Source organism: Variovorax sp. MSC1_012, assembly GCF_023667525.1.
In the GTDB taxonomy this organism is placed as follows: domain Bacteria; phylum Pseudomonadota; class Gammaproteobacteria; order Burkholderiales; family Burkholderiaceae_C; genus Variovorax; species Variovorax beijingensis_B.
In genome coordinates this window covers 3314832-3427544 of record NZ_CM174443.1, presented here as the reverse complement: position 1 = coordinate 3427544, position 112713 = coordinate 3314832, and the positions used below count along the sequence as shown (strand labels likewise).

Sequence of the window (112713 nt, the reverse complement as noted above, 5' to 3'; positions counted from 1 at the left end):
GAAGGTCTTGGTGCTCACGAAGCGCACCATCGCGAAGAACGGGTCCATCGCCGCGAAGCTCACGTTGGTCGCGTTGGCGCCGTTGGCCGAGGGGTCCTTCACGCCCTTGCGCCAGTTGGTGAAGAGCGTGTTCCATTCGATCACGTCGAACTGCACGTCGAAGAAGCACTGCTTGAGCGACTGCTGCGCGAATTCGTTCATCGGCAGCGGCTGCATCTGGCCCGAGCCCGAGGCGGAGATCTGCACCTTCACCTTGATCGGCTTGGCGGCCGAGTAGCCGGCCTGCGTCATGAGCGCCTGGGCGGCCTTCACGTCGTACTTGATGTCGAACTTGGGGTTGCCCCACCACGGATGGCCGGGCGGCACGGTGCCCTTGGGCTCGGCCATCATGCCGCCGAGCAGCTGCTTCATGCCGCCGCGGTCGATGCACAGGTTGGCGGCCTGGCGCACGCGCTTGTCGAGCCAGGGCGAGCCTTCGGCGAACGACAGCTGCCACGGCCACACGTGGGGCTGCGCGTTGGAATAGATCTTGAAGCCGCGCTGCGTGATCTGCGGCATGGCGTCGGGCGCGGGAGCCTCGATCCAGTCGACCTGGCCGCCCAGCAGCGCGGCGGTGCGCGCATTGGCCTCGGGCATCGGCAGCATCACGACCTTGTCGATCTTCGGCACGCGCTTCGCGTCCCAGTAGGCCTTGTTGGCGGCGAGTTCGAGGCGCTCTCGGGCCACGAAGCGCGTGACCTTGAACGGACCCGAGCCGGCGGGGTCGGCGGCGAAGGCGGTCCAGGCGGCCTTGGACTTGTCGGCGGGCGTGGCGCCGGCCGCGGCGTCGAACTTCTTCTGCCACTGCGCCGGCGAGGCCATGAACAGGTTGGTCAGGTTGATCGGCAGGAAGGCATCGGGCTCGCTGGTGGTGAGCTCGACCGTCATGTCGTCGATCTTGCGCGCGGTGCGCAGCGTGGGCATGCGCGAAGCAGTCACGCCAACCTGGCTGGGGTCGAACTGCGGCGCGTCCTTGTCGAGCACCTTCTGCACGTTCCAGATGACGGCGTCGGCATTGAAGGCCGAGCCGTCGTGGAACTTGACGCCGGGGCGCAGCTTGAAGACCCACTTGGTCTTGTCCTTGGCATCGACCGCCCACGAGCTCGCCAGCGCCGGGATCAGCACGCTCGGCGCGTCGGCCTTGGACAGGTCCCACTGCGTGAGCGAGTCGTAGATCGGAATGCCGGTGAAGCGGTTGCCCTCGAAGCCCTGGTCGGGCTGGCCCAGCGTGCGCGGAATGTCGGCCGCGGTCATGGCGATGCGCAGCGTCTTCTCCTGGGCCAGGGCCGGCGCCGCGAAGGCCAGGGTGGCGAGCGCCGCGCAGGCGGCCAGGGGTTTCAGGATCGAGGCAGGAACGGCACGCTTCACAGGAGCTCCTAGGGGTGAAAGGGCAAAGGGATCGAACCGGTGGTGAAGCACGACGTGTGCCAGCCGTGTTTCCGGGGCCGCGATGCGACAATTGCCCTCCCATGACAGACACCCTCACCATCACCCGCCCGGACGACTGGCACCTGCACGTGCGCGACGGCGCCGCCCTCGAAGCCGTGGTTCCGCACAGTGCGCGCCAGTTCGGCCGCGCGCTGGTCATGCCCAACCTCAGGCCTCCGGTCACCACCGCGGCGCAGGCCATGGCCTATCGCGACCGCATCCGCGCGGCGGTGCCCGAAGGCACGGCCTTCGAGCCCGTGATGTCGCTCTACCTGACCGACAGGCTGCCGCCCGAGGAAATCGCCCTGGCCGCAGAAGCCGGCGTGCGCGCGCTCAAGCTCTACCCGGCCGGCGCCACCACCAACAGCGATGCCGGCGTGACCGACATCCGCCACACCTACAAGACGCTCGAAGCCATGCAGAAGCACGGCTTGCTGCTGCTGGTGCATGGCGAGGTCACCGATCCAGCCGTCGACCTGTTCGACCGTGAGGCCGTCTTCATCGACCGCGTGATGATTCCGCTGCGCCGCGACTTCCCCGAGCTCAAGGTGGTGTTCGAGCACCTCACCACCCAGGAGGGCGCCCACTACGTGCGCGATGCCAACCGCTTCACGGCTGCCACCATCACCGCGCACCACCTGCTGTACAACCGCAACGCCATCTTCACCGGCGGCATCCGCCCGCACTACTACTGCCTGCCCGTGCTCAAGCGCGAGACGCACCGCGTGGCGTTGGTCCAGGCGGCCACGAGCGGCAGCGACCGCTTCTTTCTCGGCACCGACAGCGCGCCGCACCCGGCCCACCTGAAGGAGCATGCGCTCGGCTGCGCCGGCTGCTACACCGCGCTGACCGCCATCGAGCTCTATGCCGAGGCCTTCGACAGCGTGGACGCGCTCGACAAGCTCGAAGGCTTCGCGAGCTTCCACGGCCCCGACTTCTACGGCCTGCCGCGCAACAGCGGCACCGTCACGCTGAAGCGCGAAAGCTGGACTGTGCCGGAAACCGTGCCTTACGGCGACGCCACGCTCAAGCCGCTGCGCGGCGGCGAAACCATCGCCTGGAGACTCGCATGACGCCCACGCTGCGCGTGATGCTGCTGATCGATGCCGACAACGTCTCGGCCGACGTGATCGAGCAGGCCATGCAGCGGACCCTGGCCGAGCACGGCGCGGTTCATGTGCGCCGCGCCTACTGCAACGCCGAAACCGCGCTCAAGCAGCAGGCGCTTTTCAAGCGGCTGTCGGTGCGGCCGATGGTCAATCTCTCGGCCGGCAAGAACAGCACCGACATCGCGCTGGCGGTCGATGCCATCGATCTCGTGATTGCGGAGCGTCCCGACGTGGTGGTGCTCGTGTCTTCCGATTCCGACTTCGCGCCGCTCGTGATCCGGCTGCGCGAGAAGGGCTGCCGCGTCTGCGGCCTGGGCCAGCAGGGCAAGACCGGCGAAGAGACCGTGGCGGTCTACGACGAGTTCACCGACCTGCGGCACCACGGCGCCCCGGTCGCGCCCCGCACCGCGCCGGCAAGGAAGGCGGCGGCCAAGGTCGCCGCGAAGCGTGCGCCGGCCAAGACGGAAAAGACCGAAAAGAGTGCGGCCGCGCCGGCCCGCAAGACCGCCGCCAAGGCCCCGGCCCGAAAGACCGCCAAGGCCGCAGCGAAGCCGCCTGCGCCGCAGCCGCCTTCCGAGGCCGCCGAATTCATCCTGCGGGCGGCACCCGCGCTGCGCAGCGGTGCCGACGTGCCGCTCAACGACGTGGCCCAGGCCCTGCGCGCGGCCGGGCTGCTCGGCAAGCACGGCAGTTCGCTCAAGCTGTTCGACAAGCTCCCGGCGGAATTCGCCGTGCTGCAGCATCCCGACCGCATCCGCTGGACCGGAGCCGCCACGCCTTGAGCCTGGCGGCGGTCGACTGGGCGCGGCCCTGGCTCGCGCCCTATCGCGCCATGGGCGAAGCGGCGGCCCAGACGGCGCTCCGCACCTCGGTCGCAGCCGCGCTGCAGCGGGAAGCAGCGCCGGGTTTCACGCCCGCCTTCGTGCCGCAATCGGATCTGCCCGCAGGGCAGGCCTATGAGGCCCACATCTTCCAGACCGGCACCGTGCCGACGCGCGACAACCTGCACGACTTCTTCAACGGCCTCGTCTGGCTCGCCTTTCCGCAGGCCAAGCGCCGCCTCAACGAACTGCAGGCCGCCGAGATCGCCCGCACGGGCGTTGGCGCCACGCGCGGTCCGCTGCGCGACGCGCTCACGCTGTTCGACGAGAACGGCGCCGTGCTCGATGCGCCCGAGCCGCTGTGGCAGGCGCTGGCTGCGCGCGACTGGCACACGCTTTTCGTGACGCAGCGCACGCTGTGGTCCGAGGCGCGCCTCTGGATATTCGGCCATGCGCTGCTCGAGAAACTCGCCACCCCGCGCAAGGCGCTCACCGCGCATGTGCTGCGGCTGCCGCCACCGGCTGCCGGCGGACCGGTGGCGCCCTGCGACCGGGCGCTGGCGCGCAGCCTCGCGCCGGGCCACATGACGCAAAAACCCTTCGTTCCGCTGCCGGTGCTCGGCGTGCCCGGCTGGTGGGCCGGCAACGCGGCGGCCGATTTCTACGACGATCCCAAGGTCTTCAGGCCCGGTCCGTAGAACTTTTGCTCCTATCATCGCTCTACCCGCAGGCTGCGGTGCGGCCTCCTTCAAAATCCAAACAACAAAGGAAGAGGGCCAGTTCCTGCACGGCTTGAAGAGGGCCATCCGGTCCTCATCTAAGCGGCAGCATTCCCCCACGGAGAATTCAACTTGAAACGTATCCTTCTGTTCGTTTTGACCAATGTGATGGTCGTTGCAGTGCTCGGCATCGTCGCCAGCCTGCTCGGCGTCAACCGCTATCTCACGGCCAACGGGCTGAACCTCGCGGCGCTGCTCGGCTTTGCGCTCATCATGGGCTTTGGCGGCGCGATCATTTCGCTCCTGATCAGCAAGCCCATGGCCAAGTGGACGACCAAGCTGCACATGATCGACAACCCCCAGTCGCCCGACGAGGCCTGGATCGTCGGCACGGTGCGCAAGTTTGCCGACAAGGCCGGCATCGGCATGCCCGAGGTCGGCATCTTCGAGGGCGAGCCCAATGCCTTTGCGACCGGCGCGTTCAAGAACTCGTCGCTGGTGGCGGTGTCCACCGGCCTGCTGCAGGGCATGACGCGCGAAGAAGTCGAGGCCGTGATCGGCCACGAAGTGGCGCACATCGCCAACGGCGACATGGTCACCATGACGCTGATCCAGGGCGTGATGAACACCTTCGTCGTGTTCCTCTCGCGCGTGATCGGCTATGCGGTCGACAGCTTCCTGCGCCGCGGCGACGACCGTTCGTCCGGTCCGGGCATTGGCTACTACGTGAGCACCATCGTGCTGGACATCGTGCTGGGCTTTGCCGCTGCCATCGTGGTGGCCTGGTTCTCGCGTCAGCGCGAATTCCGTGCCGACGCCGGCGCGGCCGCGCTCATGGGCCAGAAGCAGCCGATGATGAATGCGCTGGCCCGCCTGGGCGGCCTGCCGGCCGGCGAACTGCCCAAGGCGGTGGAGGCCATGGGCATCACGGGCAGCATCGGCAAGCTCTTTGCCACGCACCCGCCGATCGAAGAGCGCATTGCGGCGCTGCAGAACGCGCGCGGCTGATCGATCGAATCACACTGCGACAGAAAAGGAAAAGCCGCCACGGGTTGCCGTGGCGGCTTTTTCATTGGGGTCGGCGCGCGCGGCGGCCCGGGCGATCAGGCGGCCGGAGCCGCCGGCTGCCGCTCGGTCCGTGCGCGCGCGAGCGTGCGGCCGACCTCGTCGGCATCCATGCCGTACATCTCGGCGAACTCGTGCTCGCTGCTGCGGCCGCTGGCCTCGAAGGCGCGCAGCAGCGCCTCGCGCTTGGCGGCTTGGCGGGCCAGCTCGGCCAGCGCTTCGTCGAGCACGGCGTTGGTTTCCTCGTCGCGCGAGCGCACCAGCACCGCGTAGGCTTCGCGGTCCAGGCCCGAGGCTTCCACGGCGCGGGCGATGCGCGCGACCAGCTGCGGACGCAGGTCCTCGCCGGGGTTGCGCTGCACGCGGCGGCGGTGCAGCTCGAGGATGGCGTGGTGCACGTGCTCGGGCGCCACGGGCTCCACCGCATTGCCGTCGAGGTCGTGGCGCGCAAGGCCCGCGGCCACCGCCTCGAGGTAGCGCGTGGAGCGTGCGTGCAGACCCAGCGCAACCTTCAGCTCGTCCTTTTTGAAATCGTCCGGGTGCTTCTCGAGCAGGTCCTGGAACACGCCGAGCTTGAGCGGCAGGAAGCGCGCGCCGAACATGTTGGGGTACAGCTCGAACAGTTTCTCCAGCGCGGGGTGCACCTTGCGCGCGCGCTGCGGCTGTTGCTGCTGTGCCGCCTGCTTCGGCTTCTGCTTTTGTTGCTGCTGCTGGCGCGGCTGGCGCGGTGCGCGCGGAGGCCGGGGTGGGCGTCCGTCGGCGTTCGGCTCCTGGTGCGGCTGGTGCGACTGGGCGGCGCCCTCGGCTTCCGCCGGCTGGACTTCCTGGATTTCTTCTTGGGGCGTGGCGGTGTCGGTCATCGGTCGGTTCTTGTCAGGTTGGCTGTCAGCGGCGGAGAAAATGGATTCCGCGCGTTCAGCGCGGGCGGAACATCTTGAAGAGATTGTCGGGGCTGATCTCGAAGTAATCGGCCGGGCCGCCGCCGCGCAGGATGGGCTGCGCCGCGGCGGTGTCGTAGATGCCGTTCTTCAGCAGGTGGCGCGCAATGTGCACGCCCACCACCTCGCCGAGGATCAGCCAGGTGGGCACCGGCACGCCGTCCACGCCCTCGAGCTGCAGCAGCTGCGTGAGCCGGCATTCGAAGGACACCGGGCTCTCGGCCACGCGCGGCACCGCAATGTTGCGCGATGCCGCGGGCGTGAGGCCGGCGAGCTCGAACTCGTTCACCTCGGGCGGCACCGCGGCGCATGACTGGTTCATCTGCTCGGCCAGCGGCCGGGTGGCCAGGTTCCAGCCGAACTCGCGCGTCTGGCGGATGTTGTGCAGGCTGTCCTTGGCGCCGATGCTCGCAAAGCCCACGATGGGCGGCGTGTAGTTGAAGGCGTTGAAGAAGCTGTAGGGCGCGAGGTTGAGCCTGCCGTCTTCGTCCTGCGACGAGATCCATCCGATCGGCCGCGGGCCGACCATGGCATTGAACGGATCGTGGGGCAGGCCGTGGCCCTTGGCGGGTTCGTAGAAATGGAAGTCGTCGTTCGGCACGGCCATGGGTTCCTTGCTCATGTTCCGGTGACGCTGCGCGCCACCGCTTCGGCTACCTTGATGCCGTCGACGCCGGCCGACAGGATGCCGCCCGCGTAGCTTGCGCCTTCGCCGGCGGGGTAGAGGCCGCGCACGTTGAGGCTCTGGAAGTCGTCGCCGCGCGTGATGCGGATCGGTGACGAGGTGCGTGTTTCCACGCCGGTGAGCACCGCATCGTGCAGGTCGAAGCCCTTGATCTTGCGGCCGAAGGCGGGAAAGGCTTCGCGCATGGCCTCGATGGCGTAGGCCGGCAGCGCCTGGTGCAGGTCGGTGGGCGTGACGCCGGGCTTGTACGAGGGCGTCACGCTGCCGAGCGCGGTCGAGGGCCTGCCCGCGACGAAGTCGCCCACCAGCTGGCCGGGCGCGCGGTAGTCGCCGCCGCCGAGCACGAAGGCGTTCGACTCGAGCTCGCGCTGCAGCGCGATGCCGGCGAGCGCGTCGCCCGCGGTCTCGGGTGTCCAGCCGGGAAAGTCGCGCGGGTCGATGCCCACCACGATGCCCGCGTTGGCGTTGCGCTCGTTGCGCGAATACTGGCTCATGCCGTTGGTGACCACGCGGCCGGGCTCGCTGGTGGCCGCGACCACGGTGCCGCCGGGGCACATGCAGAAGCTGTAGACCGAGCGGCCGTTGCTCGCGTGGTGCACCAGCTTGTAGTCGGCCGCGCCGAGCAGCGGATGGCCCGCATGGCGGCCCCAGCGCGCGCGGTCGATCAGGCCCTGCGGATGCTCGACGCGAAAGCCGATGGAAAAGGGCTTGGCTTCGATGTGCACGCCGCGCGCGTGCAGCATGGAAAAAGTGTCGCGCGAGCTGTGGCCGAGCGCCATCACCACGTGGTCGGCGCGCAGCTCGCTCGTTTGGCCGGTGGCCTGGTCGAGCACGGTGAGGCCGCGAAGCTGGCCGTTCTCGATCTGCACGTCGGTCACGCGCTGCTCGAAGCGGATCTCGCCGCCGAGCGCCACGATCTGCTCGCGGATGTTCTCCACCACCTTCACCAGCTTGAAGGTGCCGATGTGCGGATGCGCGACGTAAAGGATCTCGGGCGGCGCGCCGGCCTTCACGAACTCTTCCATCACCTTGCGGCCGAGGAAGCGCGGATCCTTGATCTGGCTGTAGAGCTTGCCGTCGGAGAAGGTGCCGGCGCCGCCTTCGCCGAACTGCACGTTCGACTCGGGGTCGAGCACGCTCTTGCGCCACAGGCCCCAGGTGTCGCGGGTGCGCTGGCGCACGGTCTTGCCGCGTTCGAGCACGATGGGCCTGAAGCCCATCTTCGCGAGCATCAGCGCCGCAAAGATGCCGCAGGGGCCGAAGCCGATCACCACGGGCCGGGGCGCGCCTTCGGGCGCGTGCGCCGGCGGCGTGTAGCGCATGTCGGGCGCGGCCTGGATGTGCGGATGCGCAGCATGCCTGGCGAGCAGCGCGGCTTCGAGCCCGGCGTCGGCCAGCTGCACGTCGGCGATGTAGACCGTGAGCAGGTCGGCCTTGCGCGCGTCGAAGCTGCGCTTGAAGACGGTGTGGGAAGCGATCGCTTCGAGCGGGACGTCGAGCGTCCGGGCGATCAGGGCGGCCAGCGCCTCCGGGGCGTGGTCCAGCGGGAGTTTGAGTTCGGAGAGTCTCAGCATGTCATGGGGCTTGTGTTTATCAAGCAGGCCACGGATTTTACGCGCCGAGGCGCTATGAAAGAGATAGCTGGGTCAGGCTGGCAGGAAGCCTTCGACCGAGAGATAGCGCTCGCCCGTGTCGTAGTTGAACCCCAGCACCACCGCATCGGGTGCCAGCGAGGGCAGCTTCTGCGCGATGGCCGCGAGCGTGGCGCCGGAGGAAATGCCCACCAGCATGCCTTCCTCGACCGCGCAGCGGCGGGCCATTTCGCGCGCCGGTTCGGCGTCGACCTGCAGCACGCCGTCGAGCAGCGAGGTGTCGAGGTTCTTCGGGATGAAGCCCGCCCCAATGCCCTGGATCGGGTGCGGCGAGGGCTGGCCTCCCGAGATCACCGGCGAGGCCACGGGCTCCACCGCGAACACCTGCAGCTTCGGCCACTTCTTCTTGAGCACCCGCGCCACGCCCGTGATGTGGCCGCCGGTGCCCACGCCGGTGATCAGCACGTCGACGCCGTCGGGGAAGTCGGCCGCGATTTCCTCGGCCGTGGTGCGCACGTGCACGTCGATGTTGGCGGGGTTGTTGAACTGCTGCGGCATCCACGCGCCCGGCGTGCCGGCCACGATTTCCTCGGCGCGCGCAATGGAGGCCTTCATGCCGCCGGCGCGCGGCGTGAGGTCGAAGGTGGCGCCGTAGGCGAGCATGAGGCGGCGGCGCTCCACCGACATGCTGTCGGGCATCACGAGGATCAGCTTGTAGCCCTTGACGGCCGCGACCATGGCCAGGCCGATGCCGGTGTTGCCCGAGGTGGGCTCCACGATGGTGCCGCCGGGCTTCAGCGCGCCGGACTTCTCGGCGTCCTCCACCATCGACAGCGCGATGCGGTCCTTGATGGAGCCGCCGGGGTTCGCGCGCTCGGACTTGATCCACACCTGCTGCTTCGCATTGCCGAACAGGCGGTTGATGCGGATGTGCGGCGTGTTGCCGATGGTCTGGAGGATGGTCTGGGCCTTCATGGGAGGGTCTCCTTGGACATGGGATGGGGCGGGTCGGTTCGGTCGAAGCGCCATTGTGGAGCGGACGGCCGGCGCTCGCGAGGGTATCGAGCGATAATCCCCCCGTGAAGCACGCCAGACCGCCGCTGGTGCAAGCCCGCAAGGGGCGACGCCGCAAGGCGCCGCGTCGAAAGACCGCACTGGAGGAACGTCCGGACTGCACAGGACAGCGCAGGAGTTAACGACTCTCCACCGTGAGGTGAGGATCAGAGCAACAGAGACGAGCCGATTCAGTTCGGGTGAAACGGGCAATCTCTGCGCGCAGCAACACCAAGTAGGCCAGTATCGAGGTGGTTCCGCTGAGCTGGCGGGTAGGTGGCATCGAGCCGTTTGGCGACAAGCGGCCCAGAGTGATGGCGGTCACGTTGGGGGCAACTCCAACGCACAGAATCCGGCTTATCGGCGGGCTTCACACTTTTTCCTTCCCTGGCGGCCGCGGGCCGCCAGCGGCCTTGGCGTCAGCGCGTGAAGAGCCAGCCCCCCTTGGGCTGGCGCGTCAGTTCATGCCGCCGGACCGAGCGCTCCTCGCCGTCGTCGCCCACGTACACCACTTCGAAGCGCAGCCGCTTCGGCGAGACCATCTTCCAGTTCTGGATGCGCTTGACCGTCACGCAGGCCGTCTTGTCGTGGTACTGCATCTCTGCCATCGGCCCGCCCTGGAAGCCGGTGCCGTCGAACAGCCGGCCCGGTGCCGCGAACGGGTTGAGCACGGCGCCATTGCGCGCGGTGATGCAGCCTTCGGTCCGCACGAAGGATTCGATGGTGGGCGCCGCGCTTCGCACCACCTTGGCCACGGCCGGCGTGGGCGGCTTGGTCACGATGGCCTCGCGGATGCGTTCCACCTGCTCCTCGGTGATCGGCGCGAGCCCGCTGGGCGACACGACCGGCGGCGGTGCCGGCGGCGGCGGCGGCGCGTACGAGGGCAGCAAAGGCGCGAGATAGCTGCAGCCTGCCAGCGCCAGCGGGGCGGTGCAGGCGAGTGCGGCGATCCGGGTTCCGAACTTCATGGATGGGTCTCCTGTCGTCGATTCCTCTTGGGGGCCTTTTTCGTGCCTCTTCTTCGATGTCAAAAGCGTTCGTGCGGCGAAAGATAGCGCCACTGGCCGGGCTCCAGCCCTGCCAGCGGCACCCGGCCGATGCGGATGCGCCGCATGGCCAGGATGCGCAGGCCGGCTTCGTCGCACAGGTGCGCGATCTGTCCGGGCCGCGCGCCCTTGAGCGCAAAGCGCAGGCCGGTCTGGTCGTCGGCCTGGCGGCCGATGCTCACGCGCGCTGGCGAGCGCTCGAAGCGCACGAGCTGCTCGGGGCTCACCTTGCCGGCCACGTCGACCATCACCTCGTGTTCGAGCACGCCCGCGTCCTCTTGCAGCTTGCGCTCGATGCGCCATTCCTGCGTGTAGACCACGAGCCCGCTGGCGCCGGTTTCGAGCGGCGTCATGCAGCGCTGCGCCTTGGCGTGCGCCGGCAGGAAGCGCATGCCCGCGCGCTCGGGCTCGTGGTGATTGGCGGCCACCAGCAGCCGGTGCGCGGTGTCGGTGGCCATGCCGGCCGGCTTGTGCAGCAGCAGGGTGACGGGCACTACGGGCTCGGGCTTGGCGCCGGCCTCGATCTCGACCTTCTGGTGGTCGTGCACCCGCGACTGCGGCAGCAGCGCCGGCACGCCGTCGACGCGTACCGCGCCGTTCTCGATCAGCAACTCGGCCTCGCGCCGCGAGCAGCCCGCGAGCGCGGCCACGCGCTTGGCAAGGCGGATGCCTTCTTCTTCGGAAGCGCCCCTCATGGCGTGGAGGCCAGTTGCCGGATGCGCGCCACATGCGCGGCCAGCGATCGGGCGGCCACCGGCCACATGCGCTCGGGCACGTCGTCGTAGGCCAGCGGCAGCCAGTCGTCCGGCGTGCCCCCGGGCAGTCTCTGCATGGCCGCGGCGATCTTGGCTTCGCGTTTCAGGCGGTGCGCCTTCAGCTGCGCGATGGCGCTGCGTGCGCTGCCGATGACATGGCCGTGCGCGGGCAGGATGAAATCGATGCCGCCGGCCTCGCAGGCCGCATCGAGCTTGTCGAGCGAATCGAGATACGCGTTCATGTCGCCGTCGGGCGGATCGACCACCGTGGTGCTGCCGTTCAGGATGTGGTCGCCGGAGAACAGGAGCCCGTCTTCCTCGAGCACCAGGCACAGGTGGTTGGCGGCGTGGCCCGGCGTGTGGATGGCGCGCAGCGCGTGGCTGACGGGCTCGCCTTCGGCCGTGGTGCCGCTGAGTACCAGGCGCTCGCCGTCGCGCAGTTCGCGCTCCGCGGCAAAGCGCGCCGACGAACGCGCCGTGGGCGCCGAAGACAGCCCGAGGATCGGCGGCTTCTCCTTGCACAGCGCCTGCAGCGGCGCCGCGCCGGGCGAATGGTCGGCATGCGAATGGGTGCACACGATCATGCGGATGTTTCCTTCGGCGGCGCGCCATAGCCGCTCGATGTGGCCCGCGTCGTTCGGGCCCGGATCGATCACGAGGTAGCCCGTGGCCGTGTCGCCCACGATGTAGCTGTTGGTGCCCGGGCCGGTCATGGCGCCGGGGTTGGGCGCGGTCAGGCGCTGCACGTTCCTGAGCAGCGGCACGGCGCGCTCGCTCTGCCAGTCGAGTGCATGCAGCAGCTGCCCGTCGGGGCACACCAGCGCGAGCTCGCCGTACGGCGAATCGCTTTCCATGTAGCGCGCGTCCTGGCCGCGCAGCAGGCCGGCGCGCGGGCAGCTGGTCCACAGCGGCAGTTCGGCGGCGCAGGCCTGCAGCACCGCGTCCACGCTGGCATAGGCCGCGAGCCGCTGCAGCGTGCGCACGGTCGGAAAGATCATGAAGAAGCTGCCGGCCGCATGGCGCGCCAGCGCATCGGCCGGCCGCACCCAGCAGGGCTCGAACTGCTCGCTCTCGTCGGCCGTGGGCGTCTGGCCCTCGGGCATGCGCGCCACCAGGAAGGGCACGTCGAAGCGCTTGGGCAGGTCGCGGTCGGTGATCCAGTGCGCGAGGCTGAACACCTGGTCGCAGGCAAGCAGCAGCCCGCGTTCGGCGCATTGCTCGGCAAAGGAAACGGGCGACGTGGTGCTGCGGTCCATCGATGCGATGTCCTGCGCGCTCACGGGCCGGCCGTCGGCATGGCGCGCGAGCAGCACGCCAAGCTCCTCGAAGCCTTCGCGGATGGCGGCAATCGCCTGCGTCAGCTGCAGGCCGCTCTGGGTGGGCCGCCGTGCGGCGATGCGCGCCGCGGCTTCGTCGGCTGCATCGATCTGCCCGCCTGGGAACACATAGGCGCCTGGCGCGAAGCTTGCAGTGCCGGAGCGGCGCGTCATCAGCACTTCGATGCCGGCCTCGGAATCGCGCAGCAGCAGCACGGTGGCTGCCGCGCGCACGGGCGCGGGCTCGCGGGCGGGATGGAGTTGTTGGGTGGGACGGACCATGCGGCGATTATGGAGAGATCGTTCGATGCGGTTGCGTGCCGCATAAGCTCATACCGGATCGGGCATGAACCGCGCGCCACAATCCCGGGCTGCGCCGCCCGCATCGAGGAAAGACAGTCATGATCCATTCTCCCTTCACTCACCACCTCAGGTTCTCGTCGTCGTTCTTCACGCGGCGCCTCCGCCCGGCCTTGCTGCTGGCAGGCGCCGCCCTTGGCGCGGCCGCATCGTCCGCTGCCTTTGCGCAGGGGGGCGACTGGCCGCAGCAGCCGGTCACGCTGATCATGGGTTTTCCGGCCGGCTCGGGTGTCGACGTGGTGGCCCGCGCCATCCAGGAGCCGCTCGCCCGGCAGCTCGGAAAGCCCGTGATCATCGACTACAAGTCGGGCGCGGCCGGCAACATCGCGAGCGAGTACGTGGCCCATGCCAAGCCCGACGGCTACACGCTTTCGTTCGGGACCGCCGCCACCCATGGCAGCAACGCCGCGCTCTACAAGAAGCTGCCGTTCGACGTGGAGGCCGACTTCGTGCCGGTGGCGCCGGTCCTCGACGTCTCGAACGTGCTCACCATCAACCCGGACGTGATCAACGCCAGGACCTTGAAGGAGTTCGTCGATCTCGTCAAGGCCAACCCCGGAAAGTACAACTATGCGTCTACAGGCAACGGCGCCGGCACGCACATGGCCTTTGCCGAATTCAATTCGCGCCTCGGCTTGAACATGGTGCACGTGCCCTACAAGGGCGGGCCCGAGGCCATCACCTCCGTGGTGCGCGGCGAGACCTGCTGCATCATGAACCAGGTCCAGACGGTGCTGCCGCACTACAAAGCGGGCAAGGTGCGCCTGCTGGGCGTGACCACCGCCGCGCCGGTGGCCGCAGTCAAGGAGGTGCCCACCATCGCCTCCAGCGGCCTGCCCGGCACCAAGGGCTTCGACAGCTCGATCTGGTTCGGCATCTTCGCGCCCAAGGGCACCGATGCGCAGATCGTCGACAGGCTCAACGCCGCCGTGAAGGCCGTGCTCGAGCAGCCCGAAATCCGCGAGCGCTTCGAAAGCCAGGGCAACACCGTGCGCATCGAATCGCCCGCGCAGTTCAAGAAGACGGTGCACGACAACCGCATGAAGTGGGCCGAGGTGGCCAAGGCTGCGAACATCAGCATCGATTGAGGGGCGCCCCCACTGTGCGCTACAGCGTCTTGCTGAGCGTAACGATGAAGCGCGCCTTGTTGGGCGAGTAGTACTGCTCGCCGATGGGGCCGAAGCCGAAGTCCACGCCCGGGTTGCTCAGCGCGAGGTAGGAGCTCTTCTTGTTGGCGCCCTGCACCGAGCCGGCCAGCGCCAGGCCGTTGCCGAAGTCGTACGACACGCCCATGTTGTAGTCCACGTAGCTCTTGTAGCCCAGGCTGCGGATGTCGCTGGACATGCGGGTGTAGCCCACGGCCGCCTTCAGCGTGAGCTTGGGCACGATTTCCTTGCTGTAGGCCAGGTTCAGGTAGCCGGTGTTGCGGCCCTTCAGGCCCGAGCCCGACTTGTAGCCGGCATAGCCGAAGTAGTCCTTGGAGACCGTGTGCGAGTACTTCAGCGTGAACGAGCCGATGGCTTCGTCGGCCCAGGTGCCGGCGCCGTACAGCTCGGTGGTGTTGCCGATGGAGTTGCCCGGGTAGATGTAGGTGAGTGCGCCCACGTCCAGGTCGAAGGGGCCGGCCTTGAACTTGTAGCCGCCGTACAGGTCGCTCTCGATGCTGTTGCCCTGCAGCCAGTTGACGCTGGAGTTCCAGTTGCCCACGTAGAAGCCGCTCTCGCCGAAGGCGTAGTCGAAGCCGCCCTGGATGGCGGGCTTGAAGCCCTTGGTCTTGGCGTAGTCGTTGTTCCCGATCATGTCCTGGTCCTGGCCGCGGAACTTGTAGTTGCTCGTCAGTGCCACATTCCCGGTGAGCTGTGCGCTCGCAAGCATCGGCAGGGCGGCAAGGGTGGGGAGAACGAGCATCGGCAGGGCAATGCGAAAGAGGTGTTTCATCGAAAAAATTCGCTGGCGGATGGAGGAGCCGGCAGCGTAGGAGCGCGCGTCTAAAAGCCGTGTAAAAAATGATGGCCGCGGCGCAAAAGTCTTGAGCGGACGATGCGGCTCTTCATCGCGCCCGGAGCCGGATCATGGGCGGCCAGCCGCGCGCGGGTACCGTCATGGCGACCACTCCGGCCAGGATGCACGCGAGCCCGGCCCATGCGGTGGGCGAGAGCGCCTCGCCGAGGAACACCACGCCGATCATCACGCCGATGGGCACGCGCAGGTAGGCCTGCGCTGCCGTCGACATCGGCCCGAGCGTCTTGATCAGCCGGAAGTAGATCGTGAAGGCGAGAGCCGTGGAGAGCACCGCGAGCGCCAGCACGGCGACCATCGACGCGGCCGAAGGCGCCAGCGTCCACGGCCGGTCGATCGCAAGGCTCGCGGGCAGCAGCATCGCCGCGCCGCAAAGCAGCGAGCCCGCGGCCGGCACCATCGGATCGAGCCCCTTGAACACGCGGCCGAACACGGCCGCGCAGCCGTAGCAGACGGCCGCCGCCACCAGCCCGAGCTGCGCGAGCAGCGAATGCCCGAGCCCGTGCAGCGCCTCGAAGCCGACGATCAGGCAGATGCCCGCGAGGCCCGCCGCCACGCCGAAGAGGCGGCGCAACGCAGGCCTTTCCGCACCGCCCACGCCCAGGCCCAGCAGGAAGATGAAGATCGGCGAGGTCGAGTTGAGGATGGTGGCGAGCCCGGCATCCACGCTGCGCTCAGCCCACGCGATGAGCGTGAACGGCAGCACGCTGTTGAGGCAAGCCTGCACCGCGAAGCGGCGCCACATCGCAGGCTCCCGCGGCAGCCGCACGCCGCGCAGTCGCAGCAGCGCGAGCAGCAGCAGGCCGGCAATCAGCGTGCGCGCCGCGATCAGCGTCACGGGCGGCAGCGTCTGCACGCCGATCTTGATGAAGGTGTACGAGGCGCCCCAGCAAGTGGCGAGTACCGCGAGCAGCATCCATTCGAAGGCGATGCGGGAAGGGGGCTTGCTGGCGTCGGCGAGTGAGGTCGTTGGCATGGTGCACCGATCATCGAGAGTTCGCAGCGCGGACACTTCGGCCTGCAACGAAACGTGCGCGTGATGACCGCGGGCCCGAATCTGGGTACGCTGCATACGGCCCTGATCCCCACGCATTCAACGAACGACCGACTTCCCATGCCCTCGCTCCTGATCCGCAATGTGCGCCCGCTGGGCGCTTCCCCCCTCGACGTGCTGGTGCGCGATGGCCGCATCGCGGAAACCGGCGCCGCGCTGTCGGCGCCCGCCGATGCTGCCGTCGAGGAGGGCGGGGGTGCCTTGCTGCTGCCGGGCCTGGTCGAAGGTCACACCCACCTCGACAAGACGCTGTGGGGCATGGACTGGTACCGCAACGAGGTCGGTGCGAACCTCATCGACAAGATCGAGAACGAGCGCGCGTTCCGGCATGCGAGCGGGCACGACGCGGCCGCGCAGTCGCTGGTGCTGGCCAAGGCTTTTCTCGCGCTCGGCACCACGCGGCTGCGCACGCATGTGGACGTCGACACGCAGGCGGGCCTGCGCCATCTCGAAGGCACGCTGCGCACGCGGCAGACGCTGCGCGAGGTGCAGCAGATCCAGATCGTCGCGTTTCCGCAGTCGGGCCTCCTGGGCCGGCCGGGCACGGCCGAGCTGCTTGGCCAAGCGCTCGCGCGGGGCGCCGATGTGCTCGGCGGCCTCGACCCCTGCGCGATCGACGGCGATCCGGTGCGCTCGCTCGATGTGCTCTTCGGCATCGCCGACAGGCACCAGCGCCCGCTCGACATCCATCTGCACGAGCCCGGCGCCATGGGCGCGTTCTCGCTCGAGCTGATCCTGCAGCGCACCGAGGCGCTGGGCATGCAGGGCAAGGTCGCGGTGAGCCACGGCTTCTGCCTGGGCGACCTGGGCGAGCGCGAGCGCGACGCGCTGCTCGCGCGCATGGCCAGGCTCGGCGTGGTGCTGGTCACCAGTGCGCCGCCATCGCGCAGCGTGCCGCCGCTCATGGCCTGCCGCAAGGCCGGCGTGACGGTGCTTGGCGGCAACGACGGCATCCGCGACACCTGGTCGCCCTACGGCAACCCCGACATGCTGGAGCGCGCGATGCTGATCGGCATGCGCTACAACCTGCGCCGCGACGACGAGCTCGACGTGGCGCTCGATACCGTCACCCAAGCCGGCGCGCGCGGCTGCGGCTTCGAGACCTATGGCCTGGAGGCCGGCTGCCGCGCCGACCTGGTGCTGGTCGATGCACAGACGCCGGCACAGGCCATGGTCGCACGGCCGGTGCGCAGGCTGGTGGTGGCGGGCGGCCGTATCGTGGCGCGCAACGGCGTGCTGCAGGCCGAGGTGGCGTCCTTGTAGCCCGCGCCGCCATGTGCGCCCTCGGCCTACGCAAAAGTCCGCTGCCGGCTGTAGAGCGCCGGGCCGGCGCCAGGAGAGTCTTCGCCGCAGATTCAATTTTCGAACGAAAGGCTTTCCATGCGCGCCAACGACAAATCGCTGTCCGGACCCGTTGCCGATCAACTGACGCCGCTGGAAATTTCCCAGGCCGTCCTCCAGGGCGAAGAAAACCCGAACACCGCGCGGCCGCTCACGCCGCTCGAGCAGGCCGCCACGGGCATCGGAACGGGCAGCGGACAACGCTCGCCGCTGGCCCGCATGCTGTGCAGCCCCGCGGTGGCCTGGGGCGCCGCGGCCATGGCGGGCCTGGGCCTGCTCGCCGCGCTGGCCTATGCGAAGCGGGAGCCCACGCTCAGGCCTTGACCGCAGCCGGCGGCGAAGGCGGGCCACCGGAACCTGGCTCACTACACTGCTGCGGATGAGCCTTTCCCCTCAGTCGTGTCGCGTGCGAGAAGACCGCCTCGTTGCCTACTTCCTGAGCGGCGATGCCATGCGCAGCCGCCGCGTGAGCGATGTGGTGCTGTCGGGCAGGGTCGATGTGCCTGCGCCTCCCGCACGCCTGGTTGCAGATTGGGAGCGCGAGGTTTCTTGTCACCTGGCGCTGGCACCTGGCGATGTCGAGCCCTTGCCGATGGCGCGTGCGCGTGCGCGCTGGCTGGACTACAGGCAGTGCGTGCAGGCGGTGTCCGACTGGACGCGCAGCCTTGGATTGGGCGAGCTGCTCGCGTCCAGTGAAGTCGCACTCATGGCCTGCCGCGGTGCCAGTTACCACCATGACGGCGCGCAATACGGCGGCGCCGCGTTCTGCAATCTGTTCCTCTGCGACGACAAGGAACTCGATGTGCACTTTCCCTCTACCGGGCAGCGAATCCCCCTGGCCCGCGGCACGGTCCTGCTCTTCGATACAGGCCAGCCGCATGCCGTGATCCAGCGCAGCAGCAGCGGCTTCGATGCGGCCCATTTCGCACCCGGCCAGGATTGCACCCAGGTGTTCCTGAGCTGGGAGCTTCCGATCGAGGATGCGCATGTCGGGCGTGCGCTTCGCATTGCCTTCGACGTCGATGCGCCGACCGCATCGCAACTCGATGAAGAGCAGGTTCGCGTCAATGGCGAGCCGGCCAGCCTGTGCCCGGATTCCGGCCGGTGGCGGCGCGCCGGGTGAGCGACAGGCAGGCAGGCACGCCGTCATCGCCGCTACATCGCGATGTCACAGCTCTTTCTTAGGCTGGAGGCCGTCCCAACCGCCTCGAGAAAAAAGGAGTGCCTCCATCCATGCATCCACGATTCATCCTGCGCGCGCCGCTCGCGCCGCTCGCGCTGTCGGTACTGGCCCTTGCATTGACCGCCTGCGGCGGCGGTGATGGTGGAGGCGGCGGGGGATTCAGCGGCGCTGCTGCCACGTCGGGCAATGCGCCTGGCGCGGACCAGACCCCTGCAGGCACGGCCGGCAAGACCGATGCGGCCTCGTCCGGCGCGAGTACCGAGCCCAGCGTCAGCTACGCCCCCTGAGCAACCGTCTTGGCAGTCAAGCGATATGCATAGTCGAATCCCATGTGGAGCCGTGTTTGGCGATGGCATTGAGCATGGTCAGCAGCTTGCGCATGCAGGCCACCAGGGCGACCTTCTTGCGCTTTCCTGCCGCCAGCAGGCGCTCGTAGCAGGCCTTGAGCGCCGGGTTATGCCTCACCGCCGTCAGCGTGGCCATGTACAGGGTTCGCCGCACATCGGCGCGCCCACCCCAGATGCAGCGCTGGCCACGCATCTGGCCGGAGTCGCGGTTCAAGGGCGCAACGCCCACCAGCGCAGCGATGCGGCGCCGGTCGAGCTTGCCGAGTTCGGGAAGTTCGGCCAGCAGCACTGCAACGCTGGCAGCGCCGATGCCCGGCACGCTGGCCAGCGCCTGGGCCAATTGGGCGTGATGGCGCTGCACATGCGCGGCCACCTCGGCTTCGCTGTCGCCGAGTTCGTGCTTCAAGAATTCAATGAGCCGCTCGATGCTCGGGCGCGCCGCCGCGTGAGCCAGGCGCAGGCGCTGCCGCTCGGAGGTCAGCATCTGCACCAACTGGCGCCGACGCAGCACCAAGGCCTGCAGTTGCTGCAACTCGGCATCAGCCAGCGGCTTGACGAAGCGCTCGCGCTCGGGGTGCTGATGCAGCACGCGGGCGAAGGCCGCCAGCATGCGCGCATCCAGCGCATCGGTCTTGGCCAGCGCGCCCATCGCGCGGGCGAAGTCGCGCGCGGTGCGCGGGTTGACCACCGCCACCGCCAGGCCCGCGGCCTGCAACGCGCAGGCCGCTTCGAACTCGTAGCCGCCCGTGGCCTCCAGCACAACCAGCGCGGGCGCCAAAGCCGATGCCTGGTTGACCAGTTGCTCGATGCCAGCCACGTCATTGGCGAGCTGCCAAGTCTTGGCCTGATCGCTGCTGGCGATCTCCAGGGTCTGGCTGGAGACGTCAATACCGATAAAAACAGAGTCGGACACGTCCTCTCACTCCCATCCTTGTCTATGCGAACTTCAAATTCCTACAACCGTTCGGGCTGCAGAGAAGGACGGTCCGGCTCGGGCGCCCAGTGCTCAGAGGCGGGCTTCAACAAATGGCCCAGAGGCCGCTCGGGCTACCCGAGCCGGTCCGAGGCTTAAAGATACAAGGCCCGACGCTTCCCCGCATTTTCAAAACAAACCCCGCCATGACCACACGCCGCAAGTTTCTCCAGACCGCCACCGGCTCCGGCATTGCCGCCGCCACGCTGGCCACCTTTCCACCCAGCATCCGTCGCGCGCTGGCCATCCCCGCGCACCACGAGACCGGCACCATCAAGGACGTCAAGCACGTCGTGCTGCTGATGCAGGAGAACCGTTCCTTCGACAGCTATTTCGGCACCTTCAAGGGCGTGCGCGGCTACGGCGACCGCTTTGCCGTGCCCGCGCCCAACGGCAAGACCATCTTCCACCAGACCTACACCAAGACCACGCCGCCCAGCACCTACACGCCCTACCGCCTCGACGAGAGCAAGGGCAACGCGCAGCGCGCGGGCAGCACGCCGCACGGCTGGTCCGACTCGCAGGCCGCATGGGACCACGGCCGCATGTTCAAGTGGCCGGACGTCAAGAACCTGCTGTCGATGGGCTACTACGACACCGCCGAGGTGCCGTTCCAGCGCGCGCTGGCCGAAGCCTTCACGCTGTGCGACCACTACCACTGCGGCATGCACACCGGCACCATCGCGAACCGCCTGTTCTACTGGAGCGGCACCAATGGGCCGAACGGCATCAGCCCGGTCGACGGAAGCAAGGTGCAGCTTGCGGTGCTGAACAACCAGTTCAATGCCGGCAACGACATCGGCGCTTCCACCGAAGGCTGGACCTGGACCACCTATGCCGACCGGCTCGAGAAGGCCGGCGTGAAGTGGAAGGTCTACCAGAGCCTGATCGACAACTTCGGCTGCAACGAGATGATGAGCTTTCGCCACTGGCGCACCGCCATCGAGCAGATGCCGGCGGCGCGCCGCCCCGTGTACGTTCCCGCGACCGACATCACGCAGCCGGTGACCGCCGCCGGGCCGTTCTACGACCCGGCCATCGACGATGCGCTGAGTCCGCTGGCCAAGGGCTTCGGCAACACCATGCCGCAGGGCTTTCTCGAAACCTTCCGCGAGGACATCCGCAACGGCACACTGCCCGCGGTGTCGTGGATCATTTCGCCCTCGGCCTACAGCGAGCATCCCGGTCCGTCGAGCCCGGCCAAGGGCGGCTGGTACGTGCAGGAAGTGCTGGACGCGCTGACCTCCAACCCCGAGGTCTGGAGCAAGACCGTGCTGCTCATCAACTTCGACGAGAACGACGGCTTCTTCGACCACTTGCCGTCGCCCGCGGTGCCCTCGCGCAACCCCGACGGCTCGCTGGCCGGCGCCACCACGCTGGCCGAGGCCGACACGGCCGTCGAGTACCACAACCACACACCGGCCACGCCCAAGCAGCCCGCCATGGACGGCCGCCCCTACGGCCCCGGCCCGCGCGTGCCGATGTGGGTGGTCTCGCCCTGGAGCCGCGGCGGCTGGGTCAACTCGCAGGTCTGCGACCACACATCCACGCTCATGTTCCTGGAGAAATGCTTCGGCGTGGCCGAGCCGCAGATCAGCAAGTACCGCCGCGCCGTCTGCAGCGATCTCACCAGTGCCTTCAACTTCGAGCGTCCCAACGACGAGCCGCTGCCCGTGCTGCCCGGCCGCAAGACCAAGGCCGAGGCCGATGCGCTGACCGCCGCGCAGGAGGCGCTGCCCAAGATCGTGCCGGCGGCCGACGCCGACCTGCCGGTGCAGGCCACCGGCGTGCGTCCGTCGCGCGCGCTGCCCTACGAGCTGCACACCAGCGCGCGCAGCGATGCGCTCAATGGCCGCGTCCAGCTGCTGTTCGCCAACAGCGGCCGTGCCGCCGCCGTGTTCCACGTCTACGACAAGCTGCACCTGTCCGACCGTCTGCCGCGCCGCTACGTGGTGGAGCCCGGCAAGCAGCTCGACGGCCACTGGAACGCCATGGCCGACGACGCCGGCCTGTACGACCTGTGGGTGCTCGGCCCCAACGGCTTTCATCGCCAGTTCAAGGGAGACCTGAACCGGCTGCGCGCCGGCAGTGCGCCCGGGCCCGAGGTCCGCGTGGGCTACGACGCGCGCCGCGGCGACCTCTACCTGCAGATGCGCAACGACGGCCGGCGCGACTGCCGCTTCACCGTGCAGCCCAACAAGGCCTACCCGCGCCCCGAGGCCTACCAGGCCGGCGGCAGGGACCGCAACGGCAACAACGGCCATGGCAACGATGGGCACGGCAATGACGACAAGGGCACCTACGGCCACAACCCCGATGGCTCTTGGAGCATCCGCGTCAAGGGTGGCGGAGAAACCGGCATGCGCTGGAGCCTGGACGCGAGCGGCCAGTGGTACGACTTCGTCGTAACCTGCGATGCCGACCCTTCGTTCTACCGGCGCCTGGCCGGCCGCATCGAGACTGGCCGGCATTCGGTGAGCGATCCGGCCATGGGGCTGCAGGACCGCTTCTGACCCGGCAAGGGGCTGCTTGCCGCTACGGCAGCAGCCTGGCGATCGCATCGGCGAACGACGGGATGTCGGTCTGGGTGTGCGTCGTCGAGTAGGTGGCCTCGCTGATCGACAGGCCCGGGTAGCCGCGGGCCACAAGCCGCGCGTACATCCTGCCCACCGGTTCGAAGTTGCACTCGACCGGGTTGTCGCAGCGCGTGAGAACCAGCGTTGCAGGCAAGGGCCCGCCGCCGAGCGCATCGTGCATTTGCTGCTCGAGGCCTTCGTACTCGGCCGTCTGGAAGGCGAATGCGCCTTCGAACGCCAGGAAGTGCGAGAACGTCAGGCTGCCTGCCGCGCCTTCGAGGAACAGCGCGATGCCGGCCATGCTCCCGCTCAGCGACAGCCCGGTCAGCAGGCGCGTTCTTGCATCGGCGCGGTACTTCGCCTCGATGAACGGGACCAGTTCGAGCGCGAGGAAGTCGTGGTACGGCACGGCGCCGGGCATCGTGTAGTCCTGCTCGCGCCGCGCCGTGCCGCCGATGCCGACCAGGATCGCTTCGGTGCGGCGCTCCTCGAGGATGTTCCTGAGGTCCGAAAACCGCGTGTTGGGCGGATTGAAGATCCCGTCGGCGTCCATCGCATAGATGACCGGATAGGCCGCCGAGCCGCCGTCGTAGGAGGCCGGCAGGTAGATCTCGAGTGCGTAGCTTGCGCCCGTCTTGGCCGAGGTGATGGTGTCGGAGACGACGCGGCTGGTGGCGGGTGCCACCGGCGTGGGCTCGGGTGCCGGTTCGGGCGGAGCGGCCGGCGCATCGGGCGGCGGCGTGGCGGGCGTATCGGCCGGCGGCGCAACGGTGGCCACCGGCACGATCGGCACGAAGGCGCCACCACCGCCGCCTCCACCACCTCCGCCGCAACTCCACATTCCGAGCGCGAGCGCCCAGCTTCCGACCCATACGAATGCACGCATCCTTTGCCCAAGCTGCATCGGAGTTTTCCTGGAACCTTGTGGCTTGAAGAGGCGCACCGGAGCGTCGCGCCAAAAAAAACGCGCCGGTCCGATGCGGACTTTTCAGGATGCCACGGGAAGCCGTGGGTTCGGTGCTCTTTGGGGTAGATGGAAAACGAAAAAGTCGTATCCATCCCAAGCAGGTGCGAGGGTTGGCGAGCCACGCGTCATGGGGGAGGCACTTACACTCCGGCCATGAGAAGCGCAAGGGACGTCGAATGCGGCCTGCAGCCCGTGGTGGAGCTGCGGAAAGAGGCTGCGTCGTACGCCTATTCCGTTCGCGCACCGCGTTCGAAGGGCGTGATCCCGCCCAGCTCGTACAGCAACGGCGGCTTCTCGACGCTCGCCGACTGCCTGCTCGACGTGGCGCGCGCACTCGGTGGCGACTTCAGGCGCATCTACGTGCGCCTTGACGGCTACTGTGTTGGAGAGCGCGACATCGTCGAACTGCGCCGCGGGCCGCAAGAGGTTGCGGCCGCGTTGAGGGCGGCCTGCGACGCGGTTGCGAGCGCCGCCGAAGCGGGTGTCGCTGCACCGGAAGCCAACGACCCCTGAACTCGCGGCCGCCGATACGCGATGCGAGCTGAACCTGCGGCGATCGGGCGCCTTCGTGCCCCGCCTGTCACTGACGGAAGCTACGGTGAGGTTCCAAACCAGGAGGAGGAGTCGCATGAGCTATGACTTGATGGTGTTTGCAGCGGAAGCCGCGCCCAAGGACCGGGCCGCGTTTCTCGAATGGTATGAAGGCCATGCCGAGTGGGTGGAAGGGGGTGGAAGGCCATTCCTATGACAACCCGGATGTGAGCACGCCTGCGTTGCGGGAAGTGATCTATGCGGCATTCGCGTGGTCGAAAGCTGAAGTGGCCTACGACGCCGTTGTCGCCATTGCCGCGAAACACGGTGTCGGGTCGAGACGCGCTCGTTCGTGCGTGGCCCGTCCTTAACCATCGGTTAAGACCGGCTAAACAAGACGCGAATTGCCGGCCTGCCTGCGAATTGTGAGGATGCGAAGCGCTGACATGGCGCCGGATCCGCGCAAAAAAGACAGGAGACAGCATGCATCCCAGAAGCCCGATCGGGCGCCAGTCGCGCCTGCCCTGGCTCGCGGCGGCGATGGCCACGGCGGCCATCGTTATTGCTGCCGGGCCCGCGAATGCCCGCGTCACCCGCATCGTGATCGACAGCGTCGCGCCCCTCGCGGGGCAGGCGATCCCTTACGAGCAGGTCCGCGGCCGCGCCTTCGGCGAGCTCGACCCCAATGATCCGCACAACAGCGTCATCACCGACATCAGGCTGGGGGCAGACGCCGATGGCAAGGTGCGCTACGAGACCACGTTCAATCTGGTGAAGCCGGTCGACATGAACCGCGCGAGCGGCTTTCTCTGGCATGACGTGCCCAACCGCGGCGGTGCGGGCACCATCGTTGTGGACGAACGCGAGCTGGGCGACATTGGCCTGCGCAGCGGCTGGCAGGCGGACAACGCAGGCAACACGGGCATTCCTGCCGATCGCGCAACGGGCACCAACCACTGGGTGGCGGCGCCCATTGCCAAGCTGAACGGCGTGGCTGTCACAGGCAAGGTGTTCGGGCGCATCGTCAACCGCGGCGGCGCGGGCTCCCAGCCGCTGATGGTGCAAACGAACCCTGTGCCCTACCTTCCGGCCACGCTGGACACGGCCCAGGCAACGCTGAAGACGCACATCGAGGAAACCGTTGATGGCGTTGTCACCGAAGGGCCAGCCATCGCGGCGGGTGACTGGGCATTTGCCAAGTGCGACGCCGGCAATCCGTTTCCCGGCACGCCGATCGACAACAACCCCGCCAATGCGCCCGGCAATCTGCCGGTGCACATCTGCCTGCGCAACGGCTTCGATTCCAAGCTGCTGTACCAGGTGGTGTACCCGGCGCACAACGCCTACATCCTGGGCGTGGGCATGGCAGCGTTCCGCGACGTCGGCACCTTCTTCCGCCACGAGGCGGCCGACGACTTCGGCACGCGCAATCCGGTGGCCGGCTCGATCAAGGGCACGGCCGTGCGGGGTGTGTCGCAGTCCGGGAACATGGTGCGGCAGTTCATCTTCATGGGCCTGAACCAGGACGAGCGCAACCGCAAGGTCTACGACGGCGCCTGGCCGATCATCGCCGGCCGCCGAGTGGCCGCCAATTCGCGCTGGGCCCAGCCGGACGGCGTGCTGGAGCTCTTTCAGCAGGGCAGCGAAGGCCCACAGTGGTGGGTGGATTGGCCGGACCCGGTGCGCAAGCAGCCGACCGGCAGCATCTTCTCGCGCTGCAACGCCAACGACACCTGCCCGAAGGTGATCGAGCATTTCGGGTCGGCCGAGGTGTACGCGCTGAAGCTCACGCCCGAGTGGATCGGCACGGCCGGCGACGCGGACATTCCGCTGCCGCGCAACGTGCGGCGCTACTACGTGCCGAGCAGCCACCACGGCGGCGGCGCGGGCGGCTTCACGCACATGCCCGCGGCCGCCACCGGCCCCACCTGCCCCGGCAACAACTTCGGCCGCGGCACGCTGGCGGCCAACCCGGTGCCGCACACGGAAATCACCAACGTGCTGCGCCTGGCCATGCGCGACTGGGTGCTGAACGGCACGTCGCCGCCGCCCAGCCGCTGGCCCACGCTCGCGGGCAAGACGCTGGTCGACGCCAACAGGAAGGCGATGGGCTTTCCGAGCGGCGTGCCCGGCATCCCGGACTCGATCTTCCTGCCGCAGAACTTTGCGTTTCCGGTGTTCGACTACGACTGGGGCCCGCAATTCAATCATGCGGAAGCCTCCGGCGTGCCCACCACGGTGCCGCCGACCATCAGGAAGGTGATCCCGATGAAGGTGCCGAAGGTCGATGCCGACGGCAACGAGATCGACGGCGTTCCCACGGTGCTGGTGATGGCGCCGCTGGGCACTTACCTGGGGTTCAACGTCACCGCCGAGGGCTTCCACCGCGGCCAGGTGTGCAACTACGTGGGCGGCTATGTGCCGTTCGCCCGTACGCATGCCGAGCGGACTGCGAGCGGCGATCCGCGCCTGTCGCTCGAGGAGCGCTACGGCAGCCACGAGGGCTACGTGGCTGCAGTGCGGGCCGCCGCCGGGAAGGCCTTCGCCGAGGGCTTTCTTCTGCCCGCGGACCGCGACCGCCTCATTCGGCAGGCCTCGGACAGTGCCGTGCTCCGCTGAGGGGCGCCGCGCTTTCGATCATTTCCACCAGGGCAGCCGCCGGCATCGAGAGCTCCGAGCGGCTGCGCATGGCCAGCAGCAGCACGCGTTCCATCTCGATGCCTTCGAGGCCGACCTGCACCAGGCCGAGCGCCTGGGCATAGAGCGCGGCCGCCGCGCGCGGCAGGATCGCCAGGCCGAGCCCGAACGAGACCATGCGGCACATCGAATCGAAGCTGCGCACCTGCACCCGGATGCGGGGCGTGCGCTTGGCCGCGTCGGCCGCCGCCATCACCTTGCGCGTGAGGGATGCGCTGCGTGCCAGCGTGACCAGGTCGTGGTCGAGCACGTCCGCGAGGCAGGCGTTCTGCCGGCCGTCCAGCGCATGGCCCGCCGGCACCAGCAGCACCAGCTGGTCGATATTGCAGACGAGGGTCTCCAGGCCTTCGTGCGGCACGTTGTCGCCGATGACGGCCAACTCCGCCGTGCCTTTCTGCACAGCGCGAATGCCGTCTTCGCTCAAGGCATCTTCCATGTCGATCACCACGTGCGGATAGCGGCGGGCGTACTCGGCCAGCACGCTGGGCAGGAAGCCGCCGAAAGCGGAAGGATTGGCGCACAGCCGCAGGTGGCCGGTGGCGCCGGATTGAAGATCGTCGACCGCTTGCACGAGCTGTTCCAGGCGCGCAATCACCTCGATCGCGTGCCGGTGCAGGGTCTGGCCTTCGGGCGTGGCGGTCACGCCGCGCTGTCCGCGCTGCAGCAGTGCCATGCCGCAGTGCTGCTCGAGATCGGTGATGCGCTTGCTGGCCGCCGGAAGCGAGACGCCGAACCGGTCTGCGCCCGCCGTCAGGCTTCCACCATCGACGACCGCGACAAAAAGCCGCAGGGACGTGAGATCGAAACGGTTCAGGTTGATCATGGCGGGTGGATTTGACCACTGGCGACGCTACGATCCGTCGAAAGAAGCAAGACACCACACCATGCCCATCCTCCCCCCATCCGGTTTCATCTTTTTCCCTCGAACCCGCGGCATCCTGGCGAGCGCCGTTTGCGCCGCGTCGATGTTCATCGCGGGCTGCCAGACACAGCCCGAATTCCGCCCGCTCACCTCGGAGGCGCCGCCGCCGCCCACCTTCGTGACCGTGCCCAGCGAAGAAACCTGCCAGGCCGCGCAGGCGCGCTATGCGCTCGGCCAGGCGCTCGATCCGCTGCTGCTGGAGCAGATGCGCACGCGCACCGGCTCCAAATCGGCGCGCACCTCGGCCGTCGGCGCGCCGCTGCCGGTGCCGGCCGATCCGGGGCGGCTCAATGTCGACGTCGATCCGCAGGGCCGCATCACCGCCGCGCGCTGCGGCTGAAGGAAGTTATCAATAATTCCGCGATGACCACCCCTCCGATCCCCACCGCCATCGCGCTCGACTGCTACTACAGCCTTTCCTCGCCCTGGGCCTACCTGGGCGGCCCGCAGCTGCAGGACATCGTGCGGCGCCACCATGTGCGGCTCACGCTCAAGCCCTACGACTTCCAGGCCGTGGTGCCGCAGACCGGCGGCATTCCGCTGAAGACGCGGCCCGAACCGCGCCGCAGCTACCACGCGCTCGAACTGGCGCGCTGGAGCGACTACCTGGGCATGCCGCTCAATCTGGAGCCCGCCTACTACCCCAAGGGCGCACCGGTCGACCCGAACTGGAACAAGTACCCGGGCTGGATGGTGATCGCCGCGCAGCTGCAGGGGCTCGATGCCCAGCCGCTCTCGCATGCGCTGCTGCGCGCGCTCTGGGCCGAGGAGCGCGACACCTCCGAAGCCGCGGTGCGCATTGCGGTGGCCGAGGAAAACGGCTACGACGGCGCGGCGCTGCAGGCGCTGGAGCAGGCGCCCGAGACGCTGGCGGCCTACCGCGCCAACAGCGCCGACGCCATCCAGGCCGGCGTGTTCGGCGCGCCGACCTTCGTGCTCGACGGCGAGCGCTTCTGGGGCCAGGACCGCCTGGCCTTTCTGGACCGGGCGCTCGACAGGCGCCGCCATTCGACGGGCGGATAATCGCCCGATGCGAATCCGCTTTACCAAGATGCAGGGTGCCGGCAACGATTTCGTCGTGCTGGACGAAACGCGCGGCACGCTGGGCCTCACGGCCGCGCAGTACCGCTTCCTTGCCGACCGCCATTTCGGCGTCGGCGCCGACCAGATCCTCACGGTGCGGCCGCCTTCCAAGGGCGCGGCCGAGGGGGTCGATTTCCAGTACGTGATCCACAACGCCGACGGCGGCGAGGTGGAGCAGTGCGGCAACGGCGCGCGCTGCTTCATGCGCTTCGTGCGCGAGCACCACCTGACCGACAAGGACACGGTGCGCGTCGAAACGCTGGCCGGCATCATCGAGCCGCGCATGGGCGAAGACGGCCGCGTCACGGTCGACATGGGACCGCCCATCTTCGAGCCCGCGCGCGTGCCCTTCGACACCGCCGGCCTCGATCCGCAGCCCACGGGGTCGTGGCACACCTGGCACCTGGCCCTCGGCACGCATGCCGACTCGGCCATCGTGGCCGTCGCGGTGCTGTCGATGGGCAATCCGCACGCGGTGCAGGTGGTCGACAACGTCGACACCGCGCCCGTGGCTCGGCAGGGCCCGCAGATCGAGCACCACCCGCGCTTTCCGCAGCGGGTGAATGCCGGCTTCATGCAGGTGGTCGACCGCTCGCGCATCAAGCTGCGCGTGTTCGAGCGCGGCGCTGGCGAAACGCTGGCCTGCGGCACTGGCGCCTGCGCGGCGGTGGTGGCGGGCATCCGGCTCGGCCTGCTGGAGCGCCGGGTCGATGTGCAGACGCATGGTGGCGTGCTCACGATCGGCTGGGAAGGCGAGGGCCATCCGGTGCTCATGACCGGCCCGGCCACCACGGTTTTCGAGGGAGACATCGAGGTGCCCGAGCTGCCATGACCAACTTCAGAAACAACAAAGACGACGCCATGAACCCGATCACCGAAGACGACATCGCCAACTACCTGGCGAACACGCCCGACTTCTTCGAGCGGCACGCGCAGCTGCTGGCGCAGGTGCAGCTCACCAGCCCGCACGGCAACCGCGCCGTGAGCCTGCAGGAGCGCCAGGCCGAGATGCTGCGCGAGAAGATCAAGGCGCTGGAGCATCGCCTGATGGACATGGTGCGCCACGGCACCGAGAACGTGGTCATCGCCGACCGCCTGCAGCGCTGGACCAGCGGCCTGCTGACCACGCGCGATCCGCGCGGCCTGCCGTACCGCATCGCGGTCGACCTGCAGTCGCTGTTCCTGGTGCCGCAGACCGCCATCAAGGTGTGGGACTGCGGCGCCGACTACCTCAACGAGGCCTATGCCCAGTGGGTGAGCGACGACGTGAAGGCCCTGGCCACCTCGCTGACCTCGCCCTACTGCGGGCTCAACTCGGGCTTCGAGGCGGCCAACTGGCTGCCCGAGCCGGCCGGTGCGATGTCGATCGCGCTCATTCCGCTGCGGCCCGATGCCGAGTCGCCGGCCTTCGGCCTGCTGGTGCTGGCTTCGCCGGACGCGCAGCGCTTCAACGCCGAAATGGGCACCGACTTTCTCGAACGCATCGCCGACCTGGCGTCGGGCGCGCTGTCGCGGCTGCGGCCTTGAACGGGCGGCGCCGGTCCTGGCGGGCCACCGCGTGGCCCGTGCTGTGGACGGTGCTGCTGGCTGGACTGCTGGCCTACCTGGTCATCGCGGCCGTCATCTGGCGGCGCGCGGTCGAGGCGCTGGCCAACCCTCCCGGCCGGCCGGCCGATGCCGCGATGGTGCTGGGCAACCGTGCCTTTCTCGATGGCAAGCCCAATCCGTGCCTGACGGGCCGGGTCGATGCCGCCATCGCGCTGGCCGATGCGGGCCTCGCGAAGCAGCTCGTGCTGTCGGGCGGCGTCGACAAGGAAGACGGCCGCATCGAGGCCGAGGTGATGCAGCGGCATGCGCGGGCCCGGGGCTATGCCGGGCCGCTGCTGCTGGAGCCGGCATCGACTTCGACCCGCCTGAATCTTGCGATGTCGCGTCCGCTGCTGAAGGCGGCCGGCATCCACGGCGTGATCGTGGTGTCGGAGCCCTACCACCTGTGGCGCGTTGAGCGCCTGGTGCGGTCCAGCGGTTTCGACAAGGACTTCGACGTTCAATACGCGGCGGCGAGCACGCGCTGCTGGCGGCGCTGGGGCATGGTTTTCAAGGGTGCGTTGCGCGAGCCTCTGGCTGTCGTGAACAATGCGTTCAATGGCTACCTCCACTGAGACGGCGGGGACCGGCTGGGTCGACAGGTACCTGCAGCACGTGCGCGTCGAGCGCCGGCTGGCGGCGCGCACGGTCGAGCTCTACGCCATCCACCTGCAGGCGCTCGCGGCCCATGCCGCGGAGGCCGGGCTTTCGCTCGACCGCGTGCAGACCGCGCACATCCGGCGCTGGATGGCGCAGCTGCACGGCGCGGGACGCGAGCCGCGCGGCATTGCGCTGGTGCTCTCGTGCTGGCGCAGCTTCTACCGCTGGCTCGGCAACGAGGGACTGGTGGGCTTCAATCCCGTGAAGGACGTGCATGCGCCCAAGGCCGCGCGGCCGCTGCCCAAGGCGCTGGCGGTCGACGACGCGGTGCGGCTCGCCGAACTCTACGACCCCGAGGCCGACCCCTGGACCGAGGCGCGCGACGGCGCCATCGTCGAAGTGCTCTATGGCTGCGGGTTGCGCGTGAGCGAGCTCACCGGCCTCGATGCGCGCGCCAGCAGCACGGCCCGCGGCTGGGTCGACCTCGACGCGCTGGAAGCCAACGTGCTCGGCAAGGGCAGCAAGCGGCGCATCGTGCCGATCGGCAGCAAGGCGGCCGAGGCGCTGCGCGACTGGTTCGCGGTGCGCGGCGAATGCGCGGCGCTGTCGACGGCCGCGCTGCGCGACCCGGCGGGCGCGGCGGCGCTTTTCATCAGCGCCAAGGGCGTGCGGATGTCCTCGCAGGCGGTGTGGAAGCTGCTGCGCGAGCGCAGCCTCAAGGCCGGCCTTGCGGCGCCGGTGCATCCGCATATGCTGCGGCATTCGTTCGCAAGCCATGTGCTGCAGTCGAGCAGCGACCTGCGCGCGGTGCAGGAACTGCTGGGCCACGCCAACATCGCCACCACGCAGGTCTATACGCGGCTGGACTTCCAGCACCTGGCCAAGGTGTATGACGCGGCACACCCGCGCGCGCAGGCGCGCCCCGAGGGCCTGCGTGCGCAAGCACGCCCCGAAGGCGCGCGGGCCAAGCCGAAGAACGACGACAACAAGCCAACCAAATGAAAACCCTCCGCCTCAAGCCCGGCAAGGAGCGCTCGTTGCAGCGCCGCCATCCCTGGATCTTCGAATCCGCCATTGCACGCGGCGGTGCCGATTCGGGCGAGACGGTGCGCGTCGAGTCCCATGACGGCGCCTTCCTGGCCTGGGCCGCCTTCAGCCCGGTGTCCAAGATCCGTGCGCGGGCCTGGAGCTTTGTCGAAACGCAGCGCATCGATGCCGCCTTCCTGGCGTCGGTGTGCGCTCGCGCGGTGGTGGCCAGGACGCTGTTCGACCTGCAGAGCGACGGTGTCCGGCTGGTCCACGGCGAGGCCGACGGGCTGCCGGGCCTGATCGTCGACCGCTACGGCGACACACTGGTCGCGCAGTTCCTGTCGGCCGGCGTCGAACGCTGGAAGGCCGCGATTGCCGATGCGCTGCTCGCGGCAACCGGCCTGCACAAGCTCTACGAGCGCTCCGATGCCAGCGGCCGCGAGCGCGAAGGCCTGAAGCCGGTCACCGGCTGGCTGCGCGGGGAGGGCGCGACAGAAATCACGATCCGCGAGCACGGCTGGAAGCTTTCGCTCGACATTGCCACCGGCCACAAGACCGGCTTCTATCTCGACCAGCGCGACAGCCGCCAGCGCTTTGCCGAACTGGCGCAGCATCGGCGCTTTCGGCGCGTGCTCAACTGCTTTTGCTACACCGGCGGCTTCACGGTGGCTGCGCTCGCAGGCCTGCGGGCGGCCGGCGCGGTGGAGGGCGCCGAGCTGGTGTCGGTCGATTCGTCGCTGCCGGCGCTCGAGCGGGCGAGGGCGCACCTGGCGCTGAACGGCTTCGGCGCCGAGGGTTCGGGCCTGAAGGCGGAATTCCTGGACGCCAGCGTCAACACCGTGCTGCGCGAATTCATCGAGCAGGGCCGAAGCTTCGACGCCATCGTGCTCGATCCGCCCAAGTTCGCGCCCACGGCGGCCCATGCCGAGCGCGCCGCCCGCGCCTACAAGGACATCAACCGCCTCGCGCTCAAGCTGCTGGAGCCTGGCGGCGTGCTGCTGACCTTTTCGTGCTCGGGCGGCATCAGCGCCGATCTTTTCCACAAGATCGTGGCTTCGGCCGGCATCGATGCGCAAGTGGATGGCTACATCAGCGAACGGCTGGGCGCCGCGCCCGACCATCCCATGACCATCGAGTTTCCCGAGGGCGAATACCTCAAGGGCCTGATGGTGGTGAGAAAGCCTGCTTGACCCCGCACCAACGCAACTGAGTGGCATTGGCTAAACTGCCGGCCCAATCCCTTTTCTTCCTGTTTTCCGTTTCCGGAGCACACCCATGGCCCTCATTCCCGCCACCATCCTCACCGGCTTCCTGGGCTCGGGCAAGACCACGCTGCTCAAGCGCATCCTGACCGAGGCCCATGGCCAGAAGATCGCGGTGATCGAAAACGAATTCGGCGAGGAGAACATCGACAGCGACATCCTCGTGACCGAGTCGAAGGAGCAGATCATCCAGATGAGCAACGGCTGCGTCTGCTGCACCATCCGCGAAGACCTGCGCGAGGCGCTGCAGCTGCTGGCCGCCAAGAAGCGCCAGGGCCTGCTCGACTTCGACCGCGTGGTGATCGAGACCACCGGCCTGGCCGACCCCGGCCCGGTGGCGCAGACCTTCTTCATGGACGACGAAATCGCCGAGAGCTACCTGCTCGACTCCATCCTGACGCTGGTCGACGCCAAGCATGCGCCGCAGCAGCTCAACGACCGCCAGGAGGCGCGCCGCCAGGTGGGCTTTGCCGACCAGATCTTCATCAGCAAGAGCGAGCTGGTGTCGGCCGAGGAGACCGAGGCGCTCATTCATCGCCTGAAGCACATGAACCCGCGCGCGCCGCAGCAGAAGGCGCATTTCGGCGACGTGCCGCTCAAGGACATCTTCGATCTGCGCGGCTTCAACCTGAACGCCAAGCTCGACATCGACCCCGACTTCCTCAGGGAAGACGAGCACGACCATCACGACCATGACCACGCGCATGGCGAGCATTGCGACCATCCCTCGCACAAGCACGAGGGCCACGGCCACCATCACCACACCGACGACGACGTCAAGAGCTTCGTCTACAAGGCCGACCGCCCCTTCGACCCGGCCAAGCTGGAAGACTTCCTGGGCGCCATCGTCAACATCTACGGCCCGCGCATGCTGCGCTACAAGGGCGTGCTGAACATGAAGGGCACCGAGCGCAAGGTGATTTTCCAGGGCGTGCACCAGCTGATGGGCAGCGACCTGGGCCCGGAGTGGGGCAAGGACGAAGCCCGCCAAAGCCGCATGGTGTTCATCGGCATCGAGCTGCCGCGCGAAATTCTCGAGCAGGGGCTCGAGCAGTGCCTGGTCTGACGCCGCGCCGCCGGTCCAAATAAAAGAACGGCGCTGCCCTTCAAAGGCAGCGCCGTTTTGTTTTCTGCTTGAACCGCGGCCTACTTGCCCATGCCGCCCAGCTGCTTGCCGTTGAGCTTCAGGCTGCCTTCGGCATATTCGATCTGCGCGGTGACGTCATCGCCCTCGCGCTTGACGAAGCCCTTTTCCTCGCCTTGCTCGACCAGCCCCGCCATCATTTCGGGCGGCGGCGTCTGGCCGCTGCCGGCGCCGGCGGCGGCCATCTGCTCCAGCCATTGCATCGGCAGCCGCGCGCTGGCCTTGAGCACGCCGCGCTTCATGAGCAGCGCCATGCCGGGCGCCTGCAGGTCTTCGTCGGTGACGCCGGCCATGCCGGCCGTGTAGCTGAGCTCGCCGCGCTTGCCGCCGATTTCGACCAGCATCCTGTCGAGCCCGAATTCGGGGCCGTACTTGGCCATGGCCTTGAGGTCGGGCGCCAGCTGGTCGAACAGCACCTTCATCGCTGCCTGCGAGGCCTTGTTGCCGCCCTTGCCGCAGCCGTTCGCGGCGCTCGACTGCATCCAGGCATCGGCCAGCTTCTTGTAGCCGGCGGCGTGGATGCGGCGTCCGCCGCTGCTCATCTCGAACCTGTCGATCTTCGTCTCGCCGATCTTGCCGGTGCCCTTGACAGTGCCGGTCGATGCGTAGAGCCCGTCCGCGATGGTGGCTTCGGCGAGCATGTCGATGTTCTGCAGCAGTACTGCCGGCAGGGCCTTGCCTTCGCCGCCCGCGGCGCCGCCCAGGCCCTTGGGTGCCGCGAATTCGAGGCTGTCGAGCCGGGCCTCGGTCTTGCCCGTGGCCAGGATCCAGCCCTCGCTCTTGTCCATGTCGGCCTTGCCGGCCAGCTTGCCCATCTTGAGCGTGGCGCCGGTGCGCGCATCGCTGACATCCAGCCCCGGCATCGTCAGCTCGTAGCGCACGTGGGTGCGGGCGCCGTTCATCTCGACGCGGGCCTGCGCGCCCTGCCATGCGAACCGGGCCTTGCCTTCCTCGGCCAGGCTGGCGGGCGCTACCGCCAGGTCGGTGGTGTAGGCGCCGTCGAACGCCACCTTGGTGTGCGCCGTCAGGGGCTTGGCCTTGCCGAAGATCTGCTCGGCCTTGGCCTGGCCCTTCACGTCGAACACCAGTTCGCTGTCGATGGTGGCCGCTGCCAGCGTGCCACCGGCCAGCGGACCGTGGCGGATGGTGTCGCGGAAGGTGATGCGCACCGCCTTGAACGGCGTGGCGGCTTCTTCCCCTTCTTCCTCATCCTCTTCCTCGCCGGGCTTGGCGGCAGGCACCTGCACCGCGGCGGCGGCATCGGCCGCGCAGCCGAGCTCGATCGTCACGGTGCTGACGGCGCCGAAGAAGCCGCGTTCGTAGCTGCGCTCGACCACGCGCACCAGCGCAGTCTGTTTCGGAACCTCGTCCAGCGCGGCCTCGTAGCTGGACTTTACTTTTGCGCCGGCCAACCACGTGCCGCCGCCATAGGCAAGTGCGATGGCCGCAGCCAGCGTGCCCAGAACTGCTTTTTTGCTCAAGATTGATTTCTCTTTTGTATGAATGAGATCGACCTGCACCGCTCCCCCGGCGATTCCGGCAGGTCTTGCTGCCCCCTCCGGCAACGCCGGCGATGCTACCGGAGGCAAGGGGTTGCAGCCACATCACCCTTCGATTCGAGTTCTCTATACAATCGCGCGCCTGTTCCGGCAGCCACGCCTTCGTCCGATGGACGGGATGTAGCTGGCGGTGCGGGGCGCCGCAGGTTCCTGGCGGGCTTTCGGGGGTATAACCCCGGGGTTCGCCACTGCGAGCACTCCGACGAGTGGAGCCCGCGCGGCCTGAAACCCGCGGTGGTTCCCTTGGGAGGAGACACCCAGTGAAAGCGCGTTCCAGTTCGTTCAAGGAGCCAGTCACCGTGAAGAAACCCGCCGCCAAGGCCACGCCAGCAACCAAGCCCGCTGCAAAGAAAGCAGCGGCTGCAAAGCCGGCTGTACCCGCGGCAAAAAAGAGTTCTTCCGCTGCAAAGGCCCCGGCCACGAAACCAAAAAGCGCTCCAAAGAAGCCAGCAACGCCATCGGCCAAGGCCGCGACCGTTGCAAAGAAGCCCGTCAAGGCTGCAAAGTCTGCTGCGCCGCCGGTGGCATCCGCCCCGGACAAGAGTGCAACCAAAACTGCAGTTGCGGGTCAACTGCCATCCAAAACCGTCGGCCGCACTGCTGCCGTTCCTTCTGCCCCTTCGATCCCAATGAAAAAAACGGCTGCCGCCTCTTCTTCCGCCACGGCGACACCTTCGATACCCGCTCAGACCGCTGCACCCGCCCCCGCGCGAGGTGGCCGCGTGTCCCGGCTGTCGCAGCTGACCGTGCCTTCCATGCCGCAATCGGTGGCTTCCACCGCGGCCAAGTCTTCCTTCTCGCAGGCGCCCTCCAATGCGCTGGTGCCGCCGCCCCCCGTCGCGGTGAAAAAAGACCCGAAGCTCGCCAACAACTGGAAGGCCAAGTCGGCCGCCGAGTTGACCGATGCCGAGGTGATCGCCATGCCCGACACCGAGTACATGAACGAAAAGCAGATGGCGTTCTTCCGCCTGAAGCTCGTGGAACTCAAGCGCGGCATTCTCGAAAACGCCGGCGAAACCACCGAGCACCTGCGTGAAGACACCGTGGTGGTGCCCGATCCGGCCGACCGCGCGACCATCGAGGAAGAGCACGCGCTCGAGCTGCGCACGCGCGACCGCGAGCGCAAGCTGCTCAAGAAGATCGAGCAGTCGATCCAGCGCATCGATGCCGGCGACTACGGCTACTGCGACGAAACCGGCGAACCCATCGGCGTCGGCCGCCTGCTGGCGCGTCCCACTGCCACGCTGTCGCTCGAAGCGCAGCAGCGCCGCGAACTCAAGCAGAAGATGTTCGGGGACTGAGCGAGCGGCTGAAGAAGAAGAGAACCTGTTCGCCTCGAAACCTCGTCGATGCCAAAGGAAGAGTCGGGCCGCCTTTTTTCCAAGGTGGCGAAGTTCGTCCGCAATCCGCTCAAGGATTGGTCCGAGCTGAATGCGACTGCGGATTCCACGCTGCCCGAGCAGGCCTACAGCCGCGAAATGCTCAAGGAGATGATCGAGCGGCGCCAGCGCAACGATTTCGTTCGCCGGCGCGAGTTCGACATGCTGCGCAAGCTTCGCCAGCGCGAAGCCGCCGCCCACGCCTTCGAAGGAACGGTCACGCCGTCTTCCTTCAACCTGAACAGCACCACGGAAAAATCCGAGGGACGCGCGCTCACGCTCAAGAAGATCGACGAGATCGAGGAGCAGATGTCGCAGCAGTGGTGGAAGGGCCGCGGTCCCAACGGCGAGGTGCTGTCCAATGCGCCGCCCGACGCCGGCGCCGAAACCCTGCCGCCGCCCGTTGACGCAGCCGAGCTGGCCAGCCTGCTCGCCGCGCCGGCCTACGGCCCCGCACCGGCGCCGGCCGTCGTGCCGGCACCGGCCGTGGTTGCCGCTGCTGCGCCTGCCGCGCCCGCTGCGGGCAGCCCGGCGGCCAGCGGCACTTCGCTGCTGTCGGCACGGCTCGCGCGCGACGGTGCACTCGAAGAGGCCGTGATCCGCTTCGCGCACGGCGACGATGCCGGCGCCGAGGCCATTCTTCTTCAGGCCCTGGCCTCCGAAAGCGCAGCGGCCGAGGGCGACCACGCCACCGCCGAGCGCGACGACGCGAGGTGGCGCGCGTTGTTCGACCTGTATCGCGCCACCGGCGATGCCGCCAGGTTTGCCGCGGCGCGCATGCGCTATGCACAGCGCATGAAGCGCATGGGGCCCGACTGGGTCTCGCTCGACGAACTGGCGCGCAGCGTGAAGGCGGTGGCCGCCAGCGAACTCGCAGAACTGGCGCCGGCCGGCGCCGACTGGGCCAGCCCGGCACGCCTGGCGCGCGACGGCTTGATCCAGCTCACGCGGGCGCTGTCGCAGGCCGGCTCGGTCTGGACGCTCGACTGGCGCGCGCTGGTCGCCATCGAGGCCGACGCCGCCGCGCCGCTGCGCGTGCTGTTTGCCCATTGGGCCGATTCGCCGGTCCAGCTGCGCTTCATCGGCGCCGCGAAATTGCTGGCCGTGCTGGCCGAGGCCACGCCCAACAACGAGCGCGGCACGCCGGACGTCTGGTGGCAGCTGCACCTGGCTGCGCTGCGCATGATGAACATGCCCGATGACTTCGAGCTGGTGGCGCTCAACTACTGCATCACCTACGAGGTGTCGCCGCCGGCGTGGCAAGACCCCAAGGGCGCCTGCACCTCGGTGGCCGCACCGGCGGCAAGCCGTTCGAACTCCGTATGGTCGCTGCTCTCGGTCAATGGCGAATCGGAGAGCTTTCCCTCCACCGACACCGGCTTTGCCGCGCTGGCCGGCGATCTGCGCGGCGAGGCGCATTCGAGCCTGCAACGGCTGGACACCGACCTGCGCAACACCACGGCGCCCGTCATCTCGTGCGCCGCGCTGCTGCGCATGGACCTGGCCGCGGCCGGCACGCTGCTCGGCTGGGTGCGGGCGCGCGACGCCCAGGGCGAGCGCGTCCAGTTCGTGGACGCCCACCGCCTGATCGCGGCGCTGTTCGATCTGGTCGGCATTGCCGACCATGCGACGGTGGCCCTGCGGAAGAACTAGGGCGCCTTGGCGTCCTGCACATTCGGTAGCAGGCGCGGGCTTGCATTGCCCTGCGGCATCCCCAGATGGCTTCGATGGAACAGTTTCACGGCACCACCATCGTGAGCGTGCGCCGCAAGACCCCCCAGGGCGACCAAGTCGCCATTGGCGGGGACGGGCAGGTCACTCTCGGCAATATCGTCATCAAGGGCACCGCGCGCAAGGTGCGCCGGCTCTACCACGGCAAGGTGCTCGCGGGCTTTGCCGGCGCCACGGCCGACGCCTTCACGCTCTTCGAGCGCTTCGAGGCCAAGCTCGAGAAGCACCAGGGGCACCTCACCCGCGCCGCCGTCGAACTCACGAAGGACTGGCGCACCGACCGCGTGCTGCGCAAGCTCGAGGCCATGCTGGCCGTGGCCGACGCCACCACCTCGCTCATCATCACCGGCAATGGCGACGTGCTGGAGCCCGAAGACGGCGTGATCGCCATCGGCTCGGGCGGCGCCTATGCGCAGTCGGCCGCCAAGGCGCTGATCGACAACACGGATCTCACGGCCGAGCAAATTGTGCGCAAATCGCTGGCGATAGCCGGTGAAATCTGCATTTACACGAACATGAACCACACGGTGGAAGCGCTCTGACCATGTCCATGACCCCGCAGGAAATCGTCTCCGAGCTCGACAACCACATCGTCGGCCAGCCGGCCGCCAAGCGCGCCGTGGCCATTGCGCTGCGCAACCGCTGGCGCCGCCAGCAGGTCGAGGAGAAGCTGCGCACCGAGATCACGCCCAAGAACATCCTCATGATCGGCCCCACGGGCGTGGGCAAGACCGAGATTGCGCGCCGCCTTGCGCGCTTGGCGGATGCACCCTTCATCAAGGTCGAGGCCACCAAGTTCACCGAGGTGGGCTACGTCGGCAAGGACGTCGACTCGATCATCCGCGACTTGGCCGAGATCGCCGTCAAGCAGACGCGCGAGGCCGAAAGCGCCAAGGTGCGCGCGCGCGCCGAGGACGCCGCCGAGGACCGCATCCTCGACGTGCTGCTGCCGCCCGCGCGCGGTGCTGACGGCGCCACGCCGGCACTGGACGGCCCCAACCCCACCCGGCAGGCCTTCCGCAAGAAGCTGCGCGAGCACCAGCTCGACGACAAGGAAATCGAACTCGACCTCGCCGAAGCCCGCGCGCCGCTCGAGATCATGGGCCCGGCCGGCATGGAGGAAATGACCGAGCAGCTGCGCGGCATGTTCGGCCAGCTCGGCGGCGGCAAGCGCAAGACGCGCAAGCTCAAGATCGCCGAGGCGATGCGCCTGTTGATCGACGAAGAGGCTGCCAAGCTGGTCAACGAGGACGAGATCCGCGCGCAGGCCATCACCAACGCCGAGCAGAACGGCATCGTCTTCATCGACGAGATCGACAAGGTCGCCACGCGCAGCGAGGCCCAGGGCTCCGACGTGTCGCGCCAGGGCGTGCAGCGCGACCTGCTGCCGCTGGTCGAGGGCACGGCCGTGAGCACCAAGTACGGTGTGGTGCGCACCGACCACATGCTCTTCATCGCGAGCGGCGCCTTCCACCTGAGCAAGCCGAGCGACCTGATCCCCGAACTGCAGGGGCGCTTTCCGATCCGCGTCGAGCTGCAGTCGCTCTCGGTGTCCGATTTCGAGAGCATCCTCACGCAGACCCGCGCCTCGCTCGTGAAGCAGTACCAGGCGCTGCTTGCCACCGAGGGCGTCACTCTCGAATTCACGCCCGAAGGCGTGAACCGCCTGGCCACCATCGCGTACGAGGTGAATGAGCGCACCGAGAACATCGGCGCACGCCGTTTGTCGACCGTGATGGAGCGCCTGCTGGATGAGGTAAGCTTCGACGCGACCCGCATCGAGGGGCAGACCATCCGCATCGATGCCGCTTATGTCGACGAGCGCCTTGCGGCACTAAGTCACGACGAAGATCTTTCGCGCTTCATCCTCTGAAGCCCGCTTTGCGGCCCCTGTAACGGCGGCTGCGCTTCACGCATCACATTCACTGCGTGAGCTAAGTGCTTAATTCTCAACGAAATTCGCCGATTTCCAAGTTTGGAAATCGGCGCTAAGTCGTTGATTCCATTACAAAAAATACCACCAACGGCTGGTTGCGTCCGAAGTGTTTCCTGCTACAGTGCAAAAAAGTGCAGTTAAGTGGGAAAAAGTGCGGATGGTGCCTCTTTCGGGTGCCGCGGCATTCCCAACACAGGGGTTCTGGTCGTGTTTCAAGGCGCTTCATCGCTCAGTCTGGATGCCAAGGGGCGGCTCTCCGTGCCGACCCGGCATCGCGACGTCCTGAGCGCCACGGCGGGCGGCCAGCTCACGATCACCAAGCATCCGCACGGCTGCCTCATGGTGTTCCCGCGTCCCGAGTGGGAGAAATTCAGGGAGCGCATCGCCGCGCTGCCGATGTCGGCACAGTGGTGGAAGCGCGTCTTCCTCGGCAACGCCATGGACGTGGAGATGGACGGCACCGGGCGCATCCTGGTGTCGCCCGAACTGCGTGCCGCCACGGGCATCGTGCGCGACACGCTGCTCCTGGGCATGGGCAACCACTTCGAGCTCTGGGACAAGGCGACCTACGAGGCCAAGGAGGCCGAGGCCACCCAGGGCGAGATGCCGGATGTGTTTCAGGACTTCGCGTTCTGAGGACCGACGTGAACACTCCATGGACCCATACGACCGTCTTGCTGAACGAAGCGGTGGAAGCCCTTCTTTCCGGCAGCACGGCAGCCACCGGCACCTACGTGGATGCGACCTTCGGGCGCGGAGGGCATGCGCGCGCGATCCTCGCGCGGCTGGCACCGGAAGGCAGGCTGATCGCATTCGACAAGGATGCGGAAGCGGTGGCCGAAGCAGCGCGCATCTCGGATGCGCGTTTTTCCATCCGGCACCAGGGATTCCGTTCGCTGGGCGAATTGCCCGATGCCAGCGTGGCGGGTGTGCTGATGGACCTGGGCGTGAGTTCGCCGCAAATCGACAACCCGGTGCGCGGTTTCAGTTTTCGTTTCGACGGTCCGCTCGACATGCGCATGGACACCACGCGCGGCGAGAGCGTGGCCGATTGGCTGGCAACGGCCGAACTTCAGCAGATTGCAGAGGTGATCCGTGACTATGGCGAAGAACGGTTTGCTGTTCAGATTGCAAAGGCGATTGTTGCTCGCCGACAAGAACGGGGCGCAATTTCAACCACCACCGAACTGGCCGAGCTCGTGGCTGGCACGGTCAAAACCCGCGAGCCGGGCCAGAACCCTGCAACGCGCACATTTCAGGCTTTTCGGATTTTCATCAACGCCGAGCTTGAAGAGCTGCAACAGGCGCTAGAGGCGAGCCTTTCCGTGCTGCAACCCGGAGGCCGGCTCGCGGTGATCAGCTTCCACTCGCTGGAAGACCGCATCGTGAAGCAGTTCATCGCCAGGCACTCGAAGGAGGTGTACGACCGCCGCGCGCCGTTCGCCGCCCCGAAGGCCATGAAGCTGCGCGCGCTCGAACGCATCAAGCCGTCCGACGCCGAAGTGCACGGCAACCCGCGCTCGCGCAGCGCAATCCTGCGCGTGGCCGAGCGCACCACCGAGTCTGCCTGACATGGCGCGCTTGAACCTGCTCCTGCTGCTCGCGGTGGTCGCCTCCGCGCTCTACCTCGTGCACACGCAGTACCTGTCGCGCCAGCTCTACACCGAGCTCGACCGCACCCAGCAGGAAGCCCGCCGGCTCGAGCTCGACCACGACCGGCTGCAGGTGGAAAAGCGCGCGCAGGCCACGCCATTGCGCGTGGAGAAGCTGGCCAAGGAGCAGCTGCAGATGCGCACCACCACGCCGGCCATCACGCAGTACGTGCGGCCCGACGGCACGGTGATTCCGGCCGTGGTGGCGCCGCCGGCGCCGCCTGCGACGCCAGCTGCCAAACCCGTCGCGAGGACCCAGCGATGAGCCGCCGCAGCGTCCGCTACACCACCAGTCCCTTGCTTGCGAGCAAGACGCCGGTGTGGCGCAGCAAGTTCATCGTCGCCGGCATCGCGTTCGGCTTCGTGGTGCTGGCGGGCCGCGCCGCCTATGTGCAGGTGTTCAACAACAGCTTCTTCCAGCGGCAGGGCGAAGTGCGCTTTGCGCGCACGCTCGAGCTGCCGGCCAACCGCGGGCGCATCCTCGACCGCAACGGCCTGATCCTGGCGTCCAGCGTGGTGGCGCCGAGCATCTGGGCCATTCCGGAAGACATCGAGCGCGACGACCCCGAGGTGCGGGCCAAGCTCAAGCAGGTGGCCAAGCTGCTCGAGATGCCGCAGAAGGACTTCGACAAGAAGCTCGAGGACGAGGACAAGACCTTCGTCTGGATCAAGCGCCAGGTCGACGAGTCCATTGCCAAGCAGATTGCCGCGCTCAACCTCAAGGGCATCTACCAGCGCAAGGAATACAAGCGCCAGTACCCCGAGGGCGAGGCCGCGGCGCACGTGGTGGGCTTCACCAACGTCGAGGACAACGGGCAGGAAGGCATCGAGCTTTCCTTCAACAAGGAGCTGGCCGGCAAGGCCGGCTCGCGCCGCGTCATCAAGGACCGCCTGGGCCGCGTGGTCGAGGGCGTGGGCGAACAGGTGCCGCCGGTCGACGGCAAGGACATCCAGCTCAGCGTCGACAGCAAGGTGCAGTTCTTCGCCTACCAGAAGCTGCGCGACGCCGTGACCGCGCGCCGTGCCAAGGCCGGCAGCGTGGTGGTGCTGGACGCGGTCACCGGCGAGGTGCTGGCCCTGGCCAACTACCCGAGCTACGTGCCCGACAAGCGGCAGAACCTCACGGGCGAGCAGTTGCGCAACCGCGCGCTCACCGACACCTTCGAGCCCGGCTCGACCATGAAGCCGATCACCGTGGCCATGGCGCTGGAGGCCGGCCGCGTGAAGCCCTCGACGCTGATCGAGACCTCGCCCGGCCGCTTCCAGCTGGGCGGCTTCACCATCAGCGATACCCACAACTACGGCACGCTCACGGTCGAGGGCGTGATCCAGAAGTCCAGCAACGTGGGCGCGCTCAAGATCGCGCAGAAGATGACCCCGCACGAGATGTGGGACACCTACACGGCGCTCGGCTACGGCCAGAAGCCGCAGATCCAGTTTCCGGGCGCGGTCACGGGGCGCCTGCGCCCCTGGAAGACCTGGAAGCCGGTCGAGCAGGCCACCATGGCCTATGGCTACGGCCTGTCGGCGTCGCTGTTCCAGATGGCGCATTCGTACACCGCCTTCGCGCACGACGGCGCCATCATTCCGGTCACCATCCTCAAGAACACCGAGTCGCCCGTGGGCGTGCGGGTGTTCTCGCCCTCGAACGCGCTCGCGGTGCGCAAGATGCTGCAGATGGCGGCGGGTCCGGGCGGCACCGGCACGCGCGCGCAGACCATCGGCTACTCGGTCGGTGGCAAGTCGGGCACCGCGCACAAGCAGGTTGGCAAAGGTTACGCGAGCAACAAATATCGCGCGTGGTTCACCGGCATGGCGCCGATCGAAAAGCCACGCATCATCGTCGGCGTGATGATCGACGAGCCGAGCGACGGCCAGTATTTCGGCGGCGTGGCCGCCGCGCCTGTTTTCAGCGAGGTCGTGCAGCAGACCCTGCGCATGATGAACGTTCCGCCCGACCTCGCGGTCAAACCGCTGGTGGTGACGCAAGGCGTCGACGAGAGCTTCTGAGCATGCTGACACTCACTTCCCCCCCCCTCGCCGCGCTCTGGCTCAAGGAGCGCGTGCAAGGTGGCGCGCTGCATGCGGACAGCCGGCCGGTGGGCGCGGGCGACGGCTTCATCGCCTGGCCCGGTGCCGCCACCGACGGGCGCAAGCATGTGGCTTCGGCACTGGCGCAGGGCGCCGCGGCCTGCCTGGTCGAGCACCAGGGCGTCGAGGCCTTCGGCTTCGATGGCGACGACCGCATCGCGAGTTACCCCGGGCTCAAGGCCGCCACCGGTCCGATCGCATCGGCCTTCTACGACAACCCCTCGGCCGCGCTCGAGGTGCTGGCCGTGACTGGCACCAACGGCAAGACCTCCACCGCATGGTGGCTCGCCGAATCGCTCTCCACGCTGGCCGTGCCCGGCGGCGTTCGCGCGCCGCGGCTCGACGGCAGCGCCGAACGCGCCGTGCCCTCGCCGTGCGCGGTCATGGGCACGCTGGGCATCGGCGTGCCGCCGGAGCTCAGCTACACCGGTCTCACCACGCCCGACCCGGTGATGATGCAGCGCGAGCTGCGCGCGCTCGTGGAGCGCGGTTTCGGCGCCTGCGCCATCGAGGCCTCGTCGATCGGCATCGCCGAACGCCGGCTCGACGGTGCGCGCATCGCGGTGGCCGTGTTCACCAACTTCACGCAGGACCATCTCGACTATCACGGCAGCATGGATGCCTACTGGCAGGCCAAGGCCGAGTTGTTCCGCTGGCCCGGGCTGCGCGCCGCTGTGATCAACATCGACGACGTGCACGGCGCCAGCCTGTGCGCGAACCTGCTCGAGGCCGGCATCGGCGCGCTCGACGTCTGGACCGTGTCGGCCGCCGGCGCGCCGGCGCGGCTCATGGCGCGCGACGTGGGCTACGACGCGCAGGGCCTGCGGTTCTCGGTCGCCGAACACGACAACGACGCCGTGGAGCGCATGTCGACCGGCCTGATCGGCCAGTACAACGTGGCTAACCTTCTGGGCGTGCTCGGCACGCTGCGGGCGCTGGGCCTTTCCCTGGCGCAAGCGGTCGCTGCCTGCGCCAACCTCACCAGCGTGCCGGGCCGCATGGAGCGCGTGGGCGCTGCCGAGGCGAACGCGGGTGCGCCGCTGGCCGTGGTCGACTACGCCCACACGCCCGACGCCCTCGACAAGGCGCTGGCCGGGCTGCGCCCGCTGGCGCAGCAGCGCGGCGGCGCGCTCTGGTGTGTGTTCGGCTGCGGCGGCGACCGCGATCCGATCAAGCGCCCGATGATGGCCGCCGTGGCCGAGCGCCAGGCCGACCGCGTGATCGTGACCAGCGACAACCCGCGCAGCGAGAACCCCGACGCGATCATCAGCCAGGTGCTGCTCGGCCTTGCGCGCCCCGAAGCGGCCCAGGTGCAGCCCGACCGCGCGGCCGCCATTGCCGACGCCATCGCGCAGGCGGCGCCGCAGGACGTGGTGCTCCTCGCCGGCAAGGGCCACGAAGCCTGGCAGGAAATTGCCGGCCAGCGCATTCCGTTCTCGGACCGGGTCCATGCGCTCGATGCACTCACCCAGCGAGGTGCCGCATGAACCACTCGCCGATGATGTTCACGCTCGCCCAGGCGCAGCAATGGATTCCCGGCGCACGCCTGGTGGGCGACCCGGCAGCCACCATTGCCCGCGTCCATACCGACACCCGCACGCTTGCGGAAGGCGACCTGTTCGTGGCGCTCAAGGGCGAACGCTTCGACGCCAATGAATTCCTGGCCGATGCCAAGGCGCGCGGCGCTGTCGCCGCCATTGCGCACGGCGGCCTGCAAGTGGCCGGCCTGGCGGGCCTCGAGGTGCCCGATTCGCTGGCGGCGCTCGGCGCACTCGGCGCCGGCTGGCGTGCGCAGTTCGACTTGCCGCTGATCGCCGTGACAGGCAGCAACGGCAAGACGACCGTCACGCAGATGATCGCGGCCGTGCTCGTTGCCTTCAGGGGCGAGCGCGCACTTGCGACGGCCGGCAACTTCAACAACGAGATCGGCGTTCCGCTCACGCTGCTGCGCCTGCGTTCGAAGCACCAGCATGCGGTGGTCGAGCTGGGCATGAACCATCCGGACGAGATCGCACGGCTCGCGGCCATTGCGCGTCCGACCATCGCGCTGGTCAACAACGCCCAGCGCGAGCACCTGGAGTTCATGGCCACCGTCGAGGCGGTGGCGCTGGAGAACGGCGCGGTGTTTTCCTTCGTGCCGGAGGGCGGCACCGCGGTGTTCCCGCACGGCGACGAGTTCACGCCGCTGTGGAACGACATGGCGCGCGATGGCGCCATGCGCCGCTGCATGACCTTCGGCGAGCAGGAAGACGCCGACATCTCGCTGGTGGGCGCCGAGTGGCAGCAGGGCGCATGGCAGGTCCGCGTCCGCACGCCGCTCGGCGACTTCGATGCGCAGTTGCACATCGCGGGCCGGCACAACGTCGTCAACGCGCTGGCGGCCACCGCGTGCGCACTGGCAGCCGGCATTCCGCCCGAAGTCATTGCCCGCGGCCTCACGGCGTTCGCGCCGGTGAAGGGCCGCTCCAAGGCGAGCGAGGTCGTCCTGCCCGGCGGGCATTCGCTCACGCTGGTGGACGACAGCTACAACGCCAATCCCGATTCCATGCGCGCGGCCATCGACGTGCTCGCAGCCCTGCCCGGGCCGCGCCTGCTGGTGCTTGGCGACATGGGCGAGGTCGGCAACCGCGCACCCGAATTCCATGCCGAGGTCGGCGACTGGGCGCGGCAGCGCGGCATCGAAGCGGTTTACGCGCTGGGCGCTGAAACCGCGCACAGCATTACCGCCTTCAATGGCGGCGACAACGGTCGCCATTTCCCGGACATCGAGGCGCTCGGCGCCGCGGTGCTGGCGCGGCTGCCCCAGCTGGGGAGCGTGCTCGTCAAGGGCTCGCGCTTCATGAAGATGGAGCGCGTGGTGCAGGCGATCGAGCAATCACAACAACAAAAGGAGGCCGGTCATGACGCATGAGCCGCGCGACACCACATGCTGATGAGCCTGGCCCAATGGCTGCAAACACTTTCGCCCGAGTTCGGATTCCTGCGCGTTTTCCAATACCTCACGTTCCGTGCGCTGATGGCTGCGCTGACGGCGCTGGTGGTCGGCCTGGTGGCCGGCCCCTACGTGATCCGCCGGCTGGCCGCGCTCAAGATCGGCCAGCCGATTCGCGGCTACGGCATGGAAACGCACCTGACCAAGAGCGGCACGCCCACCATGGGCGGCGTGCTGGTGCTGTTCGCCATTGCTTTTGCCACGCTGATGTGGTTCGACCCCTCCAACCGCTTCGTGTGGATCGTGCTGTGGGTCACGCTGGGCTTCGGCGCCATCGGCTGGGTCGACGACTGGCGCAAGGTGGTGCGCAAGGACCCGGAGGGCATGCGCTCGCGCGAGAAGTACTTCTGGCAATCGGTGGTCGGCCTGATCGCGGGCTTCTACCTGCTCTTCAGCATCTCGGAAAGCTCGAACTGGCGCGTGCTGCAGCTGTTCTTCGCCTGGGTGCAGTCGGGCTTCGACCTGGACTTTCCGCCCAAGATCAACCTGCTGGTTCCCTTCTTCAAGGAAGTGAGCTATCCGCTCGGCGGCATCGGCTTCGTGATCCTCACCTACCTGGTGATCGTGGGCGCGAGCAACGCGGTCAACCTGACCGACGGCCTGGACGGCCTGGCGATCATGCCGGTGGTGATGGTGGGTTCGGCGCTGGGCGTGTTCGCCTACGTGACGGGCAGCGCGGTGTATTCCAAGTACCTGCTGTTCCCCAACATCCCGGGCTCGGGCGAGCTGCTGGTGTTCTGCTCGGCCATGGCCGGTGCGGGCCTCGCGTTCCTCTGGTTCAACACCCATCCGGCGCAGGTCTTCATGGGCGACGTGGGCGCGCTGGCGCTTGGCGGCGCGCTGGGCACCATCGCGGTCATCGTGCGCCAGGAAATCGTGTTCTTCATCATGGGCGGCATCTTCGTGGTCGAGGCGATCTCGGTGATGGCGCAGGTCATGTACTTCAAGTACACCAAGAAGCGCTACGGCGAGGGTCGCCGCGTGCTCAAGATGGCGCCGCTGCACCATCATTTCGAGAAGAGCGGCTGGCGCGAGACGCAGGTCGTGGTGCGCTTCTGGATCATCACGATGCTGCTGTGCCTCGTGGGCCTTTCGACGCTGAAGCTGCGCTGACGGGAAGAGAAAGCACATGCGGCATCTGAAAGACCTCCCCGTATTGATCCTCGGCCTCGGTGCGTCCGGGCTGGCGATGGCGCGCTGGTGCGCGCGCCACGGCGCGGTCGTCACGGTGGCAGACACGCGCGAGGCGCCGGCGCTGCTTGCGACGCTGCGGGCGGAGTGGCCCCACGTGGCGTTCGTCGGCGGACCGTTCTCGGCTGCGCTGATCGAAGGCACGCCGATCCGCGCCGTGTACCGCTCGCCGGGGCTGTCGCCCGCCACCATCGCACCCGTCGTCGATGCGGCGCGGGCCGTGGGGCTCGCGGTCGGCGGCGAACTGGATCTGTTCGCGCGCGCGCTGCTGGACCTGCGGACCGTCGAGGTGCCGGTGGTGGAAGCGGCGCCTGAAGTGCCGGAAGAAGAGCCTGCGGTGGAGGTGCTGGCGGAGCCAGTCGCGGAGCCCGAAGCGCAAGGCGAATTGCCGCTCGCTGGTGAACCGGCGGAAGCTGCGGCCGCCGCGGCCGCCGCACCATCGGAAGAGCCGGCAACGCCCGAGATGCCGGAAGCGGCCGAGTCCGTCGCCGATGCCGCTGCCGATGCGGCAGAAGCCGAACCCGCACCGCTCCCCGCGCAGGCCGAAGCCATGCCGCGCGACCCGTCGCTGAGCGTTCCCGCCGCGCCGCCGCCCGAGGAAGAGCAACAACCGTCGCAGGAAGAGGCGCCCGCGGCCGAGGCGCAGGATGCCCCCGCGCCAGCGACCGCGCCCGCACCAGCCTCCGCCACCGTGTCGCGCCTGCCGACCCCCGGCCAGCCCTACGTCCCCACGGCCGCCAGGGAGGCCGCCGAGTTCGTCGCGAAGATCGCCGAACTTTCCGCCACCAACCCGGCCTCCGCCGCGGTCGAGGAAGAAGACACGCCGCAGCTCAAGCTGGTGCCGATCGAGGAGCCGCCGGTGCCCAAGGGCTACACGCCCGCGGTGCTCGCCGTCACCGGCACCAATGGCAAGACCACCGTCACCGCGCTCACCGGCCAGCTGGTCGAGCGCGCGGGCAAGAGCGTGGCCGTGGCGGGCAACATCGGCCCGACGCTGCTCGACACCCTGGCCTCGCACATCGATGCCGAGACGCTGCCCGATGTCTGGGTGCTCGAACTCTCGAGCTTCCAGCTCGACGGCGTGCAGGGCTTCGAGCCGACCGCAGCCACGGTGCTCAACCTCACGCAGGACCATCTCGACTGGCATGGCGACATGCCGCATTACGCCGCGGCCAAGGCGCGCATCTTCGGCGCGCAGGGCCTCATGGTGCTCAACCGCGACGACCCCGGCGTGATGGCCATGCTGCCTGCGCCCGTCAAGGTGAAGCTGCAGCGCCCGCAGATCCGCGCCCATGTCACCTTCGGCGCCGCAATGCCGCAGCGTCCCGGCGACTACGGCATCGAACGCGTCAACGGCATGGCCTGGCTGGTGCGCGCGCTCGAGGCCGACGAAACACAGAAGCGCAAGCGCGGCGCGGTGGTCGAGGAAGAAATCTTCCTGCAGCGCCTGCTGCCCGCCGACGTGCTGCGCATCCGCGGCCGCCACAACGCGATGAACGCGCTGGCGGCGCTCGCGCTGGCCAGCGCTGCCGGCTGCCCGCTCGGCCCCATGCTCTACGGCCTGCGCGAATACCGCGGCGAGCCGCACCGCGTGGAGCCGATCGCCATCGTCGACGAGGTCGAATACTTCGACGACAGCAAGGGCACCAATGTCGGCGCAACGGTCGCCGCCCTCAACGGCCTGGGCGAAGACCGCCGCGTGGTGGTGATCCTCGGCGGCGAGGGCAAGGGCCAGGACTTCGAGCCGCTGGCTGCGCCCGTGGCGCAGTACGCGCGCGCCGTGGTGCTCATCGGCCGCGATGCGCCGCTGATCGAGCAGGCACTGGCCGCCACCGGCGCTTCGCTGATGCATGCGGGCTCGATGGAAGAGGCCGTCAAGCTGGCCGCCGCGCGCGCCAACCCCGGCGATGCCGTGCTGCTGTCACCGGCCTGTGCGAGCTTCGACATGTTCAAGGACTATGAGCACCGCGCGGCCGTGTTCCGCGAGGCCGTGCAGGCGCTCGAGGACGACCCGCAGGGGACCGCCTCGTCGTCGAACGATGCTGACTTTTCCTCAGGAGGTCCGGTTTGAACACCACGGCCGCAGGCGCCACGCCCAACGCGAAGACCAGCCGTTTCGGCGGCTGGTTCCGGCGCGCGCGCAGCGGCATCGATTCGCTGCCCGTGCACCTGCCGGTGCGTTTGGGCGGCGCCGGTGTCACGCAGACCAAGGCCGCGCCGATGCGCGTGTTGGGCTTCGACCAGGCGCTGGTCTGGGTCACCGTTGCGCTGCTCACCTGGGGCCTGGTGATGGTGTATTCGGCCTCCATCGCGCTGCCGGACAACCCGCGCTTCGCGCGTGCGGGCTACAGCGCGTCGTTCTTCCTCACGCGGCACGCGGCCTCGGTGGTGTTTGCGGTCGTCGCAGCGCTGCTGGCCTTCCAGATTCCGATGAAGACCTGGGAGCGCGCGGCGCCCTGGCTCTTCGTGGCCTCGCTGCTGCTGCTGGTGGCGGTGCTCATTCCGCACATCGGTATCAACGTCAACGGCGCGCGGCGCTGGCTGCCGTTGGGCTTCATGCGCTTTCAGCCGTCGGAGCTCGCCAAATTGGCGATGGTGCTCTATGCCGCCAGCTACATGGTGCGCAAGATGGAGATCAAGGAGCGCTTCTTCCGCGCCGTGCTGCCGATGGGCGTGGCGGTGGTGGTGGTCGGCATGCTGGTGATGGCCGAGCCCGACATGGGCGCGTTCATGGTGATTGCCGTCATCGCGATGGGCATCCTGTTCCTGGGCGGCGTGAACGCGCGCATGTTCTTCGTGATCGCGGCGCTGGTGGTGGTGGCCTTCGGCACCATCGTGGCCTCCAGCTCGTGGCGCCGCGAGCGCATCTTCGCTTACCTCGATCCCTGGAGCGAGGAGCATGCGCTGGGCAAGGGCTATCAGCTGTCGCATTCGCTGATTGCCATCGGCCGCGGCGAGGTCTTCGGCGTTGGCCTGGGCGGCAGCGTCGAGAAGCTGCACTGGCTGCCCGAGGCGCACACCGACTTCCTGCTCGCGGTGATCGGCGAAGAGTTCGGCCTGGTCGGCGTGCTGCTGATCATCGGCCTGTTCCTCTGGCTGACGCGCCGTGTCATGCACATCGGCCGCCAGGCCATCGCGCTCGACCGCGTGTTCTCGGGCCTCGTGGCGCAGGGCGTGGGCGTGTGGATCGGCTTCCAGGCCTTCATCAACATGGGCGTGAACCTCGGCGCGCTGCCGACCAAGGGGCTCACCTTGCCGCTGATGAGCTTCGGCGGCTCGGCCATCCTGATGAATCTGGTGGCGCTCGCTGTCGTGCTGCGCATCGACTACGAGAATCGCGTGTTGATGCGGGGGGGGCGCATATGACCGGCCGCACCGCACTCGTCATGGCCGGCGGCACCGGCGGCCACATCTTCCCGGGGCTCGCCGTGGCCGAGGCGCTGCGCGAGCGCGGCTGGCGCGTGCACTGGCTGGGCGCGCCCGGCAGCATGGAAGAAAAGCTCGTGCCGCCGCGCGGCTTCGCCTTCGAGCCGGTGCAGTTCGGCGGCGTGCGCGGCAAGGGGCCGCTCACGCTGTTCCTGCTGCCGCTGCGGCTTCTGCGCGCGTTCTGGCAGAGCATCGGCGTGGTGCGCCGCGTGCAACCCGACGTCGTCGTCGGCCTGGGCGGCTACATCACCTTTCCGGGTGGAATGATGAGCGTGCTGCTCAACAAGCCGCTGGTGCTGCATGAGCAGAACTCGGTGGCCGGCCTTGCCAACAAGGTGCTGGCGGGTGTGGCCGACCGCGTGTTCACGGCCTTCCCCAACGTGCTGAAGAAGGCGCAGTGGGTGGGTAATCCGCTGCGCGCGGCGTTCACCTCGCAACCCGCGCCGGCCGTGCGCTTCGCGGGCCGCAGCGGGCCGCTGCGGCTCCTGGTGGTTGGCGGCAGCCTGGGAGCCAAGGCACTCAACGCCGTGGTGCCGCAGGCGCTGGCCCGCATCGAGCCGGCCACGCGCCCGCAGGTGCTGCACCAGAGCGGCGCCAAACAGATCGACGAGCTGCGCGCCAACTACGCGGCAGCCGGTGTGCAGGGCGAACTCACGCCTTTCATCGAAGACACCGCGCAGGCCTACGCCGACGCCGACATCATCGTCGCGCGCGCCGGGGCCAGCACCGTGACAGAAATCGCGGCCGTCGGTGCAGCAGCGCTGTTCGTGCCTTTTCCCTCGGCGGTCGACGACCACCAGACCACCAACGCGCGCTTCCTCGTCGACGCGGGCGGCGGATGGCTGGTGCAGCAGACCGACCTCACTCCTGAATTGCTGGCTGATTTGCTACAGAAAACCGAGCGCACCGCGCTGATCGACAAGGCCGCCAAGGCCAAGACCATGCAGAAGACCGAAGCCGTCGAGGCCGTCGTCCGCGCCTGCGAGGAGCTCGCAAGATGAAGCACGCGATTCGTCACATCCATTTCGTGGGCATCGGCGGCTCGGGCATGAGCGGCATCGCCGAGGTGCTGTTCAACCTGGGCTACCGCATCACCGGTTCCGACCTGGCCGACAGCGCCACCTTGCGCCGGCTCGCGGGCCTGGGCATCGGCACCTTCGTGGGCCACGCCGCTGCGCACATCGACGGCGCAGATGCGGTCGTCACGTCCACCGCGGTGCAGTCGGACAACCCCGAGGTGCTGGCCGCGCGCGAGAAGCGCATTCCGGTGGTGCCGCGTGCGCTGATGCTGGCCGAGCTGATGCGGCTCAAGCAGGGCATCGCGATTGCCGGCACGCACGGCAAGACCACCACCACCAGCCTGGTGGCAAGCGTGCTCGATGCGGCCGGGCTCGACCCGACCTTCGTGATCGGCGGGCGCCTCAACAGTGCCGGCGCCAATGCGCAACTCGGCAGCGGCGACTACATCGTGGTGGAGGCCGACGAGTCGGACGCCTCGTTCCTGAACCTGCTGCCCGTCATGGCGGTGGTCACGAACATCGACGCCGACCACATGGAAACCTACGGGCACGACTTCGCAAAGCTCAAGAAGGCTTTCGTCGACTTCCTGCACCGTATGCCGTTCTATGGCGTGGCGATCCTGTGCACCGACGATCCGGCGGTGCGCGACATCGTGGCCGAAGTCACCTGCCCGGTGACGAGCTACGGCTTCGGCGAGGAAGCCCAGGTGCGCGCGGTCGACGTGCGCGCGGTGGGCGGCCAGATGCACTTCACGGCGCAGCGGCGCAACGGCGTCACGCTGCCCGACCTGCCCATCGTGCTGAACCTGCCTGGCGAGCACAACGTGCGCAACGCGCTTTCGGTGATCGCGGTGGCGGTGGAGCTCGGCATTCCGGACGAGGCAGTGCAGCGCGGCCTGGCCGGCTTCAAGGGCGTGGGCCGCCGCTTCCAGAGCTATGGCGAGGTGGCCGTGCAAGGCCAGCCGGCGGGCAGCTTCACCGTGATCGACGACTACGGTCACCATCCGGTCGAGATGGCTGCGACCATTGCCGCCGCGCGCGGCGCGTTCCCGGGGCGACGGCTGGTGCTGGCTTTCCAGCCGCACCGCTACACCCGCACGCGCGACTGCTTCGAGGACTTCGTCAAGGTCATCGGCAATGCCGACGCGGTGCTGCTGGGCGAGGTCTATGCCGCGGGCGAGCCGCCCATCGTGGCGGCGGACGGCCGCACGCTGGCGCGCGCCCTGCGCGTGGCCGGCAAGGTGGAGCCGGTGTTCGTCGACGACATCGGCGCCATGCCGCAAGCCATCCTGGACAACGCGCGCGCCGGCGACGTGGTGCTTTGCATGGGTGCGGGCTCCATTGGCGCCGTGCCGGGCAAGGTGGTTGAAATTGCGGCTGCGGCATCACTGCCGCCAACAACGCGCAGCAGGCGCAAGGGGGAGGCATCATGAGCCTTCAGGATCCTAAGCAATTCGGCAAGGTGGCCGTGCTGTTCGGCGGAAGCTCCGCCGAGCGCGAAATCTCGCTCCTGTCCGGCAATGGCGTGCTCGGAGCGCTGCGCTCGCGCGGTGTCGATGCACATGCCTTCGACCCCGCCGAGCGCGACCTCGTCGAGCTGCGGCGCGAGGGTTTCGCGCGCTGCTTCATCGCGCTGCACGGCCGGCACGGCGAGGACGGCACGGTGCAGGGCGCGCTCGAGCTGCTCGGCATTCCCTACACCGGCTCGGGCGTGATGGCTTCGAGCGTGGCCATGGACAAGGTCATGACCAAGCGCATCTGGCAGGCGGACGGCCTGCCGACGCCCAGGTACGTGCGCCTGGCCTTCGACCAGCAAAGCCGCGAGCAGGTCCGCGCCGTGCCCGACGTGCTCGGCCTGCCGCTGATCGTGAAGCCGCCGCGCGAGGGCTCGTCGATCGGCGTGACCAAGGTCGAGGGCTATTCGCAGATGCAGGACGCGGTGGCGCTTTCGGCGAAGTACGACGCCGACGTGCTGTGCGAGGAATTCATCGAAGGCGAGGAAGTGACCTGCGCCGTGCTCGGCCAGGGGCTCGACGCACATGCGCTGCCCGTGGTGCGCATTGCCGCACCCGAAGGCGCCTACGACTATCAGAACAAGTACTTCACCGACGACGTGAAGTACCACTGCCCGAGCGGCCTGCCCGAAGCCGAGGAGCACGAGATCCAGCGCATCACGCTGGCCGCGTACCGCACGCTCGGCTGCCGCGGCTGGGGCCGCGCCGACGTGATGATCCGCGCGAGCGACCGCAAGCCCTTCCTGCTCGAGATGAACACCTCGCCCGGCATGACCAGCCATTCGCTGGTGCCGATGTCGGCGCGCGCATCGGGCATTGCCTACGAAGACCTGTGCCTGCGCGTGCTGGCCTCGGCTTCGCTGGATGCCGCGGGGGGAGCGCAATAGCCATGGCCGATAGCATTCCCGTGCCCTTCGACGTCAAGCTCATGAACATCGTCTCGAACCTGGCGTTCGTGGTGGTGGCGCTCATGCTGCTGGCGGCGGGCGCATGGTGGGTGCTGCGCCAGCCGTTCTTCCCGATCGGCGGCATCAAGGTCGATGGTGACGTGACGCACAACAACGCCGTGACGCTGCGCGCCAACGTCGCGCCGCAGCTCGCGGGCAACTTCTTCACCGTCGACCTGGCGCGTGCGAGAACGGCCTTCGAGTCGGTGCCCTGGGTGCGCAAGGCGGTGGTGCGGCGCGAGTTCCCGAACAAGCTGCGCGTGACGCTGACCGAGCAGGTGCCGGTGGCCAACTGGGGCGACGAGTCCGGCTCGAAGCTGATCAACGGCTTCGGCGAGGTGTTCGAAGCGAACGTGGCCGAGGTCGACGACCGGCTGCCGCGGCTCGACGGCCCCATCGAGCAGGCCGGCCAGGTGCTCGGCATGTACCGCGTGATTGCGCCGCTGTTCCCGCCCTACGACTTCAGCGTGGAAGAACTCACGCTGTCGAGCAGGGGCAGCTGGAAGGCGGTGCTGGACACCGGCGCCCAGATCGAGCTGGGCCGCGGCCAGGCCGAGGAGGTGACGGTCCGCACGCAGCGTTTCCTGAAGACCGTGACCCAGGTCGCGGGCCAGTACCGCCGCACCGCGGCGGACGTCGAGGGGGCCGACCTGCGGCACAACGACGCCTATGCGCTGCGTCTTCGCGGCGTCACCACGGTCGTTGCCGACCCCAAGACCAAGAAGAAATAGATAGCGAATACCGAGGACATTCAATGCCCAAAGAATACAAAGACCTGGTTGTCGGACTCGACATCGGAACCGCCAAGGTGATGGTGGTCGTCGCCGAGGTGCTGCCTGGCGGCGAACTCAAGCTGGCGGGGCTCGGCATCGCGCCGAGCAACGGCCTCAAGCGAGGCGTGGTGGTGAACATCGACGCCACGGTGCAGAGCATCCAGCAGGCCTTGAAGGAGGCCGAGCTGATGGCCGACTGCAAGATCAGCCGCGTCTACACCGGCATCACCGGCAGCCACATCCGCGGCATCAATTCGAGCGGCATGGTGGCGGTGAAGGACAAGGAAGTCACGCCCGCCGACGTGGCCCGCGTGGTGGAGACCGCGCGCGCCATCAACATCTCGAGCGACCAGCGCCTGCTGCTGGTGGAGCCGCAGGAGTTCGTGATCGACGGCCAGGACGTGAAGGAGCCGATCGGCATGAGCGGCATGCGGCTCGAAGCCAAGGTGCACATCGTGACCGGCGCGCAGAGCGCGGCCGAGAACATCATCAAGTGCGTGCGCCGCTGCGGCCTCGAGGTCGACCAGCTGATGCTCAATCCGCTGGCCTCCAGCCAGGCGGTGCTGACCGAGGACGAGCGCGAGCTCGGCGTGGTGCTGGTCGACATTGGCGCGGGCACCACCGACGTGGCCATCTTCACCAACGGCGCGATCCGCCACACGGCGGTGATCCCGATCGCGGGCGACCTCATCACCAGCGACATCGCAATGGCGCTGCGCACGCCCACCAAGGACGCGGAAGACATCAAGGTCGAGAACGGCTACGCCAAGCAGCTGCTGGCCGACCCCGACACGCAGGTGGAAGTGCCGGGCCTGGGCGACCGCGGTCCGCGCATGCTGAGCAAGCAGGCGCTGGCCGGCGTGATCGAGCCGCGCATCGAGGAGATCTTCTCGCTGGTGCAGCAGGTGGTGCGCGAGTCGGGCTACGAAGAGGTGCTGTCTTCGGGCGTGGTGCTCACGGGCGGCAGCGCCGTGATGCCCGGCATGGTCGAGCTCGGCGAGGACATCTTCCTGAAGCCGGTGCGCCGCGGCATTCCGAAGTATTCGAGCGCGCTCTCCGACATGGTGGCGCAGCCGCGTGCGGCCACCGTGATGGGCCTGCTCGAGGAGGCGCGCTTCGCCCGCATGCGCGGCTTCAAGGTCGCGCAGAAGAACGGATCCGTAAAGACTGCGTTCGGACGTTTCAAGGACTTCATCGTGGGGAACTTCTGACGATGAACCACTCCCCACTCTGGCTCGCACGCGGCGGTCCGCCCTTGCATTTCAACGAGCGATGGCGGCGCACGGGTCCACCGCCGCGACGACAGCTTCGTTGAACTCGTCAAGACACCAGAAAAATTCATAGATACACAACGGCAACTGCAAATTCAAGGAGTTAGAAATGACCATCGAAATGATCGAAGTCGAAGAATTCAACCAGGGTACCCAGATCAAGGTGATCGGAGTCGGCGGCGGCGGCGGCAATGCCGTCGCGCACATGATGGAGCGCGGCGTGCAGGGCGTGCAGTTCGTCTGCGCCAACACCGACGCGCAGGCACTCCAGCGCAGCAACGCGCACAAGATCATCCAGCTGGGCACCAGCGGCCTCGGCGCGGGCAGCAAGCCCGACAAGGGCCGTGACGCAGCCGAAGCCGCGGTGGACGACATCCGCGCTGCCATCGACGGCGCGCACATGCTCTTCATCACGGCCGGCATGGGCGGCGGCACCGGCACCGGTGCCGCACCCGTGATCGCGCGTGTGGCCAAGGAAATGGGCATCCTCACCGTGGGCGTGGTGACCAAGCCCTTCGACTGGGAGGGCGGTCGCCGCATGACCAACGCCGACGCCGGCCTGGCCGAGCTCGAGGCCAACGTCGACTCGCTGATCGTGGTGCTCAACGAGAAGCTGCTCGACGTGCTGGGCGAGGACATCACCCAGGACGAAGCTTTCGCCCATGCCAACGACGTGCTCAAGAACGCCGTGGGCGGCATCTCGGAAATCATCAACGAGTACGGCGGCGTGAACGTCGACTTCGAAGACGTGCGCACCGTGATGGGTGAGCCCGGCAAGGCCATGATGGGCACGGCCGCCGCCGCCGGCCCCGACCGCGCGCGCATCGCCGCCGAGCAGGCCGTGGCCTGCCCGCTGCTCGAAGGCATCGACCTCTCGGGCGCCAAGGGCGTGCTGGTGCTGGTGACCGCATCGAAGGGTTCGCTGAAGCTCAACGAGTCGAAGCTCGCGATGAACACCATCCGCGCTTATGCCTCGCCCGATGCGCACGTGATCTACGGCGCGGCCTACGACGAGAGCCTGGGCGACCAGATGCGCGTGACGGTGGTCGCCACCGGCCTGTCGCGCGCCGATGCGCACCGCCAGGCCCCCACGCTCGAAGTGATCCGCACCGGCACCGACAACATCCCGTTCAACGTGCCCACGCTCGGCGCCGGCCATGCGGGCCACGCCGGCCACGGCGGCGGCAACCAGCCGAACTACGACGGCATGGCCGTTCCCAGCGTGTGGCGCACGAACCGCACCATGGCCGCGGCCAAGGTCGATGCACTGTCGTCGGGCGGCATGGACGACTTCGAGATTCCGGCATTCCTGCGCCGTCAGGCAGATTGATTGGCTCACCCCCAAGCTGCGCGCACTTCGTGTCGCTTCGCCATCCCCCTCGCTGGGGGCAACACCAGCGGCCCGGCAAAGCCGGTTCCGCGGTGTTCGGCGAAGTGACTCAACGAGACGCAGAGGGCACGAAGGTTCGCAAGGGGTACGGGGAAGACCTGAAAGGGACTTCTGCCGGCTCTAGGCGCTGCGTCCGCTTCGTGCCCTTTGCGTCCATCGCCGGCCGGTGGGCATAGCACCCATGTCTATCGCTGCCATAGCGAGGGGAATAGGGCGGCACGGCCGCCGCGCGCCTAAAATCTTCGGCGTGCTGCAACAACGAACCCTCAAGTCGATCAGCCGCGCCGTGGGCGTGGGGCTCCATAGCGGCCAGCGCGTGGAGCTGACGCTGCGTCCCGCACCGGTGGACACCGGCATCGTGTTCCGGCGCGTCGACCTGCCCGAGCCGGTCGACATCCGCATGACCGCCGAAGCGGTGACCGATACGCGCCTGGCTTCCACCGTCTCGACCGGCGGCGCCAAAGTGCAGACGGTCGAGCACCTGATGTCGGCCTGCGCGGGCCTGGGCATCGACAACCTCTACATCGACATCACGGCCGACGAAGTGCCGATCCTCGACGGGTCGGCCTCGTCCTTCGTATTCCTGCTGCAAAGCGCGGGCATCGAACTGCAGAAGGCGCCGCGCCGCTTCATCCGCGTGACGCGCAAGGTCGAGGTGCGCGAAGGCGAGGGCGCCAATGAGAAGTGGGCGAGCCTGGAGCCCTACCACGGCTACAAGCTGAGCTTCGAGATCGACTTCGACCACCGCGTGGTCAATTCCACCGGCCAGCGCGTGGAGTTCGACCTCGGCACCGACTCCTACAGCCGCGACATCGCACGCGCGCGCACCTTCGGCTTCACCAAGGAAGTCGAGTACATGCGCAGCAAGGGCCTGGCGCTCGGCGGCGGCCTGGACAACGCCATCGTGATGGACGACACCAAGGTGCTCAATGCCGGGGGCTTGCGCTACGACGACGAGTTCGTGAAGCACAAGATCCTCGACGCCATGGGCGACCTGTACATCATCGGCAAGCCGCTGCTCGCGGCCTACACCGCGTTCCGCTCGGGACACGCGCTCAACAACAAGCTGCTGCGCGAACTGCTGGCCAACAGCGACGCCTACGAGGTCGTCACCTTCGAGGACGAAAAGCGCGCACCGCGCGGCTTCGGCGAAGTAGCGCGGGCCTGGTAGGCCGCATTCGGCAATGCTTCTCTTCCGCTGGGCCATCCTGCTGCTTCTGTTGGTGGCGGGCGTATCGTTCGCGTTCTATGCGGGAACGGGCCAGGCCAAGTACCGGCGCTTCGGCTGGATCGTGCTCAAGTGGACGCTGCTTGCGGCCTTCGGCTTCTTCGCGGTGCTGATTGCCGAACGGGTGGTGTAGATTGGCTCGCCCCCAGGCTGCGCGGCACTTCGTGTCCGCTGCGCCCACCCCCTACCGGGGGCAACACCAGAGGCCCGGCGAAGCCGGTTCCTCGGTGTTTCACGAAAAAATACCCAGTGATCGATCTCAGCCGGCCAGGGCCTGCAAGGCCTGCACCTGTTGCGCCAGCAGCGGCCCCTTGCGGTGTGCAGGCACCAGCAGCATGAGCGTATCGCCCAATGCCTTCGGGCGTCCCCAGGGCGCATGCAGCCTGCCTTGCGCGAGCAGCGGCGCCACCAGCTGCTCGCGGCCCATCAGCACGCCTTCGCCGTCGAGCGCCGCCTGCAGCGCGAGGCTGTAGAGCGAGAAGTCCGGACCCGCGGCCAGCGCATCGGCCTCGGCCGCAGTGGTGCCGGGGCGCGCGGCCTGCAGCCAGCGCGCCCAGTCGTCGTGCCACACGGTGTCGTGCAGTCCGCCGCAGCGGGCCAGCACATCGATCAGGTCGTCGAGCACGCGCGGGCGGCCGCTTGGCAATGCCTGCTGGAGACGCGGGCTGCACACCGGCACCAGCCGGTCGCGCGCGAGCACCATGCCCTGCGCGCCGACGGCCGCTTCGATGCGGTCGCCGGCGCGGGCATAGAAGAGCCCGAGGTCGAAGGGTTCGCGGCGGAAGTTCGGCGGTTGCTCGAGCGCCGTCACGGACACCTGCACGCCGGGCAGCGCCGCCTTCAGCCGCGAAAGCCGCGGCGACAGCCACAGCTGCGCCATCGCCGGCAGGGCTGCCACCTGCAGCGTGCTGCGGCGCGCTGCGGTCTGCGTTTCGTGGCGCAGCGCCTGCACCGCGAGACCGAGCTGGTCGACCGCGGCGCTGAGCGCGGGCAGTGCGCGACGTCCGTGCGCACTGAGCCGGATGCCCTGGCTGTGCCGCTCGAACAGCGCGCCGCCGGCCCAGGTCTCCAGCGCCTTGATCTGCTGCGCGACGGCGGCCGGCGTGACGAACAGCTCTTCGGCGGCGCGCGCGAAGCTGCCGTGGCGTGCCGCAGCCTCGAAGGCGCGAACGGCCGTGTGCGGAGGCAGGCGAGGGCGGGGTGGTGCGAGCGGCATGCGAAGTGGAGCCCCAAGTTTTTCTAGGGCTCGGCCCCAGATTATCCGTGTTGCCGCCACTCAGGGCACGGGCGACCATGCAGCCACCTGCCACTTCCAGCGAGATCCGCCCCATGCCCGCCGCCCTCCAACGCCGTTCCTGGGTTCCCGCCGCCAGCGAAGACCATGTGCTCGCCATTGCCGGCGATGCGGCCACGCGCGATGCGGCCGGCATCGCCGCCGAGATCGAAAGGCTCGCGGACGACAACCACCGCATCCACGACCGCGAGGGCCTGAACCTCAACCCCGCCACCAACGTGATGAACCCGGCCGCCGAGGCGCTGCTCTCGCGCGGCCTCGGTTCGCGGGCCTCGTTGGGCTACCCGGGCGACAAGTACGAGGTGGGGCTGGAGGCCATCGAGCGCATCGAGGTCATCGCGGCCGAACTGGCCGCCGAGGTCTTCGGCTCGAGGTTTGCCGAAGTGCGCGTGAGCTCCGGCGCGCTGTCGAACCTCTATGTATTCATGGCGACCTGCCGGCCCGGCGACACGATCATTGCGCCGCCGCCGGCCATCGGCGGCCACGTCACGCACCATGCGGCCGGCGCGGCCGGGCTCTATGGGTTGAAGACGGTGCCCGCGCCGGTCGATGCCGACGGCTACACGGTCGACGTCGGCGCACTCGCCAGGCTCGCACGCGAGGTGAGGCCGAAGCTCATCACGATCGGCGGCAGCCTGAATCTCTTTGCGCACCCGGTGCCGGCGATCCGCGAGGTCGCGGACAGCGTGGGCGCCAGGCTGCTGTTCGACGCCGCGCACCTCTCGGGCATGGTGGCCGGCAAGGCCTGGCCGCAGCCGCTCGACGAGGGCGCGCATGCGATCACCATGAGCACCTACAAGAGCCTCGGCGGGCCGGCCGGCGGCTTGATCGTGTCGAACGATGCGGCATTGATGGAGCGCATCGATGCCATCGCCTACCCCGGCCTCACGGCCAACTCCGATGCGGGCCGCACCGCGGCGCTGGCGCGCGGGCTGCTCGACTGGAAGGTGCACGGCACGGCCTACGCCGTGGCAATGCGCGAGACCGCGCAGGCACTGGCACGCGCCCTCGATGCCGAGGGACTGCCGGTGTTCGCAAAGGCGCGCGGCTTCACGCAGTCGCACCAGTTCGCGGTCGAGGCCGCGCGCTGGGGCGGTGGGCAGCGCGCCGCAAAGAAGCTGGCGCAAGGCGGCTTGCTGGCCTGCGGCATCGGCCTTCCGATCGCGCCGGTGGAAGGAGACATCAACGGCCTGCGCCTGGGCGTGCCGGAGATCGTGCGGCTGGGCTTCACGCCCGACGACATGCCGCAGCTTGCGTCGTGGATCGCGCGTGCACTGGAAGGCGATGCGGCGTCCGTGGCCGCCGAGGTGCGCGAGTACCGCACGCGGCTCGGCGGCCTGCGCTACATCGTGCGCTGAGTCAGCGCGAGCGTCCCTGCCGGTAGGTGCCGGCGTGCGTCTTCGACAGCTCGGCCGCCTCGGCCAGCCGCGCCATCGACCGGCCCACCTGCGCATGCGTGATGGCAATGCCCAGCGCGTCGGCCGCATCGGCGCCCGGCAGGCCCGGCAGGTCGAGCAGGCGCTTCACCATCTCCTGCACCTGCGCCTTCGCGGCCTGGCCGTGGCCCGCCACCGCCTTCTTCATCTGCAGCGCGGTGTATTCGGCCACCGTGAGATTGCTGTTGACCAGCGAGGTCACGCAGGCGCCGCGCGCCTGGCCCAGCAGCAGCGTCGACTGCGGATTGACGTTGACGAAAATGATCTCGACCGCCGAGGCATCGGGCTGGTAGCGCACGGCGATTTCCGCGATGCCGTCGAACAGCACCTTGAGCCGCGCCGGCAGGTTGCCGCTGCCCAGGTGGCGCGTGCTGATGGTGCCGCTCGCCACGTAGCGCAGCGCATGGCCGTCCGAATCGACCACGCCGAAACCGGTGGTCAGGAGGCCGGGGTCGATGCCGAGAATGCGCATGTCAGACGTTGAAGTACCAGCGGATCGAGTGAAAGAAGATCGGCGCCGCGAAGCACAGCGCATCGACGCGGTCCAGCAGGCCGTTGGCCCCGGTGACGCCCACGCCCTTCTTGCCCCAGTTGGGAATGCCGCGGTCGCGCTTGAGCGCCTTCATCACCAGGTGCCCCATGGAGCCCGCGATGCAGGCGATGACGGACACGGCGAGGGCCTGGCCGAACTTGAAGGGCGTGATGAACGAGAACAGCGCGCCCACCAGGCTGGCCACCACGATGCCGATGCCCCAGCTGGTCCAGTTGAAGCTGCGGCTCACGTTGGGCGCGAAGGGCTTGCGCTGGCTGCGGCGCGAGATCACGTGCTGCACCAGCACCGAGGTCTGCACCACGAACACCAGGAAGAACACGAGAAAGGCGCTCTTGCCTTCGTAGCCCGGAAAGCTCAGCAGCAGCAGCGCGGGCACATGGCTCATGCCGTAGACGCAGACCATGATGCCCCACTGCAGCTTGGCGTTGCGCTCGAGAAAGTGGTTCGGGTCGTCGGCCAGCGCGCTTGCGACCGGGATCGCGAGGAACACGTAGACCGGAATGAAGACGGTGAACAGGTCGAAGCGCGCGGTGGCGACGAGCCAGAACTGGATCGGCAGCACGACGAAGAAGGCCAGGATCAGGCTGCGGTGGTCGCCGCGCCGCGTGGGCGAGAGCGTGATGAACTCGCGCAGCGCGAAGAAGGCAATCAGCGCGAACAGCACGGTGGCCACTGTCTCGCCAAGCGCCCAGCCGACCCAGAACACGATCACCATGAACCAGGTGGTGCCCAGCAGCTTGCGGTAGTGCGCGAGTTCGGCTTGCCAGGCGGCGTCATGCACGGGGTTGCGGCGTTCCCTGAAGCTCAGGAGGAGCGCCGCGGTGCTCACGATCACGAGCAGGCCGAAGACGATGAGGAACAGGGCCGCGACCTGCTGGGTCGGGGTGAGGCTGCGCAGGAACTGGTTCATGTCAGTTTTCCTCCGCGCGTTGTGTTTGTTGTTGGGTGCTCTCGTTCAGGGCGCGTGCACAGGCCACCGGGTACTCCCCTCCGCGAATGTCCCCCGTCGGCGGGAGCGCGCCCTGAACAAAGCACCAAACTCCCAACGCGATGAATAGAAAAGCACAGCTTCATTTCAGACATCGCGCAATGCGATCACCGCGGCACGCGCGCGATCGAGGAAAGGGCGGCGCTCTTCGCCTTCCTCGACGCGGATCGGCGCGCCGAAGGTGACGGAGCACAGGATCGGCACCGGCACGATCTCGCCCTTGGGCATCACGCGCTGCACGTTGTCGATCCACGCCGGCACCAGCACCACCTCGGGAAACATCGTCGCGAGCGTGTACAGGCCCGACTTGAACTTCTGCGGCTCTCCCGTGTGGCCGCGCGTGCCCTCGGGAAAGATGATGATCGAATCACCGCTGCGCAATGCCTCGACCAGCGGCGCCAGCGGATCGGGGGCGGGTGCGGCCGCGGCCGGCTCCGGCTCCACGGCTGGCGGCGTGACGGGCGGCGCGGCCGGTGGTGGTGGAGGCGGCGGCGGAGGAGCAGGAAGGTCGAGCCGCCCTTGCACTTCGTCGAAGGCTTCCGGCGTGATGTTGACGACAGGCGGTGCCATGGGCGCCATCGGCAGCAGAGGCTCCATCGAGGGTTCGATGCGCTCGGGCTGCGGTGCAGCGGCGGCATCTCGTACGGGCCGCGGGGGCGCTTCGGGTTCCGCCGGCGCTGCGGCCGGCGCCGTGGCCGCGCGCTCCACGTACACCGCGTTGAACACCTCGGTCGTGATCCAGCGCTTGAACGGTGTATTGGCCCAGTAGTCGCGCGCCGCGATGGGCCGCGTGATGCTGCGCAGTTCCTCGGGCAGGGCGGCCCAGATCATCACCAGGTCGGCGTGGCTCTGGTGGTTGGCGAAATAGATGCGCTGCTCGGCCTTCGGCGGGCAGCCGTACCAGCGCGCCTGGGCGCCGGTGAGCAACCGGACGATCCCCAACAACAACCAACCTGTGAGCTTTGCCAGCATGGGCGCGATGATACGGGGCCAAGCGCCGGCGAGCGCGCGTTCAGGGCAGTTCGGCCGACGGCATCCGCGCCACGATGGTCGACGCCCGCCCGCTGAGGTAGGACGAGCCGATGCGGCGCTCGAAGAACTTGGGGCTCGGCAGCATCACGGCAAGGCGCGCGGCTTCGGCGGCGCTCAGGCGCGAGGCGGGCTTCCTGAAGTAGTACTGGGCCGCCGCCTCGGCGCCGAACACGCCTTCGCCCCATTCGACGTTGTTGAGGTAGATCTCGAGGATGCGCCGCTTGTCGAGCAGCACTTCGAGCACCATGGCGAGCATCAGCTCCTGGCCCTTGCGCAAGAGCGTGCGCTCGCCGGAGAGCAGCAGGTTCTTCGCCAGCTGCTGCGTGATGGTGGAGCCGCCGCGCAGCTGCACCGGCCGCACCGGCTTGCCGCGTGCGATGGCGCGTGCGGCGCGCTTGGCCGCGAGCTCCTCGGCCTTGGCGTTGCGCTGGCGCGCCCGCTCGATGGCTTCCCATTCCACGCCGTTGTGGTCGATGAAGTCGGCGTCCTCGCTCGCGATGACGGCGCGCTTGAGGTTGTCGCTGATCTGCGCGTAGGGCACCCACTCCTGGCGCCAGGCGCCCTTGCTTCCCTGGTGGATGGCGATCTGCCAGGCTTCGCTGCGCTGGAACGCGGTGCTCTGCGGATCGATCACCGCCATGGCCGCGATGCGCCCCACGAAGAAAAGCTCCATTGCCACGCCCGCCACCAGCAGGCAGGCCACAAGCCGCAGCAGCCGCTTCATTGGCCGGTGGCGAGCGAGGCGCGCAATTCGGCCAGCACCTGTGCGGCGGGCGGCCGCACGCCGCGCCAGATATCGAAAGCCTCGGCCGCCTGCTCGACCAGCATGCCGAGCCCATCGCGCGGCACGGCGCCGTGTGCCTCGGCCCAGGCCATGAAGCCGGCGGCCGCGGGCCCGTACATCAGGTCGACCGCGAGCGCACCGGGGCGCAGCACCTGCGCGCGCACCGGCACCGCGTCGCCCGCGAGGCTGGAGGCCGTGGCATTGACCACCACGTCGAAGTTGCCGGGCACCTCGCCGAGCGCCCAGGCTTCGAGCGCCGCGCCATGGCGCAGCGCCAGTGCCGCATGGCGCTGCACCAGCGCCATGGCCTTGCCGACCGTGCGGTTGGCCACCACGATGCGCGCGGCGCCGGCGTCCAGCAGCGGCCCGAGCACGCCCGCCGCGGCACCGCCCGCGCCGATCAGCAGCAGCTCGCGGCCCGCCAGCGGCACGGCGGCGTTGCGCACGATGTCGTTGACGAGCCCGATGCCGTCGGTGTTGTCGGCATGGATGCTGCCGTCGGCTTCGAAGCGCAGCGTGTTCACCGCCTGCGCGAGCACGGCGCGTTCGCTGGTGTGCTGCGCGAGCGCGGCGGCATCGAACTTGAAGGGCACGGTCACGTTGCAGCCGCGTGCCGCGTCGCCGCGCTCGGCGGCTTCCCGGCGGAAGGCGGCCACGCCTTCGGCAAAGGCTCCGACCGGAACGAGCCGGCGGCTGTAGTCCATCTGCTGGCCGCAGAGTTCGGCAAACCGGGCATGGATGCGCGGCGAGCGGCTGTGCTCGACGGGGTTACCCATTACGCAATACAGGTCCATGGCGCGTGGATTCGCTGTTGTCTATTGGGAGGAGAGCTCGATGGTCTCGTCGCGCGTGAACTTGAAGCGCGACTGCAGCACGATCTGGTCGGTCTCTTTTCGCATCGCGTCGGTGAACTTTCCGAAGCTGCCGATGCTGTGCACGATGGCCTTGGCGCGGCGGTCGAGCACGACGTCGCCCGAGCTCTCGTCGACCACGGTGTCGAGGAGCTTGCCGTCGTGGTTGATGGTGATCGTCATCTTGAGCTCGCCGTAGAGTTTCTTGCCGGCGGCCGTGGGAAAGTTCTCGGTGCCCCGCAGCTCGATGCGCCGGCGCAGCGTGTCCACGTAGATGGCGTAGGCCGCCTCGCGCGTGGAAGGGCTCAGGTAGCGCTTCTTGGGGCGCGCGTTCTCTTCGTTCACGCGCCGCTCGATCTCGGCCAGCAGCTCCACCATCTGGCGCCGCTTTTCCTCGCGGGCCACGGTTTCCTTCGGGTCGCCCGGGGCGCGCGGGTCCGGCGCGGGCATGGCGGCCAGGTCGCGCTTGAGTTGTGCGAGCAGCTGCATCTGCTGGGCCTGCATGGCCTCGACCTGGCGTCGGGCCTCCTCGACCGAATCGCCAATGGCGGTGAAGCTCGAAGGCGGCAAGGGGCTGGTGGCGCGGCCGCGTTCGAGGTCGCCGCCGCCCGCGAGCGAAGTCTGGGCCATCACGCGGGTCTTGGCGTCGGGCTTGTCGTTGGTCTTGCTGTTGACCAGGATCACCTCGAGCGCGGTTTCGCTGAAGACCCGGTTGAACGATTCGGGATCGACGAAGCGCACCGCAAGAAGTGCGGCATGCGCGATGACCGACACGCCGAGTGCGATCTGCAGCGTGCTCAGATCCCTGAAGTTCATGGACGACGCTCCTTGGCGCGCATGGAATGACCGGTGCTCATGCCGGCGTGTTCTCCGGGGCCGCCTCGCTGTCGCTGAGGTCGACTGCAATGGCGATGGGGCCGGCGACTTCTTCCACTTCCTCGTCGCCGCCTTCTTCTTCGGCCGCGACATCGGCCTTGGGCGCATCGAGGCGCTCGAGCACGGTGCCGTGCACGTCGAGCGCGATTTCATCGATCTCGCCGAGCTTCACGCGTAGCCGCGCGCCGCGCTCCTGCTGGCCCGCCACCGGGAACACCAGCGGCAGGGTGTCCGCGCGCACCAGTGCGCCGTTCGGAATGTCCTTGATGACGGTCGCCTCGAGCTCGGTGATGCCCTGTTGCTCCAGGTACTTGAGCGTCCAGAAGCGTTCCATGCCGCCCTGGTAGGCGTTGTAGGTTGCGTAAGCGGCGTCGAAGCCCGAGAGAATGGAGAACAGGTCCGCATCCTTGGGCTTGAACGGCGCGGCCAGAGCGGCGGTCTTGCCGTGGCGCGCGGCGGCAATGATCTGCCACTGGTTCACGAGGTCGGTGTAGCGGCGCAGCGGCGAGGTGCTCCAGGCATAGCTCTTCACGCCAAGGCCCGCATGCGGCAAGGCCCGCGTGCCCATGCGCACCTTGATGCCGGGCGCCAGGCTGGCCTGGCTGCGGTAGAGCCCGGGCACGCCGAGTTCGCCGAGCCAGCCGCCCCAGCTGCTGTTGGCCAGGATCATGGCTTCGGACACGATCAGGTCGAGCGGCGCACCGCGCTGGCGCGTGGTGATCTGCACCTGCTCGCTGCCGTTCGGTTCGCCGTCGTTGCCCACGAGGCGGAAGTTGTAGTCGGGCCGGTTGAAGTTCTCGGGCTTGCCGCGCACCACTTCGCGCTGGGCCTTCAGCTGCTTTGCGAGGCGGAACAGGAAGGACAGCGGCGCGCGCAGCTTCGCAGCGGCTTCGGGCGTGTTCTCGTTCGTGAACGAGGCGTCTTCGAGCCAGGGCTGGGTGACCACCGCGTCGAGCTGGTCGTGCCGCAGGTTGGCCACGATCGGCACGCGTTCGAGCTTCGTCTCGGTCGACTGCAGTTCGAGCGTGGCTTCGTCGAAGCGCGCATAGAGCGACACCGCGGGCCGGTCGCCGCCTTCGAGCAGCGTGTAGGTGCTCACGACTTCGTCGGGCAGCATGGTGATCTTGTGGCCCGGCATGTAGACCGTGGACATGCGCGCGCGCGCCACCTGGTCGATGGCGCTGCCCGGCGTCAGCGCCAGGCCGGGCGCGGCGATATGGATGCCGACCGTGACGGTGCCGCTGCCCAGGCCCTCCACCGACAGCGCATCGTCGATTTCGGTGGTCTGCGAGTCGTCGATCGAGAACGCCTGCGCGCCCTCGGCCAGCGGCAGGTCGTCCACGATGGGGGGCGCGGCGAGCGCCGGGAAGCCCGTGCCCTTGGGAAAGTTCTCGAACAGGAAGCGCCGCCAGTGGAACTGGTAGGGCGAATCGATGGCACCGGCGCGTTCCAGCAGTTCGAGCGGCGGGCGCTGGGTGGCGCGCGCGGCGTCGACCACGGCCTTGTATTCGGGCGCGTTCTTGTCGGGCTTGAACAGGATCTTGTAGAGCTGCTCGCGGATCGGCTGCGGGCAGATGCCCTCGGCCAGCTGGCCTGCCCATTCGACGATCTGCGCCTGGACCACTTTCTTCTTCTCGATGGCGGCCAGCGCCTGCTGCAGGATCTCGGCCGGCGCCTTCTTGAAGCGCCCCTTGCCCGCGCGGCGGAAGTAGTGCGGCGCCTCGAACAGCGCGAACAGCGCCGCGGCCTGCTGCGCGAGCGTGGGCTTGTCGCTGAAATAGTCGGACGCGAGGTCGGCAAAGCCGAACTCGCCCTCCGGCGCGAATTCCCAGGCCAGGTCGAGATCCATCGTGGCCGCGAGCGCGCGCGCCTCGGCGATCAGCTCGGCCGGGGCCGGTTTCTCGAAACGCAGAACGATGTTGGCGCCCTTGACCTTGACGCGCTTGCCGGTGTCGAGCTCGACCTGCGCCGATGCTTCGGCCTCCGACAGCACACGGCCACCGAGGTACTTGCCGGCTTCTTCAAACAATACAAACATGCCCGGATTGTCCCAGACTTGGGGACGCGCACGGGCCTGGCCGCTGCGCGATGCCTGCCGGGCTTCAGACGGGATTGATGAACGCGATCACGTCGTCGAGGTGGTTTTCCTCGAAATCGGACAGCGCATGGTCGCCGCCCTCGATCAGCTTGATGTTGCTATCGGGGTAGCGCGCCGAGGTTTCGTGCCAGTCGAGCGCTTCGTCGCCCTTGGCGATGATGGCCAGCACGCGCTCGGGGCGGGTGAGCGCGCCGACCTCCATGGTGCGCAGCTCCTGGATGTACTCGGGCTTGAAATAGAAGTGCTCGGCCGGGTCGTGCCAGGCGGTCTGGTCGCCGATGTAGCGCGCAAGGTCGCGCGCCGGATGCACCGCCGGGTTCAGCAGCACGGTGCGGCAGCGCGTCATGCCGGCCACGTAGGTGGCATAGAAGCCGCCGAGCGAGGAGCCGACCACGGCCATCGACTTGCGCGGCCAGTCCGCGATGCCCTTCATCACCATGTCGATGGCTTCGCGGGGCGAGGGCGGCAGTTGCGGACACCACCACTGCAGGCCGGGGTGCTCCCGGGCCACGCGCGCGGCCATCAGCCGCGCCTTGGTGGAGCGGGGCGAAGAGCGGAATCCGTGCAGGTACAACAGGTGAGTGGTTTGCGGGTCCATGCGGGGCGGAGACTGGAAGTGGTGCGGTCTACACAGCTCCCTTGAAGGAGCCGGTTGATTTTGCATGAGGACCGTGCGCCCGACGCAGTCCTCGGCGCACGAGGCTTCGATATGCGGGCTTACTGCACAGAGGTGTTGGTTTGCCACGGGTTCCATGGGCGATGCCCAGAAGCTAAAAGTATTCAACTGAAGCGCGCGACCGGACTCGCAATTCAAAGCGAGTTTCAATGGCCCGCGCCGGTGTCCGCATCCCATGAAAACGGGAGGTCCGCCGGCCCTTTTACGTTGCGCCGAAGCTTATGCTCAAGCCCATGAATATCGAGGCAACGGACACCGGGAAGACGCACCGCTGGGGCGTGCTCGTGGTCGAGGACGACAGCCGCGCGCGCGCCTTCTTCGAGGCGAGCGTGCAGCGCAGCGCCAGCCTTTTCTGGCTCGGAAGCGCCGGCACGGTGCACGAGGCACTGGCATGGATGGCCCAGACCACCATCATTCCCGACGTGCTGCTCGTCGATCTCGGCATGCCCGACGGCAGCGGGCTCGACGTGATCCGCGAGGCCGTGGCGCGCTTTCCGGGCTGCGAGCCGCTGGTGATCTCGGTCTTCGGCGATGAGGAAAACGTGCTGGCCAGCATCGAGGCCGGCGCTGTTGGCTATATCCACAAGGACGCCGCGCCGGAAGACATTGCACAAACCATCGTGGAGATGAAGGCCGGTGCCTCGCCGATCTCGCCCATGATCGCGCGGCGGGTGCTCGCCAAGTACCGCAGCCTGCAACTGGCCGGAACGCTGGCCGCCGCGCCGCCCGAGGCGGCTCTCGGCAACATCACGGCGCCCAGCCTGCTGTCCGCGCGCGAGCACGAGGTGCTGACCTTGATCGCGCGCGGTTTTTCCTATGCCGAGATCGCACGGCTCAAGGGCCTGAGCGTGCACACGGTGCAGACGCACATCAAGAATCTCTACGGCAAGCTGGCCGTGCACTCCAAGAGCGAGGCCGTGTTCGAGGCCACGCGCCTCGGCCTGTTGTCCCACCCGGGGTGAATCGCGTGGCCGGACGCATGTTCGGGAAACCGGGCAGGGCTCTTGCTGCGCTGTGGATCGCGGCAGCTCTGATGCTGGCGGCGCAACCGGCGGCGGCCGCGCCGGCCGAGAGCCCGATCGAGCTGCAAAGCGGCACCGCATGGACCACCATCGACGGCGCCACGCGCAAGGCGCCCGTCAAACTTTCCTACCACTGGGACCGCCAGCACGGCGGACGCCCCGGCTACGCGACCTTCGAGCTGCCGTTCACCCTCGAAGCCGCGCCGGAGGTGCCCTGGGGCATCTTCATTCCGCGCGCAGGCAGCGTTCTGGAGGTGTGGCTCAACGACGCGCTGCTGCAGGTCTACGGCGACCTGGCCCGCGGCAACGGGGCGGACTACGCCAAGGCGCCGCTGTACGTGCCGGTGCCGGGGCGCCTGCTGAAGGCCGGCGAGAACCGCCTGCAGGTTCGCATACGCGCCGACAGTGCCCGCCGGGCCGGGCTGTCGCGCGTGACCATCGGGCCGGCGACGCCGGTGCGCACCGATCTCTTCGAAAGCGCCTATGCCTGGCGCTTCACCGGCTCGGTGCTCCTGACCGCCTTCAGCCTGATCGTCGGCAGCATCGCGCTCGCGCTATGGCTCACCCAGGTGGATGCCGCCGTCACCGGATGGCACCGTCGCGACAGCCTCTATTTCTGGGCGGCGCTGGCCGAGTTCTGCTGGGCGATCCGGGTGGCCGACGGCGTGATTGCCGAACCGCCTCTCCCCTGGGGCGCCTGGGGTGTGCTCATGGCCACCTGCTATGCGGGCTGGGCCGCGTCCGCCATGATGTTCTGCTACCACCTCGCGGGGTGGGACCGCCGCCCGCGCATGCGCTGGCTGCGCTGGCCGATGGCAGGCATGGTGGCCGGAACCTTCTCGGCGAGCGCCATCGCGCTTTACCGCGAGGAGCCCTACTGGCTCACCGGCTGGCTCGCGCTGGAGATCGTGTTCGTCGCGCTGTTCGTCGGCGCCTTTGCCGTGGCCACCATCCGGCGGCCGAACGTGGGCCGCCTGCTGGTGGCCGCGGCCGCGCTGGTGACGCTGGGCTTCGGCACCCGCGACTGGCTCGTGATCCGCCTGAGCGACGCCTACGGCGAGACCACCTGGGTGCGCTATTCCTCCGTGTTCTTCGGCATCGCGCTGCTGCTGATCGTGCTGCGGCGCTTCCATGCCGCGAGCGTGCAGGCGCGCGGTTCGGTTGCGGCCCTGGCCGAACGCGTGGCGCAGCGCGAGCGCGAACTCGCATCCACCTTTGCCGCGCTGGAACAGGTGGCGCGCGACCAGGCGCGCACCCACGAGCGCGAGCGCATCCTGCGCGACATGCACGACGGCGTGGGCTCGCACATCAGCTCGGCCATCCGGCAGCTGCAGTCGGGCCAGGCCAGCCCGGAGGAATTGCTGCGGACGCTGCGCGACTCGCTCGACCAGCTCAAGCTGTCCATCGACTCCATTCACCTGCCGCCGGGCGACGTCGGCGCCCTGCTGGCGGCACTGCGCTACCGGCTGGAGCCGCGCCTGGCGGCCGCGGGCATCCAGTTCGAATGGGCGGTGGACGAGGTGCCCGACGTCAAGCGCCTCGACGCACAGGCCATGCGGCAACTGCAGTTCCTGCTGTTCGAGGCGATTTCCAACGTGCTCCAGCATGCCCAGGCCAGGACGCTCAGGATCGAGGCCGAAGCGCCGGCCGGCGCCGTGCAGCTGCGCGTGATCGACGACGGCCGGGGCTTCGACGCGCTGCAGGTGCCCAGGGCGCTTGCGGAGCGCGCCGCCGCCATTGGCGCCCGGCTGGCACTCGAAAGCCGACCGGGGCGCACGGTCGTTCGGCTCGGCTTCGGCTGAGGTGCGCCGCGGGGCGCGGATAATCCGCCCCCATGTCCGCAGTGTTCAACCAGCCTTCCCTGGCGCGCCGGGTCGCGCCCATCTTCCAGGGGTTCGACGGCTTTCTGGCCTTCGCCGTGCTGTTGCTGGTCTTTGCCGGGCTGCTGACCATGTATTCGTCGGGCTACGACCATGGCTCGCGCTTCGCCGACCACGGCCGCAACATGCTGCTGGCGGGCTTCATCATGTTCGTGGTGGCCCAGGTGCCGCCGCAGCGGCTGATGATGTTCGCGGTGCCGCTCTACGCGACCGGGGTGGCGCTTCTGATCGCGGTGGCATTGTTCGGCATCACCAAGAAGGGCGCGCAGCGCTGGATCAACGTGGGCGTGGTGATCCAGCCCAGCGAAATCCTCAAGATCGCGATGCCGCTGATGCTGGCCTGGTGGTTCCAGCGCCGCGAAGGCCAGCTGCGGCCGCTCGATTTTGTCGTGGCCACGGTGCTGCTGGCGGTGCCGGTCGGGCTCATCATGAAGCAGCCCGACCTGGGCACCTCTCTGCTGGTGCTGGCGGCCGGGCTGGCGGTGATCTTCTTTGCCGGGCTGCCCTGGAAGCTGATCGTGCCGCCGGTGGTGATCGGCGCCGTGGCGATCACGCTGATCGTGGGCTTCGAGTCGCAACTGTGCGCCGACGGCGTCGACTGGCGCGTGCTGCACGACTACCAGAAGCAGCGCGTGTGCACGCTGCTCGACCCGAGCAAGGACCCGCTGGGCAAGGGCTTTCACATCATCCAGGGAATGATCGCCATCGGCTCGGGCGGGGTCGGCGGCAAGGGCTTCATGCAGGGCACGCAGACGCACCTCGAATTCATTCCCGAGCGCACCACCGACTTCATCTTCGCCGCCTATTCCGAGGAGTTCGGGCTGGTGGGCAACCTGGCACTGATCTCGGCCTTCATCCTGCTGATCTTCCGCGGGCTGGCCATCGCCGCCACGGCGCAGACCCTGTTCTCGCGCCTGCTCGCGGGCGCGGTCACCATGATTTTCTTCACCTACGCCTTCGTCAACATGGGCATGGTGAGCGGGATCCTGCCGGTGGTGGGCGTGCCGCTGCCGTTCATCAGCTATGGCGGCACCGCCATGGTCACGCTGGGGCTGGGGCTGGGCATCCTGATGTCGATCGCCCGGGCGCGGAAGCTGGCCCAGAACTAATTCCAGAAACACCGAGGAACCGGCTTTGCCGGGCCTCTGGTGTTCCGGGGCCTCTGGTGTTACCCCCGGGTAGGGGGCGGGCGAAAGCGACACGAAGTGCGCGAAGCCTGGGGGCGAGCAATAATCGGCAATGATCTCTCGCGAACCCACCATCGAGCGCCTCGCCACGGCGCAACAGCTCCTGCTCACGCCCTTCGGCCTGGACGAATCGCACCTGAGCAAGGCCCTGGCCGAGATCACCTCCCACCGGGTGGACGACGCCGATCTCTACTTTCAGTACACGCGCAGCGAGGGCTGGAGCCTGGAAGAGGGCATCGTCAAGACCGGCAGCTTCAGCATCGACCAGGGCGTCGGCGTGCGCGCGGTCAGCGGCGAGAAGACGGCCTTTGCCTATTCGGACGACATCTCCGAGGCTTCGCTGCTCGACGCGGCCCGCACGGTGCGCTCCATTTCCTCCGCGGGCCGCACCGGCCGCGTGAAGACGGCAACCCGCAAGATCGCCTCGAGCCGCTCGCTCTACAACGGCGTCGACCCCATTTCCACGCTCGACAGCACGGCCAAGGTCAAGCTGCTCGAAAAGGTCGAGAAGCTGGCGCGTTCGCGCGATCCGCGGGTGGCGCAGGTCATGGCGGGCCTGGCGAGCGAGTACGACGTGGTGCTGGTGGCGCGGGCCGACGGCACGCTGGCGGCCGACGTGCGCCCGCTGGTGCGCCTGTCGGTCACCGTGATCGCCGAGCAGAACGGCCGGCGCGAGGTCGGTTCCGGCGGCGGCGGCGGGCGCTTCGGCCTCGCCTACTTCAACGACGCGCAGATCGCCGAATACGTCGACCAGGCCGTGAAGGCCGCATTGACCAACCTCGATGCCCGTCCCGCGCCCGCCGGCGAGATGACCGTGGTGCTCGGCTCCGGCTGGCCCGGCATCCTGCTGCATGAAGCCATCGGCCACGGCCTGGAAGGCGATTTCAACCGCAAGGGCTCGAGCGCGTTCTCGGGCCGCATCGGCCAGCGCGTGGCGGCCAAGGGCGTGACGGTGCTGGACGACGGCACCATTGCCGACCGTCGCGGCTCGCTCAACGTCGATGACGAAGGCAACGCCAGCCAGCGCAACGTGCTCATCGAGGACGGCATTCTCAAGGGCTACATCCAGGATTCGCTCAACGCGCGCCTCATGAAGGTCAAGCCCACGGGCAACGGCCGCCGCGAGAGCTACGCCCACGTGCCGATGCCGCGCATGACCAACACCTACATGCTCGGCGGCGACAAGGACCCGAAGGAAATCGTGGCCAGCATCAAGAAGGGGCTTTACGCCACCAACTTCGGCGGCGGGCAGGTCGACATCACGAGCGGCAAGTTCGTGTTCTCGGCCAGCGAGGCCTTCTGGGTCGAGAACGGCAAGATCCAGTACCCGGTCAAGGGCGCGACCATCGTGGGCAACGGCCCCGATGCGCTCACCCGCGTGACCATGATCGGCAACGACATGGCGCTCGATTCGGGCGTGGGCACCTGCGGCAAGGAAGGCCAGAGCGTGCCGGTCGGCGTCGGCCAGCCCACCCTGCGCATCGATGGTTTGACCGTAGGCGGAACGGCCTGAGAGCTTGTAAGCTCCGCTCCTCATTTCTTACAAAGAGGAGCATTCGATGAGGATCAGGATCAATTCGTCTGCGGCCCTGTGGGCCGCGGCTGCCGCAGTGGCGCTCGCAACCGCCGGTTGCGCTTCGCGCGGCGGTTCGGGCGAGAGTCAGCCCGCGGCATCGGCACCCGCGGCCAGCGCCCCCGCGGCCCCGGCACGCGGCGGATCCAAGGCCGGCATGGATGCCAAGGGCAACGTGGTCGATTCTTCCAAGGTCGAGGCCGGCAGCGGCCGCACCGTCAAGGGCCTGAACGGCTACGAAGGCGAGATCACCGGCACCCCGGCGCGCAACAGCAGGTTCACCCGGCTGCAGATCGGCATGAGCGCCAAGCAGGTCACCGACCTGGCCGGCCCGCCGACCGACCAGGGCGCCTACGTCACGGGCAAGGCCTTCATTCCGTTCTATTTCGGCAGCGACCGCCACCGCTACGAGATGACCTACAAGGGCCAGGGCCGCCTGGTCTTCGCGGGCGGCGGCATGGGCGACTACTCGAGCGGCAACCTGATCTGGATCATCCACAACCCCAACGAATCCGGCTATCGCTGAGCCCTTCGAAGCCGGGCCTTTTGTCGGGCTTTTCGTTTTCCGTGCTACATTCCGCCCACATGTCCGCCCTCCGCGCTTATTTCTTTGCCTACTTTTGGTTCCCGGTTTCCGGCGGACGAGAGGCGAGCGCGTAAAGCAAACGAACACCCTCCCAAAACCGCCGGTGGCCTCAAGCCCCCGGCGGTTTTTTTATGCCCTGACGATATCCACTCCAACAAGGAAAGCACCATGAGCACGAACACTGCCCCCGCCAGCGACAGCTGGTATGCGAGCGTCGAGAAAACCAGCAAGACCGACGACGAACGCATCAAGGACATCAACGTGCTGCCCCCTCCCGAACATCTGATCCGCTTCTTTCCGATTCGCGGCACGCCGGTCGAGACGCTGATCGAGGGCACCCGCCGCAGCATCCACAACATCATGGCGGGCAAGGACGACCGGCTGCTGGTGGTCATGGGCCCCTGCTCGATCCACGACCCCGCCGCGGCGCTCGAATACGCCCGCCGCCTCAAGGTGGAGCGCGAAAAGTACGCCGGCACGCTCGAGATCGTGATGCGCGTCTACTTCGAGAAGCCGCGCACCACGGTCGGCTGGAAGGGCCTGATCAACGACCCGTACCTCGACGAGAGCTTCCGCATCGACGAGGGCCTGCGCATGGCGCGCCAGCTGCTGATCGACATCAACCGGCTCGGCCTGCCGGCGGGCAGCGAGTTCCTCGACGTGATCTCGCCGCAGTACATCGGCGACCTGATCGCCTGGGGCGCGATCGGCGCGCGTACCACCGAAAGCCAGGTGCACCGCGAGCTGGCCTCGGGCCTCTCGGCACCCATCGGCTTCAAGAACGGCACCGACGGCAACATCCGCATTGCCACCGACGCCATCCAGGCAGCGGCGCGCGGCCACCACTTTCTCTCGGTGCACAAGAACGGCCAGGTCGCCATCGTGCAGACCAACGGCAACCGCGACTGCCACGTGATCCTGCGCGGCGGCAAGGCGCCCAACTACGACGCGGCCAGCGTCGAGGCGGCCTGCAAGGACCTCGAAGCCGCCAAGCTGCCGCCCACGCTGATGGTCGACTGCAGCCACGCCAACAGTTCCAAGCAGCACCAGAAGCAGATCGACGTGGCCAAGGACATCGCCAACCAGATTGCCGCGGGTTCGAACCGCGTCTTCGGCGTGATGGTCGAAAGCCATCTGCAGGCCGGCGCGCAGAAGTTCACGCCGGGCAAGGACCAGCTCTCGGGCCTCGAATACGGCAAGAGCATCACCGACGCCTGCCTGGGCTGGGACGATTCGGTGCAGGTGCTGGACACCCTGTCGCAGGCGATCAAGCAGCGCCGGGGCTGAACAGGGTCAGAGCATCCCGGCCAAGTCCGGCCAGTGATGCCGCATGGCGGCGGCTTCATCGCTGTCCGGCGGCACCAGGGAGAAGTCGGCGAAGTCGAAGCCCGGGCCGACCATGCAGGCGACCAGCGTGTAGTCGCCGCTCGCGTGGCTCTGGATCGGCCGGGCGGCCTGCCACTGGCCGGCCGGCACCACATGCTGGGGGCGCGTGCCGTGGGCGTCGACCGGGCCCAGCCGCACATGGGCCGGCGCCGTGCGCAGCGCGGCGTCGCAGGTCCAGAGCGCGAGCGGCACGCCTTCCAGATGCACCCAGACTTCGTCCGACAGCACCCGGTGCCAGCGCGAATGCTGGCCGGCTTCGAGCAGGAAGTAGATGCTGGTGAGCGCGCTGCGCGGCGCGCGGCCGTCGGTGGGAACGACGCTCGCGGCCGAGCGGAACACCTCGCTGTACCAGCCGCCCTCGGGGTGGGGCTGCAGCTTCAGGCTCTCGACCAGTTCCCGGGCCCGCATGGCAGTCATGGCCCTGCGGCGGCGCGCAGTGCCGCGAGCAGCTTGTCGTGCACGCCGCCGAAGCCGCCGTTGCTCATGCAGACGATGTGGTCGCCAGGCCGGGCCGCCGCGACGATCTGCGCCACCAACGGTTCGACGGCCCCGGCCACCTGCACGCGCTCGCCCATCGGAGCCAGGGCCGCGGCGGCGTCCCAGTCGAGCCCGGCCGTGTGGCAGAACGACAGGTCGGCCGCTTCCAGACTCCACGGCAGCTGTGCCGCCATGACGCCCAGCTTCATCGTGTTGCTGCGCGGCTCGAAGGCCGCGAGGATGCGCTCGCCTTGCCTGCCGGCGTCATCGAGCTTCTTGCGCAGTCCGTCGAGCGTGGTGCGGATGGCCGTGGGGTGGTGGGCGAAATCGTCGTAAACGGTGATCGCGCCGCCGCTGCGCTCGACCGCGCCGCGCAGTTCCATGCGGCGGCGCACGTTCCTGAAGCTGCCGAGCGCGCGGGCCGCATCGGCCGGCGCCACGCCCACATGCTCTGCCGCGGCGATGGCGGCCAGCGCATTCATCTGGTTGTGCAGGCCCGAGAGTTCCCACTCGACCCGGCCGACTGCCTCGCCCTGGCGCAGCACGTCGAAGGCGTCGTGCGTGCCGCGGGCCTGCCATTCACCGCCGGCGCCGAAGCGCGCCAGTTCGCTCCAGCAGCCCTGCGCCAGCACGCGCTGCAGGCTTTCCTCGGTGGCGTTCACCACCAGCCGGCCGGTTCCCGGCACCGTGCGCACGAGGTGATGGAACTGGCGTTCGATGGCGGCCAGGTCATCGAAGATGTCGGCGTGGTCGAACTCCAGGTTGTTGAGGATCGCGGTGCGCGGGCGGTAATGCACGAACTTGCTGCGCTTGTCGAAAAAGGCCGTGTCGTATTCGTCGGCCTCGATGACGAAGGGCGCTGAGCCGCCGCCGGGCCGCCCCAAGGCGGCGAACGCCCCCTCGGGGGGCAGCGAACCACGCAACGCGGGGAGCGTGGGGGCCACATATCCGAGCCGTGCCGAGACGCCGAAGTCCAGCGGAACCCCGCCCACGAGGAAGCCCGGCGCCTTGCCGCCCTGTTCGAGCACCCAGGCCAGCATCGAGGTGGTGGTCGTCTTGCCGTGGGTGCCTGCCACGGCCAGAACATGGCGGCCGAGCAGTACATGCTCGGCCAGCCACTGGGGGCCGCTGGTGTAGGGCTTGCCGGCGTCGAGGATGGCTTCCATCAGCGGAAACTTGGGTGTGCCATCGGCCAGCCGGGCCCTCGAAACCACGTTGCCGACCACAAAAACGTCGGGCGAAAGCGCCAGCTGGTCCGCGCCGAAGCCCTCGATCAGGTCGATGCCGAGCGACCGGAGCTGGTCGCTCATGGGCGGGTACACGCCGGCGTCGCAGCCTGTGACCCGGTGGCCTGCCTCGCGCGCCAGGGCGGCCAATCCGCCCATGAACGTGCCGCAGATGCCAAGAATATGAATGTGCATCGGCCGATTCTAGGGAGGCGGCAAGCGGTGTCCGTGCTCCCGTCCTCGTCCTTTGTACTGATGTTTGTGCGAGGGGCGCCGTACTGCGGGCAAAATGCCCCGATGGACACGTCCACCAAGCGCGAGATTGCTGCTGCTGCCGCCCGCCTCGTTGTCGAGGAGGGGCTGGAGTACGGTCCGGCCAAGCGCCGGGCGCTGCGCGACCTGGGTCTGTCCTCGCGCACGGCGCTGCCGAACAATGACGAGGTGGAGGCCGAAGTCCGTGACTACATCGCGCTCTATTGCGCCGACACCCAGCCGCAGGAACTGCGCGCGCTGCGGCTGCTCGCGCTCGAATGGATGGAGCGCATGGCGGCATTCCGCCCGCATGTGGGCGGCGCGGTCTGGCACGGCACCGCCACGCGGCTGTCAGACATTTATATTCAATTGTTCTGCGATGATTCCAAGTCGGCCGAGATTGCCCTGATCGACCACCACGTGGACTACGAGCCGCGGATGGTCACCGGGTTTCACGGCGAGCAGGTGGAAGCGCTGAGCGTTCACGCCGCGAGCCGTGCATTGGGCGAGGAAATCGGGGTGCATCTGCTGGTGTACGACCTCGACGATCTGCGCGGGGCACTCCGGCCCGACGCCCAGGGCCGCACGCCGCGCGGCGACCTCGCGGCGCTGCGGCGGCTGATCGAAAGTGAAAAGGACAAGTGAATGACTTCTTCGCCCACACGGCGAGGCCTTCTTTATGGCGGCGTGGCGGTCGCGGCCGCTGCGGCCGGCCTGGGCGGTGCATGGTGGCGTGAGCGCGCCAGCGGCCCCAAGGGCGAGGTGCTGGCCGCAAGCTTCTGGGGGCAGCGCTTCGAGCGGCCGGAAGGCGGCGAACTGGTTTTTTCCAGTTTTCGCGGCAAACCGTTGCTGCTCAACTTCTGGGCCACGTGGTGTCCGCCGTGCGTCGAAGAAATGCCGATGATCGACCGCTTCTTCCGCGAAAATGGTGCGAACGGCTGGCAAGTTGTGGGCTTGGCGATCGACCAGCCCAGCGCGGTGCGCAAGTTCCTGCAGAAGACGCCGGTCAGCTACCCCACGGGCCTGGCCGGCCTGCAGGGGACGGAACTGGTCAAGAATCTAGGCAATACGGGCGGCGGATTGCCGTTCACGCTGGTCCTGAACGGCACGGGCGAAGTGGCGGCTCGTAAAATGGGCAAGCTCGAAGCGGCCGACCTGGACGCTTGGCGGCGTGAACTGGTTCACGGTTAGAATCAGATACACACTCGGCATTTAGCCGCTAATCGCTAAAAATCACCGATTTTTAGCCAAGTTACATCCTATTGACCGGCAAAGTCGGCACTGGAGCTCCATGGATCTGCGCAAACTCAAGACACTGATCGATTTGGTGTCGGAATCCAATATTTCCGAACTGGAAATCACCGAAACCGAAGGCAAGGTTCGCATCGTCAAGGGTGGCGGCGCTGCTCCGGTGCAATATGTACAGACCGTGGCGGCGGCACCTGCCGCTGCTCCTGCTGCCGGTGCGCCGGCGGCACCCGCGCTTGCCAGCGCACCCGCGCCCGAAGCCGCGCCTGCCGGCCACGCGATCAAGTCGCCGATGGTGGGTACTTTCTACCGCTCCTCCAGCCCGGGCGCCCCGGCCTTCGTCGAAATCGGCAGCAAGGTCAACGAGGGCGACACGGTCTGCATCATCGAAGCGATGAAGATCCTCAACGAAATCGAGGCCGACAAGTCCGGCACGATCACCCAGATCCTCGGCGAAAACGGTCAGGCGGTCGAGTACGGCCAGCCACTGTTCATCATCGAGTGACCATGTTCAAGAAGATTCTGGTTGCGAACCGAGGGGCTCGCGCCTCGGCGCGGGCGGGCGAAGGCCGCCAAATTGCCCTGGCACGCGCAGCGTGCGGGCGATGCAGCCGCGGGGGCGCACATGTTTAAGAAGATCCTGGTTGCCAATCGCGGCGAAATCGCCCTCCGGATCCAGCGCGCCTGCAGCGAGCTCGGCATCAAGGCCGTGATGGTCTATTCCGAAGCGGACCGCGACGCAAAGTACGTCAAGCTCGCGCAGGAAGCCGTGTGCATCGGCCCGGCGCCGTCGTCGCTGAGCTATCTCAACATGCCGGCCATCATCTCGGCCGCCGAGGTGACCGACGCCGAGGCCATCCACCCCGGCTACGGTTTCCTGAGCGAGAACGCCAATTTCGCCGAACGCGTGGAGCAGAGCGGTTTCCAGTTCATCGGCCCGACGCCCGAAAACATCCGTGTCATGGGCGACAAGGTCTCGGCCAAGCAGGCCATGATCAAGGCCGGCGTGCCGTGCGTGCCGGGCTCCGAGGGCGAGCTCTCGGATGACGCCACCACCAACAAGCGCATTGCCCGCGCCATCGGCTATCCGGTCATCATCAAGGCGGCAGGCGGCGGCGGCGGCCGCGGCATGCGCGTGGTGCACACCGAGGCCGCGCTGATCAACGCGATCCAGATGACCAAGGCGGAGGCCGGCGCTGCATTCAGCAATCCGGCCGTGTACATGGAGAAGTTTCTCCAGAACCCGCGCCACGTCGAGATCCAGATCCTGGCCGACAAGCACAAGAACGCGGTCTACCTGGGCGAGCGCGACTGTTCCATGCAGCGGCGCCATCAGAAGGTCATCGAGGAATCTCCGGCGCCCGGCATTCCGCGCAAGCTGATCGAGAAGATCGGCGAGCGCTGCGCCGCGGCCTGCAAGAAGATCGGCTATCGCGGCGCCGGCACCTTCGAGTTCCTCTACGAGAACGGCGAGTTCTATTTCATCGAGATGAACACGCGCGTGCAGGTGGAGCATCCGGTGACCGAGTTCACCACCGGCATCGACATCGTGAAGACGCAGATCATGGTGGCGGCCGGCGAGAAGCTGCCGTTCACGCAGCGCCAGATCGAGATGCGCGGCCACGCCATCGAGTGCCGCATCAACGCCGAGGATGCCTGGAAGTTCACGCCCTCGCCGGGCCGCATCACCATGTGGCACCCGCCGGGCGGCCCTGGCGTGCGCGTCGATTCGCATGCGTACACCAACTACTTCGTGCCGCCGAACTACGACTCGATGATCGGCAAGATCATCGTCTACGGCGACACGCGCGAGCAGGCCATGGCGCGCATGCGCACGGCGCTGAACGAAACCGTGATCGAAGGCATCCAGACCAACATCCCGCTGCACCGCGAACTGATGGTCGACGCCAAGTTCATGAGCGGCGGCACCAACATCCACTATCTGGAAGAGTGGCTGGCGGCGCACAAGCGATGAACACCCCCGGTCTGCGCGCACTTCGTGTCGCTTCGCCAACTCCCTTGCAGGGGGCAACACCAGAGGCCCGGCCAAGCCGGTTCCTCGGTGTTCCTGGCGAAGAGGGGCCTTGCCATGTTTGAACTGCGTCTCATGGCGCCGGAAGACCGGGTCGAAATGGTCAGTGACGCGCTTGACGCACTCGATGCGCTGAGCGTGTCGGTGGAAGACGCCGACGCGCAGACCGATGCCGAGCAGGCGCTGTTCGGCGAGCCCGGCATGCCGCCGCCCAAGGAAGGCTGGCAGCGTTCGCGCGTGATTGCGCTGTTTGCCGATGAAGCGTTTGCGAAAGAGGCGGCGTCGGTGCTTGCGCTGCAGGATTTCTTCGAAGGCTGCGCGGTGCTCGGCGTGGCACCGGTGCCCGAGCAGGATTGGGTGCGGCTCACGCAATCGCAGTTCGCGCCGGTCGAGATCACGCCCGAATTCTGGATCGTGCCCACCTGGCATGAGCCGCCCGAGCAGGCAAGGCAGGTGATGCGGCTCGACCCGGGGCTTGCCTTTGGCACCGGCACCCATCCCACCACGCGCATGTGCCTGCGCTGGATCGCAAGGCAGGGTTCGTTCGCCGGCCAGCGCGTGCTCGACTACGGCTGCGGGTCCGGCATCCTGGCCATTGGCGCGGCGAAGTTCGGTGCGACCGACATCGATGCCGTCGACATCGACGAGGCGGCGGTCTCGTCGACCCGCCTCAACGCCGAAGCCAACGGCGTGCGCCTGAATGCCGGCCTGCCGGAAGCGGCCAAGGGCCGCTACGACACCGTGCTGGCCAACATCCTGGCCACGCCGCTCAAGGTGCTTGCGCCACTGCTGCGCAGCCACGTGACGCCCGGTGGATCGCTGGTGCTGGCCGGCATCCTCGAGCGCCAGGCCGACGAGCTGAAAGAGGCCTATGCGCCTTATGCCGCGCTCGAAGTCAGCGACAGCGAGGATGGCTGGATCCTCATGACGGCGCGCTGCTGAGGACGCACGCGCCTGCCGTTTCGCGTTTGATCCCGATCCCACTGGCGCGGCGAGGGCCCAACCCTACAATCGCCCCGTCATGAGCCTCGTCACGCGTTGCCCCGCCTGTGCCACCACCTTCAAGGTGGTGCGCGACCAGCTTCGCATTTCGGATGGCTGGGTGCGCTGCGGACGTTGCAGCCATGTGTTCGACGCCACGCTCGACCTGCACGAGGCACCCGATGGCCCGCCGGCTGCGAGCGCTGCGCCTCCACCGGCATCCGACGCATCGACCGAGCCGCCGTCCTCCTCCGATGCGATCGAAGACGCGGATTTCTTCGACGACGAACCCGAGGATCGCGAACCGCCGGAGGCTGCGCCTTCCCAGGCCGAGCGGGTGCCGGCACCGGAGCCCGCGCCTGCACCAGCGCCTGCTCCGGCGCCCGCGCCCGCGCCCAACTTCGCCTTGCCGGCGCACGGCATCGTCGCCGACGAGCTGTGGACCGACTTCGAAGCCAACGAGCCCGAATGGCGGCCGCCGGCGAGTTCGCTGCCGCCGTTTCCGAACATCGACCTGAATCTGGCGGCTCCGCCTTCGCCGCCGCCCCCGCCCGCACCGCCGTTGCCGGCCCTGCGCCTCAAGGCGCGCGAGATGGCGGCAACGGCCAGCGAGGAAGACGAAAAGCACGCGCCCGAACAAGACCGCGACCAGGTGCAGATGCAAAAGGCGCTGCGCCGGGCCCGCATCAAGTCGGCCAAGATCGCGAGCGCCAAGGCGCGCGACGAGCGCGCCGCCGCAAAAGTGTCGGCCTCGATGGTGCGGGAGGCGAGCGAGCCCGAGCCGGGCCTGCTTCCTTCGCCTCAGCCGTCGTTCCGTGACGATGCGGAAGACTCGGAGCGACTTCCTTTTTCCGATGGCAACGAGAACTTGGGCCGTGGCGCCGCGGGTGTCTGGCAGCGGCCTGGGGCGCGGCGCTGGCTCTGGCTGCTGGCCGCGCTTGCCGTCCTGCTGCTCTTCGTGCAGGTCCTGCGCCACGAGCGCGACGGCATCGTCGCGCGCCAGCCGAACCTGCGTCCCGCATTCGCGGCCCTGTGCCGCGTCACCGGCTGCGAGCTCACCGCGCTGCGGCAGATCGGCGACATCGTGATCGAGGGCGCGGCCTTCGCGCGCGAAAAAACCGGCAACAACGACTACCGGCTCAGCTTCACGCTGCGCAATGGCGCGGCCGTTCCCCTGGCCATGCCGGCTGTCGAGCTTTCGCTGCTCGACACACAGGAGCGTGCCGTGGTGCGCCGCGTGTTGATGGCGGCGGACTATGGCGCACCGGCGGTGCTTGCGGCACGCTCCGACCAGGCTGCGTCATTGCCGCTGAGCTTGTCGGCAACGGAAGCGGCCACGCTGCCGCCCATTGCAGGCTACCGCGTTGAAGCGTTCTATCCTTAGGCCTGGCTCGCGCCCGCCTTTTCATTTCATTCATCCATTCCTACCCAACGGCTCACCCATGGCAGCAGTGATTTGCGGTTCCCTCGCGTTCGACACCATCATGACCTTCGAGGGCCGGTTCGCCGACCAGATCCTTCCGGACCAGCTGCACATCCTCAATGTGTCGTTCCTGGTGCCGGGCCTGCGGCGCGACTTCGGCGGCTGTGCCGGCAACATCGCTTACAGCCTCAATGCGCTGGGCGGCACCGCGCTGCCGATGGCCACCCTTGGCAGCGACGGCGCCGACTACCTGGAGCGCATGCGCATGCTGGGTATCAGCACCGAGTTCGTGCGCCAGCTCGACGACACATTCACCGCGCAGGCGATGATCATGAACGACGTCGACAACAACCAGATCACGGCGTTCCACCCCGGCGCGATGCAGCAGGCGCACCTCACGAAGATCGCCGCGCGTGAAGACATCCGCGTCGGCATCATTGCGCCCGACGGCCGCGAGGCGATGCTGCAGCACGCGGAGCAGTTCGCCGCGGCCGGCATTCCGTTCGTGTTCGATCCGGGCCAGGGCCTGCCGATGTTCGACGGCGAGGCGCTCAGGCACTTCGTCGACCTGGCGAGCTGGGTCGTCGTCAACGACTACGAAGGCAAGATGCTGTCGCAGCGCACCGGCTGGAGCCTGGCCGAGATTTCGAAGCGCGTGCGCGGCCTGGTCGTCACGCTGGCGGCCGAAGGCTGCGAGGTCTGGATCGACGGCGAGCGCGAGCATGTGCCGGGTGTCACGCCGACGGCGGTGGTCGAGCCCACCGGTTGCGGCGATGCCTGGCGCGGCGCGCTGCTGTTCGGCCTCGAAAAGGAATGGCCGCTCGCGCAGTGCGCGGCACTCGGCAACCGCATCGGCGCGCTCAAGATCGCACAGCGCGGGCCGCAGAATTACCAGATCGACCTGAAGGCGCTGGGCCTCTGAGCCGCCCGCTGGCAGGCGCCCATAAAAAAAGCCCGGCACCGTGAGGTGCCGGGCTTTTTGCCGTCAAGGCCGCTGAGCAGACTCAGGGCTTGCTGGCCGTCGGAAACGGCCAGGCTGCCTGGGGGTTCAGCGTCGTTTGCGCAGCAGGAGCAGGCGCTACGGCAGGAGCCTTGGCAGCCTTCTTCGCAGCAGGCTTCTTGGCAGCAGCGGCAGGCTTGGCAGCGGGCTTTTTCGCGGCTTTCTTGGCCGCAGCCTTTTTGGCAGGAGCCTTCTTGGCGGCAGCCTTCTTCGCCGGGGCCTTCTTGGCAGCGGCCTTCTTTGCCGGAGCCTTCTTCGCCGCCGCCTTCTTGGCAGGAGCCTTCTTCGCTGCGGCCTTCTTCGCCGGAGCCTTCTTGGCAGCGGCCTTCTTTGCCGGAGCTGCCTTCTTGGCGGCTACCTTCTTCGCAGGCGCCTTCTTGGCGGCTACCTTCTTCGCTGCGACCTTCTTGGCCGGAGCCTTCTTCGCAGCTACCTTCTTGGCGGGAGCCTTCTTAGCGGCCGCGACCTTCTTTGCCGGAGCCTTCTTTGCAGCGGCTTTCTTAGCCGGCGCTTTCTTTGCAGTTGCCATTTCTATTTCTCCTTGATCAAGTTGAAAAAATCAACCTATTGAAGCACTCCACGCACGTTGGTAGCGTGAAGCGATCCATGGCGTTGGAATCTGAGCTCCAGCACCATGAACACCTGAGCCCTCGTCCATGCCGCGCTCTTCGGCGCGATCGGTGGCAAGGGCAATTCTTGAATTCATTAATTCTTGTCGAAAGATTCGATTCAATCCCAGGAGAGCGCACCACCCGATTGATATTCGATCACCCGGGTTTCGAAGAAATTGCGCTCTTTCTTCAGGTCAATCATTTCGCTCATCCAGGGGAACGGGTTTTCCTCGTTCGGGAAGAGCGTTTCGAGGCCGATCTGCTGGGCACGCCGGTTGGCGATGTAGCGCAGGTAGCCCTTGAACATGGAGGCGTTCATGCCGAGCACACCACGCGGCATGGTGTCTTCGGCGTATTTGTACTCGAGCTCGACGGCCTTCATGAAGAGGGCCTTGATCTCGGCCTTGAACTCGGGGGTCCAGAGGCCGGGGTTCTCGAGCTTGAGCTGGTTGATCAGGTCGATGCCGAAATTGCAGTGCATCGACTCGTCGCGCAGGATGTACTGGTACTGCTCGGCGGCGCCGGTCATCTTGTTCTGGCGGCCCAGCGCGAGGATCTGCGTGAAGCCGACGTAGAAGAAGAGGCCTTCCATCAGGCAGGCGAAGACGATCAGCGACTTGAGCAGCGTCTGGTCGGTTTCGTGCGTGCCCGTCTTGAAGAGCGGGTCGCTGATGGCGTCGATGAAGGGGATCAGGAACTGGTCCTTCTCGCGGATCGACGGCACTTCGTTGTAGGCGTTGAAGATCTCGCTCTCGTCCAGGCCGAGCGATTCGACGATGTACTGGTAGGCGTGCGTGTGGATCGCTTCCTCGAACGCCTGGCGCAGCAGGAACTGGCGGCATTCGGGCGCCGTGATGTGGCGGTAGGTGCCCAGCACGATGTTGTTGGCGGCCAGCGAGTCGGCGGTCACGAAGAAGCCGAGGTTGCGCTTGACGATGCGGCGCTCGTCCTCGGTCAGGCCGTTCGGGTCTTTCCAGAGCGCGATGTCGCGCGTCATGTTCACTTCCTGCGGCATCCAGTGGTTGGCGCAGGTGGCGAGGTATTTTTCCCAGGCCCACTTGTACTTGAACGGCACCAGCTGGTTGACGTCGGTCTGGCCGTTGATGATGCGCTTGTCCGAAGCCTTGACGCGCTGCGCCGCGGCGGGTGCCGCGGGTTGTTGTGCAATCGACGAAGTCGGAGCATCCACCGGTCGGCCTGCGGACAGGCCGCTGGTCGATGCGTGGTGTTGCTGCAATCCTTGTTGCATATCCTTTGATAAGGAGGGCTTGACTTCTTCGTCCCAGGTCAACATAGAAAAATCCAATGCTCAATTATCGGAGCAACGATGTGAGTTGCAAAGTGCTCGTTCACGTCGCGCTTCATTTATGTGGTTGTTATGTTGCTCTCATGCATCGCGCGATGTCAGTCGATGCCGTGATCGACTGAGAGTTCGCGCGTCGTGCATGCACCTCTCTGACATCACTCGCGCGTCATTGGCATGCTTCGCAAGTCGGATCGTCGACGCCGCAGAACGCGATGTCGGTGGCAGGCATCGCACTCATCTGCGCCTTCGCTGCGGCAGCCGCGGCTTCGAGTGCGCTCATGCCCGAAGATGCATCGCTGCCCGACGACACCGCGTTGAGGCGGCCCGACTGCACGGTGGATTTCTCGGCGTGCGTCGCGCTCTGCGTGCGCAGGTAGTAGGTGGTCTTCAGGCCGCGCAGCCATGCGAGCTTGTAGGTGTCGTCGAGCTTCTTGCCCGATGCGCCAGCCATGTAGATGTTGAGCGACTGCGCCTGGTCGATCCACTTCTGGCGGCGCGCTGCGGCTTCGACCAGCCAGGTGGTCTCGACTTCGAACGCGGTGGCGTAGAGCGCCTTCACGTCCTGCGGCACGCGGTCGATCGGGCGCAGCGAACCGTCGAAGTGCTTCAGGTCCATCACCATGACGTCGTCCCACAGGCCCAGGCGCTTCAGGTCGCGCACCAGATAGTGGTTGATCACGGTGAATTCGCCCGACAGGTTCGACTTGACCGAGAGGTTGCCGAAGCAGGGCTCGATGGAAGCGTCGACGCCGATGATGTTCGAGATGGTCGCGGTCGGGGCGATGGCCACGCAGTTGGAATTGCGCATGCCGTCGGCCTTGATCTTCTGGCGCAGGGCCTCCCAGTCGAGCGTGGCCGAGCGGTCGACCTCGACGTAGCCGCCGCGGGCTTTTTCGAGCAGGTCGAGCGTGTCGATCGGCAGGATCCCCTTGTCCCACAGCGAGCCCTTGTAGCTCGAGTACTTGCCGCGTTCGCGGGCCAGCTCGGTCGAGGCCCAGTAGGCGTGATAGCAGATGGCTTCCATCGACTCGTCGGCAAACTGCACGGCTTCCTGCGAAGCGTAGGGAATGCGCAGTTCGTACAGCGCGTCCTGGAAGCCCATCAGGCCCAGGCCGACCGGGCGGTGGCGCAGGTTGGAGTCGCGCGCCTTCTTTACGGCGTAGTAGTTGATGTCGATCACGTTGTCGAGCATGCGCATTGCGGTCGCGATCGTGCGCTTGAGCTTTTCCTGGTCGACCTTGCCGTCCTTCAGGTGCTGCAGCAGGTTCACGGAACCGAGGTTGCAGACGGCGGTTTCGGTGTCGCTGGTGTTCAGCGTGATCTCGGTGCACAGGTTCGACGAGTGCACCACGCCGGCGTGCTGCTGCGGCGAGCGCACGTTGCAGGCGTCCTTGAACGTGATCCACGGATGGCCGGTCTCGAACAGCATCGTGAGCATCTTGCGCCACAGGTCCGAGGCCTGGATGGTGCGGGCCGGCTTGATCTCGCCGCGCGCGGCCTTTTCTTCGTAGGCGACATACGCCTTCTCGAAGTCGGCGCCGAACAGGTCGTGCAGGTCGGGCACGTTCGACGGCGAGAACAGCGTCCAGGTGCCCTTTTCCATCACGCGGCGCATGAAGAGGTCGGGAATCCAGTTGGCGGTGTTCATGTCGTGCGTGCGGCGGCGGTCGTCGCCGGTGTTCTTGCGCAGTTCCAGGAACTCCTCGATGTCCAGGTGCCAGGTTTCCAGGTACGTGCAGACGGCGCCCTTGCGCTTGCCGCCCTGGTTCACCGCCACGGCCGTGTCGTTGACCACCTTGAGGAAGGGCACGACGCCCTGCGATTCGCCGTTGGTGCCCTTGATGTGGCTGCCGAGCGCGCGCACGCGGGTCCAGTCGTTGCCCAGGCCGCCCGCGAACTTGGAGAGCAGCGCGTTTTCCTTGATCGACTCGTAGATGCCGTCGAGGTCGTCGGGCACGGTGGTCAGGTAGCAGCTGGACAGCTGCGAGCGCAGCGTGCCGGCGTTGAACAGGGTGGGCGTGCTCGACATGAAGTCGAAGGACGACAGCACTTCGTAGAACTCGATGGCGCGGGCTTCGCGGTCGATCTCGCCGAGCGACAGGCCCATGGCCACGCGCATGAAGAAGGCCTGCGGCAATTCGATGCGCGACTTGCGCACGTGCAGGAAGTAGCGGTCGTACAGCGTTTGCAGGCCGAGGTAGTCGAACTGGTTGTCGCGCTCGGCCTTGAGCGCGGCGCCCAGGCGCGGCAGGTCGTACTGCAGCAGCTTCTCGTCGAGCAGGTCGTTCTCGACGCCCTTCTTGATGAACTGCGGGAAGTAGTCGGCGTAGGCGGTGGCGCGCTCGGCGGGCATCACTTCGCGGCCGATGATCTCCTTGAAGATCGTGTGCAGCAGCAGGCGGGCGGTCGCGAAGGTGTAGTCGGGATCCTTCTCGATCAGCGTGCGGGCCGCCAGGATCGAGGCCTTGTAGACCTCGTCGAGCGGCACGCCGTCGTACAGGTTGCGCATCGTCTCGGCGACGATTGGCGCGGCGGTGATGCTGTCGCCCAGGTTTTCGCAGGCCGATTCGATCAGGCCCTTGAGCTGGTTCAGGTCGAGCGCGACGCGTTCGCCGTTGTCCAGCACATGCAGCGTCGGCGTGGCCGGCGCTTCCTGCTCGACCTGCTTGGAACGCTCCTGCGTGCGGCGCTCGCGGTAGAGCACGTAGGCGCGCGCGATCTCGTGGTGGCCGCCGCGCATCAGGCCGAGTTCGACCTGGTCCTGCACGTCTTCGATGTGGAAGGTGCCGCCGCCCGGACGCGAACGCACCATGGCGCGGATCACGCCTTGCGTGAGCGCGTCGACGGTTTCGCGCACGCTGGCCGAAGCCGCGCCCTGGGTGCCGTGCACGGCCAGGAAGGCTTTCATCATCGCGATGGCGATCTTGTTGGGTTCGAAGGGAACCACGGCGCCGTTGCGGCGGATGATCTGGTAGTGCGCGAGGTTCTGTCCGGCAGGCGAGCCAGCGGTGTCGCGCTGCTGCTGCGTGGGCGTGGAGGGAACGGCACGCGAGGTCGATGGGGTGTTCAGGGCTGTTTGCATTCGCTTCCTCTCGGTTGGCAATTCTTGTTGGATGGCGACGCCTTGGTTGGGCGTCGCGCCGGCGTTGTTGACCGGACGGAGGACACTATATCTAGGGTCTGAGGGGTGTACAACCCACTAGATGTAGCGTTTTCCTGTGGATACAACCCTGCCAATTTTTCTTTTGGCCCGGGACACGGCCGTCGATGCCGCATGAATACTGGCCTATGTTGTCGCAACCCGCATGGGGCGTGGCTTGCAGGCCGATTTGGGCTTGCAGGGCGCATGGTTGCTGCATGCGGCGTTTGCAATTTTCTCATTGCTGCGCCGCGGGATCGGCGCATCGCGAGGCGCTGCGCGATTGAAAAAATTAGCGCTGCACCACCTGCGGGGGAAACATGTATGGACTCCAACCGAGGTGCCCGCGCAGCAATTGCCAATCGAAGCCGGCGCCAGGATCCTGTTTTCGGCCCGGTGCGATGTGCTCGTGGCCGGCGATGTGCGCGATGGCGTAATGCTGCGCAATGGCGGGGCAGAGGCTGGCCAGCGCCTCGTACTGCGCCTCTTCGAACGGCTGGCCTTCGAGGCCTTCGAGCTCGATGCCGATGGAGTCGTCGTTGCAGTTCTCGCGGCCGCGCCACGACGACACGCCGGCATGCCAGGCGCGCTCGTCGCAACTCACGAACTGCCAGAGTTCGCCGTTGCGCCGCACATAGAAATGCGAGGAAACCGCAAGGCCGCGAATCGACTGGAAGTAGGGATGCGCGTCCCAGTCGAGCTGGTTGGTGAAGAGCTGCTGCACGGCCTCGCCGCCGTATTCGCCGGGCGGCAGGCTGATGGAATGCAGCACGATCAGGTCGGTCTGCGCGCCCGCGGGCCGGGGTCCGAAGTTCGGCGAGCGCAGCGCCTTGGCAAAGCGGTACCAGCCGCCGCGCCAGAGCCCGTCGTCGTTGGCCGGATTCGCCGCGGGGGCCTTAGTCGTCGGCATGGCCGGTGCTGGCACCTTCGTCGCCGCCGGGCGTGGTGATGCCCAGCCGCGCGATGCGGTAGCGGATCTGGCGCAGGCTCATGCCGAGCCGCGCGGCAGCCGCCGTTCGATTGAAGCCGCTTTCATGCAGCGCGCGCACGAGGATCTCGCGCTCCTGTTGATCGAGGTAGGCCTGCAGGTCGGAGGGGAGGGCGGGCGCCGGGGGCTTGGGTTCCGCGACGGCCACGGCGAACGCAGCGGCCGCCCGAGGCGCTTCGCCGCCGGACGCCGAAGCAGCAGAGGGCGCGGGTTCGGCGATGGCCATCTCGGCCGGCGTCTCGGCAGCGCCCGGCTTCGGTGCCATCAGGTCCAGATGCAGTTCGTCGCCGTCGTTGAGCGCCACTGCGCGGTGCAGCAGGTTCTCGAGTTCCCGCACGTTGCCGTCGAGCCGATGCTGGGCAAGGCGGCGCAGCAGTTCGGCGGAAAGATGCGGCACCGGCAGCCCGCCGTCCTGCGCAATGCGCGTGAGCAGCGCGGCGCAAAGTGCGGGCAGGTCCTCGCGCCGGTCGCGCAGCGCGGGCACCGCGATCTCGATCACGTTGAGCCGATAGAACAGGTCCTGCCGGAAGCGGCTGGCCTGGACTTCGGCATGAAGATCCTTGTGCGTGGCGCTCACGATGCGCACGTCGACCGCGTCTTCCTGCGTCGAGCCGATGGAGCGCACGCTGCGTTCCTGGATCGCGCGAAGCAGCTTGGACTGCATCGCCAGCGGCAGGTCGCCGATTTCGTCGAGAAAGAGCGTGCCGCCGCGCGCGGCCTGGAAGTAGCCGTCGCGGTCTTGCGAGGAGCCGGTGTAGGAGCCCTTGCGGGCGCCGAAGAACTCGGCCTCGAGCAGGTTCTCGGGAATGGCGCCGCAGTTGACCGCGATGAACGGGCCCTCGCTGCGCTGGCTGCAGGCATGCACGGCGCGCGCCACCAGTTCCTTGCCGGTGCCTGATTCACCGCGCACCAGCACCGGCGCCATGCCGCGCGCCACCTTGGCGATGCGCGACTTGACCAGGCGCATCGGCTCCGAGTCGCCCACCAGCCGGTCGAGCGCAGCAACGCCGCTGTCCGGAACGGCGGGTGTGTCGGCGCGCGGCTGGCCCGCGGGCGCCGCCTGCCAGGCTTTGGCCGGCGGTGCCTGCTGCGCCTGCACCGCGGACGCGACCACGGCGCGGAACTGCTTCAGGTCGACCGGCTTGGTCAGGTAGTCGAAGGCGCCGGCCTTCAGCGCCTCGACCGCGTTCTCGGCAGAGCCGTAGGCCGTCATCACCACGCAGCGCTCGCTGCGCTGGTTCTTCTGGATGCGGTGGATGATTTCCATGCCCTGTCCATCGGGCAGCCGCATGTCGGTGATCACCGCATCGAACTGCCCGGCCTCCAGGTGCTGCCAGGCTTCCGACACGCTCCCGGCGGCCTCGACGCGATAGCCTTCGCGCAGCAGGGTCAGTTCGTACAGCGTGCGCAGGTCGGGCTCGTCATCGATGACCAGGATGTTGGCCGGGCGCTGCATGGAGGGATGGGGAGTGCTCACGGCGCTATTGTGTCAGCCGGTTTTCGCTCGGCGCAAAACTGACGAAGAATTCATTGCCCTCGGGCCCGCCCGCCACGAGCGCGCGCCGCTCGTAGCCGATGGTGGCACCGTGGCGGCGGCACAGCTCGCGGCACAGGAAGAGGCCGAGCCCGCTGGAGCGGCTTTCGGATGAGAAAAATGGCTCGAACAGGTGGCGCTGCACCGCCGGCTCCAGCGGCGCGCCGTCGCTCCACACCTGCAGGCTGGGGCGGCCGGAACTGCCGCGCTGCGTGGTGGTGACGACCTGGATCGCGCCCGCCCGGCTGCTCGCGTAGCGCGCCGCATTGTCCAGCAGGTTCACGAGCAGCCGGCGCAGGTGCTCGACGTCGAAGCGCACCTCGGCGTCGGCGGCATCCAGGGCGATCAGCACGCCTTGGCGCCGCGTCTGGCGCACCCATTCCTCGGCCAGCGCCTGCACGGCGGGATCGAGCACGACCTGCTCGCCGAGCGAGAGCACGCGCTGCTGGCGCGCGCGCGAGACGTCGAGCACGTCGTCCACGATGCGTGCGAGCCGCTGCGCGTTGTGCTGCACCATGCTGGTCAGCTTGCGGTGCGCGGGATCGGTGAGGTCTTCGTTGAGCAGCGCGCTGGCCTGCGTGATGGCCGCGAGCGGGTTGCGGATCTCATGCGCCACGGCGGCCGACATGCGGCCCATCGCGGCCAGCTTCTCGGTGCGGATGCGGGCCTCGAGTTCGCGCAGGTCCTGCAGGAACATCACGCAAAGGCTGTCGACGTGCCGGTCGCTGGTGGGCGTGAGCCGCGTGCGAACGCGCACCTCGCGCGCGGCGCCGCGGGCCTGCGCCACGGGAATTTCCTCGCTTTGCGGCGCGCGGCGCGCAAAGGTCTGGCGCGCCAGCGCCGCCAGCGCATGCCAGGCGGGTTGCGCATGCAATGCGAACGGCAGATTGAGCCGGGCGAGCCCTTGTCCGAGGATCGCGTCGGCCGCCGGATTGGCCGCATGCACCATGCCTTCGGCGTCGATCACCAGCACGCCTTCGCTCAGTGTCTCGATCACCAGATCGTTGACCTGCGCCTGCATCTGGGCGCTGCTGCGGTTGCGCAGTGCGGTTTCTTCCTCGCGGGCCAGCCGGCGCGCCAGCTCGTGCGCCAGCAAGGCCACCACGAAGAGCCCGGTGCCGGTGAGCGCCGCCTGCACGAAGCGGGTGGAGGAATCGCCGGGTTGCTGCAACAGCCAGTGCCATCCGGCATCGGCGAGCAGCAGCAGCGTGACCGTGGCCGTGGTGCCCAGGCCCACCGTCACCGTGCCCAGCACCGCGCTCATGAGCACCGGCAGCGCGAACAGCGGTGTGTAGTTGATGCTGCCGCCCTGGAGCACCTGCAGCGCAGTGAAGGTGCCCAGGTCGATGCCGATGGTGAGGAACCAAAGCATGCCGAAGGCCCGGATCGGCGGCGTGAAATGCGCGTAGCGCGCGCCCAGCCAGGTGGCAGCCAGGTAGCCGGCCGAAAGTGCCACGGCCAGCGGCTGCACCGTCTGGCCGAACGCCATGGCCACGCCCTGCAGCAGCACGAGCACCAGCGCGACGAAGCAGCGCGCCGCCATGAAGCCGCGCCACAGCCGCAGCAGCGCGGCGCTTTCGCCGCGCCCCGGCTCGAGCGTGCTCCAGTCGGTGGCGGGTTCGCCGCGCGACCATGGGGAGGAACTCACGGGTGCACCCTTGGCGCTGTGCTCATCGATGCAGCGCCCGCTCAGCCGCGCTCGGCAGCCTGGCGGTGCGCAGCACTGCAGTAGACCGCGTCGCCCGGTCCCGCGATCGCATCGCTTGCAGGCAGGTGCAAGCCGCAATGGGCGCAGCGCAGCATGGCTTGCGGCGAAGCCGGCGCGGCGGGCGGCGGGCGCTTGGCGGTGCGGGCCGCCTCTTCGCGCAGGGTCTCGCGCATTTCCTCCCGGCGGTTCTTGCGCCAGAGCCAGATTGCCACCCAGAACACCGCGAGAACGAGCAGGTATTTCATGTCGCGCCGCGCGCCAGCACCACTTCGAGCACGAAGCGCGAGCCCACATAGGCCAGCAGCAGCAGGGCGGAGCCGGCATACAGCACCCGCCGCGCCGTGCGGCCACGCCATCCGAAGCGGACCCGGCCGATCAGCAGCACGGCGAAACTCATCCAGGCGAGCACCGAGAACACCGTCTTGTGGTCCCACTTCCAGCCGCGGACGCTGGCGCCGTACAGCGTTTCGCTGAACAGCAGGCCCGCGAGCAGCGTGGCGGAAAGCAGCACGAAGCCGGCCATCACGAAGCGGAAGGTGAGCCGCTCGAGCGTGAGCAGCGGCACGCCGCCTTGCGGTTCGGTGGCAAGGCGGATCTGCTTTTCGGCCCGCGTGATCAGCCAGGCATGGACCACCGCGGCGCCGAACAGGCCGTACGAGGCAATGCCCAGCGCAAGGTGCAGCGGCAGCCAGGGCGAAGCCGACACATGCAGCGGCGTGCCGGGAAAGAGAATGGCCAGCAGCACGGCGGCCGCACCCAGCCAGGCCAGCGCGCGGCGCACCTTGAGTTGCGGGTACATGCGGCTTTCGACCGCATAGACCGTGAGCACCAGCCAAGCGGTGACCGAAAGCGCCGGCGCGAAGCCGAATTTCGGTTCGCTGCCGATGAGGCCATGGCCCAGCACGGCGGCATGCAGAAGCCACGCCAGCCCGAGGGCCCACTGGGTGGCTTTGCGGCTCAGCCGGGCACCCGCGGCAGCGGCAAATCCGTAGGCAGCCGCGGTGGCGATGCCCAGCGCCACGGCAAGTGGGGAGGGGATCGCTAAAATCATGCGCAGAGTTTATCTCCCCCAGGCTTGCGCACTCGTGTCGCAGCGCCAACCCCCTCACCGGGGGCGACACCAGAGGCCCGGCAAAGCCGGTTCCCCGGTGTCTTGCGAAAGGGGCAGTAGGCCGCCGAATCCGTTCACGACTTCCGACTTTCCAATAGCCCGCCGCAGCGGGCGACAAGGCATCCCGCTCATGGCCACCGCCCTCACAGAAAAGTTCTCCCGCCTCGTCAAGACGATGAGCGGCCAGGCGCGCATCACCGAAAGCAACGTGCAGGACATGCTGCGCGAAGTGCGCATGGCCCTGCTCGAAGCCGACGTGGCGCTGCCCGTGGTGCGCGATTTCGTCGCCCGGGTGAAGGAAAAGTCGCTCGGCCAGGAAGTGCTGGGCTCGCTCAAGCCGGGCCAGGCGCTGGTCGGCATCGTCAACCGCGAGCTCGCCGCCACCATGGGCGAGGGCGTGTCCGACATCAACCTTGCGGCGCAGCCGCCGGCCGTGATCCTGATGGCCGGCCTGCAGGGCGCGGGCAAGACCACCACCACCGCCAAGTTGGCCAAGCACCTGATCGAGAAGCGCAAGAAGAAAGTGCTCACGGTGTCGGGCGACGTCTACCGGCCCGCCGCCATCGAGCAGCTCAAGATGGTCACGAAGCAGGCCGGCGCCGAATGGTTCCCGAGCACGCCCGACCAGAAGCCGCTCGACATCGCACGCGCCGCGCTCGACCACGCCAAGCGCCATTTCTTCGACGTGCTGCTGGTCGACACGGCAGGCCGCCTGGCCATCGACGAAGTGCTGATGACCGAAATCAAGCAGCTGCACGGCGCGCTCGATCCGGTCGAAACACTGTTCGTGGTCGATGCGATGCAGGGCCAGGATGCGATCAACACCGCCAAGGCCTTCAAGGAAGCGCTGCCGCTCACCGGCATCATCCTGACCAAGACCGACGGCGATTCGCGCGGCGGTGCGGCGCTGTCGGTGCGGCAGGTGACGGGCGTGCCGATCAAGTTCGCGGGCACCAGCGAGAAGATCGACGGCCTCGAGGTGTTCGACGCCGAGCGCCACGCGGGCCGCATCCTCGGCATGGGCGACATCGTCGCGCTGGTCGAGCAGGTCACGGCCGGCGTCGACGTGGCGGCGGCGCAGAAGCTCGCGGCCAAGGTCAAGAGCGGCGCGGGCTTCGACCTGAACGACTTCCTCGGCCAGCTGCAGCAGATGAAGCAGATGGGCGGCCTCTCCAGCCTGATGGACAAGCTGCCGCAGCAGATGGCCGCCAAGGCGACCGAGGCCGACATGACCCGCGCCGAGCGCGACATCCGCCGCAAGGAAGGCATCATCCAGAGCATGACGCCGCTGGAGCGCCGCAAGCCCGAGCTGCTCAAGGCCACGCGCAAGCGCCGCATCGCGGCCGGCGCGGGCGTGCAGGTTCAGGAGGTGAACCGCCTGCTCAACGAGTTCGAGCAGATGCAAGGCATGATGAAGAAGATGAAGGGCGGCGGCCTCATGAAGATGATGAAGAAGATGGGCGGCATGAAGGGGATGGGCGGCATGGGTGGCCCCGGCGGTCCCAAGCTGCCGTTCTAATTAAATTGAGCGATGGCTGCTGCTCCGGCAGCCGCGCAATAAAAAAGCCGGCCTCGTGGCCGGCTTTCTTGTTTGCGGTGGAGCTCAGCGCATCAGGCCGTCGCCAGCGCCGCAGGGCGCGCCAGGCGCAATGCATGCATCCAGGCGCGGCGCAGCACGGCCGGCGAACGCGATTCCTCGGGAATCAGCAGGAAGCCGCGGTCCCGCAGCGACGTGCCCAGCGCGATCTGGCTGGTCAGCACGGTGAGCGGAATGGCCAGCAGCAACGGCAGGCCCACCGGCATGAGCCAGATCAGCGCGCTCGGATCGATCATTGCGACACCCAGGGCCAGCGCGCCGACCACCACGCTCATGGGAGCGAGTTGCGTCACGGCGACCTTCCACGGCACGGCTGCGGCTTCGCGCGGGGGCGACTTCCAGTCGAGCTTGATGCCGGTGAGGGCGACCAGCACGAACAGCGAGTGGGCAAGCATGCGAACCGGTGCCTGCACGATGGCCAGGCCGCTTTCGAGCACCGAGCTCTTCACCAGGCCCCACAGGCCACCGTACTGGCGCTGCTCGCCGCGCATCAGCACGGCGGCGATGCCGAGCAGGCGGGGGAGGAACAACAGGCACAGGGTCCAGACCCACAGGCCGGCCAGTTCCGCCGGCAGCACGCTCCAGCTGGAGATCAGGCTCGAGCCGCTCAGCCACAGCGCGGTGCCGAGCGTCAGGAATGCGAGCCACAGCGGCGCCGAGACGTAAGCCATGGTGCCGGTCACGAACATCGCGCGGTGCACCGGGTGGATGCCGGGTTCGGCCATCAGGCGGGCGTTCTGCAGGTTGCCCTGGCACCAGCGGCGGTCGCGCTGCAGTTCGGCCAGCAGGTCCGGCGGCTGCTGCTCGTAGCTGCCGACCAGGTCGGCGCAGAGCCACACGTTGTAGCCGGCGCGGCGCATCAGCGCGGCTTCGACGAAGTCGTGCGACATGATGCCGCCCGACATGCCGCCGGTGCCCTTGATGGGGGCCAGCGCGCAATGCTTCATGAAGGGCTCGACGCGGATGATCGCGTTGTGCCCCCAGTAGTGCGATTCGCCCAGTTGCCAGAACTGCATGCCCAGCGTGAACAGGCGGCCCGTCACGCGGGAGGCGAATTGCTGCGCGCGGGCATGCAGCGTCACGTGGCCGATGGCCTGCGTGGCGGTCTGGATGATGCCGGCGGTCGGGTTGGCTTCCATCAGCTTGACCATCGAGGCCAGGCAGTCGCCGCTCATCACGGAGTCGGCATCGAGCACGACCATGTAGCGGTAGTCCTTGCCCCAGCGGCGGCAGAAGTCGGCCACGTTGCCGGCCTTGCGGTGCGTGCGGCGGGTGCGCAGGCGGTAGTACACCTCGACCTGCGGCTGGTTGGGGCTGTCGGCCAGCGCGGCGCGCAGGTCTTCCCAGGCGGCGCGCTCGGCGGCGGCGGTTTCGGGCGAGTAGCTGTCGGACAGCACGAACACGTCGAACTGCTTCGCGTGGCCGGTGGCCGCGACCGATTCGCAGGTGGCGCGCAGGCCGGCGAACACCGTGGCCACGTCCTCGTTGCAGATCGGCATGATGATCGCGGTGCGTGCCTCGGGGTTCATCGGGTGGTGGGCCACCTGCTTGACCGAGAGCGCGTGCTTGTCACCGCGCACCGAGACGTAGAAGCCCATGAGCGCGGTCACGAAGCCGGTGACGACCCAGCCCGAGAGCAGGCCGTACAGGCCGATCTGGCCGTATTCGAGCCAGATGTTGTCGTAGTCGGGCTGCACACCGGCAAACAGCGCGGAAGCCACCACGGTGCTCAGCAGCGTAAGCGCCATGAAGGCGAAGCGGCGCTGGGCCGCGGCGCGCTGCCAAGGCTGCTTGACCTGGGCGCCGGCTTCGGCGGTTTGGCTTTCCGGCTTGCCGCCGGCGCCGAGCTTGACCAGGAGGGCCGTGCCGAGGCTGTTCCAGAAGCCGCGCCAGGGGCGGGGCGCCATGGAGCCGCGGTTGACCGGCGGAGCGGTCACGGAATTGGGATGGCGTTCTTCGCGCACCGGGCTGCGGTGCGAAAAGTCGGCTTCGGTCAGCACGTTCAGTTGGGAGAAGTCGTTTGGCTTCATGTGTGATTTACCAACGTTGCTTGTCGAGGGAAGGGGTGTCGCCAATGGCAGGAAAGCGCTTGATCACGCAATCCGGTTCGGCGCCGCCCGCGCTTGCGAGCGCGGCCACCGAATGACCGGCGGCACGGGGCCGCACGGGGGAAAACTGCTTTTGACGCAGGCCGTCGCGCTGCTGGCGCAGTGCGAAAGATGGGCTGTTGAGTGCTGTCATGCCTGTACAGGGGCAAACCCTGTGCCAGGCTGGGAAAACGCTTTCAGATCAACGACTTAGGGCGACCTGAATGCGATTTTCCGGGTTGGAGCCGTTTGGAAGGCCTCGAAACCCTGGTTTTTGTCGCCGAATCCCGACAAGCTGGCGAGGCTGGTGGAAGATGGCCTTTTAAATCAACGACTTAGGGGCGTCGCTAGTCGGCGACAGGCTCGCTGCCGGGAGCGACAGCGTCGGCCTTGAAGTGGCCCGGCGTGAGTTCGTGCTTCTGCAGCAGGCGGTAGAACTCGGTGCGGTTGCGGTCGGCCAGCCGGGCGGCATCGGCCACGTTGCCGTCGGTCAGCTTGAGCAGCCCGACGAGGTAGTCGCGCTCGAAGCGCTGCTTGGCCTCGGCATAGGTCTGGACCTCGACCGTGGGCACGCGCAGCGCGCGCTGCACCAGCGCCAGCGGGATCAGCGGCGAGCTCGACAGTGCGCAGACCTGTTCCACCACGTTGTAGAGCTGGCGCACATTGCCGGGCCAGGCCGCGGTGGCCAGCGCCTTGAGCGCCTCGGGCGCGAAGCCGGACAGCCGCTTGCCGTACTTGGTCGAGAGCTTCTGCAGGAAGTGGTTGGCCAGAAGCGGAATGTCCTCGCGCCGGGCCGACAGCGGCGGCAGCGTGAGCGTGACCACGTTGAGCCGGTAATAGAGGTCTTCGCGGAACTGGCCGGCTTCCATGGCCACGTCCAGGTCGCGGTGGGTGGCCGAGATGATGCGCACGTCGACCTCGATCGACTGGCTGGCGCCGAGCGGGCGCACCGCGCGCTCCTGCAGCACGCGCAGCAGCTTGACCTGCAGGGCGGGCGGCATGTCCCCGATTTCGTCGAGCAGCAGCGTGCCGCCGTCGGCCTGCTGGAACAGGCCCTTGTGGTTGGCGTGGGCGTCGGTGAAGGCACCCTTCATGTGGCCGAACAGTTCCGATTCGAGCAGCGCCTCGGGGATGGCGCCGCAATTGACAGCCACGAAGGGCTTGTCGGCGCGGGCGCTGGCGCGGTGGATGGCGCGCGCCAGCAGCTCCTTGCCGGCGCCGCTGTCGCCGCGCAGCAGCACCGAGGCGTCCGACTTGGCGACCATGCGCGCTTCGGCCAGCAGCTCGGACATGCGGTTGCTGCGGCTCACGATCTCGGCGCGCCAGCTTTCGTCGCCGGCCTTGGCGGGCGTGCTGGCCGGTGCGCCCAGCGCCAGCGCCTGCGCGATCTTGTCGAGCAGCTCGCGGCCGTCGTAGGGCTTGGTGAGATAGGTGAACACGCCGCGCGCCGTGGCCTCGACCGCATCGGGGATGGTGCCGTGGGCGGTGAGCAGGATCACGGGCAGCGAGGGGTGGCGCTTCCTGATCTCGTCGAACAGCTGCAGCCCGTCGCGGCCTGGCAGCCGCACGTCGCTGAGCACCAGCTGCGGATGCTCGATCTCGAGCTGCGTGAGCGCGGTTTCGGCCGAGGTCACGGCCGTGACCTGGTAGCCCACCGAGCTCAACCGCATCGAGAGCAGCCGCAGCATGTCCGGGTCGTCGTCGACCACCAGCAGGCGCGCGCCGGTCGTGCTCATCGAAGGGGTTCTTTCCGCAATCGCTGGAGGTTCATGGATTCGGCCTGGTGCTGCCCGGCGCGGGCAGGGTCGGCGCGGGCACGTTGTTGGGACGCGCGAAGCTGCGCTCGATGGCGCGCAGCGCTTCGATGCGGTCGTTCAGCTGGTCGATGCGGCGCTGGCTTTCGCGCACCTGCTGCGCCTGCTTGTCGCGGTCCTCCTCGACGCGGCGCTGCTCGACGTAGCGCGCGGCCAGCGCGCGTGCCAGCGGCTGCAGGGGCTGCGCCTCGGGCGAGGGGTTGGACATCACGCGCTGCAGCAGGCCCAGCGCGCGCGCGAGGTCGGCCGAAACGCGGGTCTGCGCGAGCAGCAGCGCGAGCTGCATCTGCGCACTGGGCGAATCACCCGGATCGCCGGCGCGGGTGATTTCGGCGGCCAGCTCGGCGCCGCCCAGCGGACGGATCTTGTCGGCATAGGCCAGCATGGCCGCGACCGGGCCCTGCGTCATCAGCGTGAAGAGCGACGCGGGCTGCGTGGCGGGCGCCTTGGGCTCGGCCTCGACCGGCATCACACGCGGCACGGCGGGCGGCGGCGGCAGGGCCTCGGCCTCGGCGGGTGGCGCGGGCTGCGTCGCGCAGGCGGCCAGCAGCAGGACGAAAGGCATGGCCACCGCCCCGGACAGGGTCGAACTGCGGACGAACGGAAAAAGCATGGATTGAAGAAAAGGCAAGAGGCGGTATTTGTTTTCAGGTGGATGCCCGGGGGCTTCGCGGTGGGTTCAGGCCGTGCGCGGCAGTTCGATGCGAAAGCGCGCGCCGGGCCCCTCTGGCAGCAGGGTGATGCGGCCCCCATGGGCAGCAATGTACTCCTGCACGATCGAAAGGCCGATGCCCGTGCCCTTGACGGCATGTTCGGGCTGGCGTTCGCCCCTGTAGAAAGGCTCGAAAATCCGGTCCCGGTCGCCCTGGGCAATACCCGGGCCGGCATCGTTGACATCGATGCACGCGGTGGTCGGCGTGCTTGACACCACGATCGTGATGACACCGCCGCGCGCCGAGTAACGAATCGCGTTGGACAGCAGGTTGGCCACCGCCGTGCCGAGCTTGGTGCGATCCACCGTGAGCGTGATCGACTCGCCCTCGGCATGAACGCGCAGGCCGTGGGCCTGCCATTGCAGGCGCTGCGCTTCGATCTGCTCCTCGACCAGCGGCAGCAGTTCGGTGCGTTCGCGGCGCAGCTCGCGCGCCTCGAAGGCGGCGGCATTGAAGCGCAGCAGCGCCTCGATCTGGCCCTGCAGCGAAACGGTGTTCTGGTTCAGGATTTGCGCCACTTCGAGCTGGGCCGGATTGAGCGGCCCCGTCACGCCGTCTTCGAGCAGCGAGACGCCTTCGCGCAGCGCCGCCAGCGGCGTCTTGAGTTCGTGCGACACGTGGCGCAGGAAGCGTGCCTTGTCGGCATCGAGCTCGGTCAGGCGCAGGCGCAGCCACTCGAGCTGCTGCGACAGGCGCCGCACGTCGGCCGGGCCGCGGATGTCGATGGGCTCGTCGAGCCGGTTCTGGCCCAGCCCGACGATGGCGTGCTCGAGCCGCTTGAAAGGGCGCGCGAGCCAGATGCCGAAAGCCAGCGCCAGCGACACCGCCAGGATGCTGGCGGCCACCACTTCGCGCATCAGGCGGCGGCGCGCATTCTCGATGCGCTTGGCCAGGGCGTCGTTCTGCAGCTCGATCAGGAACTGGGCCTGCTGCGCAAGGTTCGTGTTCAGCGAATCGAGCTCGCGGAACTGCATGGCCATGCCGCTTTCGCGCGAGAGCGCGCTGTCGGCGCTGCCGCTCATGAGCCCCTCGATCACGCCGAGCTGGGCGCGCCACAGTTCGATGCCCGCGGGCGCAAGGCCGTTCCTCTCGAGCCGTTCGAGCACCTGGTGCGCTTCGCGCGCGGCGTCGTCGAAGCGGCGGCGCAGCACGGCGTCGTTCAGCACCAGCGACTGGCGCCCGGCGCGCTCCATGGCGGCACTGCGCTCGGCCAGCGACTGGGCCGCGCCCGAGAGCCGCAGCGCACGGGCCGCCGCATCGCGGCTCTGGGTCATGAGCGCGTCGTACTGGAACACCGAGCGCAGTGCCACGCCCACCAGGAGGGCGGTGATCAGCAGGAACGCGAAAAGCAGGAGCTGCTGGAACGAGCCCCGTCTGGACGGCCGCTTCGCCATCAGGCGGCGAGCGCGGCGGGAACCGGCACCGTCGACGATTCGCGCGTGGCCACTTCGCCGCGCAGCGTGTAGGCCAGCGAGCGCGTGATGCGCAGGTCGGCCATCTGCCCGACCAGGCGCCCCGACAAATGAGATGGGCCTTCGAAGTTGACGACCCGGTTGCAGGCCGTGCGGCCCATCAGCTCGTTCGCCTCCTTGCGGGAAGCCCCTTCGACCAGCACGCGCTGCGTGGTGCCGACCAGTGCATCGCCGAAGCGGCGCACGTTGCCGTCGATCACGCGCTGCAGCGTCTGCAGGCGGGCCAGCTTCACCGCATGGGGCGTGTCGTCGTGCAGCGCCGCGGCGGGCGTACCGGGGCGCGGGCTGAAGATGAAGCTGAAGCTGTTGTCGAACTGGCAGTCGTCGATCAGCTTCATCATCTTGGCGAAGTCTTCGTCGGTCTCGCCCGGGAAGCCGACGATGAAGTCGCTGGAGAGCGCGAGGTCGGGGCGGATGGCGCGCAGCTTGCGCACCGTGCTCTTGTATTCCATGGCGGTGTAGCCGCGCTTCATGGCCATCAGGATGCGGTCGCTGCCGTGCTGCACCGGCAGGTGCAGGTGGCTCACCAGTTGCGGCACCTTGGCGTAGGCCTCGATGAGCCGCGGTGTGAATTCGTTGGGGTGGCTGGTGGTGTAGCGGATGCGTTCGATGCCGGGGATCTCGGCCACGTATTCGATGAGCAGCGCGAAGTCGGCGATCTCGGCCGTGTCTCCCATGCGGCCGCGGTAGGCGTTCACGTTCTGCCCCAGCAGCGTGACTTCGCGCACGCCCTGGTCGGCCAGGCCGGCAATCTCCACCAGCACGTCGTCCAGCGGGCGGTTCACTTCCTCGCCGCGGGTGTAGGGCACCACGCAGTAGCTGCAGTACTTGGAGCAGCCTTCCATGATCGAGACGAACGCCGTGGCGCCCTCGACGCGTGCGGGCGGCAGGTGGTCGAATTTCTCGATTTCGGGAAAGCTGATGTCGACCTGCGGGCGGTTCAGGCGCTCGCGGTCGTTGAGCATCTCGGGCAGGCGGTGCAGCGTCTGGGGGCCGAACACGATGTCGACGTAGGGAGCGCGCGCAATGATGGCCTCGCCCTCCTGGCTCGCCACGCAGCCGCCCACGCCGATCTTCACGCCCTTGGCCTTCAGGTGCTTCACGCGGCCGAGGTCGCTGAACACCTTTTCCTGCGCCTTCTCGCGCACCGAGCAGGTGTTGAACAGGATCAGGTCGGCCTCGTCCACGTTCTGCGTCGGCTCGTAGCCTTGGGCGGCGTTCAGCACGTCGGCCATCTTGTCCGAGTCGTACTCGTTCATCTGGCAGCCGAAGGTCTTGATAAATACTTTTTTGCTCATGGGTGCTTTCCTGGCCCTCCTTGCCGGAGGGCCGATGCAGGACGGTCGTGTCGTCCTGCGGCGCGGCGGGCGCGGCCCGCCGGCATCTTTATTGCGTGTTGACGGTGTCGTTCGAAGTGAACGGCCAGATGTTCAGCAGCGGCTTGTCGAGCGACTCGCGCCTGGCAACGGCTTCGTCGGGCGTGAGGATCCACACCTCGCGCAGCAGGCCGGCGGCATCGCGCGTGTAGTTGACGAGGTATTTCTGGCCGGTGATGGCGCCGGACATGACCAGCATGTTCTGCGCGCTGCGGATGCGGCCGCCGGGCGCCATGCGGTCAGGCTTGCCGTCGAGTTCGACGTCGACCCCGTCGATCACCATGAACTTGCCGCGCAGCGTGCCGACCGGGAAAGTGCGTCCGCCCACCAGGGACTCGTTCTGGGTCTGCGGCCGGGGCACCTCGGACTGGGCCGCGGCGCCGATGGAAAAAAGGCTTGCAGCCACTGTGCAAAGCGCTATGAAAGTGAGAGCATTCGTGGGTTTCTTGCAGCGGTTCATGGGGTATATCCAGAGGCTGTGGAGCGGCGATTTTAGCGGCGGGGTGAAATCATCCCTGGCGCCTGTCACAGCGGGTTGTACATGGGCCCTGGCATTGCGGCTTTACTTATCTTTACGGCACTCACGGACACTGCGGGTCGACGGCTGCTCCAATAGCCGCTGTCAGCCCAAAGTGCACAAGAACCCATGAAGAAAAAAATCGTCCTCGCTCTTGCAGGTGTGTTGATCGTAGCCGTCGCGGGATGGTGGTGGAACGGGTCGGGCGAACGCATGGCGGCAAAGAACGCCAGGCCGGCCGCCGCCGGCGGAGCACCCGCGGATGGCTCACCGGCCGCGCTCGTCACGCTCGCCACCGCCGAGCGGCAGGACGTGCCGGTCACGGTGCAGGTCAACGGCAGCGTGGTGTCGCTCAACAGTGTCGATTTGCGGCCGCAGGTGACCAATACCGTTGCGGCGGTGCACGTGAAGGAAGGCCAGTTCGTCAAGGAAGGCCAACTGCTCTTCACGCTCGACGACCGCAACGACCAGGCCAACCTGGCCCGCGCCCGCGCCCAGCAGAAGCGCGACGAGGCCACCATGGCCGACCTCGAGCGCCAGTACCGGCGCAGCCAGGAACTGCTCGCGCAGAACTTCATTTCCAAGAGTGCCACGGACGCCACGCTGTCGCAGCTCGAGGCGCAGCGCGCCGCGGTGGCGGCCGACCGCGCCGCGGTGCAATCGGCGCAGGTGGCGCTGGGCTACGCCACGCTGCGCGCTCCCATTGCGGGGCGCATCGGCGCGGTCAACATCTACCCTGGCACGCTGGTGCAGCCCACGCTGTCGCTGGTCACCATCACGCAGCTCGATCCCATCGCGGTGAGCTTCCCGGTGCCGGAGGCCAACCTGCAGGACCTGCTGGCAGCGGCGCGCAGCCGGGCCAAGGTCGAGGCGCTTGTCAGTGGCCGCAAGGAGCCGCTCAGCGGCGTGCTCAATTTCGTCGACAACACGGTCGATCCGCAGATCGGCACCGTGCGCGCCAAGGCGGTGTTCGACAACGCCGACCAGAGCCTCTGGCCGGGCCAGTTCGTCGGCACGCGAATCACGGTTCGCACGCTCTCCGGCACCACGGTGGTGCCGGCCGCGGCGCTCATGATGCTGTCCGACGGCGCTTCGCTCTACGTGGTCGACCAGGCCATGAATGCCAAGCGCCGCCAGGTGCAGGTGCTCTACACCTTCGGCACCAAGGTGGCGGTGAGCGGCGTCGAGCCGGGCGAGCAGGTGGTCATCGAGGGCAGCCAGAACGTGCGACCGGGCGGCAAGGTCCGCATCGACAAGAAGCCCGCGCCGGCCGGCACCACCGGGGTCACGCCGGGCAGCGCCGCCTCCTCGGACACCCAGGCTCCGCGGGAACGCGCATGAACATCTCGGAGCTGTGCATCCGCCGTCCCGCGATGACGGTGCTGTTGTCCGCGGCGGTCGTGGTGGCGGGCATCTTTGCCTACTTCAGCATCCCGGTTGCCGCGCTGCCGAGCTACAACACGCCGGTCATCAACGTGAACGCCCAGCTGCCGGGCGCGAGCCCGGACACCATGGCTTCGTCGGTGGCGCTGCCGCTCGAGAAGCAGTTCTCGACCATTCCGGGCCTGCAGACCATCAGTTCGGTCAACACCCAGGGCGTGAGCTCGATCACGCTGGAATTCGTGAGCAGCCGCGACATCGATGCCGCCGCCGTCGACGTGCAGGCCGCGTTGCTGCGTGCCCAGCGCCAGCTGCCACAGGAGCTGACGCAGCTGCCTTCGTACCGCAAGGTCAACCCGGCCGATGCGCCGGTGCTGTTCATCTCGCTGATCTCGCCGTCGATGAACCCGTCCGAGCTCAACGACTACGCCGAGAACCTGATCTCGCCCACGCTTTCCACCATCGACGGCGTGGCGCAGGTGGCCGTGTACGGCCGCAAGGCCTTCGCGGTGCGCATCAAGGCCAATGCCGACCTGCTCAACGCGCGCAACATCACGCTCGACGAACTGGCCAGGGCGGTGAATTCGGCCAATGCCAACACACCCGTCGGCGTGCTCGACGGGCCGCGCCAGACGCTCACCATCCAGGCCAACCGGCAGCTCACCAAGGCGGAAGACTTCGCCAAGCTGATCGTCGGACAGCGCAACGGCGCGCCGGTGCGGCTCGACGAAGTGGCCACCATCGAGGACAGCTTCGAATCGGTCAAGACCGCGAGCAGCTTCAACGGCCAGAGCTCCATTTCGCTGGCCGTGCAGCGCCAGCCCAATGCCAACACGGTGGAGGTGGTCGACGCGGTGCGCGCGCTCATCCCGCGCTTCAAGGCCGAGTTGCCGCAATCGGTCGAGATCCACATGGTGAACGACCGCTCGCTGTCCATCCGCGAGGCCGTGCACGACGTGCAGCTCACGCTGCTGGGCACCGTTGCGCTGGTGGTGCTGGTGATCTTCCTGTTCCTGCACCGGCTGGTGGCCACGCTGATTCCGGCCGCGACCATTCCGATCTCGCTGATCGGCGCGGTGGCGCTGCTCTATGCCTTCGGCTACAGCCTGGACAACGTCTCGCTGCTGGGCATCACGCTGGCCGTGGGGCTGGTGGTGGACGACGCGATCGTGGTGCTCGAGAACATCATGCGCTATGTCGAGAAGGGCATGGAGCCGATGGCCGCGGCGCTGCGCGGGGCGCGCGAGGTGGGCTTCACCATCATCTCGATCTCGATCTCGCTGGTGGCGGTGTTCATTCCCATCTTCTTCATGCCGGGCGTGATCGGGCTCCTGTTCCACGAATTCGCGGTGGTGGTGGCGCTGGCGGTGCTGGTGTCGGCCATCGTGTCGCTCACGCTGGTGCCGATGCTCGCGAGCCGGCTGCTCAAGCACGTGCCGCGCAAGGACGGCGCGCTCGACCACGAGGAAGAGCACCCCGAGCCCGGCACCGCCATCGGCCGCGCCTTCGAGCGCGGCTACCGCTGGGTGCACGGCACCTACATGAGCACGCTCGACTGGACGCTCGCGCACCGCAGGCTCATGCTGCTGCTGGCGGGTGGCACCTTCGTCGTCACGGCCTGGCTGTTCGTCTCCATTCCGAAGGGCTTCTTTCCCGAGGAAGACATCGGGCAGATCCAGATCACCACCGAGGCGGCCGAGGACATTTCCTTCACCGCCATGAAGGCGCTGCAGGACCGCGTGGCCGAATCGCTGCAGGCCGATCCGAGCGTGGCCTACGTGAGCTCGTTCGTCGGCGTGGGCGGGCCGACCGCCACGCAGAATTCCGGCCGCCTGTTCGCGGTGCTCAAGCCGCGCAGCGAGCGTCCCAAGATGGCCGTGGTGCTCGAGTCGCTGCGCCAGCGCTTCCGCGAGATCCCGGGCATCGCGGTCTACATGCAGCCGGTGCAGAACCTGCGCCTGGGCGGCCGCCAGAGCAAGGCGCGCTTCCAGTACACGCTGCAGAGCGTCAATGCGGGCGAGATGGTGCCCTGGGCCTCGCGGCTCATGGAGCGCATGCGCGCCGACCCGGCCTTCCGCGACGTCACCAGCGACTCGCAGAACCGCGGCCTGCAGGCCACGCTGGAGATCGACCGCGACAAGGCCGGCGTGCTCGGCGTGGCCGTGGGCGACCTGCGCACCGCACTCTACAACGCCTACGGCGACCGGCAGATCGGCAGCATCTACGGCGCGAGCAACACCTACCAGGTGATTCTCTCGGCCGCCGACAACGACCGGCAGTTCGAGGACGACGTGTCGCGCCTGTCGGTGCGCAGCACCAGCGGCAAGCTGGTGCCGCTGTCGGCCTTCTCGACCGTCAAGCGCACCGTGGGGCCCACCTCGGTCAACCACCAGGGGCAGCTGCAGGCGGTGACGGTGTCGTTCAACCTCGCGCCCGACGTGCCGCTGGGCAACGCGACCGCGAAGATCGACCAGTTCAAGGAAGAACTGAAGATGCCGCAGTCGATCATCACCACCTATGGCGGCGATGCGGCGGTGTTCCAGAGCTCGCAGGCCAGCCAGGCCGTGCTGCTGGTGCTGGCGGTGCTCGTGATCTACGTGCTGCTGGGCGTGCTGTACGAAAGCTACATTCACCCGCTGACCATCCTGGCAGGGCTGCCGTCGGCGGCCGTGGGCGCCTTGCTCTCGCTCAAGATCTTCGGCTTCGACCTGACGCTGATCGCGACCATCGGCATCCTGCTTTTGATCGGCATCGTCAAGAAGAACGCGATCATGATGATCGACTTTGCGCTCGACGCGCAGCGTACCGAGGGCATGAAGCCGGTCGACGCGATCCGCGAGGCCTGCCGGCTGCGCTTCCGCCCGATCCTGATGACCACGCTGGCCGCGCTGATGGGCGCACTGCCGCTCGCCCTGGGCCTGGGCGCCGGCGCCGAGTTGCGCCAGCCGCTGGGCGTGGCGGTGGTGGGTGGCCTGATCTTCTCGCAGGTGATCACGCTCTACATCACGCCCGCCATCTACCTGGCGCTCGACCGCTACAGCGGCACCGGGCCGATGGTCGATCTGCCGGGCGAGGCCAAGGCCGAGGCTGGTGGTGCCGCGGGGCACGCGGCCTCGCACGCCTAGGTGGTTGTCTCGTCGAGGACGTCGTCGTCCGCCGCCAGGTGGGCGGTGTCGCTCCAGCCCACCAGGCTGAAGCCCTCGGGCGTCCACAGCATGCGGTTGATGGCTGCATTGCCGAGCTGCCAGGTGCGCGGCGCCTGCAGCTCCTGGCGCGTGGCGGCGCGGTAGAGCACGTCCATCACGCCGCCATGCGCCACCAGTGCCACCAGCTGGCCCGGATGGCGCGCGGCCAGTTTCGATGCGACGCGCGTCACCCGTTCGCGGAAGACCAGCAGGCTTTCGCCGCCCTCGGGCTGGAATTCGGGATCGCGCTCGCGCCAGCGCCTGGCCTGCTCGGGCAGGGTGGACTCGATCTCGGCAAAGCTCATGCCCTCGAAGCGGCCGAAGGCGCGTTCGCGCAGGCCGGGTTCAGGCTGCACCGCGAGGCCGTGCGGCCTGGCGATCTCCTGCGCGGTCTGCCAGGCGCGTGAGAGGTCGCTGGCGTAGATCGCGCCGATGTCTTCGTGCGCCAGCGCCTGCCCGACGCGCCGGGCCTGCCAGAGCCCGGTGTCGTTGAGCCCGATGTCGAGCTGGCCCTGGATGCGCGTGTCGACGTTCCAGGCGGTTTCGCCATGGCGAACGGCAATCAGGCGGGTGGCTTCTTCCATCTGCTGGATTCTAGGAGCGCGTCATTTCTTCTTCGCGGCGGACAGCTCGATGTTCACCCGGCGCTCGCCCTGCGGCGGATTCGGAAAGCCCTGCAGCGCGGCCTCGAACATCACCGGCAGGATGGTCGCGCTGACGTTGTACGGGCCATCGTTGCGGGCCCGCGTTTCATAGACCACGCGGTTCGAGCCGATGTCGCGCAGCACGATGCTCACCTCGCGCTCGTACCAGGGGTTGGCCGCGGGCGGCATGAAGGCCGGGCCGCCGTACCAGCCGCCGCCATACCAGCGGCGTGCATAGCCGGGATAGCCGTAGCCATAGCCCCAGGGGCCGTCGAAGAGCCACGGGTCGGCCCAGGGCGAGAGGCCGGCCGTGACGCGGGCGCCGATCTG

At 68.0% G+C, this 112713-nt stretch carries 100 protein-coding genes and 1 other RNA gene (2 of these 101 running past the window's edge); 59 read left to right on the top strand and 42 right to left on the bottom strand.

Features of this window, described 5'->3' with window-relative positions; translation table 11 throughout:
• Positions 1 to 1407: the 5' portion of an ABC transporter substrate-binding protein gene (locus tag L1081_RS16220; RefSeq protein WP_489413090.1), read on the bottom strand. 252 nt of this gene lie to the left of the window's left edge; 1407 of the gene's 1659 nt are visible here — the first part of the coding sequence; its start codon is at positions 1405 to 1407; its stop codon lies beyond the left edge, outside the window.
• A gap of 101 nt (positions 1408 to 1508) precedes the next feature.
• Here L1081_RS16220 and pyrC point away from each other — a divergent pair, with 101 nt between their 5' ends.
• From pyrC to htpX, 4 genes are all read left to right on the top strand, one after another.
• A complete protein-coding gene (gene pyrC, locus L1081_RS16215; RefSeq protein WP_489413089.1) occupies positions 1509 to 2540 on the top strand; it encodes a dihydroorotase in 1032 nt (343 codons plus the stop codon).
• The gene (locus L1081_RS16210) at positions 2537 to 3358 is read left to right on the top strand and encodes an NYN domain-containing protein (RefSeq protein WP_489413088.1); all 822 of its coding nucleotides are present in this window, start codon (positions 2537 to 2539) and stop codon (positions 3356 to 3358) included. The genes pyrC and L1081_RS16210 overlap by 4 nt, the downstream gene beginning before the upstream one ends.
• Positions 3355 to 4095: a DUF3025 domain-containing protein gene (locus tag L1081_RS16205; RefSeq protein ID WP_489413087.1), complete on the top strand. Its 741-nt coding sequence runs from the start codon at positions 3355 to 3357 to the stop codon at positions 4093 to 4095. The genes L1081_RS16210 and L1081_RS16205 overlap by 4 nt, the downstream gene beginning before the upstream one ends.
• Before the next feature lie 153 nt (positions 4096 to 4248).
• Positions 4249 to 5124, top strand: coding sequence for a protease HtpX (htpX, locus tag L1081_RS16200; RefSeq protein ID WP_489413086.1), 876 nt, complete (start codon positions 4249 to 4251; stop codon positions 5122 to 5124).
• 95 nt (positions 5125 to 5219) lie between these two features.
• On the opposite strand, the gene L1081_RS16195 is transcribed toward htpX, so the two are convergent.
• The 4 genes from L1081_RS16195 to cysK all read right to left on the bottom strand — a co-directional run bounded on the left by L1081_RS16195 (position 5220) and on the right by cysK (position 9371).
• A complete protein-coding gene (locus tag L1081_RS16195) occupies positions 5220 to 6041 on the bottom strand; it encodes a ProQ/FINO family protein (protein WP_489413085.1) in 822 nt (273 codons plus the stop codon).
• Positions 6042 to 6096: 55 nt separating this feature from the next.
• Complete coding sequence (locus tag L1081_RS16190; RefSeq protein ID WP_489416797.1) at positions 6097 to 6726, bottom strand: flavin reductase; 630 nt, start codon at positions 6724 to 6726, stop codon at positions 6097 to 6099.
• A gap of 11 nt (positions 6727 to 6737) precedes the next feature.
• Positions 6738 to 8378, bottom strand: a complete 1641-nt coding sequence (locus L1081_RS16185; protein ID WP_489413084.1) for an FAD-dependent protein — start codon at positions 8376 to 8378, stop codon at positions 6738 to 6740.
• 72 nt (positions 8379 to 8450) lie between these two features.
• On the bottom strand, positions 8451 to 9371 hold the full coding sequence (gene cysK, locus L1081_RS16180; protein WP_489413083.1) for a cysteine synthase A: 921 nt from the start codon (positions 9369 to 9371) through the stop codon (positions 8451 to 8453).
• 106 nt (positions 9372 to 9477) lie between these two features.
• Here cysK and rnpB point away from each other — a divergent pair.
• An RNA gene (gene rnpB, locus L1081_RS16175) (RNase P RNA component class A) lies at positions 9478 to 9825 on the top strand.
• 43 nt (positions 9826 to 9868) lie between these two features.
• Here the strand turns inward: rnpB and L1081_RS16170 are convergent.
• From L1081_RS16170 to L1081_RS16160, 3 genes are read right to left on the bottom strand one after another with little or no spacing between them, the layout of a single operon-like run.
• A complete protein-coding gene (locus L1081_RS16170; RefSeq protein ID WP_489413082.1) occupies positions 9869 to 10417 on the bottom strand; it encodes a hypothetical protein in 549 nt (182 codons plus the stop codon).
• 59 nt (positions 10418 to 10476) lie between these two features.
• Positions 10477 to 11190 carry a S4 domain-containing protein gene (locus L1081_RS16165; RefSeq protein WP_489413081.1) on the bottom strand — a complete coding sequence of 238 codons (714 nt, stop codon included), beginning with the start codon at positions 11188 to 11190 and terminating at the stop codon, positions 10477 to 10479.
• Positions 11187 to 12848: an MBL fold metallo-hydrolase gene (locus L1081_RS16160; protein WP_489413080.1), complete on the bottom strand. Its 1662-nt coding sequence runs from the start codon at positions 12846 to 12848 to the stop codon at positions 11187 to 11189. Before L1081_RS16160 ends, L1081_RS16165 begins: the two co-directional genes overlap by 4 nt.
• Positions 12849 to 12967: 119 nt before the next feature.
• Here L1081_RS16160 and L1081_RS16155 point away from each other — a divergent pair, with 119 nt between their 5' ends.
• Positions 12968 to 14014 (top strand): tripartite tricarboxylate transporter substrate-binding protein, encoded by a 1047-nt coding sequence (locus L1081_RS16155; protein WP_489413079.1) that lies wholly within the window; start codon positions 12968 to 12970, stop codon positions 14012 to 14014.
• A 19-nt stretch (positions 14015 to 14033) separates the two neighbouring features.
• Here the strand turns inward: L1081_RS16155 and L1081_RS16150 are convergent, their stop codons facing one another.
• Both L1081_RS16150 and L1081_RS16145 read right to left on the bottom strand, forming a co-directional pair.
• Entirely contained in the window at positions 14034 to 14864 is an 831-nt protein-coding gene (locus tag L1081_RS16150) for a TorF family putative porin (protein WP_489413078.1), read from the bottom strand.
• Positions 14865 to 14976: 112 nt separating this feature from the next.
• A complete protein-coding gene (locus tag L1081_RS16145; RefSeq protein ID WP_489413077.1) occupies positions 14977 to 15921 on the bottom strand; it encodes an EamA family transporter in 945 nt (314 codons plus the stop codon).
• Between the two features lie 138 nt (positions 15922 to 16059).
• Between L1081_RS16145 and L1081_RS16140 the strand changes: the two genes are divergently transcribed.
• The 4 genes from L1081_RS16140 (at position 16060) to L1081_RS16125 (ending at position 18810) form a co-directional block, all read left to right on the top strand.
• A complete protein-coding gene (locus tag L1081_RS16140) occupies positions 16060 to 17262 on the top strand; it encodes an amidohydrolase (protein WP_489413076.1) in 1203 nt (400 codons plus the stop codon).
• A 117-nt stretch (positions 17263 to 17379) separates the two neighbouring features.
• Positions 17380 to 17664, top strand: coding sequence for a hypothetical protein (locus L1081_RS16135; RefSeq protein WP_489413075.1), 285 nt, complete (start codon positions 17380 to 17382; stop codon positions 17662 to 17664).
• Positions 17665 to 17719: 55 nt separating this feature from the next.
• Entirely contained in the window at positions 17720 to 18463 is a 744-nt protein-coding gene (locus L1081_RS16130) for a hypothetical protein (RefSeq protein ID WP_489413074.1), read from the top strand.
• A 110-nt stretch (positions 18464 to 18573) separates the two neighbouring features.
• On the top strand, positions 18574 to 18810 hold the full coding sequence (locus tag L1081_RS16125; RefSeq protein ID WP_489413073.1) for a hypothetical protein: 237 nt from the start codon (positions 18574 to 18576) through the stop codon (positions 18808 to 18810).
• 16 nt (positions 18811 to 18826) lie between these two features.
• Here the strand turns inward: L1081_RS16125 and L1081_RS16120 are convergent, their stop codons facing one another.
• On the bottom strand, positions 18827 to 19783 hold the full coding sequence (locus L1081_RS16120; RefSeq protein WP_489412789.1) for an IS110 family transposase: 957 nt from the start codon (positions 19781 to 19783) through the stop codon (positions 18827 to 18829).
• Between the two features lie 206 nt (positions 19784 to 19989).
• Between L1081_RS16120 and L1081_RS16115 the strand changes: the two genes are divergently transcribed.
• Positions 19990 to 22356: a phosphocholine-specific phospholipase C gene (locus tag L1081_RS16115; RefSeq protein ID WP_489413072.1), complete on the top strand. Its 2367-nt coding sequence runs from the start codon at positions 19990 to 19992 to the stop codon at positions 22354 to 22356.
• Positions 22357 to 22378: 22 nt separating this feature from the next.
• Here the strand turns inward: L1081_RS16115 and L1081_RS16110 are convergent, their stop codons facing one another.
• On the bottom strand, positions 22379 to 23305 hold the full coding sequence (locus L1081_RS16110; RefSeq protein WP_489413071.1) for an alpha/beta hydrolase-fold protein: 927 nt from the start codon (positions 23303 to 23305) through the stop codon (positions 22379 to 22381).
• A 234-nt stretch (positions 23306 to 23539) separates the two neighbouring features.
• Between L1081_RS16110 and L1081_RS16105 the strand changes: the two genes are divergently transcribed.
• Positions 23540 to 23899 carry a hypothetical protein gene (locus L1081_RS16105; protein ID WP_489413070.1) on the top strand — a complete coding sequence of 120 codons (360 nt, stop codon included), beginning with the start codon at positions 23540 to 23542 and terminating at the stop codon, positions 23897 to 23899.
• A gap of 501 nt (positions 23900 to 24400) precedes the next feature.
• Positions 24401 to 26536: an alpha/beta hydrolase domain-containing protein gene (locus tag L1081_RS16100; RefSeq protein WP_489413069.1), complete on the top strand. Its 2136-nt coding sequence runs from the start codon at positions 24401 to 24403 to the stop codon at positions 26534 to 26536.
• Here the strand turns inward: L1081_RS16100 and L1081_RS16095 are convergent.
• The gene (locus L1081_RS16095) at positions 26499 to 27437 is read right to left on the bottom strand and encodes a LysR substrate-binding domain-containing protein (RefSeq protein ID WP_489413068.1); all 939 of its coding nucleotides are present in this window, start codon (positions 27435 to 27437) and stop codon (positions 26499 to 26501) included. The two genes, L1081_RS16100 and L1081_RS16095, sit on opposite strands and share 38 nt — an antisense overlap.
• A gap of 61 nt (positions 27438 to 27498) precedes the next feature.
• Here L1081_RS16095 and L1081_RS16090 point away from each other — a divergent pair, with 61 nt between their 5' ends.
• The 8 genes from L1081_RS16090 (at position 27499) to L1081_RS16055 (ending at position 34163) form a co-directional block, all read left to right on the top strand.
• Positions 27499 to 27876, top strand: a complete 378-nt coding sequence (locus L1081_RS16090; RefSeq protein WP_489413067.1) for an I78 family peptidase inhibitor — start codon at positions 27499 to 27501, stop codon at positions 27874 to 27876.
• 23 nt (positions 27877 to 27899) lie between these two features.
• Positions 27900 to 28559: a DsbA family protein gene (locus L1081_RS16085; protein WP_489413066.1), complete on the top strand. Its 660-nt coding sequence runs from the start codon at positions 27900 to 27902 to the stop codon at positions 28557 to 28559.
• 7 nt (positions 28560 to 28566) lie between these two features.
• On the top strand, positions 28567 to 29451 hold the full coding sequence (dapF, locus tag L1081_RS16080; RefSeq protein WP_489413065.1) for a diaminopimelate epimerase: 885 nt from the start codon (positions 28567 to 28569) through the stop codon (positions 29449 to 29451).
• Entirely contained in the window at positions 29448 to 30146 is a 699-nt protein-coding gene (locus tag L1081_RS16075) for a DUF484 family protein (RefSeq protein WP_489413064.1), read from the top strand. The genes dapF and L1081_RS16075 overlap by 4 nt, the downstream gene beginning before the upstream one ends.
• The gene (locus L1081_RS16070) at positions 30143 to 30781 is read left to right on the top strand and encodes an ElyC/SanA/YdcF family protein (RefSeq protein ID WP_489413063.1); all 639 of its coding nucleotides are present in this window, start codon (positions 30143 to 30145) and stop codon (positions 30779 to 30781) included. The genes L1081_RS16075 and L1081_RS16070 overlap by 4 nt, the downstream gene beginning before the upstream one ends.
• Positions 30765 to 31808 carry a tyrosine-type recombinase/integrase gene (locus L1081_RS16065; protein WP_489413062.1) on the top strand — a complete coding sequence of 348 codons (1044 nt, stop codon included), beginning with the start codon at positions 30765 to 30767 and terminating at the stop codon, positions 31806 to 31808. Before L1081_RS16070 ends, L1081_RS16065 begins: the two co-directional genes overlap by 17 nt.
• The gene (locus tag L1081_RS16060; protein ID WP_489413061.1) at positions 31805 to 33025 is read left to right on the top strand and encodes a class I SAM-dependent methyltransferase; all 1221 of its coding nucleotides are present in this window, start codon (positions 31805 to 31807) and stop codon (positions 33023 to 33025) included. Before L1081_RS16065 ends, L1081_RS16060 begins: the two co-directional genes overlap by 4 nt.
• Before the next feature lie 85 nt (positions 33026 to 33110).
• A complete protein-coding gene (locus tag L1081_RS16055; RefSeq protein ID WP_489413060.1) occupies positions 33111 to 34163 on the top strand; it encodes a GTP-binding protein in 1053 nt (350 codons plus the stop codon).
• Between the two features lie 80 nt (positions 34164 to 34243).
• Here L1081_RS16055 and L1081_RS16050 read toward each other — a convergent pair whose 3' ends face one another.
• Positions 34244 to 35722: a DUF945 family protein gene (locus L1081_RS16050; RefSeq protein WP_489413059.1), complete on the bottom strand. Its 1479-nt coding sequence runs from the start codon at positions 35720 to 35722 to the stop codon at positions 34244 to 34246.
• A gap of 800 nt (positions 35723 to 36522) precedes the next feature.
• Between L1081_RS16050 and dksA the strand changes: the two genes are divergently transcribed.
• From dksA to L1081_RS15945, 21 genes are all read left to right on the top strand, one after another.
• Positions 36523 to 37101 (top strand): RNA polymerase-binding protein DksA, encoded by a 579-nt coding sequence (gene dksA, locus L1081_RS16045; RefSeq protein ID WP_489413058.1) that lies wholly within the window; start codon positions 36523 to 36525, stop codon positions 37099 to 37101.
• Positions 37102 to 37149: 48 nt separating this feature from the next.
• On the top strand, positions 37150 to 38832 hold the full coding sequence (locus tag L1081_RS16040; RefSeq protein ID WP_489413057.1) for an STAS domain-containing protein: 1683 nt from the start codon (positions 37150 to 37152) through the stop codon (positions 38830 to 38832).
• Between the two features lie 74 nt (positions 38833 to 38906).
• Entirely contained in the window at positions 38907 to 39452 is a 546-nt protein-coding gene (gene hslV, locus L1081_RS16035) for an ATP-dependent protease subunit HslV (protein WP_026283873.1), read from the top strand.
• Positions 39453 to 39454: 2 nt separating this feature from the next.
• Positions 39455 to 40783, top strand: a complete 1329-nt coding sequence (gene hslU, locus L1081_RS16030) for an ATP-dependent protease ATPase subunit HslU (protein ID WP_489413056.1) — start codon at positions 39455 to 39457, stop codon at positions 40781 to 40783.
• A gap of 270 nt (positions 40784 to 41053) precedes the next feature.
• Complete coding sequence (gene mraZ / locus L1081_RS16025) at positions 41054 to 41482, top strand: division/cell wall cluster transcriptional repressor MraZ (RefSeq protein WP_012746060.1); 429 nt, start codon at positions 41054 to 41056, stop codon at positions 41480 to 41482.
• Between the two features lie 8 nt (positions 41483 to 41490).
• Positions 41491 to 42417 carry a 16S rRNA (cytosine(1402)-N(4))-methyltransferase RsmH gene (gene rsmH, locus L1081_RS16020; protein WP_489413055.1) on the top strand — a complete coding sequence of 309 codons (927 nt, stop codon included), beginning with the start codon at positions 41491 to 41493 and terminating at the stop codon, positions 42415 to 42417.
• Position 42418: 1 nt separating this feature from the next.
• Complete coding sequence (gene ftsL / locus L1081_RS16015; RefSeq protein ID WP_489413054.1) at positions 42419 to 42763, top strand: cell division protein FtsL; 345 nt, start codon at positions 42419 to 42421, stop codon at positions 42761 to 42763.
• Positions 42760 to 44508 carry a penicillin-binding transpeptidase domain-containing protein gene (locus tag L1081_RS16010; RefSeq protein WP_489413053.1) on the top strand — a complete coding sequence of 583 codons (1749 nt, stop codon included), beginning with the start codon at positions 42760 to 42762 and terminating at the stop codon, positions 44506 to 44508. The genes ftsL and L1081_RS16010 overlap by 4 nt, the downstream gene beginning before the upstream one ends.
• Positions 44509 to 44510: 2 nt before the next feature.
• Positions 44511 to 46076: a UDP-N-acetylmuramyl-tripeptide synthetase gene (locus tag L1081_RS16005; protein ID WP_489413052.1), complete on the top strand. Its 1566-nt coding sequence runs from the start codon at positions 44511 to 44513 to the stop codon at positions 46074 to 46076.
• 11 nt (positions 46077 to 46087) lie between these two features.
• Positions 46088 to 47500: a UDP-N-acetylmuramoyl-tripeptide--D-alanyl-D-alanine ligase gene (locus L1081_RS16000; RefSeq protein ID WP_489416796.1), complete on the top strand. Its 1413-nt coding sequence runs from the start codon at positions 46088 to 46090 to the stop codon at positions 47498 to 47500.
• 15 nt (positions 47501 to 47515) lie between these two features.
• Positions 47516 to 48694 carry a phospho-N-acetylmuramoyl-pentapeptide-transferase gene (gene mraY, locus L1081_RS15995; RefSeq protein WP_319429647.1) on the top strand — a complete coding sequence of 393 codons (1179 nt, stop codon included), beginning with the start codon at positions 47516 to 47518 and terminating at the stop codon, positions 48692 to 48694.
• A 16-nt stretch (positions 48695 to 48710) separates the two neighbouring features.
• Positions 48711 to 50843 (top strand): UDP-N-acetylmuramoyl-L-alanine--D-glutamate ligase, encoded by a 2133-nt coding sequence (gene murD, locus L1081_RS15990; protein ID WP_489413051.1) that lies wholly within the window; start codon positions 48711 to 48713, stop codon positions 50841 to 50843.
• The gene (gene ftsW, locus L1081_RS15985) at positions 50840 to 52138 is read left to right on the top strand and encodes a putative lipid II flippase FtsW (RefSeq protein WP_489413050.1); all 1299 of its coding nucleotides are present in this window, start codon (positions 50840 to 50842) and stop codon (positions 52136 to 52138) included. Before murD ends, ftsW begins: the two co-directional genes overlap by 4 nt.
• Complete coding sequence (murG, locus tag L1081_RS15980; protein WP_489413049.1) at positions 52135 to 53199, top strand: undecaprenyldiphospho-muramoylpentapeptide beta-N-acetylglucosaminyltransferase; 1065 nt, start codon at positions 52135 to 52137, stop codon at positions 53197 to 53199. The genes ftsW and murG overlap by 4 nt, the downstream gene beginning before the upstream one ends.
• Positions 53196 to 54650, top strand: coding sequence for a UDP-N-acetylmuramate--L-alanine ligase (gene murC, locus L1081_RS15975; RefSeq protein ID WP_489413048.1), 1455 nt, complete (start codon positions 53196 to 53198; stop codon positions 54648 to 54650). Before murG ends, murC begins: the two co-directional genes overlap by 4 nt.
• Positions 54647 to 55618, top strand: coding sequence for a D-alanine--D-alanine ligase (locus tag L1081_RS15970; protein WP_489413047.1), 972 nt, complete (start codon positions 54647 to 54649; stop codon positions 55616 to 55618). Before murC ends, L1081_RS15970 begins: the two co-directional genes overlap by 4 nt.
• 2 nt (positions 55619 to 55620) lie before the next feature.
• Complete coding sequence (locus L1081_RS15965) at positions 55621 to 56409, top strand: cell division protein FtsQ/DivIB (RefSeq protein ID WP_489413046.1); 789 nt, start codon at positions 55621 to 55623, stop codon at positions 56407 to 56409.
• Positions 56410 to 56432: 23 nt separating this feature from the next.
• Positions 56433 to 57662 carry a cell division protein FtsA gene (gene ftsA, locus L1081_RS15960; protein WP_007832444.1) on the top strand — a complete coding sequence of 410 codons (1230 nt, stop codon included), beginning with the start codon at positions 56433 to 56435 and terminating at the stop codon, positions 57660 to 57662.
• 169 nt (positions 57663 to 57831) lie between these two features.
• Positions 57832 to 59052, top strand: a complete 1221-nt coding sequence (gene ftsZ, locus L1081_RS15955; RefSeq protein ID WP_489413045.1) for a cell division protein FtsZ — start codon at positions 57832 to 57834, stop codon at positions 59050 to 59052.
• Positions 59053 to 59359: 307 nt separating this feature from the next.
• Positions 59360 to 60283, top strand: a complete 924-nt coding sequence (lpxC, locus tag L1081_RS15950) for a UDP-3-O-acyl-N-acetylglucosamine deacetylase (RefSeq protein WP_319440838.1) — start codon at positions 59360 to 59362, stop codon at positions 60281 to 60283.
• A gap of 13 nt (positions 60284 to 60296) precedes the next feature.
• A complete protein-coding gene (locus L1081_RS15945; protein ID WP_012746075.1) occupies positions 60297 to 60473 on the top strand; it encodes a hypothetical protein in 177 nt (58 codons plus the stop codon).
• 126 nt (positions 60474 to 60599) lie between these two features.
• On the opposite strand, the gene L1081_RS15940 is transcribed toward L1081_RS15945, so the two are convergent.
• Positions 60600 to 61556: a LysR family transcriptional regulator gene (locus L1081_RS15940; protein WP_489413044.1), complete on the bottom strand. Its 957-nt coding sequence runs from the start codon at positions 61554 to 61556 to the stop codon at positions 60600 to 60602.
• A 113-nt stretch (positions 61557 to 61669) separates the two neighbouring features.
• On the opposite strand from L1081_RS15940, the gene L1081_RS15935 reads away from it, so the two are divergent.
• Positions 61670 to 62992 carry an alpha-methylserine aldolase gene (locus tag L1081_RS15935; RefSeq protein ID WP_489413043.1) on the top strand — a complete coding sequence of 441 codons (1323 nt, stop codon included), beginning with the start codon at positions 61670 to 61672 and terminating at the stop codon, positions 62990 to 62992.
• A 1-nt stretch (position 62993) separates the two neighbouring features.
• Here the strand turns inward: L1081_RS15935 and ruvC are convergent, their stop codons facing one another.
• The 8 genes from ruvC to L1081_RS15895 all read right to left on the bottom strand — a co-directional run bounded on the left by ruvC (position 62994) and on the right by L1081_RS15895 (position 70850).
• Entirely contained in the window at positions 62994 to 63542 is a 549-nt protein-coding gene (gene ruvC, locus L1081_RS15930) for a crossover junction endodeoxyribonuclease RuvC (protein ID WP_489413042.1), read from the bottom strand.
• A 1-nt stretch (position 63543) separates the two neighbouring features.
• Positions 63544 to 64533: a phosphatidate cytidylyltransferase gene (locus L1081_RS15925; protein WP_489413041.1), complete on the bottom strand. Its 990-nt coding sequence runs from the start codon at positions 64531 to 64533 to the stop codon at positions 63544 to 63546.
• Between the two features lie 165 nt (positions 64534 to 64698).
• Entirely contained in the window at positions 64699 to 65583 is an 885-nt protein-coding gene (locus tag L1081_RS15920) for a 1-acyl-sn-glycerol-3-phosphate acyltransferase (protein WP_489413040.1), read from the bottom strand.
• 40 nt (positions 65584 to 65623) lie between these two features.
• A complete protein-coding gene (mtgA, locus tag L1081_RS15915) occupies positions 65624 to 66367 on the bottom strand; it encodes a monofunctional biosynthetic peptidoglycan transglycosylase (protein WP_489413039.1) in 744 nt (247 codons plus the stop codon).
• Positions 66364 to 67221 carry a shikimate dehydrogenase gene (gene aroE, locus L1081_RS15910; RefSeq protein WP_489413038.1) on the bottom strand — a complete coding sequence of 286 codons (858 nt, stop codon included), beginning with the start codon at positions 67219 to 67221 and terminating at the stop codon, positions 66364 to 66366. The genes mtgA and aroE overlap by 4 nt, the downstream gene beginning before the upstream one ends.
• A gap of 21 nt (positions 67222 to 67242) precedes the next feature.
• Positions 67243 to 68094 carry an energy transducer TonB gene (locus L1081_RS15905; protein ID WP_489413037.1) on the bottom strand — a complete coding sequence of 284 codons (852 nt, stop codon included), beginning with the start codon at positions 68092 to 68094 and terminating at the stop codon, positions 67243 to 67245.
• A gap of 37 nt (positions 68095 to 68131) precedes the next feature.
• Positions 68132 to 70192 (bottom strand): RNB domain-containing ribonuclease, encoded by a 2061-nt coding sequence (locus L1081_RS15900; RefSeq protein WP_489413036.1) that lies wholly within the window; start codon positions 70190 to 70192, stop codon positions 68132 to 68134.
• A 64-nt stretch (positions 70193 to 70256) separates the two neighbouring features.
• Positions 70257 to 70850, bottom strand: a complete 594-nt coding sequence (locus tag L1081_RS15895) for a YqiA/YcfP family alpha/beta fold hydrolase (RefSeq protein ID WP_489413035.1) — start codon at positions 70848 to 70850, stop codon at positions 70257 to 70259.
• Between the two features lie 299 nt (positions 70851 to 71149).
• On the opposite strand from L1081_RS15895, the gene L1081_RS15890 reads away from it, so the two are divergent.
• From L1081_RS15890 to L1081_RS15865, 6 genes are all read left to right on the top strand, one after another.
• Positions 71150 to 71890 (top strand): response regulator, encoded by a 741-nt coding sequence (locus L1081_RS15890; RefSeq protein ID WP_489413034.1) that lies wholly within the window; start codon positions 71150 to 71152, stop codon positions 71888 to 71890.
• A gap of 17 nt (positions 71891 to 71907) precedes the next feature.
• Entirely contained in the window at positions 71908 to 73752 is a 1845-nt protein-coding gene (locus tag L1081_RS15885) for a histidine kinase (RefSeq protein WP_489413033.1), read from the top strand.
• A 32-nt stretch (positions 73753 to 73784) separates the two neighbouring features.
• Complete coding sequence (gene rodA / locus L1081_RS15880; RefSeq protein WP_319429695.1) at positions 73785 to 74939, top strand: rod shape-determining protein RodA; 1155 nt, start codon at positions 73785 to 73787, stop codon at positions 74937 to 74939.
• 130 nt (positions 74940 to 75069) lie between these two features.
• On the top strand, positions 75070 to 76530 hold the full coding sequence (tldD, locus tag L1081_RS15875; RefSeq protein ID WP_489413032.1) for a metalloprotease TldD: 1461 nt from the start codon (positions 75070 to 75072) through the stop codon (positions 76528 to 76530).
• A gap of 46 nt (positions 76531 to 76576) precedes the next feature.
• Entirely contained in the window at positions 76577 to 77116 is a 540-nt protein-coding gene (locus tag L1081_RS15870) for a hypothetical protein (protein WP_489413031.1), read from the top strand.
• Positions 77117 to 77344: 228 nt separating this feature from the next.
• Positions 77345 to 78463, top strand: coding sequence for a 3-deoxy-7-phosphoheptulonate synthase (locus L1081_RS15865; protein WP_124960420.1), 1119 nt, complete (start codon positions 77345 to 77347; stop codon positions 78461 to 78463).
• A gap of 6 nt (positions 78464 to 78469) precedes the next feature.
• Here L1081_RS15865 and L1081_RS15860 read toward each other — a convergent pair whose 3' ends face one another.
• On the bottom strand, positions 78470 to 78979 hold the full coding sequence (locus L1081_RS15860) for a cupin domain-containing protein (RefSeq protein ID WP_489413030.1): 510 nt from the start codon (positions 78977 to 78979) through the stop codon (positions 78470 to 78472).
• Positions 78976 to 80460, bottom strand: coding sequence for a UDP-N-acetylmuramate:L-alanyl-gamma-D-glutamyl-meso-diaminopimelate ligase (gene mpl / locus L1081_RS15855; RefSeq protein ID WP_489413029.1), 1485 nt, complete (start codon positions 80458 to 80460; stop codon positions 78976 to 78978). Before mpl ends, L1081_RS15860 begins: the two co-directional genes overlap by 4 nt.
• Positions 80461 to 80562: 102 nt before the next feature.
• Here mpl and L1081_RS15850 point away from each other — a divergent pair, with 102 nt between their 5' ends.
• The 7 genes from L1081_RS15850 (at position 80563) to L1081_RS15820 (ending at position 87123) form a co-directional block, all read left to right on the top strand.
• Entirely contained in the window at positions 80563 to 81162 is a 600-nt protein-coding gene (locus L1081_RS15850; protein ID WP_012746096.1) for a hypothetical protein, read from the top strand.
• The gene (locus tag L1081_RS15845; protein ID WP_489413028.1) at positions 81163 to 81708 is read left to right on the top strand and encodes a redoxin family protein; all 546 of its coding nucleotides are present in this window, start codon (positions 81163 to 81165) and stop codon (positions 81706 to 81708) included.
• Positions 81709 to 81808: 100 nt separating this feature from the next.
• Positions 81809 to 82270, top strand: a complete 462-nt coding sequence (gene accB / locus L1081_RS15840; RefSeq protein ID WP_124960425.1) for an acetyl-CoA carboxylase biotin carboxyl carrier protein — start codon at positions 81809 to 81811, stop codon at positions 82268 to 82270.
• Between the two features lie 120 nt (positions 82271 to 82390).
• Positions 82391 to 83740, top strand: coding sequence for an acetyl-CoA carboxylase biotin carboxylase subunit (gene accC, locus L1081_RS15835; protein WP_012746099.1), 1350 nt, complete (start codon positions 82391 to 82393; stop codon positions 83738 to 83740).
• 114 nt (positions 83741 to 83854) lie between these two features.
• Positions 83855 to 84739 (top strand): 50S ribosomal protein L11 methyltransferase, encoded by an 885-nt coding sequence (prmA, locus tag L1081_RS15830; protein WP_489413027.1) that lies wholly within the window; start codon positions 83855 to 83857, stop codon positions 84737 to 84739.
• A gap of 79 nt (positions 84740 to 84818) precedes the next feature.
• Positions 84819 to 86162, top strand: a complete 1344-nt coding sequence (locus L1081_RS15825) for a DUF3426 domain-containing protein (protein ID WP_489413026.1) — start codon at positions 84819 to 84821, stop codon at positions 86160 to 86162.
• 58 nt (positions 86163 to 86220) lie between these two features.
• Complete coding sequence (locus L1081_RS15820; protein ID WP_489413025.1) at positions 86221 to 87123, top strand: PfkB family carbohydrate kinase; 903 nt, start codon at positions 86221 to 86223, stop codon at positions 87121 to 87123.
• Positions 87124 to 87205: 82 nt separating this feature from the next.
• Here L1081_RS15820 and L1081_RS15815 read toward each other — a convergent pair whose 3' ends face one another.
• The 8 genes from L1081_RS15815 to L1081_RS15780 form a co-directional block, all read right to left on the bottom strand.
• On the bottom strand, positions 87206 to 87730 hold the full coding sequence (locus L1081_RS15815; protein ID WP_012746103.1) for a histone H1-like DNA-binding protein: 525 nt from the start codon (positions 87728 to 87730) through the stop codon (positions 87206 to 87208).
• Between the two features lie 200 nt (positions 87731 to 87930).
• The gene (locus L1081_RS15810; protein ID WP_489413024.1) at positions 87931 to 89106 is read right to left on the bottom strand and encodes a ribonucleotide-diphosphate reductase subunit beta; all 1176 of its coding nucleotides are present in this window, start codon (positions 89104 to 89106) and stop codon (positions 87931 to 87933) included.
• Positions 89107 to 89284: 178 nt separating this feature from the next.
• A complete protein-coding gene (locus L1081_RS15805) occupies positions 89285 to 92200 on the bottom strand; it encodes a ribonucleoside-diphosphate reductase subunit alpha (RefSeq protein ID WP_319429723.1) in 2916 nt (971 codons plus the stop codon).
• 349 nt (positions 92201 to 92549) lie between these two features.
• Entirely contained in the window at positions 92550 to 93167 is a 618-nt protein-coding gene (ampD, locus tag L1081_RS15800) for a 1,6-anhydro-N-acetylmuramyl-L-alanine amidase AmpD (RefSeq protein WP_489413023.1), read from the bottom strand.
• Complete coding sequence (locus L1081_RS15795) at positions 93154 to 94701, bottom strand: sigma 54-interacting transcriptional regulator (RefSeq protein WP_489416795.1); 1548 nt, start codon at positions 94699 to 94701, stop codon at positions 93154 to 93156. The genes ampD and L1081_RS15795 overlap by 14 nt, the downstream gene beginning before the upstream one ends.
• A 25-nt stretch (positions 94702 to 94726) precedes the next feature.
• The gene (locus L1081_RS15790; RefSeq protein ID WP_489413022.1) at positions 94727 to 96427 is read right to left on the bottom strand and encodes an ATP-binding protein; all 1701 of its coding nucleotides are present in this window, start codon (positions 96425 to 96427) and stop codon (positions 94727 to 94729) included.
• A 41-nt stretch (positions 96428 to 96468) separates the two neighbouring features.
• A complete protein-coding gene (locus L1081_RS15785; protein WP_489413021.1) occupies positions 96469 to 96732 on the bottom strand; it encodes a PP0621 family protein in 264 nt (87 codons plus the stop codon).
• Positions 96729 to 97538: a cytochrome C assembly family protein gene (locus L1081_RS15780; RefSeq protein WP_124960435.1), complete on the bottom strand. Its 810-nt coding sequence runs from the start codon at positions 97536 to 97538 to the stop codon at positions 96729 to 96731. Before L1081_RS15780 ends, L1081_RS15785 begins: the two co-directional genes overlap by 4 nt.
• Before the next feature lie 190 nt (positions 97539 to 97728).
• On the opposite strand from L1081_RS15780, the gene ffh reads away from it, so the two are divergent.
• Positions 97729 to 99117, top strand: a complete 1389-nt coding sequence (gene ffh / locus L1081_RS15775; protein WP_012746111.1) for a signal recognition particle protein — start codon at positions 97729 to 97731, stop codon at positions 99115 to 99117.
• A 92-nt stretch (positions 99118 to 99209) separates the two neighbouring features.
• On the opposite strand, the gene mdoH is transcribed toward ffh, so the two are convergent.
• The 7 genes from mdoH to L1081_RS15740 all read right to left on the bottom strand — a co-directional run bounded on the left by mdoH (position 99210) and on the right by L1081_RS15740 (position 107063).
• Complete coding sequence (gene mdoH, locus L1081_RS15770; protein ID WP_489413020.1) at positions 99210 to 101225, bottom strand: glucans biosynthesis glucosyltransferase MdoH; 2016 nt, start codon at positions 101223 to 101225, stop codon at positions 99210 to 99212.
• A 7-nt stretch (positions 101226 to 101232) separates the two neighbouring features.
• On the bottom strand, positions 101233 to 101436 hold the full coding sequence (locus tag L1081_RS15765; RefSeq protein WP_489413019.1) for a hypothetical protein: 204 nt from the start codon (positions 101434 to 101436) through the stop codon (positions 101233 to 101235).
• Between the two features lie 193 nt (positions 101437 to 101629).
• Entirely contained in the window at positions 101630 to 103018 is a 1389-nt protein-coding gene (locus tag L1081_RS15760) for a sigma 54-interacting transcriptional regulator (RefSeq protein ID WP_124960441.1), read from the bottom strand.
• A 31-nt stretch (positions 103019 to 103049) separates the two neighbouring features.
• Positions 103050 to 103661 carry a hypothetical protein gene (locus L1081_RS15755; protein ID WP_489413018.1) on the bottom strand — a complete coding sequence of 204 codons (612 nt, stop codon included), beginning with the start codon at positions 103659 to 103661 and terminating at the stop codon, positions 103050 to 103052.
• A gap of 114 nt (positions 103662 to 103775) precedes the next feature.
• Complete coding sequence (locus L1081_RS15750; RefSeq protein WP_489413017.1) at positions 103776 to 105203, bottom strand: ATP-binding protein; 1428 nt, start codon at positions 105201 to 105203, stop codon at positions 103776 to 103778.
• Positions 105203 to 106579, bottom strand: coding sequence for a tRNA (N6-isopentenyl adenosine(37)-C2)-methylthiotransferase MiaB (miaB, locus tag L1081_RS15745; RefSeq protein WP_489413016.1), 1377 nt, complete (start codon positions 106577 to 106579; stop codon positions 105203 to 105205). The genes L1081_RS15750 and miaB overlap by 1 nt, the downstream gene beginning before the upstream one ends.
• Positions 106580 to 106667: 88 nt before the next feature.
• Positions 106668 to 107063, bottom strand: a complete 396-nt coding sequence (locus L1081_RS15740; protein ID WP_319429748.1) for a hypothetical protein — start codon at positions 107061 to 107063, stop codon at positions 106668 to 106670.
• 324 nt (positions 107064 to 107387) lie between these two features.
• Here L1081_RS15740 and L1081_RS15735 point away from each other — a divergent pair, with 324 nt between their 5' ends.
• Entirely contained in the window at positions 107388 to 108515 is a 1128-nt protein-coding gene (locus tag L1081_RS15735) for an efflux RND transporter periplasmic adaptor subunit (protein ID WP_489416794.1), read from the top strand.
• A complete protein-coding gene (locus L1081_RS15730) occupies positions 108512 to 111679 on the top strand; it encodes an efflux RND transporter permease subunit (RefSeq protein WP_489413015.1) in 3168 nt (1055 codons plus the stop codon). The genes L1081_RS15735 and L1081_RS15730 overlap by 4 nt, the downstream gene beginning before the upstream one ends.
• On the opposite strand, the gene L1081_RS15725 is transcribed toward L1081_RS15730, so the two are convergent.
• Together L1081_RS15725 and L1081_RS15720 are read right to left on the bottom strand one after the other, a co-directional pair.
• The gene (locus L1081_RS15725) at positions 111676 to 112323 is read right to left on the bottom strand and encodes a histidine phosphatase family protein (protein ID WP_489413014.1); all 648 of its coding nucleotides are present in this window, start codon (positions 112321 to 112323) and stop codon (positions 111676 to 111678) included. The genes L1081_RS15730 and L1081_RS15725 overlap by 4 nt on opposite strands.
• A gap of 21 nt (positions 112324 to 112344) precedes the next feature.
• Positions 112345 to 112713 carry the 3' portion of a DUF4136 domain-containing protein gene (locus L1081_RS15720; RefSeq protein WP_489413013.1) on the bottom strand. Its footprint extends 252 nt past the window's final position, so 369 of the gene's 621 nt are visible here — the last part of the coding sequence; its start codon lies beyond the right edge, outside the window — the gene reads right to left on this strand; it ends in the stop codon at positions 112345 to 112347.

What these genes read in the sequence shown, in the direction of transcription:
- pyrC (WP_489413089.1), top strand. Translation starts at nt 1,509, where the DNA reads ATGACAGACACCCTCACCATCACCCGCCCGGACGACTGGCACCTGCAC.
- L1081_RS16210 (WP_489413088.1), top strand. Translation starts at nt 2,537, where the DNA reads ATGACGCCCACGCTGCGCGTGATGCTGCTGATCGATGCCGACAACGTC.
- L1081_RS16195 (WP_489413085.1), bottom strand. Translation starts at nt 6,041, where the DNA reads ATGACCGACACCGCCACGCCCCAAGAAGAAATCCAGGAAGTCCAGCCG.
- L1081_RS16190 (WP_489416797.1), bottom strand. Translation starts at nt 6,726, where the DNA reads ATGGCCGTGCCGAACGACGACTTCCATTTCTACGAACCCGCCAAGGGC.
- L1081_RS16185 (WP_489413084.1), bottom strand. Translation starts at nt 8,378, where the DNA reads ATGCTGAGACTCTCCGAACTCAAACTCCCGCTGGACCACGCCCCGGAG.
- cysK (WP_489413083.1), bottom strand. Translation starts at nt 9,371, where the DNA reads ATGAAGGCCCAGACCATCCTCCAGACCATCGGCAACACGCCGCACATC.
- L1081_RS16170 (WP_489413082.1), bottom strand. Translation starts at nt 10,417, where the DNA reads ATGAAGTTCGGAACCCGGATCGCCGCACTCGCCTGCACCGCCCCGCTG.
- L1081_RS16165 (WP_489413081.1), bottom strand. Translation starts at nt 11,190, where the DNA reads ATGAGGGGCGCTTCCGAAGAAGAAGGCATCCGCCTTGCCAAGCGCGTG.
- L1081_RS16160 (WP_489413080.1), bottom strand. Translation starts at nt 12,848, where the DNA reads ATGGTCCGTCCCACCCAACAACTCCATCCCGCCCGCGAGCCCGCGCCC.
- L1081_RS16155 (WP_489413079.1), top strand. Translation starts at nt 12,968, where the DNA reads ATGATCCATTCTCCCTTCACTCACCACCTCAGGTTCTCGTCGTCGTTC.
- L1081_RS16150 (WP_489413078.1), bottom strand. Translation starts at nt 14,864, where the DNA reads ATGAAACACCTCTTTCGCATTGCCCTGCCGATGCTCGTTCTCCCCACC.
- L1081_RS16145 (WP_489413077.1), bottom strand. Translation starts at nt 15,921, where the DNA reads ATGCCAACGACCTCACTCGCCGACGCCAGCAAGCCCCCTTCCCGCATC.
- L1081_RS16140 (WP_489413076.1), top strand. Translation starts at nt 16,060, where the DNA reads ATGCCCTCGCTCCTGATCCGCAATGTGCGCCCGCTGGGCGCTTCCCCC.
- L1081_RS16135 (WP_489413075.1), top strand. Translation starts at nt 17,380, where the DNA reads ATGCGCGCCAACGACAAATCGCTGTCCGGACCCGTTGCCGATCAACTG.
- L1081_RS16130 (WP_489413074.1), top strand. Translation starts at nt 17,720, where the DNA reads ATGAGCCTTTCCCCTCAGTCGTGTCGCGTGCGAGAAGACCGCCTCGTT.
- L1081_RS16125 (WP_489413073.1), top strand. Translation starts at nt 18,574, where the DNA reads ATGCATCCACGATTCATCCTGCGCGCGCCGCTCGCGCCGCTCGCGCTG.
- L1081_RS16115 (WP_489413072.1), top strand. Translation starts at nt 19,990, where the DNA reads ATGACCACACGCCGCAAGTTTCTCCAGACCGCCACCGGCTCCGGCATT.
- L1081_RS16110 (WP_489413071.1), bottom strand. Translation starts at nt 23,305, where the DNA reads ATGCGTGCATTCGTATGGGTCGGAAGCTGGGCGCTCGCGCTCGGAATG.
- L1081_RS16105 (WP_489413070.1), top strand. Translation starts at nt 23,540, where the DNA reads ATGAGAAGCGCAAGGGACGTCGAATGCGGCCTGCAGCCCGTGGTGGAG.
- L1081_RS16100 (WP_489413069.1), top strand. Translation starts at nt 24,401, where the DNA reads ATGCATCCCAGAAGCCCGATCGGGCGCCAGTCGCGCCTGCCCTGGCTC.
- L1081_RS16095 (WP_489413068.1), bottom strand. Translation starts at nt 27,437, where the DNA reads ATGATCAACCTGAACCGTTTCGATCTCACGTCCCTGCGGCTTTTTGTC.
- L1081_RS16090 (WP_489413067.1), top strand. Translation starts at nt 27,499, where the DNA reads ATGCCCATCCTCCCCCCATCCGGTTTCATCTTTTTCCCTCGAACCCGC.
- L1081_RS16085 (WP_489413066.1), top strand. Translation starts at nt 27,900, where the DNA reads ATGACCACCCCTCCGATCCCCACCGCCATCGCGCTCGACTGCTACTAC.
- dapF (WP_489413065.1), top strand. Translation starts at nt 28,567, where the DNA reads ATGCGAATCCGCTTTACCAAGATGCAGGGTGCCGGCAACGATTTCGTC.
- L1081_RS16075 (WP_489413064.1), top strand. Translation starts at nt 29,448, where the DNA reads ATGACCAACTTCAGAAACAACAAAGACGACGCCATGAACCCGATCACC.
- L1081_RS16065 (WP_489413062.1), top strand. Translation starts at nt 30,765, where the DNA reads ATGGCTACCTCCACTGAGACGGCGGGGACCGGCTGGGTCGACAGGTAC.
- L1081_RS16060 (WP_489413061.1), top strand. Translation starts at nt 31,805, where the DNA reads ATGAAAACCCTCCGCCTCAAGCCCGGCAAGGAGCGCTCGTTGCAGCGC.
- L1081_RS16055 (WP_489413060.1), top strand. Translation starts at nt 33,111, where the DNA reads ATGGCCCTCATTCCCGCCACCATCCTCACCGGCTTCCTGGGCTCGGGC.
- L1081_RS16040 (WP_489413057.1), top strand. Translation starts at nt 37,150, where the DNA reads ATGCCAAAGGAAGAGTCGGGCCGCCTTTTTTCCAAGGTGGCGAAGTTC.
- hslV (WP_026283873.1), top strand. Translation starts at nt 38,907, where the DNA reads ATGGAACAGTTTCACGGCACCACCATCGTGAGCGTGCGCCGCAAGACC.
- hslU (WP_489413056.1), top strand. Translation starts at nt 39,455, where the DNA reads ATGTCCATGACCCCGCAGGAAATCGTCTCCGAGCTCGACAACCACATC.
- ftsL (WP_489413054.1), top strand. Translation starts at nt 42,419, where the DNA reads ATGGCGCGCTTGAACCTGCTCCTGCTGCTCGCGGTGGTCGCCTCCGCG.
- L1081_RS16010 (WP_489413053.1), top strand. Translation starts at nt 42,760, where the DNA reads ATGAGCCGCCGCAGCGTCCGCTACACCACCAGTCCCTTGCTTGCGAGC.
- L1081_RS16005 (WP_489413052.1), top strand. Translation starts at nt 44,511, where the DNA reads ATGCTGACACTCACTTCCCCCCCCCTCGCCGCGCTCTGGCTCAAGGAG.
- L1081_RS16000 (WP_489416796.1), top strand. Translation starts at nt 46,088, where the DNA reads ATGATGTTCACGCTCGCCCAGGCGCAGCAATGGATTCCCGGCGCACGC.
- mraY (WP_319429647.1), top strand. Translation starts at nt 47,516, where the DNA reads ATGCTGATGAGCCTGGCCCAATGGCTGCAAACACTTTCGCCCGAGTTC.
- murD (WP_489413051.1), top strand. Translation starts at nt 48,711, where the DNA reads ATGCGGCATCTGAAAGACCTCCCCGTATTGATCCTCGGCCTCGGTGCG.
- murG (WP_489413049.1), top strand. Translation starts at nt 52,135, where the DNA reads ATGACCGGCCGCACCGCACTCGTCATGGCCGGCGGCACCGGCGGCCAC.
- murC (WP_489413048.1), top strand. Translation starts at nt 53,196, where the DNA reads ATGAAGCACGCGATTCGTCACATCCATTTCGTGGGCATCGGCGGCTCG.
- L1081_RS15970 (WP_489413047.1), top strand. Translation starts at nt 54,647, where the DNA reads ATGAGCCTTCAGGATCCTAAGCAATTCGGCAAGGTGGCCGTGCTGTTC.
- L1081_RS15965 (WP_489413046.1), top strand. Translation starts at nt 55,621, where the DNA reads ATGGCCGATAGCATTCCCGTGCCCTTCGACGTCAAGCTCATGAACATC.
- ftsA (WP_007832444.1), top strand. Translation starts at nt 56,433, where the DNA reads ATGCCCAAAGAATACAAAGACCTGGTTGTCGGACTCGACATCGGAACC.
- ftsZ (WP_489413045.1), top strand. Translation starts at nt 57,832, where the DNA reads ATGACCATCGAAATGATCGAAGTCGAAGAATTCAACCAGGGTACCCAG.
- L1081_RS15945 (WP_012746075.1), top strand. Translation starts at nt 60,297, where the DNA reads ATGCTTCTCTTCCGCTGGGCCATCCTGCTGCTTCTGTTGGTGGCGGGC.
- L1081_RS15940 (WP_489413044.1), bottom strand. Translation starts at nt 61,556, where the DNA reads ATGCCGCTCGCACCACCCCGCCCTCGCCTGCCTCCGCACACGGCCGTT.
- L1081_RS15935 (WP_489413043.1), top strand. Translation starts at nt 61,670, where the DNA reads ATGCCCGCCGCCCTCCAACGCCGTTCCTGGGTTCCCGCCGCCAGCGAA.
- ruvC (WP_489413042.1), bottom strand. Translation starts at nt 63,542, where the DNA reads ATGCGCATTCTCGGCATCGACCCCGGCCTCCTGACCACCGGTTTCGGC.
- L1081_RS15925 (WP_489413041.1), bottom strand. Translation starts at nt 64,533, where the DNA reads ATGAACCAGTTCCTGCGCAGCCTCACCCCGACCCAGCAGGTCGCGGCC.
- L1081_RS15920 (WP_489413040.1), bottom strand. Translation starts at nt 65,583, where the DNA reads ATGCTGGCAAAGCTCACAGGTTGGTTGTTGTTGGGGATCGTCCGGTTG.
- mtgA (WP_489413039.1), bottom strand. Translation starts at nt 66,367, where the DNA reads ATGAAGCGGCTGCTGCGGCTTGTGGCCTGCCTGCTGGTGGCGGGCGTG.
- aroE (WP_489413038.1), bottom strand. Translation starts at nt 67,221, where the DNA reads ATGGACCTGTATTGCGTAATGGGTAACCCCGTCGAGCACAGCCGCTCG.
- L1081_RS15905 (WP_489413037.1), bottom strand. Translation starts at nt 68,094, where the DNA reads ATGAACTTCAGGGATCTGAGCACGCTGCAGATCGCACTCGGCGTGTCG.
- L1081_RS15900 (WP_489413036.1), bottom strand. Translation starts at nt 70,192, where the DNA reads ATGTTTGTATTGTTTGAAGAAGCCGGCAAGTACCTCGGTGGCCGTGTG.
- L1081_RS15895 (WP_489413035.1), bottom strand. Translation starts at nt 70,850, where the DNA reads ATGGACCCGCAAACCACTCACCTGTTGTACCTGCACGGATTCCGCTCT.
- L1081_RS15890 (WP_489413034.1), top strand. Translation starts at nt 71,150, where the DNA reads ATGCTCAAGCCCATGAATATCGAGGCAACGGACACCGGGAAGACGCAC.
- L1081_RS15885 (WP_489413033.1), top strand. Translation starts at nt 71,908, where the DNA reads ATGTTCGGGAAACCGGGCAGGGCTCTTGCTGCGCTGTGGATCGCGGCA.
- rodA (WP_319429695.1), top strand. Translation starts at nt 73,785, where the DNA reads ATGTCCGCAGTGTTCAACCAGCCTTCCCTGGCGCGCCGGGTCGCGCCC.
- tldD (WP_489413032.1), top strand. Translation starts at nt 75,070, where the DNA reads ATGATCTCTCGCGAACCCACCATCGAGCGCCTCGCCACGGCGCAACAG.
- L1081_RS15870 (WP_489413031.1), top strand. Translation starts at nt 76,577, where the DNA reads ATGAGGATCAGGATCAATTCGTCTGCGGCCCTGTGGGCCGCGGCTGCC.
- L1081_RS15865 (WP_124960420.1), top strand. Translation starts at nt 77,345, where the DNA reads ATGAGCACGAACACTGCCCCCGCCAGCGACAGCTGGTATGCGAGCGTC.
- L1081_RS15860 (WP_489413030.1), bottom strand. Translation starts at nt 78,979, where the DNA reads ATGACTGCCATGCGGGCCCGGGAACTGGTCGAGAGCCTGAAGCTGCAG.
- mpl (WP_489413029.1), bottom strand. Translation starts at nt 80,460, where the DNA reads ATGCACATTCATATTCTTGGCATCTGCGGCACGTTCATGGGCGGATTG.
- L1081_RS15850 (WP_012746096.1), top strand. Translation starts at nt 80,563, where the DNA reads ATGGACACGTCCACCAAGCGCGAGATTGCTGCTGCTGCCGCCCGCCTC.
- L1081_RS15845 (WP_489413028.1), top strand. Translation starts at nt 81,163, where the DNA reads ATGACTTCTTCGCCCACACGGCGAGGCCTTCTTTATGGCGGCGTGGCG.
- accB (WP_124960425.1), top strand. Translation starts at nt 81,809, where the DNA reads ATGGATCTGCGCAAACTCAAGACACTGATCGATTTGGTGTCGGAATCC.
- accC (WP_012746099.1), top strand. Translation starts at nt 82,391, where the DNA reads ATGTTTAAGAAGATCCTGGTTGCCAATCGCGGCGAAATCGCCCTCCGG.
- prmA (WP_489413027.1), top strand. Translation starts at nt 83,855, where the DNA reads ATGTTTGAACTGCGTCTCATGGCGCCGGAAGACCGGGTCGAAATGGTC.
- L1081_RS15825 (WP_489413026.1), top strand. Translation starts at nt 84,819, where the DNA reads ATGAGCCTCGTCACGCGTTGCCCCGCCTGTGCCACCACCTTCAAGGTG.
- L1081_RS15820 (WP_489413025.1), top strand. Translation starts at nt 86,221, where the DNA reads ATGGCAGCAGTGATTTGCGGTTCCCTCGCGTTCGACACCATCATGACC.
- L1081_RS15815 (WP_012746103.1), bottom strand. Translation starts at nt 87,730, where the DNA reads ATGGCAACTGCAAAGAAAGCGCCGGCTAAGAAAGCCGCTGCAAAGAAG.
- L1081_RS15810 (WP_489413024.1), bottom strand. Translation starts at nt 89,106, where the DNA reads ATGTTGACCTGGGACGAAGAAGTCAAGCCCTCCTTATCAAAGGATATG.
- L1081_RS15805 (WP_319429723.1), bottom strand. Translation starts at nt 92,200, where the DNA reads ATGCAAACAGCCCTGAACACCCCATCGACCTCGCGTGCCGTTCCCTCC.
- ampD (WP_489413023.1), bottom strand. Translation starts at nt 93,167, where the DNA reads ATGCCGACGACTAAGGCCCCCGCGGCGAATCCGGCCAACGACGACGGG.
- L1081_RS15795 (WP_489416795.1), bottom strand. Translation starts at nt 94,701, where the DNA reads ATGCAGCGCCCGGCCAACATCCTGGTCATCGATGACGAGCCCGACCTG.
- L1081_RS15785 (WP_489413021.1), bottom strand. Translation starts at nt 96,732, where the DNA reads ATGAAATACCTGCTCGTTCTCGCGGTGTTCTGGGTGGCAATCTGGCTC.
- L1081_RS15780 (WP_124960435.1), bottom strand. Translation starts at nt 97,538, where the DNA reads ATGATTTTAGCGATCCCCTCCCCACTTGCCGTGGCGCTGGGCATCGCC.
- ffh (WP_012746111.1), top strand. Translation starts at nt 97,729, where the DNA reads ATGGCCACCGCCCTCACAGAAAAGTTCTCCCGCCTCGTCAAGACGATG.
- mdoH (WP_489413020.1), bottom strand. Translation starts at nt 101,225, where the DNA reads ATGAAGCCAAACGACTTCTCCCAACTGAACGTGCTGACCGAAGCCGAC.
- L1081_RS15765 (WP_489413019.1), bottom strand. Translation starts at nt 101,436, where the DNA reads ATGACAGCACTCAACAGCCCATCTTTCGCACTGCGCCAGCAGCGCGAC.
- L1081_RS15760 (WP_124960441.1), bottom strand. Translation starts at nt 103,018, where the DNA reads ATGAGCACGACCGGCGCGCGCCTGCTGGTGGTCGACGACGACCCGGAC.
- L1081_RS15755 (WP_489413018.1), bottom strand. Translation starts at nt 103,661, where the DNA reads ATGCCTTTCGTCCTGCTGCTGGCCGCCTGCGCGACGCAGCCCGCGCCA.
- L1081_RS15750 (WP_489413017.1), bottom strand. Translation starts at nt 105,203, where the DNA reads ATGGCGAAGCGGCCGTCCAGACGGGGCTCGTTCCAGCAGCTCCTGCTT.
- miaB (WP_489413016.1), bottom strand. Translation starts at nt 106,579, where the DNA reads ATGAGCAAAAAAGTATTTATCAAGACCTTCGGCTGCCAGATGAACGAG.
- L1081_RS15735 (WP_489416794.1), top strand. Translation starts at nt 107,388, where the DNA reads ATGGCGGCAAAGAACGCCAGGCCGGCCGCCGCCGGCGGAGCACCCGCG.
- L1081_RS15730 (WP_489413015.1), top strand. Translation starts at nt 108,512, where the DNA reads ATGAACATCTCGGAGCTGTGCATCCGCCGTCCCGCGATGACGGTGCTG.
- L1081_RS15725 (WP_489413014.1), bottom strand. Translation starts at nt 112,323, where the DNA reads ATGGAAGAAGCCACCCGCCTGATTGCCGTTCGCCATGGCGAAACCGCC.